The sequence below is a fragment of the Tractidigestivibacter sp. genome (assembly GCF_050946515.1).
Classification (GTDB): domain Bacteria; phylum Actinomycetota; class Coriobacteriia; order Coriobacteriales; family Atopobiaceae; genus Tractidigestivibacter.
In genome coordinates, this window is the sequence record NZ_JBMNUX010000005.1 from 1 (window position 1) to 115,343 (window position 115,343).

Genomic DNA, 115,343 nt, shown 5'->3' on the forward strand with positions numbered 1-115,343 from the left:
GAACTTGGGGTCGTACTTCCTTCTCGTCGTCTTGCTCATGGCAATAGCCCTTCCGTGCCTTTCGGCACATCCTAGGGCTTTCGTTAGCTCGGCTTCAAACGTGTCTGAATTTGGGCAGCCATATCAAGTCTTTGATCTCCATGAATCTCCTCCGATCGTAGGTGCCTTGCGGACCACGTTGCCGCAACACCACTATTTTGTCCCAATTAAGGGTACCAGTACGAGCAGACGACCGAACAACTTATGGCAAAGGGGCGCCTTATGAATGAACTTGAGGCAATCAGCGCACGGCATTCCGTACGTCAATATCTTGAGAAGCCCATCGAGAACGACGTTCGTCAGAAGCTTCAGGCAGTGGTGGACGAGGCAAATCGCGAGGGCGGGCTCTCCATGCAGCTGCTCTTTGACGAGCCCAAGTGCTTTGACAACTTGATTGCTCATTACGGAAGCTTCAGGAATGTCAGCAATTACTTGGCGATTGTCGGAGCTGACACGCCAGACCTTGACCGCAAAGCTGGCTATTACGGCGAGAAAGTTGTGCTGGCAGCTCAAATGATGGGGCTAAACAGCTGCTGGGTTGCCATGTCGCATGGCAAGACCAAAGCGCGCATCGAGAAGGGCGAGCGCTTGGCCATTGTGATTGCGCTTGGCTATGGCGCCACGCAAGGAAGACCTCACAAGTCAAAGCCGCTGGAGAAGCTGTACAGCACCGATCTTGCAAGCCAAGACCAGATTCCGCAATGGTTCATGGACGGAATGAAGGCAGCCCAGCTTGCCCCCACCGCCATCAACCAGCAGAAGTTCCGCTTCACCTTGGCGAACGGTCAAGTGAGCGCAACTACGGGAGCAGGGCCTTGCGCAAACATCGACTTGGGGATTGCCAGCTATCACTTTGAGGTGGCAAGCGGGCACAAGGTCGGCTAAGGAAGGCGAGGGTTCTCGGCCGCTTCGAATTCGAGGCAATTCTCGCTGAGAACATCTGCTGCCCTTCTCGCCAAGCGCCCATGAAGCAGCTCTCCCAAGAAGCTTCGAAGCACTTCTCGCCACGCGCCTCCAAAGCGGCTCTTTGCGCAGTTTTGCTCGTTTCTCAGAAATATCTGCGCTATTTTGACCACTTTTGCGCAAATGTATTGCAATTTCGCGCAAAAGTGGTCAAATGGAGTCAGCAATTGAGGCGGGCATGTTGGTGCGACCACTTGGAGGTCATCATGGCAGAGAACGCAGCACCGCTCGACGCGGCACAAGCCGCAAAGGCAGCTTTCGCAGAAGTCGAAGGCAAGCCCTTCCCTACTGACATCTTTACGGCACCCCAGCTTACCTGGGCTGTCATCGGCTGCGGAGTCATCGCAAACCAGATGGCTCAGTCGCTGGCCCTTGCAGGTCGCAAAATCTACGGCGTCGCCAACCGCACGCTGCCCAAGGCCCAAGCCTTTGCCCAAACGTATGGCGTCGAGCGCGTCTACAACTCAGTCGACGAGCTGTACGCTGACCCCAAGGTAGACGCCATCTATGTGACAACCCCGCACAACACGCACATCGCGTATCTGCGCTCCGCCCTCGCAGCCGGGAAGAACGTCCTTTGCGAGAAGGCGATCACGCTGAATTCCGACGAGCTGTCTGAGGCTCGCGCCATTGCCGCCGAGCACGACGCAATCTTGATGGACGCAACCACAATCTTGCACATGCCGCTGTACAAAGAGCTTCGTCGCCGCGCCGACGCAGGCGAGTTTGGCCAGCTGAACGTTGTGCAGATGAACTTCGGCAGCTACAAAGAGTATGGCGACTACAAGAACCGCTTCTATAACCCCAAGCTTGCCGGCGGCGCAATGCTGGACATCGGCGTCTACGCTATCAGCTTGGCTCGCCTTTTCATGGCAAGCCAGCCCGACGAAGTTGTCTCTCTTGCCAACAAGGCAAAGACCGGCGTCGACCAGACAAGCGGCATCGTTATGCGCAATGCCGAGGGCCAGATTGCAACCTTCACGTTGAGCATGCACTCTAAGCAGCCAAAACGCGGCGTTCTCTCGTTTGACAAGTGCTACGTCGAGGTCGAGAACTACCCGCGCGCCGACCGCGCAAAGATTGTCTGGACCGAAGACGGCCGTGTGGAGGAAGTCTCTTGCGGCGTCGAGGCTTATGCACTTGATTACGAGATTGCCGACCTTGAACGTGCCGTGGCTGGCGACAAGGAAGCAGCCCACCTTATTGACTACGCGGCAGACGTAATGGAGCTCATGACCCGCTTGCGCTACGAATGGGGCGTCACGTATCCCGAGGAGATTGGCGCATGATAGCGCACCAACGTCACGAGCAGATCCTTGAGTCCGTTCGCAAGAATGGAACGGTCACGGTTCCCGAGCTTGCCCGGAGCCTTGGTACGTCGGAGTCAACCATCCGGCGTGACTTGGCGGAGCTTGACTCTGCGGGTCTTCTGACCAAGGTCCATGGCGGAGCCACTTCGCTTGAGGACCAGCACGTCCAACGTGATTTGACCATTGATGAGCGAGCCGGCCTTCACGATGACGCAAAAATGCGCATCGCTTTGGAGGCGGCCAAGCTCATCTGCCCGAACGACCTTGTCTACATTGACTCGGGAACCTCAACGCGAGCGCTCATCGACGTGCTGACCCAGACGAACGCCTTGTACGTAACTGATTCCGTGGCAAATGGCATGGCGCTCAAGAAGCGTGGCTTTCGCGTAATCCTTTTGGGCGGCGAGCTCAAGGGGGCAACGGGAGCGCTTGTGGGGCCGGAGGCGCTGGACACGCTAAGCCATTACTACTTTGCGATTGGCTTTTGGGGCACCAACGGCATCACATACGAGCAAGGCTTCACGACGCCGGACAGATACGAAGCGCAAGTCAAGCGTGTCTCAATGGAGCACACGACCAGACCGTACGTTCTTGCAGACCAATCAAAGTTTGGGCGATGCGCCGCAATTTCCTTTGCCAGCATGGAGGCGGCGACCATTCTGACCGACCAAGTTCCCGAGAGTTACAAGGACTTCAAGAACATCCACACAGTGTCTTAGCTCTTAGCTGGGAGCGCCGGAGAAATCCGACGCTCCCCTTTTCTCTCTGCAAAGTTTCCCCTTTGGCAAAACAACTTGCCGCGATAAGCCAAGAGTGTTCGAATAAACCAGCATGTACAAAGCAATGCGAGAAGGTCGCAAAGCGCATTTAGCGCCGCACCTTCTAGGAAGGCATGTTGATGGACGGCTCTATCGCAGTTCTTGCTGGACAGATTGTCTCGATGTTTCTCATCATGGCCGTTGGGTTCATCCTTGTTCGCTCAAAGCTCGTGGACGACCATGGCGTAAGCCAGCTGAGCAACGTCGTCATGTACGTTGCCAACCCGGCCGCCATCGTCGTCTCGTTCATCCGCCCTTTTGACTACACGGAGCTTGCGAACGGTCTTTGGAGCATTGCCATTTCGCTTCTTGTGCTTGTCGTGACTTCGGTCTTGGCACAAATCGCGTTTAGGAAGAAAAACGTCGTCTCACAAGCCGCCGTCATCTTCTCTAACAGCGGATTCATCGGCATCCCGCTGGTGCAGAGCGTCTTGGGAATTGATTACGTCTTCTATCTTTCAATGGTGCTTGTCGCTTACAACATCTACGTCTGGACCTATGGCGTCTACCTGGTGTCCGGCGACAAGAAGCAAGCGTCGCTCACGAGCGCCCTGAAGAATCCTGTTGTTATCTCGGTTTGCGTAGGACTTGTCATTTACCTTACGCAACTCGCCTTGCCCGATATGGTAGTTACCGCGATTACCGACATTGCAAACCTCAACACCGGTCTAGCGATGTTGGTTCTTGGAGCCATGCTGGCTGGTGCGGACATCCGTTCGCTCTTGCGCGACCGCAAGCTTTATAAGGCTTCGCTTCTCAGGCTTGTTGTGGCACCGCTCGTCACCATTGCGCTTCTCTGCGCTTTTGGCTTCTTGCCCGTCAACGTTCGGCTGGTGACGCTCATTGCGTATGCAGCTCCAACAGGCGTCATCGTCGCTATGTTTGCGGACAAGTTTGGCAAGGACTATCGCTACGCAGCAGGCGTTGTCTCGGTGTCGACGCTCTTGTCGCTTTTGACCATGCCGCCCATCATGGCTTTGGCCTTGGCTCTTTTCTAACGGTCAGTCTCGCAAGATGGCTGACTCTTGGTAGCCTTTGCCGAGATCCAAGGAAGAACCGTCGCAACAATAAGAATGTAAGAGACAAAAGGTGCCAACATCGCGCAAGCGCAAGCAACAATAAGCCCGCCTACCGAGAAGCCCGCCAAAGGCTCGTGGACGATTGCCGAACAAGCGGCGGCAAACGGATTGTGCTTGTGATTTACGCTGGCCACGGTTACTTGGAAAACGAAGGCGACCAAGAGCAGTACGAGGCAATAGAAAAGCGTGGGCTCAGGGGCATAGTTTTCTTGAATGACCCAGCCAGTGGCAAACGGGATCAAAGACATGAAGAAGAGCAGGACCAAGTTTGCCCAAAGGGCGGAGTTGCAAACCTCGTCCACCTTCGAGAGCATCCGGTGATGGTTGACCCAGTAGATGCCAAGGTAGAAGTAGCTGATTGCGTAGCCCAGGAGCATAGAGGCGTCTTGCATAAGCGCGCTCAGCGTATTTCCTTGAGGCGTTGCCAACTCAAGGACCATGATGGTGATGAGAATGGCGATAACTCCGTCAGAAAACGCCTCAAGCCTGCCCTTATCCATTTGGTCTCCTCTACTTTCGCCGCAGCGATTACGACCGCTAAAAGGCAGTTATCGCGGCTACCGAAAATTACGGAACATGTGTTGGGTAAGGGTACCATGATTTCCTGCATGCGTTTGACAATGGCAGCATGCCGGGTTACCACAGTGCAATATGGCTGCCCAGAAGAACGGCATTAGGACGGGAGGAACCTTGACCTTGGACAATGATGGCAATCCCCAAAAGGAAAGCCTTGGAAAAAGGGCTCATGAGGTCCTTCCTTCTCGTCGTGAGCGCGTGATTGTCGTTGGATGCGGTCACTTAGGCGCCTCCGTCGCCGCAAAGCTCTCTCTTCTAGGCCGAGACGTCTGCGTCATTGACTTGGTGACAAGAGCGTTCCGTCGCTTGGACGACAGCTTTGGAGGATTCACTGACGTCGGGGACGGCACAAGCGCCGAAGTCCTTGAGCGAAACGGCATCGAGGAAGCTGCCATGGTCTTGGCTCTTGCCACGCGCGACAACGACAACATCTGCATTGGGGCTTTTGCAGCAGAAGTCTATGGCGTGCCCGAGGTGTACGTTCGTCTGCACGACCGTCGCAAGGCAGACCTTCTTGAGCAAGACGCGGTTAGAGTACTTTGCCCTTTGCCCGCGCGAGCTTTGCGAAGAAGAGTTCTCGCGCCTCTCCGGCATCAAGCTTCCTGGAGATGATGAGCTATGAGAATCCTTGTTGCAGGAAGCAATGACGAGACGTTCTACCTGGTAGGATCGCTTCTCTCCATGGGCAACGAAGTCAGCCTCGTTTGCGATAATCGCCTTCGTGCACAAGTTTTGAGCGAGGCTTATGACATCGAGGTCATCGCTGGAGACCCCACAAGCCTCGACGCCCTCGATGATGTAAGCCTTCCTTCCCCAGACGTCTTCATCGCCCTTCTCGACCACGACTCTGACAACTTTGTGGCATGCCGCACGGCGAAAAAGGAGTACGGCATTCCGAAGACGGTCTGCACCGTTCGCGACCCTCGAAACGTGACTCTTTTCAAGCGGTTGGGAATAACCCACGCCATCAGCGCCGCTCGCTCGCTTGCGGAGGACATTGACCGCGCCACCACCTCGGAGGATGACTGTGAGACGAGCGACTAAACTTCGCCGCTCCAAAGAGAGCGGCGAGCTAGAAAGCGTAGCGACCGGTCTTGACCTCACCATTGGATACTTGGGCGTCATGGCCATGCTCATTGGCGTGATGCTTCTTGTTCCCTTGCTTTTCCTCCCCTTTTGGCCAGACGAAGTTGGCTACGCTTGGTGCTTCCTGGCTCCCGCAACGGTGATGCTAGGCGGCGGCGCCATTGCAAACATGCGCATTCACGGCCGCGAGAAGGGTCACTTGGAGCGCGGGCAGGATTCCGTGATTTTGGTACTTACCTGGACCATGGCAATGATTGCTTGCGCCGTTCCTTTCATGCTCGCTTGCAACATGAGCTTTTCTGCTGCTGTCTTCGAGTCAATCTCGGGGCTTTCGACCACCACGTTCACGATGCTGGTGCCAGAGGATGTCCCGAAGGTAGTTCTTCTTTTTAGAAGCCTCCTTCTGTTCTTTGGTGGCATCGGGTTGGTGCTAATCGTGGTAAGCGCAATTAGTGACAGCCATGGCATGCGCCTTTACGTGACGGAAGGACATACCGACCGGCTTCTTCCAAACTTGAAGCGCTCGGCAAAGCTGATTCTTTCCATATACGCAACGCTCATCGTGGTGGGCACGTTGGCTTACATGGCAGTGGGCGTAAACGACTTCGACGCCCTCATCCACGCAATCGGCGCCGTCTGCACCGGCGGCTTCTCAACGCACAGCAACTCAATCGAGTTCTTCCAAAGCATCCCCGTCGAGATCATCACTTGCGTCCTCATGATTTTGGGCGGCACCGGGTGCGCTCTTCACATGCTTCTGATCACTGGTCGCAGGCGCGACTTCTGGCGCGACATCGAGACGAGAAGTTATGCGTTTACGCTGCTAGGCGGCATCATCTTGACTACGTGCGTCCTCCTCGTTGAGGGGACATACGACAACCTCGGCGACGCCCTTCGCTGCTCCGCATTCCAGATCATTTCCGCCGTTACCACAACGGGATTCCAATCGGTCTCCACGTACAGCGAGTGGCCTTCAGCAGCAAGGCTGTTGCTGATTCTTGGCATGGTCCTTGGCGCCGAGACCGAGTCCACCGGTGGCGGCATCAAGCAATGGCGCGTTGCGGAAGTAGGAAGGATGCTTTGGTGGAACGTGAGGGCAACCATCACGCATCGCAGGCGCGTGCATTCCGACATGATCATGAGGCTAGGCAGAAGAAGGAAGCTCGAGCAAGACGAGATGACGTCCGCCACGGTCTTCTCGCTTGTATACCTTCTTACGCTCTTTGCCGGAACGCTTGCCTACACGCTTTGCGGCCACAGCATTGGGCAGTCATTCTTTGAGTTTGCCTCTGCGTTAGGAACTGTGGGACTGAGCTCTGGCATCGCCGTCCGTGGAGCAAGCTTGCCCGTCATATGGATAACCATCGCCGGCATGTTCCTTGGCCGACTTGAGATTTATCCCATCATCACAGCGTTCGCTCGCGCAAGGCTTGTCTCGCAGAATCGCGAGCGCTAAGCGTTGCCGTCCTCTTCGTCCGAAGCGTCAGAATCGTCCTGATCGCGGTCATCGTCTTTATTGGCTGCAAGCTCTGCCAGCTCGCGCGTCTTATTGAGCCAGGAACGATAGTCATCGTGATGACCAGCGCCAAAGCAAAGCGGATTCAGCAAGTCGCAATCAGTCCCGACAACGGTGCTCATGCGCTTAAGGGAAGGCTGAATTCCCGTAGAGGCGCAAGTCGCAAAAGGAATGACCGTCTTGCCAGCGAAGTCACAAGCCTCAAGGAATTGGGCGAGAAACTCCGGCATCTCGGTTTGCCAGATGGGATATCCCACAAGCACGACATCGTAGCCGGAAAGATCCGGCACAGCGGTTACTGCATGAGTGCCATTTTCGGGCTTATTGCGATCATGCGATTCTCGGCTTAGAACCGAGACGAAGTTGCCAAAGGGCTTATCGGGCTCAATCTTCAAAATGTCGCAGCCAAGGTCAGACTGAATGGTCTTAGCAAGCTGCTCGGTCCTGCCCTTGCGCGAGTAATACATGATGAGCGCGTTCATTAAACCCCTCTCGCCTGAATCAACACGCAGATACTCTACCCCATAGAAAACCATGCCAACGCAAGAACGTGACCGCGTCAAAAAGCACGGTCACGTTCTTGTCATTACGTTTTCTAATATCAGAAGGATTACTCAATCTTGAGGTTGAAGCCCTTGTTGCCCTCGTCCTTGGCAGTGCCAATCATCAAAGCGGCAACCAAAGCGCAGATCAGGGCGACGATGCCAGAGATGATCAAGCCGATGAAGCCAGCGTCAATACCAGCAGGGTTGATGAAGCTGGGGAAGCCAAGAGGACCGGAAGCGCCGAAGGAGTAAAGCTTCGCGCCTGCAGCACCGGCGATTGCGCCGCCGATACCAGCAGAGATGAAGGTAGCCCACATAAGCTTCTTGCGCGGAATCAGGATTGCGTACAGAGCGGGCTCGTTGACGCCGAAGATCGAGGAGATAAGAGCAGGAACGTTGACCTCGGCGTTCTCCTCGGCATTCTTGGTGCGGATGATGACGCCCACAACAGCGCCGATTATTGCGCAGCCGCCTGCATAGACCAGCGGGTTAATCAGGTCGTAGCCATACGTTGCAACGTCCAGGAACCAAAGCGGGATGATGCCCCAGTGCAGACCGAACATAACCAGCAGGCTCCAGAAGGTGCCGATCACGAAGCCGGCGATGGCGGGCTGGAAGCCGATGAGCGCCATGATGAGGGCAGCGACGAGGTTGGAGAGGACGGTGGTGACAGGGCCAATCACAACAAGGCCCACGATGCCGCAAACAAAGAGCGTGATGATGTTAGCGAGGAACGAGGAGACAAGCGAAGGCAGAACGCCGATGAGCCACTTGTGCAGCTTGGAAGCAAACCAAACGATAAAGATTGCCGGGATGATCGTGGAAGCATAGCTTTGCATGATCAGGGGAATGCCAAAGATGTCGCCGTAGACGCTGCACTCGAAGACCGTTCCCTCAAAGAGGGTGTAAAGCGGGTCGACGTCCATAAGGGCGACGAGCGTCGGGTACACAAGGATTCCGCCCAGCGCCATGCCCATGACAGGCTTCAGGCCAAAGCGCTTTGCTGAGGTGTAGCCAATGATGATCGGGAAGAAGTAGAAGACCGAGTCGCCAATGGCAGAGAGCACAAGGTACGTCGAGCTGTCTTTTGCCAGCCAACCTGCGACGGAGCAAAGGGCAAGCATCGACTTGATGAAGCCGCCTGCCATGAGCACGCCGAGGACGGGCTGAAGAATCTCAGAGACAACGGCAAGCAAGTGCGTAAACGGGTCGGTCTTCTTGCCGTCGTCCTTCTTGGCAAGGTCGCCCTCATCGATATCCAAAGCCGGCTGATCTTGAAAACCGCCAATTTTGATGAGGTCGGCGTAAATTGCCTCTACAGCAGAGCCAACAACTACCTGATATTGGCCACCGGACTGGATGACGTCGATGACGCCCTTCGTCTTCTTGAGAGCTTCGGTGTCCGCCTTGGACTCGTCCTTCAGATGGAAGCGAAGCCTCGTGATGCAGTGGCTCACATCGACGACGTTGTCCTTGCCACCCACCAGACTAATGATCTGCTCGCACAGAGCCTGGTACTTCATGGTTCCCTCCTTAATGGGAAGTTGTGGAAAGGCTGTCTCGTGGCCGATGGTCGCTCCCGTAGACGTCGTAGGGAGAACACCTGTCTGACCTTGGACTAAGTGCCTGTCTTACTGACAATTACAGGGTACTAGGTGGGGTTATTCCGTAGCAATTCCTAGTACGTGGTCATTAATTCCAAAGCTGACTTAATTCAGCGAGAAGAGCCGAGACGCCGGGAAGCGTCGCAGAACTTCTGGACGATGCGCTCCGGCTCGCCCTTGGGGACTTGCGTGTGGGAAGTCTCAAACGAGAGGCCGTACTCCCATGCAGGGAAGAAGTACTCGTGATAGCCGTTGGTATAGCCAAAGACAAGCCCTTGAACAGGGCATTCCTTCTTCATCTGAATGCCAAAGTCCCCGCCCAGCTCGCTGGGGAACACAAAGAGGTGCAGACCGCCCAAGCTGATGACCTCGCAATGAAGATCCAAGCTGAAGTCATCATGCGCGACAACGTGGTAGAAGGTCTGAACCTCAATGCTTCCCAGCTCAACAGGGGTGTCGAGAGGAATTTCCGCAATGGCCGAGGCAAGGCCGTCCGAGACGCGCTCCGCCTCAGCGACGCCACGGCCTTGGCGGAAGTTCTTGTCGCTGCAATCGCCCGCCGCACCGACGATCATCGCTGGATAGTACCCAAGCGTTGAGGCCAGCTTCTTTCCCGTAAGACCAGCAAGGTCGCCCGTCAGCTCTGTGCAATCAGGCCCGACGCAAGCGGAATGCACCGCCCAATTGACAAGACCGGCAAAAGGCTTGTCATTCTCGTCAAAGAACGAGAGGACAATGACTTCGTTGTCAGCAAGCTTGCCAGCAACATTACGGTTACCGTAGTAACCCTCAATTACGCGCTTGCCCATGCGAGCCGTTGCCGGCTGGGCATTTGCGCGGCATTCCTCAAAGCAATCGCAAATGGTTTGAAGAAGCCAATCGTAATAGCCTTGGTCAAACTTTCCCGTCCACCAGCTCTTATGGTAAGCAGCGATAGAGGTGTGGTCGTGCGTAGCGGAGAGAAGGACGCAATCGCGGTCAATCCCGTAACGAGTTGCCAACATGGTTTTGACCTCTTCGGCCATGCTGTCCTCAAACTCCAAGAAGTCGGCGTTGAAAATATAGATTTCGCGGTCATCCTGCTGAAAGAGGAGGCAGTTGGCGTAGACGTCGTCGTGAACGCCAGTAGCCGGCTCCAAGCGATTGGGCAAATCGCGGTAACCAATCAAATAGATGTCGCCTTGCGGCGTCAGCTTTCTGCGCGCGTGTCCAACTTTCATGAGAGACCCTTTCCGGTAGCGTCCGCAACAAGCGACTGAATTGCCGAAGCAAGAAGCTCTGCCGAGCCGCGTGCGAACCCTGAGTTTTGCGCTTCGTACGTAACCTTGTCGTATGCATCGTCTTCGGGAAGATACTTTGCCGCCCCGTTGACCATAGTCAGAACGTCCAGCAAGCCATCAATGCGCCGCAGCTCAAAGCCCATGTGGCTTGTCAGCTCAGGCTCAACGCCCACAACCGCAACATCACCTAAGGCAAGAGCGCGAACCGTCGTGGCAACCGGCTCTCCTTGCTCAAAGCTCCAAGAGCGCGTAGGCGAAAGCTTGGAGAAGTCTCGACGGACTTGCCCAGGAAGCTGCACTTCTCGCTCAAAGGAACGAATGCTTGGCACTGCTATCTCGCGTCCCGAATTTGTCCTAACCGCGATAAGCGCCTGGTCGGAAAGCCTTTTCCCTAATCTTTCGACCATCGAGAAGCCCTCTTCATGAGCGTCGCGCATGGCAAGCTTTCCGTCATCACCGCAAACTTGCAAAGCGGCCTTCTCGCAAGGCGCTTGGTCGGCAGCGCAACCAACGACAAAGAGCGCGACAGCTCCCGGAAGCGCTTCCTCTAGCTTTCTGCAAGCGCATCCTGCCAAGTCGCCGTCCACAACTCTTTGCCCGTCCGAGGTGACGGAGTGGTCAAGCACGGAAGACTGCACGTCAGCCGAGAAGGCCAGCCAAATAACGTCGCCCTTCTCGTCCGTCGCGTAAAGCTGGCGAAGGCCGTGATCCGAAAAGCCAGCGGGGTTTAGACCCAGCCACCAGCCAGAAGCAAGCTCCACGTCGCGGTTCACGTTCACGTCCGTCTGTCCGACAGTCGCAAAAAGACGCGCCGGAGCAAGCGAGCATACGGCATCTTGCGCCGCCTCGCGCACAGCATCAAGAAGAGCCTTGCGAAGGCACGCATTTCTCGCCAGCTGGTCGTCGCTCGTAAGAGAAGTCAGCGACCTGACGTGCGGGAAGCTAAACGAATGCGAGACGCAAATCCAAACGAACGCCTGGTCACAGCCTGTGACATCGGCAACTTCACGGCGCATGTCCAAGACCACGTCGGATCGAAGCGACGTGACCTCAAGCGAGACCAAGCAAGCCCGAGTTCCGTCCGCCTCAAGAAGCACTGCGCGAGCAAAAGCGCAGGTACGCTCTTTGTCGAAGCCGTCAAAAGGCAGCACCGAGCTCAAATCTATTGTCGCCTTGCCTGCGCCAGCCCTCGTTGTCACAACAATCACCCCGCTAGTCGATAGCGTACAGTCGGCGGGCGTTTTCGGACAGGAGAAGCCCACGCTCCTCGGCAGTCAGGTCAAGCTGCTCGACAAACGCAGGGCCATCCAAAAGCCACTCGCGGCGCACGGGGTAAGAGCTGCCAAAGATCACGTGGTCAGCGCCCAGAACATGGACGGCGCACTCAAGGGCGTCCTTGCCCCAAGGCTGGGCATGAGACATCTCAAAGTACAGATGGTCTGCCATGCGCTGGGCAAGCTCGCCGTTGTCGGTCTGGAAGCGCTGCACGGCGTCCTTGCGCTTGCTTGCCTTAGGAAGAAGCATTTGGGCAATCGAGAAGATGCCTCCGCCCAGCATGGAGTGCACCATCTTGAGGTTGGGATAACGCACAAAGAAGTCGCTAAAGAGCTCGCGGCAAACGGCCGTGGTCTGGTCCACGCAACGCCCGTACGAGCGACGCAAGTTGTTGTAGTCAAGAAGCGAGGCATTGTCCACCGGCACAGGAACGTGATGCACGTAGACCGTTGTGCCAAGGTCGTTCAGCTTCTCGAAGAGAGGGGCGAACATCTCGTCATCCAGATAATGGTTGCCATAATGAGCGCAAAGCTGCACGCCGCCAAAGCCAAGCTGCCCGATGCAACGATCAAGCTCGGCGTTCACGCGCTCGCCGCCCGTAGCAGGGACAACGGCCAGAGGAATCAGCCTTCCGCCGGAAGCCTTCGCGTACTCCGCCATGCCGTCGTTGAAATAGCGGCAAGTCTCAAGGCTCATCCACTCGTTGCAGCCAGGGACTTTCAGAACCGCCTTGTCGACGCCCGCCTCGTCCATGTCGGCAAGCATCTTCTCAAGCACGTAATCGCCTTGAGCGTAATTCAAGCTAGGAAAGCCCGCGGGCTTCTCAACCACAACTTGGCGAACGCCGCCCTCGTCCTTTAGATAGACCTTCGTGTCGTAAGCGCGAGGCGCCTCGGCAACAAAGCGGTCCAGAAGCTCGTCGTCCTTGAAGATGCTTTCGGGAAACCAATACATGTTTGCGTCGATAACCATTTTTCCTCCAGTCACTTTGACCAGCACTTTTCTTTCTGGTTCTCAGTCTATGGAGGCACTTATGCCGAAGCAATTCTATCGGCGTTAGCATTTATTCCGAACTAGAAACTATTCGCAACGCGTTGCCGGCGCAGGGAAAAACCAAGCGCCACTGCAGCGCCTACTCCCCCGCGCGATACAGCGGGATGTAATGCAATAGCTTTAGCGCGGCGTCCGAAAGCTGGGCGTTCCGCAAGTGATAAAGCTTGATTTGCGTCGTTACGGTTGGCTCGACCGGCACAAGGCGAACGCCTTCGTCTGCCAAAAACATGGCAGGCTTGCGCATCAGAAGCGACACGCCCATGCCGCGAGAAACCAAGTCAAGAATGTTTTCTGCGCGCTTACCGCGATAACGCACATTTGGCGTAAAGCCCTCAATGGCACAAGCGTCCATGATCAAGGCATGCATGACAGAGCCCTCGGGCAGAAGAAGGAAGTCTTCATTTGCAAGCTCGCCCAAACGGAGCTGCTCGCGATCAGCCAAAGGATGGTCTTCTGGAAGAATGGCAACAAGCCGGTCGTCAGCAAAGGGAAGGGCGGAGAATTCCTCATCCCCCGTGTCGTTTTTGGTGTCTCCGTCCCATTCGCGAATGAAGGCAAGCTCAATCTCGCCTTTGCGAAGCCTGTCGCGAAGCTCGTCGGCATCGCCTTCGTAAAGCTTCAGCCGAACGTCTTCGTTGTCCTGCTCAAATTTGGCAAGAATCGCGGTAATGCCATACGGCACCATCACGGGAATCGACCCGATCTTGAGCGAATAGATTCTTTCGGAAGCATGCTTAGAGAACGCGTCGTTTATCTCGTATTGGATTCGCGCGGCGCGCTCGGCATATGGCAGGAACGCTCGGCCGTCAGCCGTCAGCTCAACGCGCCTGGTAGAGCGGTTGAAAAGGGTGACGCCAAGCTCCTTCTCAAGAGACTTGATGTGCTTGGAGAGCGACGATTGAGATATGAAGAGCTGCTCGCTTGCCTCAAGATAGTTCCTTGTTTGGGCAAGGATGACAAACTCGTGGCAGCGCTCCATATCCATACCGAAACCTCCCTAGCTTTGGCTCTGGCAGGGAAAGCTTACTTCTCGCAAGTCTCTTCTTTCACAAACTTGCCGGTAGAACGGACAAGTTTCTCAAGGTTGTCGTTCACGACGTCGATGCTGACAGAGCCTTCGTGGCTATTCAGCCAAGACTCATACGTATGCAAAATGCCGCCAACGACGTAATCGGCAACAAAGAGAATGAAGGGAACGTCGTCAGGATGCTCTTGCTCCAGCTTCTCGACGGTTTGCTCGCGAAGGCGGTCTTCCATCATGTTGAAGAAGCTCAGCAGCTTGCCGGTAAGGACAAAGCGCTGGATAACGTCGCGATTCTCGGTAAGGAACTCGCCAATGCGGTCAAGGATGGGACGAGGGTTCTCAAGGAAGGACTCGTTGACCACTTCGGAGAGAATCACGGTAAGCCTATGGAGCATCTCGTCTGTCAAAGAGCGCTCAAGGTCGTGAATATCGTCAAAGTGGGCATAAAAAGTGCCTCTGTTGAGGTCTGCCTTTCGAGCAATGTCGGAGACCGTGATCTTGTCAGGGTCCTTCTCCGACAGCAGCTCGACGTAGGCCTCCTCAAGCATGCGAACCGATCGAAGCGCGTTTTTGTTCTTAATGTCCTTCACCGCTAGCCCCTCCCCGCTGAAAAAAGTTCGTCGTTAGATACTGTACAAAACTCAACAGATTTTCAAGTCCTTAGAATACATTTTTCTTCAGCCATCTAATCGGATAGAAAAATACCCATTTATCCCAATAAAACACAGGTAGATGCTGTGCAAATTGTCGTGGTTATCGCAGTTAGCGTAAAAAATACCCAAAAACCGTCTGTTCAACATTCAACAGATTTACAAATCGACAGGGCACCAAGACACCCAATGTTCGACTTTGGACATTTTGTTTCATCTATCAAAGTTCGAACATATGTCGAGAAATAAGTTCTTTTTCAAACGCATACATACTCCCTCGTACTACTTTTCGTCTTCGCTTCAAATTTTTTTGAATTCGGGTAAAAATCAACAGGTGTCTATTGCCCATCAACTGTGCTTGTCCGGCATAAGCCAAGAGATCAAACCAGGAGGCGTAAGAAAAGATGGAGAAGTTCTTTCGAGGGGTGCTTCGTCACAGAAAGCTGGTGATTACGGTATTCGTCGTGCTCACCGTCATTTGCGCGGCTTGCATTCCACAAGTTGCCATTGACGCAAACATGAGCGATTACCTGCCCGAAAGCGCTAAATCAAGCCAAGACCTCGACGCAATGAAAGAGATCTATGGCAACGACATTGCTAACGCCCGCGTTTACGTCACCGGCATCTCGCAAGCAGACGCGCAAAGCTTTGCAGAGACGCTGAACAACGAGGACAGCGTCATCTCTGTCACGTGGCTTGGCGACGAAGTAGACCTTTCCGAGCCTCTTGAGGTGCAAGACCAAGACACCATCGACGAATGGTACAACGCCGACGCCGATGGCTACCTCTACTCCGTCGTCCTTCCCGACGACACCGACCAAGCGGAGATTGACCACATCCGCTCCGAGGCGCAAGCAATCGAAGGCGCCGAGACGGTTGCAATTGACGGCTCCGCCGCCTCCACCGCATATAACATGTCCACGATTAGCTCTGACATGACGCGCATCATGGCCATCGCCGTCGTGGTCGTGTTCCTCGTGGTTCTTCTCAACACCACAAGCTACCTGCACCCTGTCGTGATGCTTCTTACCATTGGCGTCGCCATCGTGCTCAACATGGGCACCAACATCTTCCGCGGAACCATTTCGAACATCACGCAGCTCGTGTCTAGCGTGCTTCAGCTAGCCGTTTCCATGGACTACTCCATCGTTTTGCTGACCAACTTCGGACGCGCCCGCGAGCATCAAGACGACCAGTTTGAGGCCATGGTCGAGGCCATGACAAAGTCCTTCTCGGTCATCCTTTCCTCCGCCGCCGTCACGTTCTTCGGCTTCCTCTCGCTTTCCGCCATGCAGTTCCAGATTGGCGCTGACATGGGCATCGCCCTGGCAAAGGGCATCGTTTGCTCGTTCTTCTCGATCACGCTTCTTATGCCTTGCATCCTTTACGGCATGAGGAATGCCGTGGAGAAGACCACGCATGCGCCGTTCTTCAAGTCGTTCAAGGGCATGGCACGCTTCTGCACCAAGGGCGCTGGCATCGCATTTGCAATTGCCGCGGTTCTCGCAGTTCCTTGCCTCATGGCTTCCAGCAACGTGAGCTTCACGTACAGCCAGTCCGCAAGCCTTGCCTCCGATGCGCCGGTCAAGACCGATGGTCAAATTATTGATGACGCATTCGGCGAGTCCCAGGTCTGGGCAATCATGGTTCCCGAAGGCCAATGGGCAAACGAGAAGGCCCTTGTCGACGAGCTGGACGAGCTTCCCACCACCAAGAGCGTCCTTTCTTACGACACCATCGCAACGTCCGCCCTCCCCTACAAGCTGGGCGACGAGAGCGACGTCAGCCAGCTTCTGAACAACGGCTGGAGCCGAATCGTCTTGACCTCCAACATCAACGACGAGTCCGAAGAGTCTTACCAGCTGGTCGACACCGTGCGTGGCCTTTGCTCGAAGTACTACGGCGACGATTACAAGCTGGTCGGCAACACCGTCAGCTACTACGACATCCGCTCCGTCACCACTTCTGACAACACCACCGTCAAGCTGGCTTCGATCCTGGCAATTGGCATCGTTCTTCTCATCATGTTCAAGTCCATCTCGATCCCAATTATCCTGATCATGGCCATCGAAGTTTCCATCTGGATCAACGAGGCCGTCCCCTATTTCACGGGAGAGACGATCAACTTCGTCGCGTTCTTGGTAATAGACGCCGTGCAGCTCGGCGCCGCCGTCGACTACGCCATCATCTACACCGAGGAGTACCTGAAGCTGCGTCGCAAGATGCCCAAGAAGAAGGCGTCCGTGCTTGCCATCGAGCACACCGCGCAGCCCATCATGACCTCGAGCTCCATCCTGATCCTGGCCTGCCTTGGCATCTACTTCAGCGTGTCCAGCCCCATGATCCAGCAGGTCGGCATGCTGATTGCCCGCGGCGCGCTCATCTCGGTCATCGAGATCTTCTTCGTGCTGCCGCTTCTGTTCCGCATCCTCGACGGGTTCGTACGTCACACCAGCTACAAGATCGGCTTCTACCAGGGGTCTGACAACGACGAGGGAGCCGCAAAGAGCCTCGCTGACACCCCCGCCACCAACGGCGCGAACGCGCAATAGCAGCCCGATAAACGAAACCACTTCCATCAAGGAGGATTTGACCATGAGCAGGAAAAGCACCAAGACCACCAACGGCGCCGTGAAGGCCCGCCCGTCTCTGGGGCGAAAGATCTTCGTCGGAGCAATGGGCACCCTTGTCGGCTTCTCGATGAGCGTCCCGTTCGGAGCAACGCAGGCGCTTGCCGAGGAGGTCAACGGCCAGAGCACCGAGCCTGCGGCCAACGAGCAGGAGGGCAAGTCGCAGACCGCAAAGAACGAGGTCGTCTATACCAAGACGAACTCTGATGGCTCCGCCAAGGGCATCTACGTCGTCAACAAGTTCCAGACCGAGGACGCAACCGACATCGAGGACCCCGGCGACTACGAGAGCGTCACCAACCTGTCCACCACGCAGACGCTCTCCGACGATGACGGCACCGTCGATTTGACCACCGTCGCCAACACGCCGTTCTACTATCAGGGCGACCTGGACGCTTCAGAGACAACGCTACCCTGGGACATCGAGGTCACCTACACGCTCGACGGCCAGGAGGTCTCCGCCGACGAGCTCTCCGGAAAGTCCGGAGAGCTGGACATCGAGCTCAAGATCACCGGCCTCGACGATGACTCTGCCACCTCGGACTTCGCCAAGAGCTTCCTGCTGCAGGCGCAGGGCACCTTCGACAACGACACCTTCGAGCTCGAGGACGCAGGCGACGGCACCGTGGCGGCCGTTGGCAGCCAGACGGTGGTCACCTACCTGCAGCTCCCCAACAACGACGGCGACTACCACATCAAGGGCCACGTGACCAACTTCAGCTATTCCGGCTGGCAGATCAGCGCGATGCCCATCTCGATGGCCATCAACCTCGACGACTACGACACCTCCGAGCTGACCGACTCCATCAAGGAGCTCGAGGACGGCTCCGTCCAGCTCGCCGACGGCGCGACTTCGCTTCGCGAGGGGCTGGCAGAGCTCGACGAGGGCACCTTTAGCGCGCTCGAAGGCTCCGAGGAGCTCTCTTCTGGCGCTTCCGAGCTCGCCTCTGGCACGAGCCAGGTAAGCTCCGGCGCGGCGAGCGCGGCAAGCGGCGCCGGCACCCTTGCCGAGGGCGCGTCCGAGCTTTCCGACGGCGTCTCCGCGCTCCAGAGCCAAGGCACGAGCCAGGTTGCGAGCGGCGCCTCCCAGCTGCAGAGCGAAGGCACGAGCGAGGTAGCGAGCGGAGCGGCCGCGCTCCAGAGCCAGGGCACCAGCCAGGTCGCGAGCGGCGCGCAGCAGCTGCTTGACTCTCTGAATGGAGAGCACGACCAGATTGTGGCTTTGAGCAACGGAGCTGCTCGGGTCTCAGAGGGCGTCGACCAGACCGTCAGCACGCTGAACGGCCTTACCGACACCATCACGAGCACGCAGGAGAGCCTCGAGACGATGCAGTCGAGCCTTGACACCATCAGCCAAGAGATCGACGCGCTGAGCTCCGACACCACCCTCAGCACGCTCGGCCAGCAGACCGTCGCCGACATCCAGGCGGCCCAGTCCGACCTCAACAACATCTCCTCTGTCGTGAGCGGGCTTTCCGGCTCCCTCACCTCGGCCGGCACCTCCGCGGGAACCGCAAAGGCCTATGCCGACGGCGCCGAGAGCGCAGCGGAGAGCGCCTCAAGCGCAGCGAGCAGCGCAAAGAGCGAGTCTGACAGCGCGACGGCAGAGGTCAACGACCTAGTTGACGAGGGCGTGCTGACGCAGGACCAGGCAGATGCAATCCTGCAGCACACCACCGCGGCAAGCCAGGATGCATCGACCGCATCGGGCGCGGCAAGCAAGGCCTCGAGCGCGGCAAGCAACGCGTCGAGCAACGCCCAGGATGCCGTCGACACGCTGACCACCGTTGGCCAGCAGCTCCAGAGCATCGACACCGCGCAGCTTACGAGCGAGATCGAGCAAATCAACACCGACCTTTCGCAGCTCAGCTCCGGCGCGCAGACCATGCTGGGCGAGGCCAGCGAGGTCACAAGCCAGTCCCAGCAGCTCGTGAGCAGCGCCCAGCAGACCATGAGCTCCGTGAGCGACCAGATGTCTAGCCTCTCGACCCAGATCTCCGATCTTCAGCAGCTGCAGACCGGAGCCAAGGCCGTAGCGCAGGGCAGCGCGGCGCTCACGCAGCAGCTGACCGAGGCGACCGCCTCCGACGGCTCAACCACCATCTATGGCGGCGTCTCGAGCCTAGCCTCCGGCGCGCAGACCGTCGATGACAGCGCAAAGCTGCTCGCAGCCGGCGCCGCCCAGGTCAACGCCAGCGCCCAGACGCTCTCTTCCGGCGCTTCCGAGGTCGACGCCAACGCGCAGACCGCTGCTTCCGGAGCGCAGTCCGTCGCCGAAGGCGCAGCAGAGCTCAAGAGCGGTCTTGACACGCTGAGCAGCGGCTCGACGGCGCTAGACACGGGTGCCCAGGAGCTCGAGAGCGGCGCAGGCACCCTCACGAGCGGCATGGAGGAGCTTGCCTCTGGCACCGACTCCGCCTACGAGGGCTCCGAGGAGCTTGAGGACGCGCTCGTCACGCTGCGCGACTCCGTCGATGGCATGGACCAGACCGTCCTCGACGAGGCGCAGGACAAGATTGACGAGATTCTCGGCAAGGACTACCAGCTGCACTCGTTCGTCGACCCCGACAACACCAACGTCAACGAGGTGGAGTTCGTCTACGTCGTCGAGGGAGTAAGCGAGGAGGATGACTCCGACTCCAGCACCGCCGAGACGACCGAGGACACGGCTTCCACCGAGAGCCAGTCGTTCACCGACCGTCTGGCCGCGCTCTTCTCGGATGACTCGGACAAGAGCGAGTAAGGCGTCTACTTCGACCCAACAACAACGCAACGCTCGTAAGGGGCGATACCTGCGCATGCGGGCATCGCCCCTTTCCTTTCTTGTCACGTCGTGCAGAAGAGCCAGACCACCTGCCACTCGTCGAGCCAGCCCCTCCGTTCGCAGCTAATTGCCGCTCCCCTTTCCTAAACCTGAAAGTCGCGTAGTTCTTTAGAAGCGGGGCACGTCTCGAGAGAGGGAGTAGCACATGGAGTCTGACGGCAAAGCCAGGGGCAGCGACTTTCTATATTTGGCACTCTACGCGTTTGCGGGATTTGCCTTCGAACTTGTCCTGGCATTCCTGATTGAGCCCGCTCTGGGCCTCTCAATCGATTCGCTCACCACCGGGCAGAGCATCATTCACTGGCTGGTCACGTGCCTCGTCTGGCTGGTCGTGAGCATCGTGCTTGTACGCGTGGCAAAAAACAAGTACGGCTTTGACATATGGGAAGCGCGCGAGCCGATGAAGGGCTGGCAATACGCGGCTGCCGCCCTCGGCATTGTGGTCATGACCTGCGCCCAGTACCTCGACTGGGGCGGCTTCAAGCCCCTTCTGGAGCTCGAGGAGCAAGGGCCGCTCAAGTTTGTCTTTCAGTACGTCTACTACTTCTTCGAGACGGTCCTGTTCTCGCTCATCATCATCTTTGGCCAGCGTGCCTGCGAAATCTGGTTCAAGCGGAAAAATGTCCCCTACGGCGGCATCGTGCTCGCGCTCACCTGGGGACTTGGACATATTCTCTCGAAGGGAAGCGTCGCCGTCGGCCTTTTGAGCGCTGTCGGCGGCTTTCTCATGGGCGCCTCATACCTCATCGTAGGCAGAGACTATCGCAAGGCGCTTCCGCTGCTGTACGTAATGTTCGTGATTTAAGATCGTCGACCATAACGGAGCGAAAAAGCAAGAAGCTCGAATTGTTTTCTCATAGAAAGTTAATCTATTCAAACGGATAGATTTCCCGGGCCCTAACGTGTATTCCCTCCGGAGCATTTTCCAGGACAATTCTAATAAGAGTCTCGAAAAAACTTTCGGGAGAAATATCTCCAGTAGAGCCCGTCGACGTGGGGCTTATCAATTCAATCTCATCAAGAGTATCGCGACGGTAAAGCAAAAGCGCCGTAGCATCATAAACGTTACCGGGTCGTTGAAGCCTATGGAGCATATGGACAAGCTTCGAAAATGAGGCGGACTCACTTTGGATGCTGTCATCAGCTAAAAAGAAGAATCCATGAGCAGCAAGCGGATGTCTGTCCCTTAGATTCTTTACATCCCCATATGCCTCTTCGAACCTGTTCGCAAGATTCTTCCCAAATGACCCGCTCATGGTTTTTGTAGAGACCAGCAACTCTGGCCCCGCAAGCCAGGACGACATGCCCACGTCTACTTGTTTCACATAAGCAGAACCCATGATATTGGCATTCGCTTTTCCGCAGCTAGTAATGAGAACATCTGAAGCGTCTTTGACTCTCCTGTTCTTTGAAATATCTGAACATAGAATCTCGGGGTCAACAACATAAGGCTTGACCGAACGTGGCCAAACGCCTTCTATTGAAAAACCTGCACGTTCAAATTCTCGCGCTATCCAATAATCAAGTGCGTGAGCAAGTATGCCTGTACGAGAATCCTCTCCGCCGTTCTGAAAGGCAGTAATTATTAGGCTGTTCAGCAAATCGTAATCTAGTGAGGGGACATCGGCATCCCAAAAAGGCTTTCCTTGATTTTCCTTATACCATTTCACGTAGCAATCGCGAAACGCATCTGATTTCAGATTATCGCCCACCTCTCTGCCCTCCCCTACGACTTATCTCTTTGCCGCGGCCCATCCGGCGACCTCGCATTTCAAGAAGAAGGCGGTGAATCTTTGTCCTGTCGCTCTCAGGGAACCCCATCATTGGTAGCAACACGTCGTCAACGAGCATTGTTGCTCCGTCGCGTTTTCCAGATGACAACAGCTCGCTCACTTCTCCTTTAATGGATAGCAACTCGTTTCTACTCGCGTCCAGAAATTCGTAATTTGGAACCAACATCTTCCCAGCTTCACGAGGCTCAAGTTTCAAAATTCCACCACCGTATGAGCGACCGACAAGCTCGGCCGAAAGAAGCGTCACCGAATTAAGCGTTGCAAGCGGAAGCGTTTCTTTTGCAAGGGACCGGAATTCGGAACGAAGAAACATGCCATGCACTGAATTTAGGAAAACCAAATTGGCATCATTGGAGCAAAGATTTGGTCCAATGCCATTCATATATGTAAAGAACAAGTCGCAGGATCGTACTCCCGGAACACGCCACCACGGATTTCTTGTTCTGCACTTATAGGCATGGCTAACGCCACTTTTTTCGCCGTGGACAAGGTAACGACTCGTCGCCTCGCCACCACCGTCGTGAGGATAGAACAAGAGAACCTGTTTTCCTTGGTCAGCAAGACGCTTATAGTCCCGCTGTGTAATGCTTAGATTTCTTAAGTGACGGGAGCCAGGCGGGCAAAGGGGCAAGAGATCTTCGGCGGGAATCCCCCATTGATTCGCTTTATCTCTTGAAAGAGCAAAGTATTCATTTGATCCGGTAACTGCCCCAAGATGTATATCCCCATACGAAGCCAAGTCAACTAATCCATGCGAATCCGACTTTTCAAGAAGTTCGAATGCGTCACGGGCGGCATTACCAGTTGGCCATTTCATGTAGCCGTGCACCTTGGCAACGGAATTATTGTCAGTACAAAGTTCAGAGACATCGGCTACTTGCACAAGTTTGATTGAATCGCTATTTCCACTTTGAAAACCGTTGGCAATAAGAAGTACAACCTCTTCCGTCACCTCAGGAAAAACTGGCTTTTCGAAAAGGATGAGCTCAATAGAGCAGAAAGAGTCAAGTAGATACTTTCGCACTGGCGCAGCATAGTTTGTGCTAAGCAGTTCCGCAGGAAGGACCATTCCGACCTTGCCGCCAACCTTGAGGAAACTAGTCGCATGAACAAGGAATGGGGCCCACGATGAAGCGAGAGCATCGAGCCGTACCCCCATGGCGAACGCTCGTTTTCGCGCGCGTGAACGGACGGAGCCAGTAAATGATTGATATCGGATGAAGGGAGGGTTCCCAACGACTGCGTCGAATTTCTCTGAAAACATGCTATTTGAGAGCTCGAAAAAGTCATCAACCAGAATGGTTGGTTCCACCCCTACCTTAGCAAGCCTCTCCCGCGCAGCATCAGCTGTAGCATGGTGAAGCTCACACCCAAAGAGCCTCTGACTAACTTCATCACATGACGCTCCTAATGCGAAAAGTTTGTCTGCCGCGCTCAGTAGAAATTCCGCCTCGCCACAGGCTGGCTCAAGCACCCTATCATTTCTGTTCGATAGAACCTCATCACAGAGAAAGTCTGCGATTTCCTTCGGCGTGAAAAATGCACCGCGTTCTTTCCTGGATTCCTGCGGATCTTCATCCTGCGTCAATGTTGCCCCAAATGCCATCGCTCCTCCTCTCTGACATTCAAAGTATTAGGCACCATACGGACAGAAATTCCCCAGTCTGTACCAGCGTGTTGTGAAGGCTTCCAAAAGATGAAAGGCGCGCAGAAATGATCGTTAGCGGTTGTCTTTTGGCAGCTTGCCCTCTTCCTGGGCGCGGCGGATGGCCATCTCCATGTGGGAGAGCATAGGCGCGGAAGAGCTCGTCTGGGGCAGCGGCTCGCCGAGATAGGTGCCGTCAAACAGCACGCTGACAATGTCGCCGAGTGGGCTCTTGTAGTCCTTGTCGGCCGGCTCATAGTTCTGCACGTCGTAGTCGTCCATCTGAAGGGCGAACGCAATTATTGAAATGTCGACATCCGCCTCCAGGGCGAGCTCTGGGATGGTCTTGCTGACGTCGGGGCTCTCAAAACCGAGCTCGGCCAGCTGTCCAGACAGCTCTGGATAGCTCTTCTCCAGCTCGTCAAGCGTACGCGTTAGATCAAGTGGCTTCTCGGCCTCTGCCATGGGTCCCTCCTTAGACGAGCTTGCCGTTGCAGTGGTCGACCATGTGCTGCACCATCTGTGCCACCCAACCGGTGTAGTCGCGCTTGCGGGGGACAAGCTTGCCATCAACAAGTTCGTCGTAGGCAACCTTCACCTTATCGTAGCGCGTGGACTTAGTGGGCTCGTCCAGCGTGAGGCAGCCCTCGGCCACGCGGCTCGCACGAAGCCCCATCATGATGCGAGGGTTGTACAAGACGTGCGCCTCGCCCTTGTCGTCCAAGTACACAACGACGGCCTTCGTCACGCCGATCTGGTTTGCAGCGAGGCACGCCGCGTCGTCAATGGACTTGACGGTATCGATAAGGTCCTGGGCAAGATCCGCATCCTCGGCGGTCGCACGCTGGCACTTCTTTGAAAGGACTTCCTTGTCCTTGCAGAGCTCTCTAATCATGCGCTCCTCCACTGTCAAGCTCGAAACGTAACGATGAAACAGTATAGCGGCCCTACCGCGCTTCGTCCGCCTCGTCGCCTTCCAGAAAGCCTCCTGTCTGGCGATTCCAAAGGCTGGCATACTCCCCGCCCGCGTCCACGAGCTCGCGGTGCGTGCCGTCCTCGACTATCTCGCCGTGCGAGAGCACCACGATGCGGTCGAGCGACGCCACCGTGGAGAGGCGGTGTGCGACCACGATAGAGGTACGCCCGCGCATCAGGTTCTCGAGCGCGCCCTGGACCGCAGCCTCGCTTTCGGAGTCGAGCGCCGAGGTGGCCTCGTCGAGCACCAGGATGGGCGCGTTCACCAAGATGGCGCGAGCGATGGCCACGCGCTGGCGCTGACCGCCGGAAAGCTTGACGCCTCTCTCGCCCACCATCGTGTCGAAGCCGTCGGGCAGCCGTTCGATGAACTCGAGCGCGTTGGCCTCTTCCGCTGCGTGGCGAATCTCTTCGTCCGTCGCTTCGGGACGGCCGTAGGCGATGTTGTCGCGAATGGAGCGGTGGAAGAGCAGCGCCTCCTGCGGCACGTAAGCCACCTGGCGGCGAAGGCTCTGCTGCGTGCAATGGCTCACGTCCTGGCCGTCCACCAGCACCCGACCCTGCTGGACGTCGTCCAGGCGAAGCAGGAGCTTGGTGAGCGTTGTCTTGCCAGAGCCAGAGCGGCCTACCAATCCGACCCGCTGACCTGCGGGGATATGCAGGTTAAGGTCTCGGAACACGTAGTCGTTGGCCTGGGCGTCTGCATAGCGAAATCCCAGGTGCTCGAAGTCGATCTTGCCTTCGGTCACCTCGAGCGGCTTGGCGTCGGCGTCGTCCTCAACGAGCGTGGGCTCGTCGAGGACGCGCGTCATCTCTGCAGCGTCTCCGAAGGCTCGATTGATGCGCTGCATCATCGAGTTGAAGTAGTTGAAGCGCATCGTGAGGCTGTAGGTGTAGGAGAACATCATCACGAGCGTGCCGGCGCTGATGCCAAACCACGCGTTGCCGCCCGCCACAAAGATGGACGCGACGAACATGATGACGGTGATGATTCCCGAGGTCGTGAAGCCGCGGCGCATGGTGGCGCGCATGTTGGTGTTCTCCGCCGCCATGGCCTCGCGGTCCGCCTCGGTAAAGAGGCCGCGCTCGTAGTCCTCGCGGCCGCAGGTCTTGACCGCAAGGATGTTGGTCACGGCATCGGAGAGCACGCCGGAAAGCTTGTTCTGCGCGCGCGACGCCGCCGCCGAAAGCGGCAGGATGCGACGGTACATCGCATAGGCGATGACCACGTACAGCACGAGCATGGCCATCAAGATCACGACGAACAGCGGCGCCACCGGGGCAAGGATCACAACCGTCAGGACGATCGAGGCAAGCGTCGGCCACAGCGAGTAGGTCAGCACGTCGACAAGCCCGGAATAGCCAGAGACAAAGCGAGAGGTCTGGCTCACAAGCGCGCCGCCGAAGCGGCTGTTGTGAAACGTCATCGACTGGTTGGAGAGCGTGTCGAAGCACAGGCGCGAGAGCTGGTAGTCGCCGTTGATCTCAAGCTTGTAGACGGAATAGTCCTGAAGCTTTGAGAGCACCTGCCCCACGGCGTTCACGATAAGCAGGGCAATGACATAGGGTCCAAAGACGTCGAACACCTGGTCGGCAGCCACCGGCTCAGCCTGCACGCGGTCGACGATGAGCCCCATCACGTAGGTGTTCGCGAAGTTGAGCATCGCAATGTAGCCGACCGAGCTCACGATGGAGAGGATGAACGCCCCCATCTTCTGCTTGGTGACCCACCAAAAGTAGTGCAGCGTGCGCCGGATGGTTGCCGGGTCACGCTGCTCGTTGTTCCTGAGTGCCATGTGCCTTCTCCCATTTGGTTGCTTTGCACTGAAAGAATACCCACTTGGGGCATTTTCAACTCTCAGGGCAGGCACACGGAGGCTATTCTGCAATATCTCGCGACGTCAGTTGCAGTTGAGCAAGTTATGTATGGATTTCTGGGCGCGGCGGACCATACGCATGGCGAGCAGGCATAGAAATGCCTGAAGAAGCGCATTCGCATCAGGCAATCCAAAGCCGCCAGCTCGGCAGACCCATACATAACTTGCTCAACTGCAACTAACAGAGAAAAAAGTTGCGCTACCACTGCCCCTCAGGTCCAGAGTAGGCGGCAGATTCCAGAAGATAGTCCTGCGCGCCCGGATAGCGATCATGCAGCTCTGTCCAATAGCGACAAACCTCTTGGAATAGACTCTCATGGAGAGCGCGATAGTCGGCTGGGAGATGGTAGGTCTTGATGCCCGTGTTCTTGCAGACGGAGGCAGCGATTCCGTCAAGCAGCTCAATCTGGCAAAGGTGCCGCGGACGCACCACCGTCACGCCCATTCCAAGCGCGGCATAGGCATTGCGTCTTCGTTCGTCGACGTCGGATTGCTCTCGCGTTGAGTGATAGAGGGAGCTGTCGTATTCCGCTGGGTAGCGGGCTGCCGCCCAATAGAAATCAGGCTTAATTGCGCCGCGACCGCCAAGGAGCCTCGAGGCGGTTTCGTTCAGCGTCAGCTCATGGTTGAGCAGGGGCATCCCAAGTCCGTAACCTCCATAACGAAGCGGAAGCCTGAACATAATAGAGAGCGCGGTTTCAGCCGGAGACGCAGAGTCATCCGCGATGTACTTGCATGCAAGAAGGGCAGACCTGCGCCCTCGGATGCCCTTTGCCTTTTGTGCATAGCTCCTCAAAGCAGCAACGCTAGTCAGGGGCTCGACGTTATAGGTTGGATGCGGCGACGTCATGCGATAGGTGCCGCACAACTCGTGGCCAAGCTCCAAGAGCCGCGGGAAAGAAAGCTTGCTGGCCGCCATGACAAAGAGGAGCTCCGGAGACACAACGTAAACCTGGCCGAGCGCGCGGACGAACGAGCGGCTTGGCACTTCGGCTCCGATAACGGTTACCTTTGTGTTCTTCAGGACGCGACGGTCCGCAGGGGAAGACACCAGAAGGCTGACCTCACCGTCCTGCACAAAACCCAAGCTGTCAAGGTACTTAATGGTCGCAGAGGTAGGGATGTCAATACTTGGATGCGAGCGACGGCTCGGGGCAGCATTGACCCTTCCGCTGCTCGTTCCGATGGCGTCGGAGCGGGTGCGCCAGTAGTGCAGAGCGGATATGTCGCACATCACTGCCTCCATATCACTATGATGGACGCTCTGCTTTCAGGTTTTTAGAAGAATATTCATTACATAAGAACAATATTGAATAATTGCCCCGAAGTCTTGGATTTGATGCCAAATTTGAATCATTACTGCCAAGGAGGCACCCATGGCGCAGTTTTGCGAGCAGTTCGTTGCAGTTGGACAGCTTATGTATGGATTTTTAGCCCCGACAGCAAGGAGAGACCCACCTTGGCTCCCACCAACTGGCTTTCTATGGGTCTGACAGACCATTGGCGCGCGTCGCGCGCTCCAAATCTATACATAAGTCGCTCAACTGCAACTAGCAGCTCACAAAACTGCGCCGATGACTCCTAGCGCGCCCCTCCCAGCACCAATTTGGCGATTCGGTGACCAAGCAAGCAGCAAATAACATGAAAGCCCAGCGGCCACTCGCGCTCCGTGATAAAGTCATGGGGACAGAAGTGCGCTGTGACTGACGGGAATGCGTGGGCAACCACGGTGGAGCAGCGCGTGACCATATCGCCGACCGTCTGGGCAAGCGCACCTCCTTCAGGAGGTTGGCTTGCCTTTTGCATTCTCGGGCAGCCAGCCGCCATGCGGGGACGCCTCTCGAGAAGGGACATCTATGCAAGACCTGTGCGAGCTCCTGCACTCCAACCCCTACCCTGGCCGCGGCATCGTAGTGGGAGCCAACTGCGTCTACTACTGGATCATGGGCCGCAGCGCCAACAGCAGAAACCGCGTCTTCACGAAGACCGATGACGGCATCCGCACCGAAGCCTACGATCCGGCAAAGCTCGAGGACCCGAGCCTGATCATCTACCATCCCGTCCGCACGATGGGCGACGACCTCGTGGTCACCAACGGCGACCAGACCGACACCATCGTCGAGAAGGGCGACTTCCGCGCCGCGCTCATGACCCGCGAGTTCGAGCCCGACGAGCCCAACTACACGCCGCGCATCTCGAGCATCCTGCACAAGGACGGCTCCTTCGAGCTCTCCATCCTGAAGCGCGACCCCGCAACGGGTCGCTGCCTGCGCGAGTTCTTCGCCTACGAGCAGGCTGCCAAGGGCACCGGCTACTTCATCTCGACCTACGAGGGCGACGGCAACCCCCTGCCGAGCTTTGTCGGCGAGCCACGCCTAGTCAGCCTGGATTCCCCCGAAGAGGTCTGGGACGCCCTGAACCAAGATAACAAGGTCTCCCTGTACGCCAACGTCGCAGGCACCGTAAGCCTCTTCAACAAGAACCTCGGCGACTAGCGCGGCCTGATGAGCGGCATGCCGCACTTTCTGTCCGGCCATGCCGCCTTCGTTGCAAGACCCCGGCATCTTGTCCGGGGGCGAGTTCGCCCCGCGCTGTCTGAGCCCACGGACAAGATGCCGGGGTCATCCCACGAAAGGAGCACCATGAACCAGCTTGAACTCAAGTACGGCATGAACCCCAACCAGAAGCCCGCGCGCATCTTCATGCGGGACGGCTCCGACCTGCCGGTGACGGTGCTGTCGGGACGCCCTGGCTACATCAACTTCCTCGACGCGCTCAACTCCTGGCAGCTTGTCCGCGAGCTCTCGCGTGCAACGGGCATGCCAGCAGCGGCGAGCTTCAAGCACGTGAGCCCCGCCGGCGCCGCCGTGGGCCTGCCCCTGTCCGACACTGACAAGAAGATATACTTCGTGGACGACGAGGGCGAGCTCACGCCCATCGCCTGCGCATACATCCGCGCCCGCGGCGCCGACCGCATGAGCTCCTACGGAGACTGGGCAGCGCTCTCGGAGCCCTGCGACGAGCGCACCGCCCGCTACCTCAAGCATGAGGTCTCCGACGGCATCATCGCCCCCGGCTACACGCCCGAGGCGCTCGAGATCCTGCGCTCCAAGAAGGGCGGCAAGTACAACGTCGTCCAAATCGACCCAAACTATGACTGCGCGCCCACCGAGACCAAGGACGTCTTCGGCATCACCTTCGAACAGGGCCACAACAACTTCAAGATTGACGAAGACCTGCTCGGCAACATCGTGACCGCCAACAAGGACCTCCCCGACGCGGCCAAGCGTGACATGATCGTGAGCCTGATCACCCTCAAGTACACGCAGTCCAACTCGGTCTGCTACGTGAAGGACGGCCAGGCAATCGGCGTCGGCGCGGGCCAGCAGAGCCGCGTGCACTGCACCCGCCTCGCCGGCAACAAGGCCGACACCTGGTACCTGCGCCAGCACCCCAAGGTGCTCGGCCTCAAGTTCGTCGACGGCATCCGCCGCGCCAACCGCGACAACGCCATCGACGTCTACATCTCCGACGAGCACGACGACGTCCTGGCAGACGGCGAATGGCAGAAGTGGTTCGCAGAGAAGCCCGAGGTCCTGACCCGCGAGGAGAAGGCCGCCTGGGTCGCCACGCAGACCGGCGTGACGCTGGGCTCCGACGCGTTCTTCCCCTTCGGCGACAACATCGAGCGCGCCCATAAGTCCGGCGTCAGCTACGTGGCCGAGCCCGGCGGGTCCATTCGCGACGACAACGTGATCGAGACGGCCGACAAGTACGGCATGGTCATGTGCTTCACCGGCATGAGGCTCTTCCACCACTAATCGACAAGGTGCTGCTACCCTTCTGTGGTCTGAAACCTCGGACTGCAGGAGGGCAGCATGTCGTCTCTGATCGGCTTCCTCATCAGAATCGCTCTGGTACTCGTCCCGCTCTATGTAGCGGGACGCATCATGTTCAAAGGCGAGGGCGTCGCGCGACGCCTCAAAATCATGCGTGTGGTGGGAAGCTTCGTGGGCATCCTCGCGGTGAACGCTCTCATCATGCTTGCGCTTCTCGCTCTCACCGTCGCTGCCGAGTACCTCATCACCTCGACATTCCCCGACCACGAGATATTTCTCTTTACCGTTGACGGTCACTTGAGCGGCGCCAATCTGCTCGTGTATATCTTCCTGCTCATCTTTGTGACCGCATTCATCCATTACTGGCTGCGCGGGCGGCTCAAGCGCGTATGGCCACGGCTCGACCTCGATGACGACGAATGCACGATCTTCGAGTACTTCATCCAGTGGGTGACCATCTACCTCGTTGTCTACCAGTGCTTCTTCGAGGGGTTCCAGACGCTGTTCGAGTGGTTCGAGGAGAGCGGCGAGACGAGCCTCCAGGGCATCTTCCAGATAGCCCTCTCGCCCTCCAACATCAACCTCGTGATCCAGCCGCTGCTCATTGCCGCCTGGGTGCTCGTCGTGCTCGAGCGCTTTGCGCGAGAGAACGCCCGCAATGCAAACGCAAAGTAGCGACGATGCCATCGAGCGCAGTTCCCTTCATCGCGGCGGTCCGCATAACGAGAAGGGCAGCTTGAAGCCGCCTCTCTGTCGCCAGCCCCTCATAGAGTTGGAGTTGCAAACCTGCTTGCGATATCTCCGAATTCCTATATAGTGGAAATGCATCCAATAAAGAGTAACTCGTATGGACAGTCTTGTTGCGCAGGCGTGTTGAGCGGACCTCGCAAGCACAGGCGCATGAAACATGAGTAAGGGGCAGCTCAATGAAGCTCGTCAAAGCGCATATGGCCGACCTCGGCACCGTCATGGACATCATCAACTCCGCCAAGGAGCACCTCCGCAGCCAGGGAATCGATCAATGGCAGAACGGGTATCCCGACAAGGTCTGCATCCAGGGGGACATTCGCTCGGGCAAGGGATATCTCGTGACCGATGGCAAGGACGTCCTCGGATATCTCTGCATTGACTTCGACGGGGAGCCGGCCTACGACGCGCTCGACGGCACATGGGCAACGACAGAGCCCTATGTCGTCGTACACAGGCTGGCCTTTGCCGAAGCAGGCAGGGGCAAGGGCTTGAGCGACGCAGTCTTTCGCCTCGTAGAGGACCTGAGCCGCAAACGCGGGATTGCTTCTTTTCGCATAGACACAGACGAGGCAAACATGGCCATGCGACACATCCTCAATAAGAACGGATTCACCTACCGCGGGACCATCCTATTCGACAACAGCACCAAGATTGCCTTCGACAAGCACATCGAGGGCACCGTCGAGAAGGGGCCCAGCTCGAACGGCTGAGCCGGGCCCGCATCGTTGCTACCGCTCGGCGTGACGGTAATCCCATGCTCGGGCGATGGGATTGACGAGCAGGAAGTACGCGCTCGTCAAATGCTCCCGGCTGAGCACGTCGAGAAACTCCCACTCGGGACCGCGCAGATACTCCCGAAGGTCACATCGGTCGTAGTCCGACCGCCTGTGCCAGTCATCGGAAATCATCATCCCCACGCTGAACTTATCCCAGTGCCTGCTCATGAGGGCGACCAGTGACTCCACGCGGTCCCAGTCATTCCCGCCAGCCCGATCGTCGCTCTCGGATCCCCCGAGAACAGCGAGGTCGCGGACGAATCCCATCGCGGAGAGCCTGCTCACGCACATCGGCGGAATCGGAGCGCTCCCGCGGTAGATGCTGAGGAGCTCGATCCTTTGGTCAAGCGGCTGGCTGCGCCATGTCTCCCCCAGCACCGTGCCGCCCTTCTTTTTCCTGGCGAACAGCTCCACCTGCATGCTCTGCCAGCGGTAGATGGGCTCGGAGACGAGCTTGATGAGGTAGAGCAGCTCATTCTGGGAGACGTTCAAGCGGCTCTCGCCCCACACCTCCCGGCGAATGCTGCGGCACACCTCCCCCACCGGCGAGTCGGTGCCGACCATGCTGTCGGCATAGCGGTAGAGGATGGGACGCCTCCCGCCCGGCATCCACTTGGGTATGGTGCAGTACTCGGAGAGGGGCATCGCCATCATGCTCCGGATGAGCGCCCTCTCCCCCGCCCCCTTGCCATCCCGCTGTATGACGCTGACGCGCTGCTCGAGCGTGGTCTTGGGGCTAGTAAAAGCCGTTGTCTGCTGCATGCCTTCTCCTTCCTTAGGGGCGTCCGTGTCAGGGTCCGCGTCAGCACGCGGGGCTGAGCTGGTCGGGGACGTCCAGAGCCTGAACGGGGTCTCGATAGAGCGGATGGCGCGACACGTCGAAGGGGGTCACCTCAAGAGCCTTGGCCCCTCTCTGGAGGAGGAATCCCCGGTCAAGCGGCATGCTCAAGATGCTGTCCGTGGTGCGGCTCACCTTCTCGGCAATCTTACGAGCCGTCGCCACGTCCTGACCGCCGAGGTAAAGCCAGTGGTCGCAGTTGTTGGCAATGGTCGCCGCGCGAAACTCGCCGTATGAGCTCACGAGCTGCGTGTAGTCCTGCAAGATCACGCTCACGGACAGGTCGCGAGAGCGGATGACCGAGATGATCTTGTCAAAGTCGGCAATCGTGCAGTTGGTGGCGAAGTCGTCGAGGTACAGCCGCACGGGCACGGGCAGCTTGCTCGTGGGCCAGTTGGCGTCCGCAATGGCGCAGAGCTCCTGCAGGGCCTGGGCGTAGAGCAGGTTGACCACGCGGTCCATGCTGCGGTCGGTGTCGCTGACCGTTATGAATACCGCGGTGCGCTTGGTTGCGAGCTCCTCAAAGCTCAGGCGGTGCTTCGCGCTGTAGAGCGCGTCGGCATCCGAGAAGGTCAGCACGTTGAGCTTCTCGGCAACGATGCCGCAGATGCTCGCGTACATCTTATCGGCCTTTTGCTCGGAGCGCACCATGCGCCACTTGCGGGCCGCGAAGCCTTCGGGGTCGGTGGCGACAAGCTCGTCGAGCAGGTCGGCAGTGACCCCGCTGTCGAGGTTCTCGGCCAGCACGCCCAAGGAGCTGAGGTTGCGCTCGCACGCGGGCAGGTAGTCCAGGACGTATCCGATGAGCACCGCAATGAGCGTCTCTGCCGCTCGGTCCCAGAAGATGTCATCGGGATTCTCAATCGGTGAGAGCTGATGGGCCATGGACATGACATCGCGCTCGCTGACCCTACCCGTCTTGGGGTCGCGGTCGATGAAGTCGAAGGGGTTATAGCCGATGCCGGTGACGCCATCGGCAATGTGGCTGTTGAGGGAAAAGCGGGCAAGGTCCAGGTAGTGGACCGCATACCCACGCTCCGCGAGGGTGGGGCCGAGGGTACGGGCGAGGTTGCCCTTGGTGTCCGTCACAATGAAAGACCCCTCTGCCTGCAGGATGTTGGGCATCACGTAGCCGCGGGTCTTGCCCGAGCCGGAAGGCCCGAGCACGAGGTCGTTGTTGTTGAGGCGCGTAGTGGATGAGTCGTTGGAGACAACGACGCCGTCAGCGAGAATCCTGCCGCTCTTGATGGTGTTTTCGGTCTGGGACATAAGTTGTTCTCCTCTCGTTTTCCGCCTGCGTTATGGCGGGTAGCCTATTCGAAAGACTCGACGATGCGGTCGGCAATGCCCCACTCGATTGCGGAGGGCGCGTCGAAGTAGGTCTGTTTGCCCGTGGCCTCGAGCACCTCGTCGAGAGTCTTGCCGGTGCGCTCCGAGATGATGGAGGCAAGCTTGGAGCGCGACTGCATGAGGTGCTCCGCCAGCGCGTTCATGCTCAGCGCCGAGCCGCCGTTGGTCTCGGCGATGAGCGGGTCGTGAATCATGACCTGAGAGTTGGGAAGCATCAGCCGCTCGCTGCCGGACATGAAGATCAGCGAGGCCATGCTCGCTGCCGTGCCCAGGCACACCGTGGTGACGGGGCACGGGCAGGCCGCAATCGCGTCCACGATGGTGAGGCCGGCCGAGACGCCCCCGCCATAGGAGTTCACCAGAAGCGTGATCTTCTCGTCTCGGCTCTGGTCGGCCAGATACTGAAGGACCAGGCAGACGCAGGTCGCCATGGCCTCGTCAATCTTGTCGGCAATGAGAAGCCGACGACGCGCAAATGCGTAGTCCTCAAGCGACTCTTGGAAAAATCCCCTGCTTGTCTCTCGGATGATGCTTGGCATGCAGTGCCTCCTTTGCTCGTGCTCGCAAGGCGAGCCCTTAGTGCACAATTAATCTACCGTAGGGTCAACTTGTATTCCGTAAAATTTACTGGCATAATGTTTTTCGAGGTGAGAACCTCAATTATTGAATTTTCGACAAGCTGAATCTTCAGCTTTGGGAGAGGCGGATCATGGAGTTAGACAATCCTGAGGACGATCGCGAGCTCTACGAAGAGATTCGCCAAGCGCAGCAGCTCACAGACGAAGAGCGCGAGGAGGCGGACCGCCTCAACGAGGAAGCATGGGAGGACAATCGCAAGTGCGAGGACGCTGTTCTCGACGCCTATGAGATAGCCCTGTCAAGATACGAGCTCGAAGACCTGCTCAGCTGGATGCGTGACGAGCTGAGCTGGGAAAACGTCTCCGTCACCCGCGCGCTAAACGTCTATGAGGGCGAGCTGGCCGATAAGCGCAAGGCCTTGGCGGCAGAGATGGTGGAGCAGGCGTCGCAGCTCAGTCGCTTCGACTGGCACAACGACGTGGCCGAAGACAGTTGGGGGCCTACCGACCCCGATGACATTGAGAGGTTCTGGGGTTTCATTGGCTACGACCTCGGCGATCCCTTTGACGATGACCTGCGCACGTGGCTCGAGTCCCTTGCCTACTGCTTGCTCTGCTGCGTTGACCCCGATCCCATCCGCATGCCCTACCGCTCGCCAGACGCGCTTCCCATCACGAAGGTCGAGGAGCCTGACACCTTGCGCGACACCATGAGCGCGTTTGTGGAGGCGCTTCTCGCAATCCTGGGAATGGACGAGAAGGACGTCCACACGCTCGAAGTGCTCGAGGAGGGCGCCGGAAAGGACATCCCCAACACTCCGGCGTGGCTCATGCTCGACAAGCCAGAGGCAGTGTCGCCCTACCCCCTTGACATGCTGGGCAACGACATGGACCAGAACTATTTCCAAGCCCGCTTACGCGAGGAGCTTGGAGGGCGTGCGGATATCCTCGACGCAACTGTCCCAGAGGCCGTCGTGGACCTTGACCTTGCCTACCAGCGCCTTTCTGGGAAGAAAGCGTCGTCGCTTCACGAAGATCAGGACCGCCCGGCGCTCAATTCAGAGCGCGAGCGCCTTCTCGCTGCCATCTCGCGCGCAGAGGAGAAGACCGACGATTACCAAGGCCACCCCTGGGATGTCGAGGACGAGGAGCCGAGCGAGGAGAAGCTCGACGACGGCACCAATTGGGACTGCTCCGAGGACTTTGGGGAATTCGTCGAGCCGCCCGAGGCATACGACCCCTTTGGCATCGAGACGCACGAGACGGACTGGAGCCGCTTCTACGGTGCCGGCGACGAGTACTGCAAGGCATACGAGACGTTCCGGAAAGGCTGGAAGAAGCGGCTCTCGAAGGGGCTGCCCGACAACCACGAGATGCTCGTGACCGAAGGGGCGAAGGTGGTGCTCAAGAAGCACGGGCTCAACCTCTCGGGAGAATCGAGGCTCGTGCGCGCCCTCACGGAGCGCGTGCGCTCGGACATCACGAGTCTGCGTCTCTCCGCAAACGCGCAGGCGGACAAGACGGGCAGGTGATGTCCATGGGGACGTTCAAGGACAGAAGCCTCCACGACCGGGTGCTCGAGACCATGTGGGATCAAGTGCACACCTACAGAAGCGGCAGCCTCGTCGCAAAGGGCGACGAAGACGATGACACCGCCCGTTGGGTGAGTCCCGAGGAGCCAATGCTCTACAAGTACCTAATCGAGCAGGCGCATGACCAGAAGCGCTATGCCCTCAAGCTTGCCTGGAAAAACCGCAGCCCAAGAAACAGCTTTGTCTTGGCGTGCGCAAGGCTCAGTATTTCGGCGCCAACGGCAAGCGCTGGCAAGAGGACGGCCTGCGGCGGCCTCTGCCTTTACGCCAACATCGCAGCGCGCCTAGGCGTGGCTGGGCTGCCAAAACGGAAGGCAACGGGCGACATGCAGGCGCTGTCCCAGTCCGAGGCGCTCGCAGTCATTTCGAACGTCGACCATAGGGCAGCGACCACTATCGGCAACTTCCTCGCAAAGCATCTCAAAGCGCCTATCGCGTGCCCCTCGGCGAAATCATGCCCCCATGCCACCGCTTGCTCGGCGGCGATAGGCATCGTGAGCCACGAGCTTCTCCGCGAGATCGGCGACACTGCGCTTGATTGCCTTCCGCTCCCGACAAAGCAGGGCCATCGCCTTGAGGTGTTCGAGGAGTTCTCGAACGACCTGCTCTACAGCTACAGGCTCGGGACAAGCGAGGATCGCGCCCGCCTCTTTGACGCGGCCCTTGCGATCGTTCAAGACTTCCTCAAGAAGGACAAGACCTCGGCGCACTCGCTCGCCGTCAGCGGCATCACGCCCAAGAGCGTAGAGCCCCTGCTCTGGCAGGCGTGGCAGAGAAATCCGGCCAGCAAGCGACCTGGCAGCGGCATCGAAGACCTGCTCTATTCCTGCAAGAGCTGGCTTTTGTGGCTGAAGGCTTCTGACTGGCTGAACAACCATGGCATCCGCGCCTCCAACGGAGCCAAGACGGTCGAGAAGTCAAAGAACATCGACGACGACCTCATCCAAGCCTATCTTGAGAGCGTCGAGGACGAGCAGATCAACCGGGCGGGACGGCTGTACGAGAGCCTCGTGGACGGAGAGGCAACGAGCGAGGACGTCGTCGTTCCCGTCTACACCGACGTTGAGCGAGAGTTCGACGTGCTGCTTGTAGGCCGAAAGCGGCTGGACAGACAGCTCGTGAGCACTCTCGCGCCGCGCTCCAGGGAGCATGTGCTTATCTGCGCGCTCTCTCGCAGCCTCGAGACGCAAGACAGCGAGAAGAACGGCTTTCGCCTGCAGAGCAAGTCTTCAGCAGAAGACACGAAGGCCGATAAAGGCAGCCGCGCAGTCGAGGGCCTCTTTGGGTACCAGCTTGCCATCTCTCAGCAGCGCGAGGTATCCCGGGCGATCGAGGAGTTCCAAGACCTCATGCGACCGCGAAGCGAGAAGTACCAGGAGCTCAACCACGATGTCAGGCTGCCAAAGGGAACGCCCGCGTCAAGTATCGGCAACCTTGCGGCGTTTCTTCCCGAAGCGTTTGTCGACGACAAGGGCGACGCGTTTGCGAAGGAGAGCGGTGAAGGGCAGCCTCCCGAGCGCGCTTAGCTCGACGGAAAGGCCGGCTCCGGTGCGACCTCCATGAAAAACGACCCCTTACGGCTCGGGGCTTGTGGTTGTAGCAACCATTAGTTGTAGTAACTAGTGCTCCGCCGAGGTGGCGGCCGAACCACCTCGGCGGCTGGTGCTATGCGGTTCTCAAGGGACGCTGACGCAAGAAGTAGTATGCCTAATGGGAATTTGAGTTCCAGTAATAATTACTGGCACAAGATTCCGAGGCTCAGCCTTCCAAGACCGTCCGCCCCGAGAGCGCGGCTTCTGCACCATGCCGCCTGCTTTCCAATAATATAGCCCCGGCTCTCAAGAGCCGGGGCATTGTTTGAAGAATCGTCGCAAGCTGCTCGGCCTCACGACCTATTCGTGGTAATACGGTTGCCCGTTGGCCTCAGGTCCCAGGTGCTTGGAGACAAAGAGCACAAGCGCGACGAGCGTAACGACATAGGGGATCATCTGGAAGAACTGGTATGGGGTCCCCTGGATGTTGACCTGCAGAACAATCTGAAGGGCGTCGCAGAAGCCAAAGAGCAGGCAGGCGATAAGCACCCCCACAGACTCCCAGCGACCAAAGATAACTGCGGAAAGAGCGATGAATCCGCGCCCGGCAACGATTCCGTCGGTATAGGTGCTGGTGTAGCACAGGGTGAGGAAGGCCCCGCCAAGCCCAGCAAGAGCGCCGCAAATGACGCAGGCAAGAATCTTGGTCCCAATAACGTTGATGCCGAGAGTTTCTGCCGCCTGCGGGTTCTCGCCAACGGCACAATAGTTCAGGCCTGCGCGATACTTCGTGAAGAACACTGCAGACAGGGGAACCAGAAGGTAGGCAATGTAGGCAAGCATCGTCTGCTGGAAAAACGCCTCGCCTATCACCGGGATGTCGCACAGGATGGGAATGCTCACGGTGGACATCTGGACGCCCTGCGCAAGAGCCGACGAGTCGCCAAACGCAACCTTGTAGAAGAACGACGCCAGCGCAGGGGCAAGGATGTTTATCGCCATGCCAAGCACCACCTGGTCGACGCAGAGCTTGATGGTGCAATATGCATAAATCAGGTTTATGAGGATGCCCGCGGTCATTCCCGCCAAGACGCCAACCCAGGGGTTGCCCGTGAAGTAGCCCGCCAGAAAGCCGGCAAGCGCTCCGCCGGACATAAGGCCATCCAGCCCGATGTTGACCATGCCCGCGCGCTCGCTGAAGAGCTCCGCAATGGCAACCAGGAGCAGCGGCACGGTCATCCTCACCGTAGACGAGAGGATATCTGGCAGCGACGAAATAATAGCGTCCATTTATGACCTCGCCCCCTCTTCGCTCGAGGCGGCAGCAACTGACATGCTTGCGCCGCCAACCTTCTCCGCCCTTGCTTCCCTGCGGGCAGCGAGCTCGGCAAAGAGCTGCTTCGTCTTAGGAAGCCTCATCCAGGCCATGCCGGAGACGGAGAAGATGATGATGAGCGCTCGAATAATCTCAACGATGGAGGTAGGCACGGCGATGCCAACCTGCATCGAGGACGCCCCTGTCGTAAGCACGCCGAAGAAGATGGCCACGACAAGAGAGCCGATGGGGCTCAGCTGCGCAATAAGCGCGACTGCCACGCCGTCAAAGCCGAACCCATCGCCAAAGCCGCTCATGAGCCTATACTGCTTGCCCAAAAGCTCAACCGAGCCGCCCAGTCCTGCTATCGCTCCGGAAATGATGAACGCGGCAAAAATGAGCGCCTTCACAGGAAAGCCGTTCACGCGCGCTGCGAGCGGGTTAATTCCGACGGCGCGAATCTTGAAGCCAAAGGACGTCTTGTTGAGCACGTAGGCAATGAGCACCGCAAGCACCACGGCAATGATGACTCCCACATGGATGCGGAACCCAGAGAACCTATAGAGCTTGAGCGAGTCAGAGATCGCAGGCGTCTGCGGGTTTGCCCCATCGCGAAAGACACTGGTATAGATGTATCCCATAAAGAGGGTCGCCACGTAGTTGAGCATGATTGAGGTAATCATCTCGTTGAGGCCGCGCGTAATCTTCATGATTGCCGGTATCGCTGCCCACAGGGCCCCGGCGACGATGCCCGCAATGAGGCACAGCAAGATTCCCGGAACCCCTTCGACTCCCGACGTGAGCGCAACCGTAATGCTCGCTACCGCGCCCATGATGAACTGGCCCTCTCCGCCGAGATTGAATACGCCGCACTTATAGGCGAAGGTTGCCGCAAGCGACGTAAAGATGAGCGGGCAAGCGCTAATGAGAGAGCTGGCAATCTTCTGAGCGCTGCCAAGAGAGCCCGAGAACAGCAGCGCGTAGCCCTGGATTGGGTTCTTTCCAAGGAACAGAATGATGATGCCGCCAATGACAAATGAAATCAAAATTGCAATGAGGGGAGCGAGGAACGAGAAGATGCGCTCGTACCTCATCGCAAGGGACTCCCGTTGATTCTTATCAAACATCGCTGCCTACTTCCCCGCCATGGCAAGAGAAATTTCCTTGATGGGCGCTCCCTTTCCTGGGTACGTCCCCATCACTTGCCCCTCAAAGAGAACGACGATCCTGTCGGATAGCTTCAGGACCTCGTCAAAGTCCGCACTGATCATGAGAATTGCGCAGCCCTCGTCGCGCTCTTTGATCATCGCGTCGTGAACGAACTCCGTCGCCCCGATATCAAGGCCGCGCGTAGGGTATGCGGCCACCAACAGAGACGGGTGGCTTTCGAGTTCGCGGGCCAGAATGACCTTCTGCTGGTTGCCGCCAGAGAGGCTGCGGACGGGCTGGTCAACCGAGGCGCAGCGAATGTCGTTCTTCTCGCGCATCTGTTCGGCAAACTCATGAATGGGCTTTGTCCTGAGCCAGGCGCCATGACCATATGAGAACCGCTCGTCATCGGTGTTCTTCAAGATGAGGTTCTCGGCGATGCTCATGTCTCCCACAAGCCCCATGCTGTTTCTGTCTTCGGGCACGTCGGCAACCCCAGCATCGATGAAGCTCTTGGGGCTATAGATGGCAACGGGGCCAACCGGCGTCTTCACGGTGCCTGAGTCAGGCTCCGAAAAGCCCGTGACCACCTGCGCAAGCTGTGACTGGCCATTGCCGTCGATTCCTGCAACCCCAACGATCTCCCCGCGATGGATGGTGATCGAAACGTCCTTGAGTCCGCCGTGCTTACGCTCTGGGTTGAGGGACACGTGCTCAAGGGACATGACCTCTTCTCCAGGATTGGTGACTTTCTCGTAGATGCTCTCGTGGAAGCGACGGCCAATCATCAAATCGGCAAGCTCCTGCGCAGTCGTGTCTGCACAGTTGAGCGTCGTCACCGACTTCCCATCGCGCAGGACGGTAATTCTGTCAGAGACCTTCATGACCTCGCGCATCTTGTGCGAGATGAAAATGACCGACTTCTTCTCGGCCGTAAGCGAGCGCATGATGTCAAAAAGGCTCTCCGCCTCGACATCGGTGAGAACGGCCGTGGGCTCGTCGAGGACGAGCAAGTCTGCTCCTCGATAGAGCACCTTGAGAATCTCAACGCGCTGCTGCATGCCGATGGACATGTCGGCAATGCGAGAGTTAAGGTCGACTTCCAGCCCATAGCGGTCTGCAAGCTCTTGGACTGCCTTCTCGTCCTCCGCTCGATTAAAGCGCGGAGACGAGCTGTTCTTGGTGCCAAGCGTAATGTTCTCGAGCGCGGTCATCGCATTGATGAGCATGAAGTGCTGATGAACCATGCCGATTCCCATGTTGGTCGCATCGCGAGGGCCATCGATGCTCACCTCGCGGCCGCGGAAGTAGATCTTCCCGCTTGTAGGCTGGTACAGGCCGGTGAGGACGTTCATGAGCGTGGACTTGCCTGCCCCATTCTCACCCAACAGCGTATGTACCTCTCCCTCATTGACGCTCAGAGATACGTCGTCGTTTGCAAGCTTGGTCCCGAACCGCTTACTGATATGCTCCATGCGCATAAGCTCGGCCATATTGTCCCCCTCTCATTTGATGGCGAGGACTAGCCAGCCCCCGGCAGACATTACATTGCTGAGCTTAGGCGGCAGCAGTAACGCAAGAGTTGCTGTACCAACTCCATAACGTTTCTTATTGTTACGAGAAATGGGAAATTGCTTGTCCTACAGATTTCCTGCCCCTCGCGTCAAGGCGCTCTCAGCAGGCGCGCATGTTAACGGCTGTTACAACCAACGACCCAACTGTTACGGCATCCCCGCCCAGGGGCGCCAGGTGGCGCTGCCGCGCCTATTCTTTGCGTGTCAGCACGCGCCCATGGAGCGCGCCCACCTTGAGAGGAGCCAGAAAAATGGAACCGAGCCGTTCTCAGCAGCTGGTCGAACTGTGCCAGAGCCTCGTCCGCGCCAAGAGCTATTCAGGAGAGGAGAAGGACGTCGCAGACTGCCTCTATAAAGAGATGGAGTCGATGAAATTTGATGAGGTGCGGATAGACAAGAACGGCTCGGTCATTGGAACGATCCATGGGAATCGTCCGGGACCGACCGTCCTTTTTGATGGCCACATCGACACGGTGCCCGCAGAGAACGCCGAGAAGTGGACCTACCCTCCCTTCGAGGCTCAGATTCATGACGGAAAAATCTGGGGCAGGGGCACGAGCGACATGAAGGGCGCCGACGCCGCATTCACGAAAGCCGTGGGCTGGTTCGCCGCTGACACAAACCGCGATTTTGCAGGGACCATCTGCGTGGCAGGCGTCGTGCAGGAGGAGTGCTTTGAGGGAGTCGCGTCACGCACGGTAAGCAGCATCTGCCATCCCGACTACGTGATCATCGGCGAGGCGAGCAACTGCAACATCAAGGTTGGCCAGCGCGGCCGCGCGGAGCTCACGCTGGTCACGCATGGCAAGCCGGCACACTCGGCAAACCCCGAGAAGGGCGTCAACGCGGTTTATAAAATGTGCGACCTGGTAGAGCAGGTTCGCCAGATCGAGCCTCCCGAGCACCCGGTGCTGGGCAAGGGCATCCTCGAGCTCGTGGACATAAAAAGCGAACCCTATCCAGGCGCATCGGTAGTCCCCGAGGGCTGCCGCGCAACCTATGACCGGCGGCTTCTTGTAGACGAGACCCCAGAAGGCGTGCTCGACCCAGTCAAGAGCCTCATAGACCAGCTGTCGCGCAACGACCCCCAGCTTTCGGCAGAGGTCGACTTCACCCATGCCAAGGCAACGTGCTACACGGGCGAGGTCATTGAGGCCGAGCGCTTCTTCCCAGGCTGGCTTTACGACGAGCACGAAGAATGGATCGAGCGCATCAAGGGCCATCTGGAAGAGAAGGGGCTCAACCCCGCAGTCGCGCAGTACAACTTCTGCACCAACGGGAGCCATTACGCGGGCGAGGCGCACATCCCCACCATTGGCCTGGGACCATCCCGAGAAGACCTTGCTCATACCGTCGACGAATACATCGAGATTTCCCAGCTCGAGCGTGCATGCGAGAGCTATTACGGCATCCTCGAGGCGCTGCTGGGATAGCTCAGCTGAACATTGAGCGTACGAAGGCGGGGCTTGGCGGCATCAGACGCGCCAAGCCCCGCCTTTCGCATCGAGACTGCTGGTAGGGCTACTGACCGAACGTGCCCTCCTCTATCTGCTTCGCGTACTCCGCAAACTCGTCCTGAATCTCTTGGGAGACTAGCTTGTCAGAGAAGGTGCCGACCTTGATTGTCCCGTCCTCCATCGAGCCCTCAACGACCTTGTTGCCGAAGTCGCCATTCTCGACGTCCTCGAGGCACTGCTCGATCATGACTTCGTTGTCGGTCACAATCGAGCATGCAATGACGTCGTCGTCAGAGCTTCCCAAATCAGACGGCTGCGCGATGTCGTAGACGCCTTCGTGGTCCTGGATTGCCTCGCGCTCGCCGGAGTCCACGGCAGACGCGTCACCATAGATGACGTCAGTGCCGCTTGAGATGGCCGCCTCGGCAATCTCCTTGCCCTTTGCCACGTCGCTATACGAGCCGGCGTAGACAATGGAGACGCTGCAGTCAGGGTTGACGATCTTGGCAGCCTCTTCGAAGGCGGCTGCCTTGGTGGCAGTCGTGTCGAGCTCAACGCCGCCGACAAAGGTCACTTGGTTTGTATTGGTGAGCAAGCCCGCGAGGGCGCCCGCAAGGTATCCAATCTGCTCGAGGTTGGGCAGCATGCTCTCGATGTTGTCCGAGGTGACTTCCGACGAGAGGATCATGAAGTGCGTGTCGGGGTTGTCTTCCGCCACCTGCTGCACGGCATCCGCAAACTGCCCGCTTGGCGCGAATATCAGGTCGTATCCTTGGTCACAGTAGTTCTGCATGACCGTCACCCAGTCGGATTGCTCGACATTCTCGGTGTAGGCGGTCTCCCATCCCCGCTTCTCCGCGGCTTCGCACATGGCCTGATATGCGCTTGAGCCCCAGCCGCCGTCGTTAATGCTGTCGTTTAAGACCATCGCGACGCGATAGGTGTGCTCCGTGCTCTCCGAAGAGCTCTCTGAGGATTGCTCAGCCGTCGTGCCTGACTCGCATCCCAGGAGCGGGAAGGCGCAAAACGCAACCAAGGCAATTAGGAGCAAGCCGGCAATCCCTTTTCTCAAATGATGCATATAACCGCCTCCAGACGTTTGGCCAGATGGTTGTCTAGAACGGTAGATGCCTCTGCTTTCCTGTTCTTCGCAGGCTTGTATCAAATTCATTTCATATGCAGTTATTTTAAGTTAAAAACTTTTTATAAAATATATTTTGCATAAGTGTCCCCTGCCCAATGAGTATTGGGCCTGTGTGGAACGGTCTAGCAAGCCTCAGGGCACGACGCTCTAGAAGTTCCTCTCTATGAAAGCCTCGGAATTCGTGAAGAAGACCTTCTCGGCAAGCTCCTCTCCGAATGAAGTCGCAAACGCAGCGCGAAGGGAGGGAATCGATTGCACGCCAGCGATGCCTTTGGGAAACAGCCCATCGCAGCCGTCAAAGTCCGCGCCCATCGCAAGGACGTCCTCGCCACCAATCTCCATGATGTGGTCCGCATGACGAAGGACGTCATCCACGGATGGGTCGTCGGCCACAAAGGGGGCAAAGAGGTTGAGCCCGATGATCCCGCCGCGGCGTGCAATCTCTTCGATGTAGCGATCTGGCAGGTTGCGGGGCACATTGCACACGGCACGCGCGTTGGAATGAGACGCAATGACCGGTCCCTCCACAAGCGACAGAAGGTCGTCGACGCCTGCGTCAGACAGGTGCGAGGCGTCCATGACCATGCCCTGCCCCACAAGTTGGCAAACGAGCTTACGGCCCCGTTGGGTAAGACCGCGGCGCTGGTCGCAGGCAGCGCCGCACGCATAGCTGTTCTCGTAGTTCCAGGCAAGCATGCAGAATCTGATGCCCCTGTCATAGGCCTCAGAGATGTGAGATCCAGCGAACGAGGCGTCCTCAAGAGAGAGGAAGGCGGCGGCATGCCCCGCCGCATGCGCGGCATGCATGCTCTTGGCGTCCGTAACCAGCTCGACCCTTCCGCTCTGGGCGGCAATCAGACCACGCGCGCGGTCATAGACGCGCTCGAACTCCTCGTCCACGCGCTTGTTGTCGACCTGCGCCATGTCCCGCCACAGAGCGAAGACCTGCGTATACGTGTCTGCAAACGCGTCGACCCTCTTGAGGTCGACGTCGTTTTCGTTCTCGTATAGGGAGCCTCCCTCGGGCAGTTCGGTCAGCGTATCCGCGTGATTGTCAAAGTAGCGCACTATGCGTCCATCCTCGTCTTGTCAATTTGCCTTCCGCTGCCAGGGCGTGCCAGCACGCGCTCGCCGTCAAAGGCGAGGCTTCCTCCGCGATATGTCCTGACAATGCTCCCAGCCAGCCGCTTTCCTTCCCAGATAGTGTAGTCAAGCGCATCCGGGGCATCCTCAATGCGCACCTGCCATTGGTCGTCCCCAATCACGGCAAGGTCAGCATCAGAGCTTGGGGAAATTGCCCCCTTGTGAGGATAGAGGCCGTAGAATCTCGCGGCGTTCTCCGACGTGAGCCGCACGAACGTGCCCATGCCCATGCCCCGTCGCTGGACCCCTTCGGAGTAGAGCCAGGCCATGCGCGTCCAGACACCATCGACGCCGCAAGGAACGCTTTGATAGGTCGTGCCACGCTTGTCGCTCAGCGAGTAGGGACAGTGGTCGGTGGAGATGATCAGCCTGCCCGCGAGCGCCTTCTCCCAAAGCTCCTCGATGTCTGGCGCGGTGCGCAAGGGCGGCGTCATAGTGAAGAGGCAGCCATCCGCCCCCTTGAGGGCATCCTCGGAAAACTCCAGGTAATGGGGGCATGTTTCGGCAACGAACTCCCCTCTCGCCGGGGCCGGACCATCAAGCAGATGCATGGTCCCGGCAGTCGTGGCATGCGCAATGCAAAGTCGCACGCCCGTCTCATCCACAAGGCGCCACAGCATGCGTGCCATGCGCTCTTCGCTCTCAGCGGGACGCGTTCTGGCAAGCTCCAAGAAGTCCGTCGAGTCGCCATGGCCTGCCTGGAGCCGCGCAATCTCGTCGGGGTCCTCTGCATGCACGAGAAACGTGCGGCGAGGGTCATCCGAAAGCCGCTCAAAGATAAAGCCGAGGTCATCCTCGCGAAGCGTCTCCCCCTCGTAGATGGTGAAGAGCTTGAAGTCGTGGATGCCAGCCCGCTCTGCCAGCGGAAGGTCATTGATCTGCTGCTCGTAGCGCTCGGTCAGCACCAGGCGATACATATAGTCGACCGCAGAGACGGACGCGTCCTTAAGGCGACGGCCCAAGGCATGGCTCACGCTCTCCTCGCCATCTGGCTCCACAAAGTCTATGACCGTCGTGGTGCCGCCAGCCAGCGCTGCGCGCGACCCACGATAGAAGCCATCGGCAATGGGAATCGTCCCAAAGCCGCCAAAGTGGACGTGGGCGTCTATTCCTCCAGGCACGACCCACGCGCCACGAGCGTCAAAGGTTTGGTCGACAGGAGACGTGGCAGACCCGACTTCGAGAATGTGGCCGACCTGGTCCCGTGACTCTGGAACCTCAAAGGTCACGTCGCCCTCGACGGTGCCTTCTGGCGTCACGACCCTTGCGTTGGCGATTCGCGCAATGCGCACAGCACGTCCTCCTTTCGAATGGGCAGGCTTGTGAACTGATGGCCGACGGCATTGGAGACTGCCGCCGCAACGCATCCTGCAACGGGCACGGTTCCGCATTCCCCCACGCTCTTGGCGCCAAAGGGGCCGGTATGCTCCTCGCTGTCAAGGAATTCGACTTGGATGTCCCGCGGCATGTCGGTTGCGCGCGGCAGGTGGCAGTCGCGGAAGTTGTGACGAGGCTGGCCGCCGTTCTCGTCGAGGACGATCCCCTCAGAGAGCGCATAGCCGATGCCCATCTGCACTCCCCCGTCAACCTGCCCCTCAAGGCCCATGGGGTTCAGAGGGCGACCGACGTCATGGACGGCAACGTAGCGGAGCACGTCGACCTTTCCCGTCGAGGCGTCCACACGCACCAGGCAGAAGTGGGCACCCACAGAGATGGGCGCGGCGGTCGTGCCATACATCTTGGTACAGACGATGTCGCGCTCGTTGGCATGGGCATGCTCGGCAACCTGCTGCATTGTCACGCGACGGCCAGGGTCGCCCTTTGCCTGCGCTCCGTCGTTGCAGAGCTCAATTTGCTCTGGCGCGACCTCGAGAAGCTCCCCCGCCTCTGCCCTCACGCGCTCGGCGACGAGCCTTGCGCAGGCAAGGGCGGAGCCCGCGCCCACGTAGGTCCCGCGGCTTGCGAAGGCTCCAACGTCATAGAGGGTGGTCTCAGTGTCGGTCTTCACAAGTGAGATGTGGTCGAGCGGGATGCCCAGCTCCTCCGACACGACGAGCATCTGCGTCGTGTTGGACCCATTGCCCATGTCGCTCACGCCCGTGAACAGCGTGATGCTGCCGTCGCCATTCATCTTGATCATGGTTCCGCAGGTGTCGGGCATGATTCCAAAGAGGCTGCTGCCATGGGGCGCGACGTTGCAGGCGCAGCCGTACCTGAAGCGGCCGCCCTCGCGCCTGGACTGCTCGGACTTCTCGCGCATCTTGTCCCAGCCAAACAGCGCGCGACCCCGCCGTATGCAGTCTGCCGCTCGCATGTTGCCTATTGGCTCGCCGAGAAGGTCGACGGCGTCAGGATCGTTGACGTTTTTCAGATAGAGCTCGCACGGGTCGATGCCCAGGCGCTGTGACGCCTCGTTCATCTGCGAGCCCATCACGAAGAAGAGCTGGGGCGACCCAAAGCCGCGCATGGCGCCGGCGCTGCTGCGGTTGGTGTAGACCGGATAGGCGCGATAGCGCAGGTTGGGCGTGCGAAAGAGCTTGAAGAACTTGCCTCCTGCGGCCCATGCCACCGACATGCTGCCGCCCGACTGCGCCCCACAGGAGAGGTACACCTTGTAATCGCACGCAACCATTGTCCCGTCGCGCATGAAGCCCATGCGCGAGTAGATGACCTCGGCATGGCGGGTGGGCCCAGAGACGATGTCCTCCGCGCGCGTGAGGACGAGCTTGACGGGCCTGCCGCATTTCATCGAGAGCAGGCTGGCAACGGGCTCGCAGACCAAGTCGATCTTGCCGCCAAATCCGCCGCCCATGGCGGGGTTGAGAACGCGGACGCGGCTCTCGGGCAGGCCCAGCGCCTTGGAGAGGTTCGCGCGCTGTCCGAACACGTCTTGCGTTGGGGTCCACACCGTGAGCATGCCAGACGCATCGTAGCTGGCAAGGGCGACATGGGGCTCGATGGCGGCGTGATGCACGGCGGGGACCTCGTATCTTCCCTCTATGACCACGTCGGCCATCGAGAGCGCGGCGTCGACGTCTCCCGCAGACTTGTCCACCGGGATAAGGACGTTGCCCTCCGGCCTCAGCTCGGGATGGATGGGGTAGGCGCCCGGAGCGGCCGCCTCCTCAGGGTCAAAGTATGCAGGCAGGTCCTCGTACTCGACGTCGATGAGCTTCAGCGCCTGCTCGGCCTGCTCGGGAGTCTCTGCCGCCACGGCGGCAACCTTGTCGCCCACAAAGCGCACGACGTCGTCAAGGATGCGCTCGGAGGGCAGCACGTCGCTGTCCTCGCCATTGGCGTTGAAGCGTACCTGGGGTGCATCCCGGTGCGTGATGACAGCATGCACGCCCGGAGCCGCCTCGGCCCTTGAGGTGTCTATGGAGACTATTCGGGCATGAGGTCGCGGCGAGCGAAGAACCTTCCCGTACAGCATGCCGGGCAGCTTCATGTCATCCACATAGCGCAGCTGCCCGGTGACTTTGAGCCGGGCATCGTGCACGGGATGGGGATGGCCCACCACGCGTCCTCTTGGAGCTTCTCCGCTCACGACGAAACCCCTCCAGAAATGGCCGCGTTCTCGTTGGGCGCCACCTCGCTTTTCTCCCGCATCCGACGCGCGGCGAGAAGCACTGCCTCGACGATCTTGACGTAGCCCGTGCAGCGGCAGAGGTTGGGCTTTATGGCTTCGCGAACCTCCTCCTCCGTGGGGTTGGGATTGGCGTCGAGAAGGGCCTTCGCGCTCATGATCATCCCCGGGGTGCAGAAGCCGCACTGCACCGCCCCAGCGTCGATGAAGGCCTGCTGGATGGGATGAAGCGTCAGGCCGTCCGAAAGCCCCTCGATGGTCTCGATCTTCTTTCCCTCCATGTTGCGGGTCAAGAGGACGCAGGAGTTGCGGGCCTGCCCGTCGACGATGACGCGGCAGGCGCCGCAATCGTTGGTGCCGCAGCCGCACTTTGCGCCGGTGAGGCCCAGGCGCTCCCTCAGCGTCCACAGCAGGCGCTCTCCTCGAGGCACGAGCAGCGGGTACTCGCGCTCGTTCACGTTCAGCGTCACCGCTATCATGCCTGAAGATTCCACAGGTCCGCCTCCTTCATGACCCGGGCCATCACGGCGACCTTCCGGCCGAGGACCTTTGCGTTCTCGATGCCGGCAGGGTCGTCCATGTCCGTGGAGCCGTCGCCCGGATTCCAGAGCATTGCCCCCGTGTACATGCCGTTTCCGCCGGTCACGAGCGTCATGCCTTGGGCCAGGAAAAAGTGGTTGATGGCGTCGACGGTCATCTCCTGGCCTCCGTTGCGGGTTCCGCCGACGACGATGCCGGCGCCGACCTTCCGGACGAAGAACTCGGGGTCGTCGATGCCACGCTTCCACGCAGAGCGGAAGCGATCGAAGAATGCCGCGGTCTGCGCCGTAACGTTCATCTCGTAGACGGGGCTCGCCACGATGATGCCATCCGCCTCGTAGAACTTGTCATAGAGGGGAGTCATGTCGTCCTGAAAGACCGTGCAGCGGTCGGAGCCCTTCCTCAGGCACTGGTTGCAGTGCACGCACAGGTGAAACTTCTTTCCGCGCAGCTCAACAAGCTCGCACTCCGCCTCCGGGTCGGCCGCCGACGCAGAGTCGAGCGCGGCCTTCAGAGCCGTGTAGGCGCTCTTCTTCCGAGGGCTTCCGCAGATACCCAAAATCTTTATAGCAGCCATCTAGTTCTCCTCTCCTCTGTTTATAGCGGTGAGCACCTGGTCGGGGTCCATGGGCAAGTCGCTGATGTTCACGCCGATGGCGTCGGCGATGGCGTTTGCGATGCAGGGCGCCACAGGCACAACGGGGCTCTCGCCCAGTGCCTTTGCGCCCCAAGGGCCATCGGGCTCTCCCCCGTCCGCGCAGACAAAGTCGGTCTTGAGGTCGTCGGGCATGTCTGTCGACCTCGGCATGCCGCAGCGCCCCAGCGTAAGCTGGCGCGGCTTGCCGTCGGCGGCAAAGTCCATCCGCTCCGAAAGCGCATAGCCAAGGCCCATGGCAATGCCGCCCTCGAGCTGCCCCTGCAGCATGAGCGGGTTGAGCACGTGGCCCACGTCGTGCACTGCCACATAGCGCTCCACGCGCACTTCTCCCGTGGTTCGGTCAACGCGCACGACAGCCGCGTGCGCCCCATACGAGCAGACGCCACGGGGGGCGGCATAGGTTACGTGCACGCACAGCTCGCGGCCAGTGACCGCCTGGCAGTGAACCATGACCTCGCGAAGCGTTACCACCCGGCCGCCCTCCTCGAACCAGGCGCGGCCGTCGCGCAGCTCAACCTGCGAGGGGTCGCAGCCAAGCAGAGGCGCAGCCTCTTTGCGAAGCTCGGCGGCCATGAGCTCCGCCGCGCGCTTGACGCCGGCACAGATTACGAAGGTGCCTCGGCTTGCGTAGTCGCCAATGTGCCAGAGGACCGCATCGGTGTCAGAGGCAACGATGCCCACCTGCTCGAGGGGCACGCCGCACACCTCGGAGACGATGGCCGCCTGGGTGCCAAGGGTGTCGTTTCCCATCTCGTGAGACCCGGTGTAGAGCACGGCCGAGCCGTCCTCGTTCATCTTGATCATGGGGCTCGCAACGTCCCTGTGGACGCCGTAGCAGTTGTTGCCATGGCTCCCCACGGCAACGCCGATGCCCCACGCATAGCGCTCGTTCGACCCGAGAGAGTGGATGCGCTCTCGCTCGGCGTCATAGCGAATCAGCTCGCAGGCACGCTCGAGGCAATCTTGGGGTCGCGGGTTTCCGCGGGAGACGCCCTCCTCGTCGACCGCATCGGGCTCGATGAGGTTTTTCCGCCGGAACTCAACCGGGTCAAGCCCGATTGCGCGAGCCGCGCGGTCGGCCATGCACTCGGTTGCGAAGTAGACCTCGGGACCGCCGTAGCCGCGCATCGCGCCGCCCGGAACCGTGTTGGTGTAGACGGGCCTCACGCGAACGTGCACGTAGGGCGCCTTGTAGAGCTGGAACGGGTTTTCGAGCAGCGCACCCGCTACGTTGAAGGCGCTCCCCGCATAGGCACCCGTGTTGGTCTCGCAATCCACGTCTATCGCAATGAGCTTTCCCTCGTCGCTGACGCCCATGCGCACCCGAGACTGCGAGCCGTGGCGAACGCGCGTCGTCATGATCGTCTCGCGCCGCGTGAGCACCATCTTGACCGGCTTGCCCGCCTTTTTGCTGAGAAGGGCGACGACAGGCTCTATGGTCATCTCAAGCTTGCCGCCAAACCCGCCCCCGATGGCCGGCACCACGACGCGGACAAGGTTGAGCGGCAGACCGAAGATCTCGGAGAGAATGACTCGGTACGCAAAGGAATTCTGGCAAGGGGCGATGACCGTTAGCTTGCCCTCCGCGCTCCAGTCTGCTATCGCGCAATGGGGCTCGATGGCCCCCTGGTGAATGGGCGGGGTGGAGAACGACCCGCTTACCACATGGTCGCATGAGGCCAGATGGGCCTTGATGTCCGCGTCGCCCTTCTCGAGCGTGCCCACCACGTTGCTTGTGCCATGAACGGGCTCGGCGCCGGGCGCCAGCGCCTCGTCGATGCTCAGGACGGCGGGAAGGTCCTCGTAGACCACCTTGATGGCGCGCACTGCGGCCGTGGCCTCTTCCTCGGTCTCGGCCGCGACGGCGGCCACGCGGTCGCCAACGTGGCGAACCTCGCGGGCAAGCACTCGCTCCGTAAGGGGGACTTGGGCGTCTATCATGCGCTTTGCGCTGTTGTAGCGAACGTCGGGACAGTCCTGCCACGTCACCACGGCGTGCACGCCAGGCATGGCGCGGGCCTCGCTTGTGTCGATTGACACCACGCGAGCGTGAGGGCGGTCGGAAAGCAGCATCTTGCCTGTGAGCATGCCCGGAAGCGACATGTCGCCGACATAGGCCTTGCGCCCCGTGACCTTTGACGCAGCATCGCGGATGGGCCTTGGCTTTCCTATGACACGCTCCTCTCCCATGCAACCCCTCCTAGGCAAGCTCGAGGCTACGGCACAGGGAGACACAAAGGCCGCAGCTCCGGCACTTTGTGGCATCCACGTGCATGGATCCCTTGCCACCATCGTCGATGGAGCGCGCGCCATACGGGCAGGACCGGACGCAGCGGCCGCAGCGCGTGCAGGTGGCATCGTCCCATGTCATGCGGTATGGGCTTTCTTGCTGCGGGAGATGGCGCCCCACCTCACCGACAATCTCCTGAAGGTCTGCGTGGCCATGGGACGAAAGCCACGCGTCGACGTCCTTGTCGAGCTTGCCCACAAAGCCAGGCCCCTTGAGTATCGCGGCGCTGCAGACGCCCACGTAGTTGGCGCCTGCCATGGCCATCTGAAGCGCCGCCTGCCAGGTGGTGACGCCCCCCAGCCCAATGATGGGAACGTCGAGGTCGGCCAAGCCCTGACGCAAGGTGCAGACCTTCTCGAGCGTAAAGGGGAGAATCTGTGCGCCAGAGAGCCATCCCCTGCCGTCAGGGCCGCCAAGGACGGGAGCCCCCGTCTCTATGTCGATGAGCAGGGCGGGGCCCATGGAGTCGCAGGCAGTGAGGGCGTCCGCCCCAGCCTCTAGGCAGCGGCGCGCATGGGCCACCAGGTCGCTCGTATTGGGCGACAGCTTCACGATGATGGGAAGGTCGACGAGCTCGCGGCACTTCTCCACCATGGGGAGTACCGTCTTCTCGTCGTATGACACAAGCTCTATGGCAAGGCAGCCTATCTCCTCGATGCGCTGGGCGCAGGCGGCCACGTCTTTCCACGTGTGGCCGACGCTTGCGATGACCGGCACCCCGGCGCCGACCGCGCGAGGCAGCTCTTGGTCAAGCCAGCGATCCATGGGAAGGTCGGACCACTTCTCGCAATTCATGAGCGTGCCGGGCGCGGCCTGGACCATGTGGCGGGTGGGGTTGTCGGCGGCATGGAGGTTGATGGTCTTCGTCACCACGGCGCCAGCTCCAGCATGCGCCAAGGCAATCATCGCGTCAGCATCAAAGGTTGCCGGCCCCGACCCGACGACGATGGGAGAGGCAACCTCGCGTCCGAACATCGTGCACTTCATGTCACAATCCCCTCCAAAAAGTGTCGGCGCACTGCCTGAGCTGGGCCGCATTGCGCTCTTCGTCGAGCGTGAGCAGCCGGCCGTCCTGCATGAGGCGCTTGCCGGCAACCCACACGTCACGCACGCTCGACGCGCGGCCAAAGACGACGAGCTGGTCGAAGACGTTGCCCTCGTTGATGGGCGTTGGCTGGGGCGCCATGTCATAGGCAACGAGGTCAGCCGCCCAGCCGCTCTCGATGCGGCCGACCTTGGAGAGGCCCATGGCCTGTGCGCCCTTCTCCGTGGCAAGCGAGAAGACCTGCTTGGAGTCCATCACGGTCGTCGTCTCGCATGCGGCCTTGTGCACGAGAAACGTCGCCCGCATGACCTGGAACATGTCGTTGACATAGCCGTCGGTCCCCAACCCCAGGCAGACGTCCTTTTGGAGCATGCTGGGCACGGGGGCGAAGCCGCCCCCAACCTCGCAGTTGCTGATGGGCAGATGCGCCGCGCGCGTGCCGGAGGAGGCAAGCAGGTCGAGGTCTCCCTCTCCCAGCTTGACGCACTGCGCCGCGAGCGTGTCCGGTCCAAGCGCCCCTGCGCTGTTGTAGACCGAAAGCGGAGTGCAGCCCAGATGAGACATTGCCCACTCGAGCTCATAGCGGCTCTCGCAGAGATGGAACTGGTAGAGGCAGCCATTTTCGCAAGCAAGCTCCTTGGCGTGCTCAATCATGCCCCGAGGGCAGGTGAAGGTGGTATGCGTGCAGATTGCCCCGCGAACCAGCCCGGTGCCACGTGCGGAGAAGTGCTGCGCCGACTCGGCGTTCTGGCGAAGGCAGGCCTCGCCGTTCGCCTTGCTCACGCGCTCTGAGCTCTCGAGCGACACAATCGCGCGCATTCCGGCACGCTCTATCTGCTCGCCCTGCGCAATAAGCGTGTCTCCTTCGCAGAGTGGCGCCTCAAGAATGTCGCAGAAGGAGGTCGTTCCGCTATGGAGCATCTCTGCCATGGTCGCCAAGCTCGTCGTCAGGACCTCGCTCTTTCGCACGCGGTCCTCAATGCGGGGCCACCAGTAGTCGAGGAGGAAGCTCTCGAAGCCCGTGACGCCCTGCGCCGGAGGAATCCCGTGCGAGAGCACGCCATATTGGTGCATGTGGGTGTTGACCAGCCCGGGCATGACAAGGCATCCGCGCCTGTCAATGACGTCGCCGGCCGCGAGCTTGCCCGATGAGACAAGCCCGGCGAGCTCTGCGTTGGCGCACACGCCAGCAACGCGTCCGCCCTCGACGAGGACCGTCGCATCCGGGACGACTTTGTCAGCCGAGCACACGACAAGATCGGACTCTATCGCCTTCATACCATGTCCTCCCCACCAGAAACCGGCATCCTCCGAAGCCCCGGCACGTTGGGAACGTCCTCTCCCGCCGGCCCGAGCGCTCGAAGGGCATCTGCCAGAACCACGGGCGCCACCCTACGCTTGTACGCCCCGTTGGCAAGCCTTTTGCACTCGGCATCCATGAGCGCGCCGAACGCGTCAGCGCAGCGCCGGATGCCGTCCTCGCAAATCGGGCTGCCAACCAGGGGAAGCTCTGGGCCCTCGAGCGCATGCGGCTGCGGGAGGACCCCTCCCACGCAGGCGCGGGCCTCGCAAACGGTCCCGCTCTCGTCCAGCTGAGCGACCGCGCAGGCATTGACGTCAGCAAGCCCGATTCCCTCATTTGCCGAGAGGCGCACGTAGGCGCCCACTTCTCGCGGCGCGCGCTCGGGGATGAGCACGCGAACGATGAGCTCGCCAGCTTCCATGACGGTCTTCTTCTCACGCGGATCGGCAAAGAGGCAGGTGCGGACGAGCATCCCCTCGTGGGTCAAACAAGCCGCGCAGGGCTTGAAGAGCTCGGCAACGGGAACGCAACGATGGCCGCTTTGGCCCGCAAGCACCACCTTTGCGCCAAGAGCAACGCATGCGCATATGCCATCTGCCGCAGGGCAGGCGTTTGCAAGGTTTCCTCCAAGCGTCGCTCGATTTCTCGTCTGGACCCCGCCTATGCTGCGCACGGCCTTCCACAACACGGGCGAGAGGCGCCGAACCATGTCAGACTCGGCGAGGCTCGAGAGCGGCTCTGCAGCGCCAATGTCCAGAAGCCCGTCATGGGCGAAGATCCCGCGCATCTCGGCTGCGCGCGTGACGTCCACCAGGATGCGATTGCCATAGAGGCTGCGCGTGCGCCCCTTGACCATCACGTCGGTGCCTCCCGCGAGGACAATTGTGGCAGGGTTCGCAAGCAGGGAAAGCGCCTCCTCAAGAGAAGAAGGCCGCGCATAGCCAGCAACCATCATGAGCGACCGCCCTCCCCTCTTTTGTCGACGACGACGTCGGGATTAGCGTCGACGGCAGTTCCGGACACGTCGAGAATTGCCTCGACGACCTGCTCGTATCCCGTGCAGCGACAGAGGTTTCCCCTCAGGGACTCGCGCACGCGCGTCTCCGTTGGATGGGGGTCCTCGCTCAAGAGGGAGGTGGCAGCAAGCAGCAGCCCCGGCGTGCAGAAGCCGCACTGGATGGCGTGGTGGCGCAGGAAGGACTCCTGCAGCGCGCTCAGCTGACCGCCGTCCGCGAGCCCCTCGACCGTGGTGACGCTCGCGCCATCGAGCGATGCCGCAGGCACAAGGCAGGAATTCTCGGCCCGCCCATCCACCAGAACGGTGCATGCGCCGCACACGCCGATGCCGCAGCCCTCCTTGGTGCCCGTAAGGCCAAGCCCATCCCTGAGGACGTCAATGAGGCGATCTCCAGGGTCAACCAGGAGGTCATGTTCGAAGCCGTTCACGCGAAGGCGCACGCGAACGGGCTCTGCCGCTCCGCTCATGCCGCACCCCTCTCCTTCGCGTCAAGAAGGCCGAGGATGCGCTGGGGGGTAAGGGGCAGCTGGCGGACCTGGCAGCCAATCGCATGCTTCACGGCCAACGCCACCGCCGCGCCCACCATCTCGGTTGCCGCCTCGGCAATGCACTTTGCGCCAAAGGCCCCCTCAGGGTCGCTGCACTCGTAGAGCCTCACGTCGATGGCAGGGGCATCGGCCGCGGTGGGGATGAGGTAGGAGTCAAGGTTGACGTCAGCCATCTTCCCTTGGTCCATGCGCACCTCTTCTGTGAGCCCAAACCCAATGCCCATGAGAATCCCACCGCAAACCTGCCCTCTGACCAGCTCCGGATTGATGGCGTGGCCCACGTCGTGGTACGAGCTCACGCGGTCGGTCCGGACTCTGCCCGTAAGCGTGTCGACGGTGACTTCGGCGACGCAGCATCCGTAGGCGTAGGTGGTGAACGCCTCGCCCTGCCCCGTGGTGTCGTCGTTGACCAGCTCGCGCGGCTGGTACCACTGGTAGGTAGCCATAGGCTTTCCAGAGTAGGACCGCGCTTCGCACACCTCGGCGAGCGTGACGCTCCTTGAGGGGTCGTCCGCCACGTAGCAGACGCTGTTCTCCAGCTCGACCTCTTCGTCCTCGCCAGCGTGCAGAAGCTCGCGGGCAGTCTCGAGGAGCATCGAGCGCATGGCCTCTCCCGCCATCTGCACGGAATGACCGCCTTGCGCCGTGCTTCTCGAAGCAACCGTGAGGCCCGAGTCGGGAATCGCCGACGTGTCAACGTCCACCATCACGATGTCCTGTGGGGCAATGCCGGACGCCTCTGAGCAGATTTGGGTGTAGACCGTGCGCAGCCCCTGGCCAATCTCCATGAGCGCGGCTCTGAGGGTAAAGCTGCCGTCCGGCAATGCGGTGAGCATGGCGCCGGACGAATCCCATCCCTCGCCGCCAAGCGCTACGCCGCGATAGCTCGTCACAAGCCCAATGCCTTGGCGCATGCGCCCCGCCTGGCCGCGCCAGCTGGCGTCCTTCTCGCGATAGCGCGTATCTGTCACGATGTCGTCCATCATGTCCACCAGAAGCGTCTGGTGGACAAGGACCTGTCCCGTTGCCGTTTTGGACCCCCGCCGCAGGAGGTTCTTGCGCTTGAGGTCGACGACCGAGACGCCCATCTCGTCCGCAAGCTCGTCGACGGCCATCTCGTTGCAGAAGATGACCTGGGGAGAGCTGTACCCTCTAAACGCGCCAGGCACCGGATTGTTGGTGAACACCGCGTAGGTGTCTGTCCTCACGTTGGGAATGTCGTATGGACCGGCAGAATGAGCCCTCGCACGGATGTTCATCCATGGGGCCTGGTTGTTGTAGGCGCCGGCGTTCTCAACCTGGCGAGCCTCGTAGGCCAGAAAATGGCCGTCCTCGCTCGCCCCAATGCGGATATGGGTTATGAAGGGATGGCGCTTGGGGCTTTCAAGCAGGGAGTCCTCTCGCGAGTACGTAAGCTTGCAAGGAAGCCCCAGCATGCGCGCGACGAGAGCCGCTCGGCCGCACATGAGCCCCACCGTCTCGAACTTGCCGCCAAACGATCCGCCGACAACGCACTGCTCGGCGCGGACGCGCGCCATCGGAATCTGCAGGCAGTCTGCCACGAAGCGTTGCGGCATGTGCCCCTGCTGCGAGCAGGAGCGAATCACCATGGTGTCGCCAACGGGGATGGCCGTCACGCTCTCCGGCTCTAGGTAGGCATGCTCGACATACCCCGTGCGGTAGGTGCCCTCATGAATCCAGCGCGACTGCGAGAAGCCCTGGCTTGTGCTCCCCTTGCGAAGCGGACGGAATGACTCCGGAAACACATTGCCCGGAATGCTTGGGTCTGGCGTCCCGTCAGGCGAGAGGCCCACGCCTTTCTCGCGAACCTGGGGCGCTCCGGGCTTCAGGGCGTCCTCGACGGTGGAGACCACGGGAAGCCTGTGGTAGGTGACCTTGACGGCGGCCATCGCGCGCGCCAGCCCCTTGGGGCTGCGCGCCGCGACGACTGCGACCACGTCGCCCACGAAGCGCGGATGGCTTGTGCAGTAGTACCAGTCGTACATGCTCTGTGGCTTGGGAAAATCCTTCTCGGTGAGGACGGCCAGCGTCTCGTCCAGCGAAAGCGCCTTTGTGGCGTCGACCTCGACGGTTGCGTGGGGGAAGCGCGAGTGGAGGCATCCCGCGTACACCATGCCTGCAACGTGCAGGTCATCGGCATAGGTCGCCGCACCCGTAGCCTTCTCGCGTCCGTCGACGCGAGGCACAGACCGGCCGATGATGCTTTCCTGTCTTGTTGCAGACGACATGGGCAAAAGACCCCCTTCCAGCGCCCTCCCGTTTGGCGCGTCGTGAATCCGCCTTCTTGCCAGGCGGATCCACGTTGCCTGCCCTCCAATCAGCCCCGAGCGAGGCAGCTCCTAGATTTCGCCGTTCTCAATCTGGGTGACGTAGTCGTTGAACGTGGCCTGCTTCTCCTCGGAGACCAGCGTGTTGGAGAAGGTGCCCATGCGGACGGCGCCAGTCCCAAGGTCGCCCTTGATGGCCTTGTTGCCAAAGGAGTCGCTCACCGCGTCCTGCATTGCCTCCTCGAACATGACCTTGTGGTCGAGGATGATGCTGTTGGCGTAGGTGTCGTCGTCTTCGCCGCCAAGGTCGCTGGAAAGGCCGATGACATAGCGCTGGATGCCATCGGATTCGACAGCCTCGTGCATGGCCTCAATGGCGCCGGTCTCCTCAGCGTTGGCGTCGCCAAAGAGAACGTCGACGCTCTCGTCGTTGAACATGACCGAGCCCGCTTCCTTGCCCTTTGCGACATCGCTGAACGACCCGACGAACACGCTCGAGACCTGGACGTCCGGGTCGAGCGTCTCGACAGTCTCCTTGTAGGCCGCGAGCTTTGCCTGGGTGTTGTCGAGCTCCTGACCGCCAATGAAGCCAACGCTCTTTGTCTCCGTGAGCGTGATGGCGAGGCATCCAGCGAGCTTTCCGACCTGGGCGTCGTCATAGTACATGCCCTCGATGCCGTCAAGGTCGTCGTCGGTGCCCATGAGCACGGCAAACTTGGCGTCGGGGTTGTCCTCTGCGACCTGCTTCGCGGCATCCTCGTACTCCTGGCCCGGAAGGAGGATAAGGTCGAAGCCTTCGTTCACGTAGTTCTGCATAGTCGTGACGTAGTCGGCTTGGTCAATGTTTTCCGAGTATGCCGTTTCCCACCCAAGGTCTTCCGCGGCTCCAATCATCGCATCGTAGCAAGCGGCAAACCATCCGCCGTCGTTCATGGGTCCGTTGATGACCATGGCAGCCCTGTGCGACTCGCTCGTGCTGTCAGACTCCGAGGAGCTGTCGTCCGAAGAAGAGCAGCCTGTGAGCGGCCCTGCCGCAGCGGCGGCAAATGCCATTCCCATGAGACCGACGAAGCTCCTGCGAGAAATGCCGTTGTTCTGTGCAGTCATGAGAGGTCCTTCCGATTGTGTTTTCAGATCATGCCGCCGCCGCACTGATGGCCGCGCATAATCTCTTTCAACGAAAATCCTACGAAGGGGGAGTTTCCCGAGGGCGTCGGCGAAGTTACGCACCGGTGCCACCCGTATTTCGTGCTAGCAACGCTCTGTAACTAATAAAATTTGATGTATTGACAAATCTGGGTAGCCGCTACATTCCGACCGGAATCGTCCATGCATGGCCAGAGCCGCGATTGGTGATGCCCGCACGAGCGCAAAGGTCGTCGGCACACCGCTGCGCCTCAGCCAAAGCCGCGTGCTCATCGACAACGGTGAGCTCGCCGTCACGCAGCAAGAACCGCCCATCAACCGCCACATCGGTTATGCAGCTTGGCGCAGACGAATAGACGAGGTCTGACACCGGATTGTGCATCGGAATCGATTTGGGAGAGGCGTATGGGTCAAACACGACGAAGTCTGCGCGCTTCCCTGGCTCGAGCGAGCCAATCTGGTCATCGAGCCCAAGTGCGCGCGCGCCGTCGATGGTCGCCATCTCGAGCGCCTTTTCTGCGGTTAGGGCGACGGGGTCTCGGCTCTCGACCTTCTGAAGCAGCACGGCGGTCTTCATAAGCTCGAGCATATCCTGCCCGTTGTTGCTCGCGGCCCCATCGACGCCAAGCCCCACGGTCACTCCAGCACGGAGCATCTTGGGAATGGGCGCCACCCCAGAGGCGAGGTACATGTTGCTCACGGGGTTGTAGGAGACCTTGTAGTCGTGCTCCGCTGCGCGCTTGATGTCATCGTCCGTAAGCCATACGCAGTGAACCATGAGAACGTTGGGGCCGTCGATGCCAAGCCGTTCTAGGCACTCCGTGCCAGCGCACCCGTGCTCCGCCACCGTCGCCTCGCGATCAAAGGGGGTCTCGGAGACGTGGATGGTGACTCCGTCGCCATGATCGCAGACGACCTCGTAGAGCCCGCGAAACATGCGCTCCGAATTGGACCACAGCGCAGCCGGGGCCGCCCACACGCGCAGTCGACCGTCAGCTGACCCGTCGTAGGTGCTGCAGAGCCGGTCAAGCTCGCGAATCACGTCATCGCTCTTGTTGACAAGCCCAGGGTCCACGCCAAAGTCAAGACCCGTGTCGATGGCGCCGTAGCCAAAGATGCCGCGAACGCCGCACTCGTCCATCGCCTGCAGAATGGGCTCGTCCAAGCCACTGCGCGGATGCGCATACATGTAGTCAAGCTCGCAGGTCATGCCGCTGCGAATTCCCTCGATGATTCCCAGGACGGCGGCGGCATGGCAGTCGTCGGGAGAAAGATGGGTCGCCGCAGGAAAGGTCATGGTGGAAAGCCAGTCCTTGAGGACCATGTCGTCGCCAAGCCCTTTGAGGAGGGTCTGGAAGAGGTGGTTGTGGGTGTTCACAAAGCCTGGAAACACCACTTTCCCGCCAAGGTCCACGATGGTCGTATCAGGGCCCGAGCAGGTCTTTTCAACCTCTGCCGAGGGGCCCACGGCCGTGATGCAACCGTCCGCCACGGCCATCGCGCCGTCAAAGATGACGTCACGCGTGCCATTGACCGTCACGAACGTCGCGTTTGTTAAGAGCAGATCGGTTTTTACCTTCTCAATGGAAGCATTCGTCTGCCGGTCGAGCTTGTCGTCCCTGCACGCCATGAAACCCCTCCTTCTGCTGCAAATCGAGTTTTTGCATGAGCAAAGCCCATAAACCTTTGTGGGTCTTTGGGCTCACAAGGCGCACTATAGGCCGCCTCGTTCAAGCGGAAACATCGCGAAATACAGTCGTTTCGGTTCGTAACACGGCTGTATGAAAAGTGCGATTACCTGAAGTTGCGCTTAACCTCATGGGAACAATTAGGAAACAATTTTTATGAAAGCACTGCTGTGGGGGCCATCCGCGCCAACCACATGAGACCGACAAACAAACTTAGTCGGATTGCGTTGCAACATACCCATTAGGGGTATATACTGCGTTGGAAAGATACCCCATGGGGTATTTGAAAGACCAACGTAGGAGGAACCCATGGCCAACAAGCAGACGGCGCAGGCTCAAGAGTGCCACATGAAGCAGACCCCACGTTCCGACGAGGTCAAGCGCAACGTCACCTGCCGCATCAATCGCATCATCGGCCAGCTCAACGGCATTGAGACGATGGTCAACGAGGACCGCTACTGCGGTGACGTGCTCACGCAGCTCGCCGCCGTCGAGTCGGCCGTGAAGTCCGTCTCGCGCATCGTGATGCAGGACCACCTTGAGACCTGCGTCGTCGAACGCGTGCAGGCTGGCGACACCGAGGCCGTTGACGAGGTCATGAGTCTCTTCAAGAAGTTCATGTAGGAGGGATTTGCAGTGCCAGTAGCAACGCAAGCGCCCCCCGAGGAAGTTCGGGAGACGTTCGACATCACGGGCATGACCTGCGCCGCTTGTGCGGCTCGCGTGCAGAAGTCCGCAGCAGGCGTCCCAGGCGTCACCGACGCCAACGTCAATCTGCTCAAGAACTCAATGGAGCTCACCTACGACGGCAGCAAAGAGACCGCCGATGCCGTCGTCGAGGCTATCGAGAAGTCGGGGTACGGCGCCGCGCCGCGCAAAAAGCACGCCGAGGCCGATGGCTCGGCCGCCTCGGACTTTGTCGATCCTCAGATTGCGGCGCAGAAGGCCGTGGACGAGAAGCGCACGCAGCTCATCGTCTCTGCCGTCTTTGCCGTGCCCCTGTTCTATCTGGCGATGGGCCCGATGTTTGGCTGGCCTCAGCTGCCGTGGTTCGCGGGCGAGCAGGGCATGATGACCGATGCGCTCACGCAGCTTCTTCTCGCCGCGCCCATCCTGTTTGTGAACCGACACTACTTCATCACGGGCTTCAAGACGCTCTTCCACCTGTCCCCCAACATGGACTCGCTGATCGCCATCGGCTCGGCGGCGTCCTTCGGCTACAGCCTCGTGAGCCTCTATCAGATGGCGTGGGCGCTCGGGGCCATGGACATGGCCAGCGCCATGACCGCCTTCCATCACCTGTACTTTGATTCGTCGGGCATGATCTTGACCCTCATCACGCTGGGCAAGTTCTTCGAGGCGCGTGCCAAGGGCAAGACCACGAGTGCCATCTCCGCCCTTATGGACCTTGCTCCAAAGACGGCAACCGTGCTGCGCGATGGCGAGGAAGCTCAGGTGCCCACCGAGCAGGTGCGCGTTGGCGACCGCCTCGTGGTGCGTGCCGGCGAGTCGGTGCCCGTGGACGGACGCGTCGTTGAGGGGTCGGCCGCCGTGGACGAGTCCGCCATCACCGGCGAGTCCGTGCCTGTGGAGAAGGGCGTCGGCGACGACGTGACCGGCGCCACGGTCTCCACGAGCGGCTACTTCGTGATGGAGGCCACCGCCGTCGGCGACGACACCGCACTTGCAAGCATCATTCGCCTCGTCGACGAGGCCACCAGCTCCAAGGCGCCCATCGAGCGCCAGGCCGACAGAATCGCAGGCGTCTTCGTTCCCGTGGTCATCGGCATCGCGCTGGTCACCTTCCTCGCGTGGATAATCTTCTTCGCACCGGGCGACTTCGCCTCCGCCTTCAACTACGCGGTCAGCGTCCTCGTGATCAGCTGCCCCTGCGCGCTGGGCCTGGCCACACCCACCGCCATCATGGTGGGCACCGAGCGCGGCGCCAAGAACGGCATCATGATCAAGAGCGCCGAGTCGCTTGAGACCGCTTGCAATCTCGATGTCGTGGTTCTCGACAAGACCGGCACCATCACCGAGGGAACCCCTGCCGTTACCGACGTCCACCTTGCCTCTGGCGTAGACGAGGCCGAGCTCATGCGCACTGCATCCGCCATCGAGCGCAGAAGCGAGCACCCCTTGGCGCAAGCCATCGTCACCTACGCGGACAAGCGCGGCCTCTCTGAGAGCGCGGAGAAGGTCGACGACTTCACTCAGGTTGCCGGCGGAGGGCTTGTGGCCACCGTAGACGGCAAGCGCGTGGTTGCCGGCAACGCCCGGCTGATGAGGCGCGAGGGCGTGGACGTCTCCGCGTTCGCAGCGGCCGCCGACGAGCTTGCCAGGCAGGCAAAGACGCCACTCTACTTTGCCGCTGACGGCCGCGCGCTTGGCCTTGTGGCCGTAGCCGACGTGGTCAAGCCCACTTCCGCCACCGCCATCGCCCGCCTTCGCTCAATGGGCGTCCGCACCATCATGCTGACCGGCGACCAAGTCGCAACCGCCGCTGCCGTCGCCCGCCAGGTTGGCGTGGACGAGGTAATCGCCGGCGTCCTCCCCAACCAGAAGGAGGAGAAGGTCCACGACCTGCAGAAGCAGGGCAAGAAGGTGGCCATGGTGGGGGATGGCATCAACGACGCCCCGGCACTTGCTCGCGCCGACGTGGGCATCGCCATCGGCGCCGGCACCGACGTCGCCATCAGCTCGGCCGACATCGTGCTCATGCACTCAGACCCCGCCGACGTCGCCACCGCCATCGAGCTCTCGCGAGCCACGATGAGAAACATCCGCCAGAACCTGTTCTGGGCGCTCTTCTACAACGCGATATGCATCCCCGTGGCCATGGGCGTGCTCGTGCCGATTGGCATCTCGCTCAACCCCATGATCGGCGCCGCAGCCATGGGCTTCTCGTCAGTGTTCGTCGTCTCCAACGCGCTTCGCCTCTTTGGCTGGAAGCCTTCCCAGGCAAGCGTCGAGGCGCAGCAGGTTGAGCCCACTGTTATTACCGACACCGCTTCAGACAACGCCGTGGCAACTACCCCGGCCAAGAGAAAGGACACCAACATGGCAACCAAGAACCTCTCCATCGACGGCATGATGTGCGAGCACTGCGTCATGCACGTGACCAAGGCGCTCGAGGGCGTCGAGGGCGTCTCCAACGTGAAGGTCTCGCTGGAGAACAACTCCGCCACGCTTGACGCCGATCCGTCCGTGACCGACGACGCGCTGAAGGCTGCCGTCGCCGACGCCGGCTATGAGGTCACCGCGGTCGCGTAAGCGCTGCCTGCGTTCCATCTTCTGACGCGCCTGCCGCAGAGCGCCTCGCGAGCGCCCGCTTTCTCCACTCGGGGAGCGGGCGCTTTCTTTTTCTGCAGCGTCGCGAGTTGCCGCCTGGATGCCGTCCGCCTTCCCTTGTCGGCCATCTGCCCGAGGCTCCAACTTGCCGCAGGAAAAGGGGGCAAAAGCAAAGGAGAGGAGAAGCGGAGGGACCTTCATGAAGATCAGCGACATAAGGGAGTACATCCTTCTTGCGCATACGAAGAACTTCACGCGCGCGGCAGAGGAGCTCTACATTGCTCAGTCGGCGCTCAGCCGTCATATCAGCGCGCTCGAGACGGAGCTCGGAGTCAAGCTCATCGACCGCGGGCACAACCACTTCAGGCTCACCCCCGCCGGCGAGACGACGCTCAAGCAGTTCGAGAGCATCATGGAAGACTACAACGAGCTGCTCGCCAAGCTCTCGGAGCAGGACCGCGAGACCGAGGGCTCAATGGACCTCGGCGTCCTCTACTACGACCGCGACAGCTACGTCTATAAGATCTGCAAGCGCTTCCACGAGCGCAGCCCAAAGGTGCACGTAACGCTTCATTCCAAGCAGCCAGGGGAGCTCGAGCAGGAGCTCTTCTCGGGAGCCGTCGACGCGGTCATCGTCTACGGCGCGGCGCTTTGCGGGCGCACGGACGTCGAAGTGATGCCCTTCCTCAAGATTCCCTACTGCCTCATCTACAGCACGAGCCACCCCTTCGCCACGATGGACAGCATCAGCCCGAAGGACCTCTCCGAGCAGACCCTCTTGGTTCCCCGAGAACCGTTTGCGCTCAACATGGGAGACCGCGTCTTGCGTCGCATCTGCTCGGAGAACGGCATCAACTTCAAGAGCACCGCGCCCATCGACAACTACGACGAGGTCCCCTGGATTCTGGAGGAGACCGGCGGCGTCTACCTCTCTCCCATGGCTAACCCCCACGCCTACGGCCCAAGCACGGCATACCGCGACTTCATGCCGGAGCGCTACTCCTGCGACGTGAGCCTCGTGTGGCTCAAGTCAAACGACAACCCGACCATACCGCTCCTCGGAAAGGCAATTCGCAGCTGCTACCCCTAATCTGGGTCGATGCGTAACGAGCATAACGCTCACGGCAACGGCATTTCACGAGGGGTCCCGGAGCTTCCTACCATGGCCTTGACGGCCGGACAACGTGCCCGGAAACTCTTCCGCGAAAGGGAATGCAATGGGCGACAAGATGGACAGCTACGAGAACAACAGGGACCTTCACACCTCAACCTACAAGGTGCTCGACGTTGAGCCCGAGTACCCCGACGTGCATCAAATCGGCAACCTCTTTGGCAAGCACATCACCTGGGAAGCAGACGGCTGGAAGGCGATTGGCGAGAGCTACTTCAAGTCTTGCTACATTCATGCCGGCCTTTCGGGAGCCGAGGAAACCTTCAGCGGACCCGACGCCGAGAAGCTCCTCTCCGACTTCAGCATCAATGACGTGACGAAGTGGAAGGAGGGCAAGTGCAAGCACCTCGTCTCTCTGGACGAGAAGGGCTATGTCACCAACCATGCCCTCTTCTACAAGGACTCCCCCACCCAGTTCCGCACCACGGCTGGCTGCTCGGTCCCCTACCTTGCCGCGATGCAGACGGGCAAGTACAACGTGCAGTACACCACGAGAAACATCTTCATCTTCCAGCTGTCCGGCCCCACCTCGCTGACCATCGTGGAGAAGGCCTCTCAGACCAACCTTCATGACGTGAAGTTCCTGCAGATCGTTCCGCTCCGCATGCCCGGCATCGACGCCGACCTGGAGTTTGTGCGCATCGGCATGAGCGGCACGCTTTCCTATGAGGTCCACGGCCCCGCCGAGGTTGGCCCCGCCGTCTACGACAAGCTCTACCAGATTGGCAAGCCCATGGGCATGAAGCGCATGGGGTGGAAGGACTACACGATCAACCACACCTTTGGCGGAAACCCCCAGATGACCGTCAACTTTGAGTCCTCGCTTTACGCAGACCCGCAGTTCACCGCAACCGCGCCGTTCACCCCCAACTACACCGGCAGCATCGACCCCAAAAACATCGAGGCGCGCTTCCGCACCGCCGTTGAGTGCCGCTGGGACTTCATGGCCCGCTTCAACCACGACTTCCTGGGCCGCGCGGCGCTCGAGGCCGAGATGGCGAGCCCCAAGCGCCGCGTCGTCTCGCTCGTGCTGAACCCCGACGACATCGCCGATGTCATCCGCTCCCAGTTCACCGACGACCCCTACAAGTACATCGACTTCCCGTGCGCCGAGCAGCAGCCCGCAGGCGGTCACCAGGACTGGGTCTGCGACGCGGACGGCAGCCACATCGGCATCTCCGCGAACCCCACGTACTCCTCGCACTACAAGGTCATGATCAGCCACGCCGTGATTGACGTCGACAAGATTGAGGACGGTCGCGAGGTCATCATCAAGTGGGGCGACTTTGGCGGAAAGATAAAGGACATCCGTGCCACCATCGCTCCGTTCCCCTACATCCATGACGTGGGCGACAACCGCACCTTCGACACCTCTAAGATTGCCTCCGGCCTCGACGCGAAGTAAGCCTTTCGCACCCCGCAAGCGACTGTCTTGCCCCGCTCTCGAACATTCGAGAGCGGGGCTTCTTGCGCCGCCTTTGGCTTCGGCGCGAGGAGGGCAGACGCGCCAGGCGCCTGCCATTGATTGCTTATCATGGTTTGTGTAATTCCAGAAGATGCGAACGGAGAACAGATGAGCGAGCGCGAGAAGATGCTGGCAGGACAGTGGTACGACGCCAACAACGACCAGGCGCTCATTGCGGAGCGACTTGCGGCGGCGCAGGTGGCATATGACTTCAACCAGGCGCGCCCTGGCTCCCCAGAGCAGGCGTCCGCGCTCAGGCACCTGTTGAGAGACGGTCTTGGCGAGGGATGCGAGGTGCTCGCCCCGCTCTATGTCGACTACGGCAGCAACATTACGCTTGGCGAGGGCACCTTCGTGAACCACGGCTGCTACTTCATGGACGGCGCGCCCATCACGCTTGGCAGCCATGTCTTTGTCGGCCCGTTCTGCGGCTTCTATACTGCAAGCCACCCGCTGGAGGCGAAGGCGAGAAACGCCGGTCTTGAGAAGGCCTCGCCCATCTCCGTTGGCGACAACTGCTGGTTTGGCGCGAACGTCTCGGTCATGCCGGGCGTCACCATCGGCTGCGGCTGCGTCATCGCCGCGGGCTCGGTCGTAACCCGTGACTTGCCAGACAACAGCCTTGCGGCAGGCGTCCCCGCAAAGATCAAGCGCACGATTGACCAGGGCAAAGGCAGCGAGCAGCAAGAGTAGCAGGCAGCAAGGGCTGCGCATTGCCTGGCCTATAGAATCGGCGCCCTAGAGAAGCACCGAGAGCAGCGTTGCCACCAGCCAAATGACGGCAATCACGATGTAGGGAGACTTGTGAGCCTTCGTGACGGCGAGAAACTCCCGGATGAATGATGCCGGCCAAAGCCATCCGCGCGTCTTGCTCCCCACGCCATCGGCCTGGATTCCAAGCTGATGGCAGTACTCCGCGCAACGAAACACGTGGAAGTCGCTGGTCACGACCGCGCAACGATATGGCTTTCCCGCAGAGTGCTCGTCCATGAGCTCCTTTGAGAACCTCAAGTTTTCCATCGTCGTCGTGGAGCGGTCCTCGCGAATGATCTTGTTCTCGCTCACCCCATGGGCAAGCAGGTAGTTGGCCATGGCGTCAGCCTCAGAGACTTCCTCATCAGGACCTTGTCCGCCCGAGGGGACCAAATAGGCTTCGCAGCCCTGCTTCTTCCAGAGCTCGAGCGCCTTGTCGATGCGCCCGGCAAGAAGCGGCGACGGCTCCCTGCCCGAAAGGCCGGCGCCGTGAATCACGATGTAGTCGTAGTGCCTGTTGCGAGGAAGCCGCCGGTAGAGCCACGAGTAGAGCAGCAGTGCCACCAGCGTGAAGCAGAACCACAGCGCCTCGACGTCAATAAGACCGACCAGCCGCTCTATCCATTCGGGAGCGCCGATGCTGCCAAGAAAGCCGGGCGCAAGGAACAGCAATACGAAGAGCACCGCAAGGGCGATTGGCAGAAGCGATGCCAGGGAAAGACCATTGCGCTTCACGACGACAATGCCGTTTATAAAAAGCGCGATCACGGTAATTATCGGCGCCGCAAGGACAAGCACCAGAAGGGGCAGCACCATCCATTCCTGTCCAAAGCGCATGAGCAAGAGCATGCTCGTCCAAAGCACAAAGATCAGCAGGTAGATGGCGTTTCTAAATTGCCGCGGCTCGCGATGGTACGAGACAAGCAGGCAGATTCCAGAGATGATGCTTGGAGACCAGAGCACGAGCTGCATAAGCAATAGATCGAAATCCACGGGCGTCCTCCTCAATTCGTAAGGGCATTGTAGCCTGAACTACAATCGGTGCGTGTCCGTTGACCGTTATCGAGCATGGGGGAGAAAATGCTGAACGTGGTGCTTGTCGCGCCCGAGATTCCCGCAAACACAGGAAACATTGGCCGCACCTGCGTGGTCACGGGCTCGCGCCTGCATCTCATAGAGCCCCTTGGATTCTCGCTCGACGACCATTCGCTTCACCGAGCGGGCCTTGGCTATTGGAAGAGCCTGGACGTGACGACCTATCCTAGCTGGGATTCGTTCATCGAGAGAAACGGCTTGTCTGGCGAGAAGGGCGAGGGGCGCCTGCACCTGCTTACCAAGAAGGCACGCCGCATCTATGCCGACGCGCGCTACTCGGACGGCGACTTTCTCGTGTTTGGCTGCGAGAGCCGAGGACTTCCAGAGGAGCTGCTCGCTGCGCATGCCGAGCGCTGCGAGCGCATCCCGATGCTTCCCGACGCAGCCTCGCTCACGGACGCCGATGAGTGGGCGGCAGGCCAGCCCGCACGTAGCCACAAGGCGCTTCTCCAACGTGATGTCTGCGGCAACTTCGTAAACCCAGACGACTGGCGAGTAAGCGCCCTTAACCTGTCGAACGCCGCAGCCATCGTGCTCTACGAGGCGCTACGGCAGACAGGCTTTCCCGGCATGTAGCGACCTGCAGCTATCCTTCGCCGGAAAAGCGCCATCGGACCGGTTAGCGATAGCGATAGCGCCCGAGCACCTCGTCGAACTCCGCAGAGCCTTCGATGTAGTCAGAGAACGCAAGGACGGGGTCACGCCCATGGAACATCGCGCAATTGCCGCATAAATCGCAGTCTGAAATGCACGGATATCGATTGCTCACGTATGTGGTGCGCTCATCCCTCGTCGATTCCGACACTTTCGGAGCTTTCTGCGCCATGGTCTTTCCCCCCTTAGCCTTCTGCAAGCATAGTTCATCGAATGAGATGCCGGCACAAAAAGGCGGCGGGTCCCTTCGGAACGTTCGCCTTGCATGGCAAACGCCCGAAAAGACCCGCCGCACGGCAGCACCCAGCCCTCGATGCTCTATGCAGCCTCGTCAAACTGGGAGTTGTAGAGCTTGGCGTACGCGCCGCCCTTGGCCAAGAGCTCCTCGTGCGTGCCCTTCTCGACGATGTCTCCATGCTCCATCACAAGGATCAGGTCGGCGTTCTTGATCGTCGAGAGACGGTGCGCGATCACGAAGCTCGTGCGTCCGCTCATCAGCTTGTCCATGGCCTCTTGCACCTTGAGCTCGGTGCGCGTGTCGACCGAGGAGGTTGCCTCGTCCAGAATCAGCAACGGAGCGTTCTTCAGCATGGCGCGCGCGATCGTAATCAGCTGTCGCTGACCGGCTGACATGCTTGTAGAGTCATTGAGAACGGTATCGTAGCCGTCGGGCAGCGACTCCACATAGCCGGTGAGTCCGCACGCCTCGCAGGCCTCGTCCAGCATCTCGTCGGTAACGCTCCTAGTGTCAAATGCCAAGTTCTCCCGAAGCGTGCCCTCAAAGATCCACGTGTCCTGCAGCACCATCGAGAACTGGTTGCGAACGTCTTCGCGAGGCACGTCCTTGGTCGACTTGCCGTCAATCAGGATGGAGCCGCCATCCACCTCGTAGAAGCGCTCGAGAAGGTTGACCATCGTGGTCTTTCCGGCGCCAGTGGGCCCAACGATAGCGATCTTCTGGCCTGGCTTTGCGGCGGCAGAGAAGTCGTGGATGATCTCGTGGCCGGGCGTATAGCCAAAGCGGACGTCCTTGAACTCGACGGAGCCCTCGACCTTGCCGTCCTTGTCGCCCAGGCGCTCGGTCTTGTGCGATTCGTCCTCAACCTCGTCTGCGTCCAAGAACTCAAAGACGCGCTGGCATGCGGCGGCCATCGACTGCATTGACGTTGCTGCCTGCGAGATGTTCTGCAAAGGCTGCGTGAAGAGGCGGATGTAGATCATGAACGAGACGATGACGCCAAATTCAATGACCCCGTTTATCGCGAGAAGCGCTCCGGCAATGCAGACGGCAACATAGCTCAGGTTGCCGATGAAGATCATCACCGGCATGTTGAGACCGGAGAGGAACGACGACTTGTACGCCGCCTCGTACAGCTTGTCGTTTGTCGCACGGAAGCGTTCGACCACCTGGTCGGTAGCGTTTGTGGTGCGCACGACATCCAGCCCGTCATAGACCTCGGAGCACTGGCTGTTTATGTCGGCCAGCTCGTTCTGCTGCTTGGTGAACCAGGGCTGCGAGACCCTCACCAGCACTACCATGATTACAACACCTATCAAGGTCGCAACGACTCCGGCCAGGGTCATGATCCAGTTGGTGATGAGCATCATGATAAGGGCACCCACGAGCTGCGTGAGGGACGCGACCATCGTGGAGAGCGACTGGTTCATCATCTGGTTGACGGTGTCGACATCGTTCGTGACGCGGGAGAGCGTATCGCCCGTGGGATGGGAGTCAAGATAGGCCAACGGAAGACGATCAATCTTCTCGGAGATGTCGCGGCGCATATCCTGCGAGATGCGCTGGGATACGTTCGCCATGATGCGTCCCTGGATATAGTTGAGAATAAAGCCGATAACGTAGACCCACACGAGGAAGATGGCAATGTCGCCGATGGCGCCAAGATCCATATCGCCCGTAAGGCCGGCGGTGATGAGGTCGGTAATCTCGCCGAGCTTGCTTGGTCCAACGAGCGTGCAGACTGCACCGGCCATCGAGAGGACGATTGCGGTGATGATGAGCTTCTTGTACTTGGCAATGTAGTGTGCGAACTGCTTGAGGGCGGGGACGACCTCGACGTTGGTCTCCATGGCGCTCTGGGACACACCTCCGGGCATGTTGTTAGGCATTTTCGAGTTCCTCCTTCGAAAGCTGGGACTCAGCAATCTCGCGATAGGTGTCGCAGGTCTCCATGAGCTCGTCGTGCGTGCCCTGGCCGACGACGCGACCGCGGTCGAGCACGATAATCCTGTCCGCGTCACGGATGGTGCCGATGCGCTGAGCGACGACGATGCGAGTGGTTCCCGCGCACTTGGTCTGGAGATCGGAGCGCAACGCACGGTCCGTTGCGTAGTCAAGCGCAGAGAACGAGTCGTCGAAGATGATGGTCTCGGGCTTGCGCGCCACGGTGCGGGCGATGGCGAGGCGCTGGCGCTGGCCGCCGGAGACGTTGCGCCCTCCTTGGTCGATGGGCGCTTCCACACCGCCGAGGTCGTTCACGAACGATGTGGACTGGGAGATGTCCAGCGCTCGTTTGACGCCTTCGTCATCGACCTCCGCGCACGACTTCCCCATCTTGATGTTGGAGTCGACGGTACCTGTGAAGAGCTGAGCAGTCTGGGGCACGTAGCCGATACGGTTGTGCAGGTCTTCCAGCTTGTAGTTCTTAACGTCCACGCCGTCGACCAGCACCTGACCGTCCGTCGCGTCATACAGGCGGTCAATCAGCTGCACAAGGGTCGTCTTGCCCGAGCCGGTGGCACCGATGATGGCAACGAACTCGCCAGGGTTGGCCTTAAATGAAACATGCTTCAGCACGCGCGCGCCGCCGTCGGGGTAGGTGAAGGTGACGTCCTTGAACTCGACCGCTCCGCGGTCTGCATCGGCGGGTTCAGCACCTGCTCCGTCGGTGACGCTGGAGTCGGTCTCGACGAGCTCCATGATGCGGTTGGCGGAGACCTGGGCACGCGGCAGCAGGACGAACACCATGTTGAGCATCAGGAACGCCATGATGACGTTCATCGCGTAGTTGGAGAATACGACCATGTCGGAGAAAATCGTCAGCTTGTCCGTCGCCCCCACAGACGCAATCATGGCTGCGCCGAGCCAGTAGACGGCAAGCGTGAGGCCGGAGTTCACGAGCGTCATTCCCGGGTTCATGATGGCCATGGCGTTCTGGGCGACGAGGTTGGTGTTGGTGATCTCGTCGTTGGCAGCGGAGAACCGCTCCTGCTCGTAGGACTCGGCGTTGTAGGCATGCACAGGACGAATGCCCACGAGGTGCTCACGGCAGAGGCGGTTGAGGTTATCGGTGAGCTTCTGGATGCTGCGGAAGCGAGGCACGGCGACAATCTGCGTGTAGACGAGCATGCTCACGACCACGATGACGGCAACGAGCAGGGCCACAGACCATTGCCAGCCCTTGCCCCAGATCTTGGCGACTGCCCAGACGGACATGACGGGCGCCTTGACGATTGCCTGCAGCCCCATCACGATGAGCGTCTGAATCTGTGTGATGTCGTTGGTGGTGCGGGTAACGAGGCTCGATGACGAGAAGCGGCTGACGTCGCCCTTGGAGAGCTCGTTCGCCTTCTCGAAGACCATGCTGCGAAGCGTTCTGGAAAGACCGGCGGCGACCTTCGCAGCCAAGTACGCTACGATGCAGCTGGCGATCATGCTGCCGATGGCGCAGCCCAACATGAGCAGGCCCTGCTCGATAATCTCACTCATCTCAGAGCCAGGTGTCTCGACAAGCGTCGTGATGTTGCTCATGTAGTCAGGAAGCGTTAGGTCAAAGAAGACCATAACTACCACGAAAATCGCAGCGAGAACGATTTCCCCCCACTGCTGCTTCGTAAGGTACTTCAGCACCTTAAGCATTGGTTCCTCCTCCTACTGGTAATACTTTCTAATAGTGTTAGTAATTAATGCTGAGAGTTATATACCACATTTGAGGACGCTCCCACGTGGAATTCTTAAAGTGTGCAGAAAAAGTAACTCTTTACACAACGCCCGGGAAAACTGGAATTTCGACCCCATCCCTCTGGGTAATCAGCGCGACCATGCGCTCCGAGATTCGCACGTACTCGCGAGCGTCGTCTACGCCCAGGTCGCGAACGAGCTGGCAAAGACCCGAGATGGCCTCGCGATGGTTCGCGACAAAGAACTCCTTCCCCTCGTCCGTCAGGGTTACCGTTATTCGCCTTCGATCGGACGGATCAAGCTCGCGAATCACGAATCCCTTTTTCTCAAGAGAGTTCAGCGTATTGGCAACGCGAGCAGTCGAGATGCCAAGCATTGCTGATAGCTCTTTGGGAGACACTTCGCGCTTCTCGGAATAGATTGCTCCCAGCATGGCCATCTCGCCGCGTGTAGCTCCTTCGATCTTTTTCATCGGCCCACGAGAGAGCACGCCGAAGTTATAAAAGAGCCTGGTCGCGATTTCTTGGATTTCCGGATCAGTCTCTATAGGGAACTCGCCACCAGAGTGATTGCCAGTCTCTTTCATTGCTCCTCCAAGTTACTATTACTAATAGTTACTAACCTACAAAATATCTTCGATATGTCAAGTACCCCTCAAAAAAAGCGAGGTTTTCTCGAAGAACGAGGCTCTCGGTAGGTTGCAAGGGTTTTCTCAAGGCACGCCACGCGCAGAAGGCACGGGAGTCGGTCGTTGGAACTCGGGGGTTCGAAATTACGCATATCGCGTTCAGCCCCTTTCCTTTTTCGCTAGCTCGCAGGCATAAAGAAAAAGGCGCCCGGAACAAGTCCGGACGCCAAGAAAAGCGCGATCGTGAAAAAGCTACTTGGCGTACTTGACCACAACGTCGCCCGCGTTGACCTCGCCGCTCTTAGCGAAGTCCACCGACGCCATGTCATCGGTGTTGGTAATGGCCATGATCACAACGTCGTCGTGACCAGCAGCGGCAATTTTCTGCTTCGAGAAGCTCAGAAGCGGCGTGCCGGCCTTGACCTTGGAGCCCTTCTCGGCGAAGACCTTGAAGCCATCGCCCTTCATCTCGACGGTATCGACGCCCACGTGAATCAGAATCTCGGCGCCATCGTCAGTCGCAAGCGCGAGGGCGTGGAAGTTGGGGGCACCAATAACGGTAAGAGTGCCGTCAGCAGGAGCATAGACGGTCTCGCCAGAAGGCTTGACTCCGCAGCCCTTGCCCATGGCGCCGCTGCTGAAGACAGGGTCGCTAACCTCGGAGAGGTCCATTGCGGTGCCGCTCACGGGAGCGAGCAGCGTGCCCGCAGGAGCGCTCACGCTCAAAGCTTCGGGAACGGACGACTTCTTCTTGAACTTGTCAAAAAATCCCATTTTTTCCTCCTTGATACTGCCCCGCCCCATGGCGGTCGCAACCAACCCCGAACAACCCTGCCAACAGTCTGAAACTTCCTAAGACGAAGCAACGAGCCTGTTTACATGCATCATAAGATAAAGTAATTCCTCATTAGAGCAGGTCCAACCACATTCCTTGAACAGATAGCTCTGAATCTGCATGACACAGTCATACACCTCAGGAAAGTCCTTGCGGACCTCCTCAAAGAGACTGGAGTTCCCGCTCTTCTCGTCAGGCGAACCATCAGAAAGGCGCGCAACGAGATAGCGGAAATGTGCCGCAAAACGACGATAGGCATAAGAGTCGTGGCTGAGCCTAACGTTCATGGTGGCCTCGATAATCTTCGAGGCGCCTTCGACCAAACGAGTGCTCTCCATCACAAGGTGAATGCTGCTCTTGTCGCCCGCACCTCCGACCTCGTTGTTCACAAGGTGCATCGCAATGTTGTAGGCCTCGTCCTCGGGAAGATTTGCATACTTGACGCGATGATTGAAGATTCCAACGCCAGTACGACCGATAGAGAGCTCCAAAGGATAGACGCTTGCGATCTCATTGGCCAGAGGATTGGCAAACTCTGCCCCCTGCTTTCGGCGCTCAATCGCAAACTGCAGGTGGTCTGCAAGCGTAAGAGGTAGGTTGGGGCCAAGCTTCACGTCGAGCTCGCCGTGCGCGAAGTCGGCTATATCCGAAGCTGCCAAGAGCACGTCGTCATCGATGCCTGCGAGCATTTCCGCTTGACCGAGCCCAACGTCTTTGAACATACGGACCACACCAGACAGATCGTCGAGGTCATAGGGCATTCGGTGGAAGCCGAGCCCCTTGCCGAACACAACGACGTCGTGCCCGGCTTCATCTTTTCCTAGGGCAACGTTGTTGCTGATCTTCTTTGTCAGATGCAGCCTTTTTTGCATGGAAGCTCTCCTCCCAAAAGCCACCACGAAAAATTCCCGAACAGGGGCTCTCAGGGGGCTGCGCGGCATAAAAAATGCTCCTTGGCAAATACCGCACGGCACCTCCGGGAGCGCCCATGCAAGTAATGCCTCCAGGAGCGGAGTAACAACCTTGCGTGTCTATAGTACACGCAAATGATAGCCGCGATTATCACAAATCCCCGCAGCTCACCAAATCATTCGGTGAACCGCGGGGATCTGCAGGGAGGGAAGGGCAATGTCTTCGGCTTACGAGAAAAGCGATGAGAACCAGGTGCCAATGCCCTGGAAGAACGCGACGATGGGATTGGTGTCGGCTTCTTGCGTGCTCGTTGTCGAGGTGGTTTCGGCATCGGTGCCAGCGGTGGATGTGTCGGTGCTCTCCTCCGTCGTGTCTGAGGAGCCGCCCATGGTCCAAGTGGTGTCAGTTCCGAATGCCTCGTCGAAAGCGCTTCGATCAATGAGGTCGGTTGAAAGCGTCCCCTCGCCGCTCTCGTCATAGTCGGTCGAGTAGGTGCCGTTCACGGTGACCGTAATATCAGAATCGCCCTGAACAACGGTCTGGCCGTCAGCAACGATGGTGACCGTGTTGCCATTCTCGTCGACGACCTGTCCTCCGTCAGCAACCGTCAGATTGGAAAGGGTGCAGCTCTCGGTAACAACCCACGTGGAAGTGCTGTCGACATTCACCGTGATTGGAGCGTCAGAGGTGGAGCCGGCGCTGTTCTCGTCAATCACGGTGGCGCCTGTCCACGTGGTGTTATCGGTCAGATAGAGCGTCGCAGAGGAAATGGTGTCGGCCTCGACGTTGCCCGAGACGTCCTCGCCCATAAGCGTCATCTTCACTGTGGCTCCGTTAGAGCCTGCGCTGCCCCAGTTATTGGAGTCGTTGCCCGCGGCAAGCAGCAGGTCTGCCGCGTCAGAGTCGAAGTCGAGAGTCGTGTTGGAGAGCACGATGTCGGCCGTGGTGTTCGTGAGATAGAACATCGAGCCGGAGGTGATCGAGCTCGTCAGCGTTGAGTTCGCTGCCTGGAACGTCGCCGTCTCGCCGGTGGTAGACTCGGCGTCACCCGAGGTCGACTGATAGATGATCACGCCGTTCGCAACGGGGTCAGAACCCGTAGTGCCCTCATTTGTGCTGGTCAACGACGAGTTATTAATCAGGATTGTATTCAGGCCCTCCATGCCGGCAATCTGGCTGCCCGAAGCCGTGCCCGTCACGTTGCTGACCTCGATGTCGCCCGTCGAGTAGATGAGCGGGGAACCGGAGCCCTCGGTCGAGAGCGTCGCGTCGACCACGGAAATGTAGCCTCCACCACGGTCGGTGGCAATCGCGCCGCTGTGGTCACCTTGCGTAGAGATGTCAACGTCCGCAGCCAGAATCGTGCCTCCATAGGTGGCGTCGAGGCCACGAGAGTTTCCTGCTGTCGTGTTGATCTGAACGCCATTTGCGAGCACCGTCGCAGAGTCGGTCGAGAAGATTCCATTGGAGCCTTCGCTCGTAGCCGACAGCGTCATGTCAGAGACGGTGGCTGTCGACCCCTCTCCCACCGCAAGCAAAATCGAGTTCAAGCCATAAAAGTTGCAGTTGTCACCGTTGGTGTCGTCTCCCGACTTCGTCAAGGTGACGCCAGTCAGCGCAAGGGCGCCGCCATTCTCTACCAGCGCGGCGTTCTCGTCAGTTTCCGTGGCATCGTACGTTTCGCCATCAGACGAGACGGACTCGCCGTCGGCCGTAATTGCCGCCGAGTAGCTGCCAGAATAGTCATAGGTCATGGTGTTAGCGCCGCCGCCAGCGCCGCTGGCAGATTCCGACCCACCATCAGGAGCCGTACCGCTAGGCATGCTGGGTGCGCTGCCGCTGGTCTGGTCGGCCGCCGTTTGAGTCGTCGCGACATCAGTCGTTGTCTCTGCAATGGCGGCAGTGGGAATGGTCGAGAAGACAAGCGTGCCAGAAAGCGCAATGGTTCCAGCAAGGCAGGCGGCGCGCGCCTTGAAACCGAATTTGGAGTGTGAGTTGTTTTGGGGCTGGATCTGCTTCTTGCTCATGGGGCGTCCTCTCATCGGGCTTCATCTTGTTGACGAGATCACCCTACCGAACAACCCTACAGAATACTTAAAGGATGGTGTTCCCAAAGTGGCTTCCAAGGCGACCCCGTTGATTCTCGAAGCCGCCCCTCGCGTACCAAATTGCGCGACTTCTGATGCTGGAGCCTGCCAGGTTGCGCGACCTCTGATGCCCGTTTTGCCAAGTTGCGCGATCTCTGATGCCGCACCTGCCAACTTGCGCGACCTCTGATGCCGCAAAAGTCGCGCAACTTGGCAGCGTGCCGTTGTGTGGGGCTGACGAAAAAGTGGCGACACCCATCGTGTGGGGCAGGATTCTCGCTCAGCTCCTCTAGCTGGTATTTCTCCAGATGCCCTCTCCCATTGTGCGGAGCAGGGCGAGAAGTCCTAGGCGGCTTTCGCGTTGTGTGGGGATTTTCGCCCCTCCCATGACCCGCCCGCGAGAGAGGCTTCGCAAAGTCGCAGGTAGGAGATTGGCACATTGCAGGTAGCAATATGCTCAGTCCCACACAACAGAACTGCGCGGCGCCATCGGGCGAGCAGACCCGCACATCATATTGTCCGACCTGCGAAAATGCCACCGGCTCCCACACAACGGGCAGGGTCATTCGACCGCAGGTCCCACACAACGGGAGGGCGACCCTTTCCTGCCAGGTTGCGCGACCTCTGATGCCGCACCTGCCAGGTTGCGCGACCTCTGATGCCCGTTTTGCCAACTTGCGCGACCTCTGATGCCCAACCTGCCAACTTGCGCGAGCTCTGATGCCGCAAAAGTCGCGCAACTTGGCAGCGCGCCATTGCGTGGGATCCGCCGGGGCGATAACGAGCCGACGCTACAGGTCGAGCGTGAAGCGCATGGACTGACCGTCGGGGCTGGTGGCACTTACGCTGCCGCCGTGGGCCTCGGCAACAGCCCGGACAACCGCAAGCCCAATGCCGTGCCCGCCAGAGCTTCCGCGAGCAGAGTCCGAACGATAGAACCGCTCGAATAGCTCCGGATGGTCACCCTGTGCCACGGCTTCGCATGGATTCTCGACAGCAATACGCACATGCCCCCGGCGGAGCGGCTCGCACGACACATGCACGGTTGAGCCTTCAGTTGAGTACTTCAGAGCATTGTCAACCAGCAGGCTCAGCGCTTGCTCAACCATGTTCTGATCGGCATTCACGGGAAGCTCCTCAGGCGCCTCGCACTCAATCGTACGACCGTTCGCAACAGCAACGGGCTCAAAGTCCTCCACAACCTTGTGCACCAGCGCGGACAGGTTGAAGTCGACAAGCGTCAGCGTGTCACCCCCCTCGTCCATGCGCGCAAGCATCACGAGCTTGTTTGTAAGGTCGGTCATTCGGTTCACCTGATGGCGAATCGAGTCGACCCACTCCGAGGGGCCATCAACAATCTCGATGACGTCGGCAGACGAGCCGATGACGGCAAGCGGAGTTTTCAAATCGTGGCTCGCGTCGGTAATAAAGCGCCGTTGGCGAGCATAGCTTTCCTCCACAGGCGCGAGGGCACGCTTCGAAAATACGATGACCAGGGCCAGCACCAAAATGAGGGCAACGACGAGCACGACGATGCTCGCGAGAAGAAGCGACCTCATGCTTGAAAGGTCACGCGAGCAGTCAAGAAACACCACGCTCGTTGACCCATCAGACGACTCGGCCACCATATAGCGAAGGTCCCCCTCATAGCCTTTGTCGCCAGATTGCGCTCCGGAGTCAAGGAGTGCCTGCGCTATGGCCACGGCAGAGGTCTCGTCCACGGTCGCGATGCGGCTCACGTCACACGACGCAACCTCCCCCGAAGAGGTAAAAATCACCGAGAAGTAGCGCATCTCATAGGGCGTCTCTGCCGTGAAGTCCAAGCCGTTAGCCAGCACATCACCGACTGAGGAAGACTCGCCGGACGAGTCTTCGGAAGAGGCTTGCTGGTCGGACGTTTGATCTTCTCGGCTGGCCCCAGGACCCCCATCGTCGCCAGCGGGCTTATCCCCGCTAAACCGATTGACCAGGCTGTCAAATGATCCGCCAGAATCGGCGACAACCTCTAGCTGGGCATCCGCGCGGTTCGTAATCCTCATGTAGTAGACGATGTTGATTGCCGCGACGATGCCGACAAGCACGAGCGACACCGCGAGCATCGCCGAAACGATGAATTTGCGGCGCATGACGCTCACGATGGTGCGCGGACGCCGATGCCGCTTCCAACGCGGCACGTGCTTCTCCTTCTCGCCCTTTTCGGCATTCTCGCCAGTCAAGCCCTGATCAAGCTTGTCGTCAGTCTTCTCCGCCATGCACTCCTCCGAACTAGGCAAAAGACGGCTAGGCCTTCTCGCCCCCATCTTCAAGGAAGTAGCCCACGCCGCGCGCCGCCGAGATCTTGACCGACGAGTCCACGCTTGCGATCTTCTTCCTCAAATTTGAGATATTCACCCACACGACGCTTGTTTCGACATCGGAAAGGGCTCCCCAGACCTTGCGCATGAACTGGTCGACGGAAATCTTTTGATTGGGATGGCGCATCAGGATTTCCATCATCTGAAACTCTCGCTGGGTAAGGTCGCAGCTCTTGTCGCCGCAGACGAGGCGGCTGCTGTCAACATCAAGGGTCAGGTCTCCAAAACTCGGGTTCTTGCGAGCACTCGCTGGGTCAGGCCGCGTAAGCACGCGGATTCGCGCCAGAAGCTCGGCGGCGGCAAAGGGCTTTGTCAGGTAATCGTTGGCTCCGGCGTCGAGCCCCTCAACGCGGTCGCGTATTTCCGACTTGGCAGTCAGCATGAGGACTGGCGCGGCCCCGCCTTCCTCGCGATACCGCTTCAGCACCGTAAGACCGTCCACCTTGGGCATCATGATGTCGAGAATAAGCAGGTCATAGTCATTGTTGAAGGCGTCGTAGAGCGCCTCCTCGCCATCAAGCGCGGCATCCACGACATATCCTGCATGTGTGAGTATTGCCACAAGCGCGCGAGAGAGCTCGCGTTCATCTTCTGCAAGAAGCAGTCTCATGGTGTTCCTTCCGAGTGGTGTAGGCGGCGCCATTGCCGCATTAGTTCCACGGTACACGAGCAGGCGAACGGCATGCGCGAGAGTTCCGCAAGTCGTTCGCCTCTGACCGCTCTATCGATTTTTTCTAGTTGGCCATGTCGCCTGATCGGGCAAAGTGCCCGGGCCGAACCCTTGCCTTCTCCTTCGCCGAAACCATGATTGAGACGAACGTCAGGGCCAAGAGCACCGCGGCCGCCACGGCAAAGAGAGGAAGCAGCGAGGAGGTAGTGTCCGCAATCTCAAGAACGCCGCGAATGAAGCTTCCCATGGTGAGCGTTGCAACGGCCCCGTTATATGCAACGAATCCCCAACCATCGGCGCGCGGGAGCTCAACGACTCCCCAAAGCGAATAGACTCCAGTGCCCAGCGCAAGAGGCACGAGTGCAAGGTAAGTCATAAACGGCGAGCTCACTCCATGGGAGAAGTGCGCATAGATAATGGATACGACCAGGCAGAATGCCGCAACACCCAGCCAGGTCCTTGCCGCCCTGTGGTCGCGGTTGCGCCTTGTTTCAAGGGGACCCTCGCTAGTAGCCAATGTAGACAATGTCGCTCACGCTTCTCTCTCCCATGTTGGTCCCGTCGGTCGGGTTATTCACAACAGATCCGTTGAAGTACATCGTGGACGACCCGCCGCCGTCCAGGTTGTATGCAAAAGTGGCGCCGTTTTCGGAGAGAAGCTCCGCCATTTGGTAGAGCGAAAGCCCCTCGCTCTCGCTGGTTCGACCGTCCGAGACAAAGAACTGATAGTGCAGTGGCTCTACCATCGCGATGGCAGTTCGTGGGTTGGACGACTTCGACTGCGAGACCTCATCGTCTTCGCTCACCATCAGCTCGCCGTTATCCAAGAGCACGGGTCCAAATGACAGGACCTGCCAAGCGCCCGAATCAAGCAGGTCTTGCGCGCTCGTCTCTCCCTCGGTTGCGGACGAAAATGTCCCGTCGCCCCAAATGACGAGGCAGTCGGTGCCCGTGTCGGCGGTCTCACGATACAGCACGCCATTCCTGATTACATATCCCGCGTCACGCCAGCCGTAATAGTCGCCGTTAATTGCGAGAATTGCGCTGTTTTCCTCGGCAATCGTCGAGGTGGTCTCCTTTACGTTGCGCCCATACGTGCCCTTGGCAAACGCGCACTTCAAGTACTCGAGGCTCGAGAGCTGGATGTCAGCCAAATAGTACGTCGTATTCGAGGTAGTTCCTGTCTTGATGTCAATTGAGATGTTGTCATCGCTGTAAGAGCTGCTCGTGACCGTTGCCTCGCCCGAGTCGCTCGACCCGCTTGTGTCAGAAGACGACGTCGATGAGGCAGTCTGAATCATCGACGTGTTCTCCTCGGTCGCGCTCACGGTGTCGCGCTCAAGCACGAAAGCGTCGAGAAGCGTCCAGCTTGAGAGCCCCAGCAGGGCTACGCCATAGGTTGTGCCAGCCATGAACTGGCGACGCGTAAGAACGCGCGGCCTTTTTCTAGTTGATTCCTGACGCGGCATTGAAGCCAGCTCCTTTCGTGGCGGCAGTGGTAAGCGGAAGCGCCTGCTGGGCCCGCATGTCCTTCTCGCCCGCAAACACCCAGTTTCGCTGGACGAAGTAGCTGAAGACGAACAGGCACGAGTCAACAATGATCTTTGCGAGAAGCGCCGGGAGCACAAGCGAGACAAACGCTACGAGCGTCGCCGACATCAGCATCTGAGCCAGGAAGAGCACAAGATAGCGCTGCGCCTGGACATGCGTTCGTCCCTCGTCGGCACGGAAGCTCCAGAAGCGGTTGAGCGTAAAGTTGAGCGTCCCGGATGCGAGGCGAGCCACCACGGTAGCTACGGCAACCGCAATAACCGCGGAAAACGCCGCCGAGAAGACCGCCGTGCCGAGCGCAAAGAGCCCCAGATCAGCCACCGCGCAGATCAAGCTTGCGCCCGCGAAGCGAAAAAAGCTGCGGTAGATTCGGTAGGAGTCACGCAGGGTATCGAAGTGGGAGCCCGCGTTTCCATCCTCATACACCGTAGTGATGGGGATCATCAAGAGAGAGACTCCGCCACGCGCGACCATGGTCAAGAAATTCATCTCATACTCGTAGCGGTCACCGTCGCAGCTCTGGGCAACCGAGAAGAGTGATGCCGGAACAACGCGAAGCCCGGTTTGCGTGTCGGGGCACTTGACTCCCGTGTCGAGCTTGAAGTAGAGCGAGCTGAACGCGTTTCCCAGCTTACTTCGCGGAGGGACGTTGCGCTCGCGCAGATTTCGAATACCAAGCACGACGCAGCCGGGATTGTTCTGCGAGGCTATGGCCACGCGATAGACGTCCTTCGGCAAGTGCTGCCCATCGCCATCCACGGTCACGAACGCCGGCGCGTCAGGCCAGGTTTTCCTCATCGTCTGGATGCCGGTCTTGATGGCAGCGCCCTTGCCGAGGTTCTTTCCGTGATGGACAACGACGCAGCCAGCATCGGAGAGGTAGTCAAAAACGGTGCTCCAATCGCTGTCGCTACCATCGTCGACTACGATAATGCGCTCAAAGCCCTGCTCCTTTAGCTGATCAACGAGCTCGGTAATTCCGGCGGACGGATTGATGGTTGGAATGATAACGACCTGCTTCATTTTGGCTCCTCTCGGTCGTCCCGCACGTGCCGTGCAGGTTGAGAGGAACTCTACGGAATCGTCCTAAAGCGAAACTATGCGGGCCATTTCTCGCCGAGCGCGAAGGGGCGGCTCGAAAAGGTCGGAGAGGGAAGGTCGTGGCACCCCTCCCGAAAGACCAATCAAACGCAGCGCCGGGCCACTCGAAGGCTAGGCGAGAAAGTCCGGCTTCTTCCCGCCTTGTGCCCAGCCAGCGATCTGCTCGATTGCGGAAGCGACGGAATACTCGGAAGAAGGACCGATATGCCAAGTGGCGTGCTCAGCGACCGTCGGGGAGGCGTTTGCGACTGCAACAGAATTGGGAACGGAGTCAATCATTGCCAGGTCGTTGTCGGAGTCGCCGAAAACGACGACCTCGTCAAGGGAGATTCCCAAATACTCGGCAATAAAGCGCACGGCCGAGCCCTTATCCCAGTTGGCAGGCGTAATGTCGATGATGGGGGCAACGTTGCTCGGAAACACAAAGCTCAGCTGCGGAAACGCCACGCTCAGAGCGTCTCTGACCTGCTCCATCTGGGGCCGCTCGCAGGCGCACTGAAGGTTTGCCTTCACGTACGGACCTTCCCCGAGCTCAGACACAACGCGTCGAAACTCGCCCCAATTGCACGAGCCAGACTTCATGACCCGCTCGGGCTGCGAGGTCACCACCGCTGGCTTGGTCTCCTCTGAAAGATCGAAGATCGTAAGGAAGCAGCCAGCATCGGCCTTGTCCAGCCACAGCCAAAGCTGCCGCAAGACGTCAGTATCGAAAGCGACGGTTTTGACAACTTTGCCGTCAACACGAATGACCTGACCGTTCACGAACGCGCCGGTCTGGCAGCACTCGTCGTGGCCGTCAAACATCCAGCTCATGCTCCCGGGAATCCTTCCCGACACGGGCCCAAAGTGGATTCCCTGCTCAAGCGCGGAGTCGATGGCGGCAATCGAGCGGGGAGACGCCACGCTGCGCCGTTGGAAAACGTAGGGAATCAGCGTGTCGTCCAGGTCGGTAAGGATGAGCTTGAACATAAAGACCTTTCGTTATCTGGCACAGCTACGGCGAATCGAAGATGAGCGGTCATCCCCAGCCTTGCATTGTACGTGCAAGGCTGGGGAAACCAAATACTATATCAGGCGAAATCTCGGGCTATTCATGCGACGAGCAGGCGTTCTCGACCGCGCGAAGAGCCTCGATGTACGAGATGCCGGCTTTTCCGGCAAGCGCGACAACGGAGTCGTGCTCGGGATACGTCCGAAGGCTGCCGTCGGGAAGCGTCACCTGCTTGCCAGCCGCCGGTCCATACGGCGTGGAGAGCTCGATCCGCTTGCGAGAAAGCGCGGTTCTCCACAGGGGGATGCGGCGAACGCCAATGGTCGTTGTCTCCTCAAACAGCACACGCTCAAGCTCGGACACCTTGTCAGCAGCGCAGATGACTTGGATCTGCGTTCCCGGACGCATCTTCTTCATATAGCAAGGGATCAAGTGAACCTCGCGCGCCCCAGCAGCGAGAAGGGCGTCGAACGCGTGGCCGAGGGCCTCCCCCGTGCAGTCGTCGACCTCCGTCTCGAGCTGCCAGAGCTCGGGCTTGACCTTCTGACCCTCGTCGCCCTGGGAAGCTTCGCTCGCATTGCCACGGCGCAACTCCACCGGCTCGACAATCATCGCTCGAAGCGTCGACGGAGGATCGTAGGCGCGCTTTCCCGCTCCGACGCCCACGCGCGCCACGCGATACGCGTCAGGAAGGGCGTCCTCGGTCCGGACTGCCGCGGCAATCGCCGCGCCGGTCGGCGTAACGAGCTCGCCGGGCTGGTGTGCGCACTCAAGAACCAGACCATGCTCGGAAACGATGTTCAGCACGGCGGGAACAGGCACCGAAAGCACGCCATGCGCCGCGCGAACGCGACCTTCTCCCTCCGCAAGGGGCGAGACGATCACATTGTCCACATCGAGGTCGTCAAGGCAATACGCAACGGCAACGACATCAACTATTGAATCTACTGCGCCAACCTCATGGAAGTGCACCTCTGAGACAGGCACCCCATGAGCATGCGCTTCCGCCTGCGCGAGAATATCAAAGATTTTATGAGCGGTGGCGCGGGCGCGCGGAGCCAGGTCGGCTGCGTCGATGATGCGCGCCACCTCGGCCGGACCGCGGTGCTCGTGGTGATGGTGACCGTGGCCGTCATGGTCGTGATCGTGACCGTCGTGACCGAGGTCCCTGTCGCGCTCCTCATGACCGTGGTCATGCTCGTGGTGATGGTGATGCTTGCCATGATGGCGCTCGTCGTGATGGCGGCACTCGCCCTCATAGGTGCCCGGCGCGTCAAGCCCCTTGGGCGCCAGCCCTTCGCCAAGGCCACCGTAAAGGTAGGCCATGTCATGGTCGTGCCCGTCGTGCTCCTCGTCGAGCACGACGTCGAAGTCGCAGGCATCAAGTGCGCCGGCGCTCTTTCGACTCACGCGGATCTCAAACCCCGCGACGTCCAAGCTGGCCAGGGCCCGGCGCAGCCCGTCCTCGTTGGCGCCCAAATCGAGCAACGCGCCGGCGACCATGTCGCCAGAAATGCCGCAAGCGCAGTCAAGATAAAGGGTCTTTCCCATGCTAGCTCCGCCTTCCTGCAAGTCCTCGCCCTGCGTGATCAATCAGCGCGGCCTGATAGCCCGCGCCAAATCCGTTGTCGATGTTCACGACGCTGACCCCACTCGCGCACGAGTTCAACATCGAGAGAAGCGCCGCCAAGCCGCCCAAGCTCGCTCCGTAGCCCACGCTCGTTGGGCAGGCAATCACCGGGCAGGCGGCAAGGCCGCCCACCACGCTGGCAAGGGCGCCCTCCATGCCGGCAATGGCGACGATTGCCGATGCGCCCTGGATGTCGGCCACGTGCGCAAGCAGCCGATGGAGCCCCGCGACCCCCACGTCATACAGGCGCTCGACGCGGCTTCCGAGCATCTCTGCCGTGAGCGCCGCCTCCTCGGCGCAATACAGATCGCTCGTCCCAGCACAGCAAACGACAACGTACGCGATGCCGTCGGGCTCGGGCGGGGCGCCCAGCATGCCCATGTGCGCCGTCTCGTTATAGGAAAAGCTTTTGGCGCGCGCCGCGTCCTTCTCGGCAAGAAGGCCCTCTACCTGCTCGGCCTTAGCGGGGTCAAGGCGCGTGACCAAGATTCGCTCCTGTCCTGCGCCAGCAAGCGCGCCCAAGATTCCCACAATCTGCTCCGCCGTCTTTCCGGCACCATAGATAACCTCGGAGACGCCTTGGCGCACGCTGCGGTCAAGGTCGGGCTTCGCATACCCCAAGTCGACAAACGACGGCTCTGACGCTATTTGCGCAAGCGCGGAGTCCACGTCAACGCTGCCATCCCGCAGCTGCTCAAGGACCTCGCGGAGCTGTGTTCTGTCCATACAAGCTCCCTTCAAAAGTTTTCTTTAGCATTATCCCACGCATTGCGGAATGCCAAAATGCGCCGAAACTTTGGGCATACAACCTTTTTCGATTAGCACGAGGAGGACAGCATGGCAGAAGCGACAAGCACGCATGAGCTGGAGAAGAAGCGCGAGGCGCTGGAGGAGCGCCTGCGCGAGCTGGGCAGCGTGGCCGTGGCCTTGTCGGGAGGCGTCGACTCGACGCTGCTTGCAACCGTGGCGCACGAGACGCTTGGCGATCATGCGCTCGCCGTCACCGCCCAGATTGTCGGGGCGCCCACCGGAGAGGTCTCTGACGCCGAGCGCGTCTGCAAGGAGCGCGGAATCTCTCACATCGTGATGAGCTTCGACGAAACGGCCGTCCCCGGCTTCTCGGACAACCCGCCCGAGCGCTGCTACCTCTGCAAGCGGGCACTGTTCACGAAGCTGTTGGAGACCGCCCATGAGCAGGGCGTGGCCTATGTGGTCGACGGCACCAACGTGTCTGACCAGGGAGACTTTCGGCCAGGCATGCGCGCGCTGCGCGAGCTCGGAGTCGTGAGCCCCCTTAAGGACGCCGGCTTCACCAAAGACGACATCCGTGCGCTTGCTCGCCAGCTTGGCCTTCCCACGTGGGACAAGCCTTCCGCAGCATGCCTCAGCTCCCGGGTGCCCTATGGCGAGCCGATAACCGCCGAGAAGCTCGCGCGGATCCGCGGCGCCGAGGACTTCTTGCATGAGCAGGGCTTCGGGCAGCTCCGCGTTCGCGCCCATGGAACGGATGGGCTTCTCGCCAGAATCGAGGTGCCCCAGGCCGACATCGGTCGAATCTGCCAGCCCCAGATGCGCGAGGCAGTCGTGGAGCGCCTCAAGGAGCTGGGTTTTGCCTACGTCAGCGTCGACCTTGCGGGGTTTAGGTCGGGCTCGCTCAACGCGACGCTTGGATGACAAGCTGGCTTAGCGCAGCAAGCCTATGCCGCCAGGTAGACCATGCAGATGATCATGGCAAAGGCGACGAGGTCGGTTGGCGCAAACCAGACGCTGGTGAAGAGCACCGTCGTCAGCATGGCGACAAGCGGCTCGGCCGTTCCCAGCATGGCTCCGCGCATGGACCCCACGATCTTGACGCCGTGCAGGTAGAGCGCATAGGCGCCAAACGTCCCAAGCACGACGGTGAGCACGACGAGAGCCCAGCCGACCGCGTCAAGCACGGGCACGTTGGCCCAGGGCTGGATGAAGAGGGCGAGCACCACGCCCGATATGAGCATGGCCAGCCCGTTTACCACAAAGCTCCCCCACTTGTTGAGGATGCGGATGGGCAGGATTGCCAGAAACGTCATTGCCAGCGCAGCCCCCATGCCCCAGGCAAAGCCCTCCGCGGGCAGCTGCAATGTGCCGGGATTGCCGCCGGTTGCCAGAAGATAGGTGCCTCCGATTGCAAGCGCCATGGCGACCAGCTCGCGCCTGCGCGGGGAACGCCGTGTCTTAACGCATACGTAGACCGCAACCATGATGATGTTGAGCGACTGAAGGACGGTTGCCGTTGCAGAGTTGGTCCACCTGATGGCCTCTACGTAGCAGACGTTCGAAAGCAGAAACGAGGAGAAGGCGCTCACTATCAGCTCGACCATAGAGCGCCGATCGAAGAAGATGCCGGTCAGGCGCTCTTTGTTGGTAAGCCATGCCGTAAGAAGGAACAGCACGCAGGCGCCCAGTTCGCGCACGCAGACGAGCCACAGCGGCGCCATGTTGTAGCGCTCGAGCATATAGCTCACGATTGTGCCGTTGACGCCCCAGAGCGAGGCGCCGAGAAGCGCCGCCACCACTCCCGAGAGCATGCGCCTGCGTCGCTCAACCTCTGGGTCTTGCTCGGCGTCGACCATTGCTTGCTGTTCTTCCGATGACACGCCTCTCCCCTTCCACCGCACTTCCGACCGAGTAGCGTATCACCATCTCGCTCCACTTTTTCCGTGCATAGCAACTGCATAAAGACGCATAGCAATGCTCGCGGATTTCGGCCGATACTATCGGCATATAAATTCGCCCAAGTCTTGTCAGGAGGTCCCAAACATGGAGAAGAAGCATCTTGGCTGGTCTGGCATCGAGGTCTCACCGGTATGCATCGGCGGCATGAGCTTTGGCAAGGTTTTCCCCGACTTCCACCAGTGGGTCATCGACCAGCCGGCAACTCAGGCGGTCATCAAGCGCGCCCTTGAGCTGGGAGTCAACTTCATCGACACGGCTAACGTCTACGCGCACGGCACAAGCGAGGAGTTCATCGGCCAGAGCCTAAAGAATCTGGGCGTCAAGCGCGAGGACGTGGTGCTGGCGAGCAAGGTCTTCTTCAACGAGGGGCACCTCTCGCGCGAGGCAATCAACCGCGAGATCGACGGCACGCTCAAGCGCCTTCAGACCGACTACCTGGACCTCTACATCATCCACCGCTTTGACTACGACACGCCCATCGAGGAGACGATGGAGGCGCTCGACTCCCTTGTGCGCGCGGGCAAGGTGCGCGCCCTCGGCGCCAGCGCGATGTTTGGCTACCAGTTCCACAACATGCAGGTCGCGGCCGAAGAGAACGGCTGGACCAAGTTCACGAGCATGCAGAACCACTACAACCTGCTCTACCGCGAGGACGAGCGCGAGCTTATCCCCATCTGCCGCCAGTTTGACGTGGCCCTCACGCCATACAGCCCCATGGCGTCCGGCCACCTCACGCGCCCCACGTGGGACAGCGACTCCGTCCGCTCAAAGACAGACGGCACCATGGCGAACAAGTACAATGCCGCCCGCGAGAACGACCAGAAGGTCATCGACCGCGTGGCGCAGCTGGCAAGCGAGAAGGGCGTGCCCATGGCATCGATTGCGCTTGCCTGGCACTGGGCGAAGGGCGTGACGGCCCCCATCGTAGGCTGCTCAAAGCCCGAGCGCGTCGAGCAGGCCGTCGCGGCAACAGAAGTCAAGCTTACGGAAAAGGACGTTGCATTTCTCGAAGAGCCTTATGCGCCGCACGAGATCGTTGGCGCCCTCGCCCGTCCAGGCGAGAAGCCCCTTGCTGGCACGGACGTAAACCTCAAGTAGCCCGAGTCGCCGCGACCATCCCGAGAAGCGGCTCCGCGAGCGCCCTTGACCAAGCAACGGTGGTCTGGGGCGCCCTTCTCATTTCTCAGCCCGGCATCCACACCTTAAACGCAGCAATCAGGTAGTATCTATCTAATTTTTAAAAGATAGTAGAAAACGGGAGGAACATGGCAGGTCAGTCCCTGGGCAGCCGCGTTGTTGACGCCTTTGGCTCCGCAGTAAATCAGCATGTAGATGACGCGCCGGAAGGAGTCCGCACCGCGTTGGGCTTCGCTTTCAATGCCGAGCGGCTCAAAGTTGAGTACTTCCCCGAGCGCAACCTCATGCCCTTCGAGCGCGATGCCGCGCGCATCACGCTCGAAACCGTGACCGATGCACTGAACCAGCCCGACAAGGCGGTCATCACGAGCATCTTCCTTCCCAGCGAGCCCTTTCTTGCCATGGGGCTCAAGCCCGTCTCGGCGGAGGCGCTTGCCGGCTTTGTCTCGGCAGCCCACTCGGAGAGCGGCTTCATCACGCAGGCCGAGCAAAATGGCATCCCTGAGACCTACTGCTCGTTTCACAAGACGCTGATGGGGCTTGCGACCTCAGGCGTTCTGCAGCCGTCGCGCCTGCTTGCCAGCTGCTCGGTGCCTTGCGATGCGAACAACCTCTCGTTCAAGGCCCTCTCCTATCTTTGGGACTCCCCGCATATCTACGTGGACGTCCCCTACGCCGATTCTTCCGATGCCGAGGCCGTCAGCTACGTCGCCGACCAGCTGCGCTCCCTTGCTCACTCCGCAGAGGAGCTCTACGGCGCCACCCTCGACGAAGACGAGCTCAAGCGCCGCGTCGAGGCGAGCCAGCACACAATTGCCCTGCTCAACCGCAGCCTGCCGCTTCGCCGCGGCCGCTTCATGCGCTCCGACATGGGAAACGAGATGCAGCTTGCGCTTGCCGCTCATCTGGCCCTTGGCACCGACGACAGCCTCAAGATGGCCGAGCACATGGTCGCAGACCTCACGTCCGCAGAAAGCTACGACGGCGTCTCGCTCGTGTGGGGCCATATCCCGCCCTTCTTCCTCAAGGCGCTCAACGAGCAGATCAGCCAGAACCGCGCCGCTCAGATCATCGCAACCGACATGCTCTACGACCAGGTTGGTCCCACCCGACCCCGTTATACGCCCGACCAGCCCTTCGAGGCCATGGCAGAGCGCATGATGGATGACTGCTTCAACGGACCGAGCACCAGGCGCGCCGATCGCCTGATCAGGCTTGCCCGCGAGACAAATGCGGACGGCGTGGTGATTTTCTGCCATTGGGGCTGCAAGGAGACGGCCGGGGCCTCGCAGCTCATGCGCCGGCAGATTGAAGAGGCAGGCTGGCCGGTTCTGGTGCTCGACGGAGACGGATGCGACCGCGACAACTGCATGGAGGGGCAGATGTCCACGCGCTTCTCGGCGTTTCTCGAGCTATTGCGTGCCCGGCGCGAGGAGGTGACCGAATGGCAGAAAAGAGCCTAGGCGACTCAATCATTGGCTGGTACGGCAACATCGCGGCAAAAAATCTTGATAATCGCCCGAAGTTCACGCGGAACTGGCTGATGCTAGGCTTTCGCCTCGAGACCAAGAAGGTGGAGGTAGCGCCCGACAAGCGCTTTCTCCCTTCCGGCCAGCACGGCTACGCCCTGTTTATGAGCTCAGTCGTCGACGCGATGCGCGACGCGGAGAACTCCGTGGTCACGAGCATCTTCACGCCGCCAGAGGTCTTTCGCGCGCTGGGCCTTAAGCCCATGTGCGCCGAGGCCGTCGCCTCTTTTGTGAGCGGCGCTCAGGCAGAGGGGGCATTTCTCAGCCACGCCGAGGGGACGGGTATCCCCGAGACGTACTGCTCGTACCATAGGGCGCTCATGGGCATGGCGGCATCGGGCGTGCTGCGCCCCCGCAAGCTTGTGGCGTCGACGTCGGTCGCCTGCGACGCAAACAACCTGAGCTTCAAGATGCTGGCGTCCAAGTGGGGCGCCGAGAATTGCTACATCGACGTGCCCTACGACGTGAGCGAGGAGGCCATTCGCTACGTCGCCGACCAGCTGCGTGAGATGGCCGCCCAGGCATCTGAGATCTACGGGCGTCGCCTGGACGACGCCCTCCTGCGCCAGCTCGTTGCCCGCTCGCTCGAGACGGACGACGCGCTCGAGCGCACGCTGCCGCTCCGGCGCGGGCGCTACCTCGCGAACACCATGACCCTCGACATGATGGAGATGCTCGACCTGCAGCTCTCGCTCGGCACGCCGGAGGCGCTCGAGCTGGCGCTGGGCATGGAGAGCGACTTCGCGAAGGCGAAGCGCTTCTCCGGGGTCAGCCTTGTCTGGGCGCACGTGTCGCCATACTTCCTGGGCTCGATAGGCGGCATCCTTGACTGCCAGCCTACCGCCCAGATTGTCGCTTCAGATATGATGTTTAACCACCTTACACCGCCCGAAGGCAGAACTTTTGACGCAGACCAGCCCTTTGAGGCCATGGCCGAGCGCGTGGTTCGCAACTGCTTCAACGGACCGAGCACCCGCCGCGCCGACACGCTCGTGCGCCTTGCGAGCGAGACCGACGCAGACGGCGTGGTCATCTTCTGCCACTGGGGCTGTAAGGAGACCGCGGGCGCGGCACAGCTCATGCGCCGGCAGATAGAGGCGGCGGGATGGCCGGTGCTGGTGCTCGACGGCGACGCCGTCGACCGCGCCAACTGCATGGAGGGCCAGATGTCCACGCGCTTCTCGGCGTTCATGGAGCTTCTGGCATCAAAGAAAGAGGAGAAGGAGCGGGCTCATGTCTGATATCCAGCCCAACGCAGCGTCCACGGCGGAGCCGAGCGCAACGCCTCGCGCGACCACTCACACGGTCTGGTATGCCTGCAAGTACACGCCGATAGAGCTGCTCGCCGGATTTGGCGCCCGCTCGAGGCTCGCCGAGGCCGACGTGTCATCGTTCGACGAGGCCGACCGCCTGGCGCACCCCAACCTCTGCGGCTACGGCAAGGGGCTCATCGAGCGCCTGCTTGCCGACGACGTGCACGAGGTCGTGCTCGTCACCTGCTGCGACGTTATCAAGCGTGCCTACGACGTGCTCGTAGAGCAGGGAAAGCTCGACTTCGTTTGGCTGCTTGACCTCCCCCACAAGCGCGGCAAGGCAGAGCGGCGCATCTTCCGCTCGAGGCTGGCGAAGCTAGCAGAAGCCTACGCTGCGTACAGCGGAAAAAGCTTTGATGTGGGCGCCGCGCTCTCCGCGTTCAAGCCGCCGGTTCCGCGCACCGACGACCACGTGACGCTTCTGGGCGCGCACGCAACGTCCGCGCTGCTCGCAAGCGTGAACCAGGGCGTTGGCTTTCCCGTGGAGAACGGCACCTGCACCAACCGCCACCTGCTTGCCTCTCCTCCGGGGGAGCTTGCGCGCATGGCCGCCCCCGGCGACTGCGACGCCTGCGAGACGGGCGCGCCCGGCCGCGGAGGCGTGGGACGCGAGGGCGGCACGCTCGACACGTTCCTCGACTGGTATGCCGACGCGCTGCTCAACCAGATGCCCTGCATGCGCATGGACGACGTCTCGGAGCGCGAGCTTCTGCACGGGGCGCGCGGCCAGCGCGGCGTAATCTACCACACGATGAAGTTCTGCGACTATTACGGCTTTGAATATGCCGTCGCGACCAAGAAGGAGAAGGTGCCCATGGTAAAGATCGAGACGGACGGAACCTCCCAAAGCGCCGGGCAGCTTCGCACCCGCCTCGAAGCCTTTGGCGAGACGCTTCGCGGAGGAGAGGTTGCCCGCAAGGTAGCGAGCGCGCGCGAGGGCGCGTCCGACGGGAACGTGTACGTTATGGGCGTCGACTCAGGCTCCACCTCGACCGATGCGGCAATCATTGATGGGAACGGCAAGCTCGTCGCCACGGTGATCCTGCCCACCGGAGCCAAGGCCACCGAAAGCGCGCGCCGCGCGAAGGACGAGGTGCTGAAGCAGGCCGGCCTGTCCGAGAGCGACATGGCGCTCAAGGTGTCCACCGGCTACGGACGCGACAACATCCCTGACATGGACACCTCGATCACCGAGATCACCTGCCACGCCAAGGGCGCACACTACCTGGCGCCCAACGCCAGGACCGTCATCGACATCGGCGGCCAGGACTCCAAGGTCATCCACCTGGACGAGGAGGGCAACGTCCTCAACTTCGTGATGAACGACAAGTGCGCCGCCGGCACCGGCCGCTTCATGGAGATGATGGCGCGCACGCTCGAGATGCCGCTCGACGAGTTCTGCGCGGCGGGGCTCAACTGGAAGCACGAGGTCAAGATCTCGAGCATGTGCACCGTGTTCGCCGAGAGCGAGGTCGTCTCGCTGGTGGCCGAGGACACGCCGACCCCCGACATCATCCACGGCCTCTCGGAGAGCGTCGCCCGCAAGACCGCGACGCTCGCCAAGCGCGTGAACGGCGAGCCGCCCTACCTCATGACCGGCGGCGTCGCCAACAACGAGGGCGTCGTGAGGGCGCTCTCTGACGTGCTGGGCTCGCCCGTGGCCACCCACGAGGACTCCCAGCTCTGCGGCGCGATTGGCGCGGCGCTGCTCGGGCTGGAGTCGCTGAAGCAGCAGGACAGCGAGTAGCCCTCCTCCTGAGGAATTTTGATAAGGCCAGGCCGACCGTTCGGCTACCAGATTAGACAAGGGAGAACACCATGGGAAAGGTAGCAAGCGTTCCGGGACTCATAGACCTGCACCTCCATCTGGATGGGTCCATCTCGCCCGCCATCGCCCGGCGCCTCGCAGAGATTGGCAACCAGGAGCTGCCCGCGTCTGAAGAGGAGCTCGTCTCGCGCCTGCGCGTGAGCCCTGACTGCCGTGACCTCAACGAGTACCTTGCGCGCTTCGACTTTCCCCTCTCGCTTTTGCAGACGCAGGAGCAAATATCCGAGTCGGTGCTTCTCTTGCAGGAGGAGCTGGCAGAGATGGGACTTCTCTATGCAGAGATTCGCTTTGCCCCTCAGTCAATGACCGCGGGCGGTCTCACGCAGGAGGAGGCCATAGATGCAGCGCTCGACGGCCTCTCTCGCTCGAGCTTCCATGCCGGACTCATCCTGTGCGCGATGCGCGGCGAGGGCAACGGCGATGCCAACGAGGAGACGTTCCGTCTGGCCGCCCGCAGGCTGGGCAAGGGCGTCTGCGGCGTCGACTTGGCCGGAGCCGAGGCCATCTGGCCGACCTCCAGCTACGAGGGCCTCTTTGCACAGGCTCGCGAGCTTGGGATTCCCTTCACGGTGCACGCCGGCGAGGCTGCCGGAGCGGACTCCGTTGCCACCGCGCTCGACTTTGGCGCCAAGCGCCTTGGCCACGGCGTGCGGTGCCTTGAGGACCCGCACGTCGCCGAGCGCGTGGCCGCATCGGGCACGACGCTCGAAGTCTGCCCCACGAGCAACATCCAGACGTGCGTCTACCCCGACTATGCCAGCTGCCCGCTTAAGAAGCTCGCTCGCGCTGGGATAGCGGTGTGCCTTAACTCGGACAACATGGCCGTCTCTGGCACCGATGTCCAGCGCGAGCACGCCCTGGTTGGAGAGGCGCTGGGAATGGGGCTTGAGGACCACCTTGCGCTGGAGCTTGCCTCCGTGCGCGCAGCATTTCTCCCAGACGAGAAGAAGGCAGAGCTCGAGCGCCAGGTGCGCGACGCATACGCAGCGATGAGCTAGCACCAGGGGCCAGAACCGCGCAGTAAGACCAGAACCGAGGCTCGCCGAACAGACATTCTCTTGTCGACGGACTTTACTTCTCGTCGTGGAGCACTTCTCCCAAAAAGTCGGTGCCGTAGGGGATGGCATCGGGAAGGCAGAGCGGGGCGCCCGAGGCAAGGACGATGTAGTTCTCCCCGTCGCTTCGCTCGTCTTCAACCTGCGTGATTGCCACGCTTCGGAAAGGACCGCGCAGGGTCGCCACCGTGCTCTGGAGGAACCCGAAGCTCTCGCCCGGGCCCGGCGCGACGTTGGCGAGAAGCACGCCACGAGCCGAAAGCGCTTGGCGGGCGGACACAGCCGCCTCGCGGGTTGCAAGCGAGCGCACGGGCTCGGCGCCCACGAACGCGTCGAGGACCACGATGTCGTAGCTTTCGGGCGCAGCCGCATCCAGCACGGCGCGACCGTCGTCGCAGATCACGTTGAGCGCGCCGCCGCCAACGCGCTGCAGCTCACAGGCCTCGTCGAGATAGAACCACCGGCGGGCGATGTCAATGACGGCTGGGTCTATCTCCACTGCGTCCGTGGTTACGCTTGGGCGCTCGGCAGCCACGAGCTTGGGAAACGCAAACCCTCCCCCGCCAATAACCAGCAGGCGCTGCGCGTCGGGCACCAGGTCGAAGCCGCGCGCAAACGCGCGATAGTAGGCAAACGCAGGCTCCATGCGACGAGGGCCAAAAAGCGTGGCCGACTGCCACACCCCACCCACGCTCAAGACCCGTTGCCAAACCGCGCCGCGCCTGATGGTATGGATGAAGGCGGGCCCCGAGGCTGTGCACGCCACATGCGGCAGCCGCTCGGCGATGGTAGGGCGATACCCGTCTGCTTCCCTTGCCATGCTCGCCCCCAATCTCGCGCCCGTTGCCGCAACCAATGATAGCCGCGACACGCGCTGGTGCGGATGGCGTGCCGTAAGGATGCTTTCCGTCCGAGGGCTTGACGTTGTGGGTACCATAGGCTCAAGCTTTGGCAGCTGACCACGAACTCCGGAGGACCATGAACCTGTTCGACTACCTTGGGCGCGAGCTCGCAACGTTTGACGAGAAGCCCCTCAACAACCTTGACTCCGCGCTGCTCACCCAGCTCTGCATGGTGCGTGGCGGCCAGGTTATTCCCGCCGAGCGCGTGCGCACAACGACAGGGCCGCTTTCGAACGACCGCGTGGACCGCCTGGCCGACATTGCCTACGCCCGTCGCGTTCGCCCTGCTCACGTGGCAGATCTCTACAAGGCGGAGCTCTTTGACGGCATGTTCAGCGGCCTCGTTCCAGACCGCATTCGCCAGGAGCTTGCCATGCTCGTGGCAAGCCCTCGCTTCCGCACGCTCGAGCTGCGCGACTACTCGTCGATCACTGACGACAACCAGCACATCCAGTTCTCTGCGACGACCTTCGTCTGGCGCGGAGCAGGCGGCCACGACTTTGCCTACATCGCATATCGCGGCACCGACGAGTCCATCACGGGCTGGCGCGAGAACTTTGACATGGCAATAACCCCTCCCGTGCCTGCGCAGACGCTTGCCTTGAACTACCTCGAGTCCGTCGCCCGGCACCTTCCCGGCCGCCTGTATGTGGGCGGGCACTCCAAGGGCGCAAACCTTGCAACCTACGCAGCGCTTCGCTGCTCGCCGGAGGTCCGCTCGCGCATCGAGCGCGTCTGGGACCTCGACGGACCCGGGTTCAAGCAGGGCTTCGTCGGCGCCGACGAGTTCGCGCGCCTTGAGGGGCGCATCACGCGAATCGTGCCCACCGAGTCGTTCGTCGGCATGCTGATGGAAACGCACGCCCCCACGCTTGTGGTCGAGAGCGATGCGCACGGCATAGACCAGCATTCGCCGTTCACATGGCTGATTGACGGGGATGACTTCGTCTATGCGCCAGCGCTCTCGCGCCAGGCCGAGCTCTCGCACTCGGTCATGAACGAGTGGATCTCGACGATGAGCGACGAGGAGATTCCGCGCGTGGTAGACGCACTCTTTCGCGCAATCGAGGCCTCTGGAGCAAAGGACGCAACGCAGGTCTTTGCCGGCGGCACGCAGACGGCGGCCCTGGTGCTTGAGGCGGCCAGAAACATGGACGCGCAGACGCGAGACGTGCTGCTCCCAGCCCTTGCCAACCTCAGCGCCATCATGGTTCGCCAGAACGTGGCGAACGTCGCAACCCTGCTGCAGCGCCGGAGCTCGTAGCTCGCGCAGCAGCGCCGACGCCGAACGGCAAGAACGGCCCCAGTGCCGAAATCTGAAATTGTTTCGAGCGGGAAAATTGAGAAATTCTCGCTTGCGCTTGACCCGGCATTGGTTTTATAGTTCCAGCCAACGCAAGCAACGACCGCAACGAGGAGGTGCCACCATGACCAACCAGATGTTCACTTCTACGTCCATGAGCTGGTGGTGGCGCATGTCTCTCGCTGTCGGTCGACTGTGAGTCGCTTGCGCCTACCCTTATATCGTGCGCAGTGAGGGCTCCCGGAAGACCGGGGGCCCTCTTTTTTGTGCGAAAAATCATCCGCCGCCGATAAGAAAAGCAAAGAGTTCAAATCAGAAAGGAAACTACCATGTCCGAGAACAACAACGCCGCCACCGCCCGCACCGTCTCCGCCGATGTCGCCAGCAAGCAGGGCAAGCTGAGCATCACCTCGCTCGTGCTTCTCGCCGTGCTGCTTGCTGCAGGCACAATCCTCAACATGACAGTCGGCAACGCGCTTGCCACCGTAGGCATAAAACCCCAGTTCATCATTGCCGCCTACGCGCTCGCGATCCTTCTGACCAACGCCAACTTTGGGCAGGCTGCCATCTTTGGCCTGATCTCTGCCGCCGTCATCCAGCTGAGCACCTCCATCCCCGGCCTCAACTTCTTCACCGAGCTGTGCGGCGCCCTCACGATGTGCGCCATCGCCCACCTGAACATCAAGGTCGGCGGCAAGAACGTGACTCCGCTGGTTGCGACGTTTGTCGCCACCCTAGTTTCCGGCGCGCTGTTCGCTGTCTGCGGAAACGTGATTATGGGCGCTGCCATGGCAACCGCATTGGTGAAGGTTCCCATCGTCCTTGGCACTGCCTGCTTCAACGCCATCGTCGTCCAGGCGCTCTACCTGCCCCTCTCCAAGGTGATGAAGCGCTAGCGCCAACGCCGAGAGTCATCTCGCGTGCATGAAGGTCCGAAATAAATGCACCAAAGCCATTCGAAGGAGCTTGTCTTGTCCGATAGTCCAATCATCGAGATGCGCGACGTGTCGTTTACGTACACGGGCGGCGACTCCCCTGCGCTGAGCCACGTGTCGCTCTCGCTTCGACAGGGCTCCTTCGTTGGCATCATCGGCCCGTCCGGGGCAGGCAAGTCCACGCTCGCCGCAGCGCTCTCGGGCGCCATCCCCCACCACTTTGGCGGCACGCTCTACGGTGCCACCATCGTTGATGGAAATGACACCTGCGAGGTAAGCCTGACCGACATCTCGCAGGTAGTGGGCAGCGTGCTGCAGGACATCGACACGCAGATGGTATCGTCTGTTGTTGAAGACGAGATGCTCTACGGCCTTGAGAACTTCGGCGTCCCCCGAGACCAGATTGAGGGTCGCCTGTCCGGCGCGCTTGCCACCGTTGGCATCTCCGAGCTGCGCAATCGCGAAATTGCAACGCTTTCCGGCGGCCAGAAGCAGAAGGTTGCCATCGCAGCGATCCTTGCGTTGAAGCCGCGCGTGCTCGTGCTGGACGAGCCCACCGCCGCGCTCGACCCCGCAAGCTCAAAGCTCGTATTTGAGACGCTCCGGACCGTGCGCCAAGAGGGCGTCACCGTGGTCGTGATCGAGCAAAAGGTCGCCCTTCTCTCCGAATACTGCGACCGCGTTCTGGTGATGGACAAGGGACGCATCGCCTTTGACGGAACCCCGCACGAGGTCTTTCTCCACGGCGCCGAGCTTCGCAAGATGGGCGTCGACAGCCCGCGCGTGGCGCGCGTCTCCAACAGCCTCGCCCAAAAGGGCGTCATCCCCACCGGCAGCAGACCCTGTCTTTCCGTAACCGAGGCGCACGACCTTATCGCCAAGCTTCTTCGGGACGCGGGGTCAGAGGCGTCCGACCAAGCCCGAAATGACCCTGCGCCCGCAGCCTCGCATCGCAATGTTTCAGCAGGTCAGAAGCCCGCGCTCAAGCTGGAGGACGTAAGCTTCTCATACAGCGGGACCGGCAAGGGCGTGCGCGACGTCACCATGAGCGTCTACCCTGGCGAGCTCGTGGGAATCATCGGGCAAAACGGTGCCGGCAAGACCACGCTCACCAAGCTTCTGAACGGCCTTTTGAAGCCCGAGAAGGGCACCGTCACCGTCGCCGGCATGGATACGCGCAAAGTGCCCGTCTCGCAGGTGGCGCGTCACGTCTCGACGCTCTTTCAGAATCCCGACCGTCAGCTCTGCAAGAACACCGTGCTTGAGGAGGTGGCATTTGGCCCCGAGCTTCACGGCACGCCGCAAGGCAAGGCCGAGGAGCTTGCCCGCGCGGCAATCCAGCGCTTTGGCCTTCCGGAAAACGAGGCGCCCTTCTCGCTCTCTCGCGGCCAGCGGCAGATGGTGGCGCTGGCATCGGTTGTCGTGATGCATCCCGACGTCGTGATCTTGGACGAGCCCACAAGCGGCCTTGATTACCGCGAGTGCATGACCGTGATGGAGACCGTCCGGAAGATGGCGGAGCAAGGCTGCGCCGTTGTCATGGTCTGCCACGACATGGAGGTGGTCTCCGACTTTGCACAGCGCATCGTCGTGATGGCCGATGGACAGATTCTGGCGCGTGGCGAGAAGGACGCCCTCTTTGCGGACGCCGACCTCATGGCACGCGCGAGCGTCGAGGCGCCGCAAGTGGTTCGCCTGTCGCAGGCGTTGGCGGCAGACGTGAGCCCAGCGTTCTCTGGCATCAGCCAGGTATCCGGGATTGTTGACACCGTTCAGGAGATGGTTCGTCGTGGTTAACGTGATTGACTATTCCGAGGGCACCACCGCGCTTCACCGCGCGAACCCCGTAGCCAAGCTGGCGCTCGCCGTGGGCATCATTGCCGCGACATTTCTGGCCGGGACGTACGGCATGCTCGTGGCGCTGCTCGCGCTGACGCTGGCGCTCGGCGCCTATGCGGGCGTCTTTGATCGGCTGGTCACGCTGCTTAAGGTGCTGGTGCCGGTAGCGATCGTCATGATGCTTCTGCAGTGCGCCTTCGTGCGCGGCGGCCAATACGTGACGCTTTGGATGACAACCGAGGGCCTTGAGACGGGCTCGAAAGCCGCGCTTCGCCTCCTCGGCGTGGCCCTCCCGCTCATTCTTGTGCTCACCGTGACCAAGCTTAACGACCTCGCTAACGCCTGCGTCGAGATCCTTCACGTGCCCTACCGCTATGCCTTCACCTTCACCACGGCACTGCGCTTCATCCCCGTTTTTGGGCAGGAGATGAATGCGATCATGGAGGCGCAGACTGCGCGCGGCGTCGAGTACGACACGAGAAATCCCCTCAAGAAGCTGCAGCTCATGCTGCCTTTGTGCGTGCCTCTGCTGGTGAGCTCCGTCGGAAAGACCGACGCCACGGCCCTTGCCGCCGAGCAGCGCGGCTTTTATTTGCGCACACGAGAGAGCAGCTACAAGCGCTACCCCCTTTCCGCCGGCGACTGGGCGCTCATGGCCTTTGCGGCGGCGCTCGTCATGCTAGGCGTTGCGCTTTAGCGCCCCTCCGCCCCGCAGATATCCCCTCCTAGACAAGCCCCTCGCGACGAACCACCACGGTAATGAACGCCGCGGCGACAAGGACGGAGACCATCATCGCGGGCGGCCACACGAACACCGCGAGCGCAAGGCCCGCCACTTTGATGGCGCAGTCAAGAAGAAGGGCGCTCTGCCTGCGCTCCATTCGGTTGATGACGTCTGGCGACTCGTCGGCGTTGGCGCTGGCGAGCGCGCGGCTGAGCCATACGTTTGCCAAGGTAAGCGCTATTACGCAGATGCCATAAAACGCCTGGGCAACGGCACTGTACATGGCATCGCTCACCACGCCCGTCGCGTAGGGGATGAGTGACGAGCAGAACAGCAGCAGCACCATGCGCCAGAGCACGGACGTGTCGACGACCTCGACGCCGTCCCATTCGTTATGCATGTTCACCCACATGGAGCCAAGCCAGAAGAAGGACAACGCATAAGCGAAGAAGTCATGACGGAGCTCCCAGAAGCCGGCGACGCTCATCACGGTCGGTCGCGGCAGGTCAAGCACCAGAATCGTCATCACAATTGCGAGCACCGCATCCATGAATGCCGCCGGGCGCTCCTTGGGCATCTTCCCGCGCGAGGAAATGGGCCCCTCTTTTCTCTCCATTGCTCCTCCAAGTTGTATCGACGACCAGATGGCTTGATCGCCGCTCAATAGCTTCTCCGCCTTGTGTATGCTACCTGAGCGACGTCTCGCATCTGCATGCATTGTTTGCATGCTTGAATGCCGCGTCGAGAGCGCACGAGGGGCACAAACGCCAAGGCGCGCATGAGGGGTTTGCGCGACAATGGTGGGCGCCTCGAAGACCATGACATTGCTGCCGCAGCGGAAGGAGGGGCATGGGGCCGACCGGTCACACAAGCAAGTCTCCAGCCGAGGTGCTCAAGGGCACCTTCGGCTTCGACTCGTTTCGTCCGCACCAGGAGGAGATCATCGATGCGGTCCTTGCCGGACGCGACGCGCTGGCCGTCATGCCCACATCGGCTGGAAAGTCCATCTGCTACCAGGTTCCTGCCATCGTATTGGGAGGGCTTACCATCGTCGTATCACCGCTCATCTCGTTGATGGCGGACCAAGTCGCATCGCTTCGACAAGCCGGCGTTTCCGCGGCGTACCTCAACTCGTCGCTTCGTTCGAACGAGCGGGACAGCGTGCTAGAAGGAATTGGCGACGGGGCGTTCACGCTGGTTTACGTCGCTCCCGAGCGCCTTGATGACCAGCGCTTTCTTGAAACAATCAACCGATGCGGCGTGTCTCTTGTGGCAGTTGACGAGGCGCACTGCGTCTCCCAGTGGGGTCACGATTTTCGTCCCAGCTACCAGCGCATTCGCGGCTTCCTAGAGGGCCTGCCCGAGCGACCGCCCACCATGGCGCTTACGGCAACCGCAACGCCACAGGTCAAGAAGGACATTGCGGTCTCGCTCGGCCTGCGTGACCCGCTTGTTGTAGTGGCGAGCTTCGACCGCCCCAACCTGAGCTTTTCCGTCGCTCGCCCACGCGGCCGCGCCGGCAAGAACGCCCAGCTTGTCTCGTTTTTGCGCGCGCATGGCCAGCAGTCGGGAATCGTGTACTGCTCCAGCCGTCGCGACGTCGAGGACGTACGCGACCTCCTGAACGCTGAGGGGCTTTCCGCCACGCGCTATCACGCAGGGCTCTCAGACGAGGAGCGCCAACAGAACCAAAACGATTTCGTCTATGACCGTCGACGCATCATGGTCGCAACCAACGCGTTCGGGATGGGCATCGACAAGTCGAACGTCGGCTTCGTCGTGCACTATAACCTGCCGCTCTCTCTGGAAAACTACTATCAAGAGGCAGGTCGAGCAGGTCGCGACGGCACTAGGGCGGAGTGTCTGCTGCTTTACTCCCCCTCCGACGTGAGGACCGCCGAGTTTCTAGTCTCGAAGTCGGGGGAAGGCGGAAACCTGACCGAGGAGCAAGCTCAGATGATGCGCGATGTAGCCGAAAAGCGCCTGCGCACTATGACTTTCTATGCCACCACGACGAGCTGCCTGCGCGCGTTCATCCTCCGCTACTTTGGCGAAGAAGCGCCCGCGTACTGCGGAAACTGCTCGAACTGCCTGACAAAGTTTGAGGAGGTTGATGCCACCACCGGCGCCCTTAAGGTTGTGAGCTGCGTGGCGCGCTTGGCACAGCGGGGACAGCGTGCCGGGGCGGCCACCATCGTGGACATCCTGCGCGGGTCAAAGAGCGAGCGCATCCTGCGACGCCATTACGACACCCTCTCGACCTACGGAATTGCACGCGACATTTCAGCAGGTCAGCTGCACCAGATCATCGACGAGCTTATCTATCGCGGGGTGCTACTGCGGACGGGCGGCGACTACCCCACCATCTGTCTCACGAAGGGCTCGCGCGCTTTCATGCGCCGGGAGTCGCCATGGGACTCCCCGTTTGTCCTGAAAATCGCCAAGGAAGAACAGGCGAGGCCCGAAGCGGAACGCATCGCTCAGCGTAGCGGAAAGTCTCGCCTGGCGTCGGACGTGTCGGAGCTGGACGATTCCGACCAAGAACTCTATTCACGTCTGGCAAGGCTGCGGACGCAGCTCGCACGCGAACAGAATGTGCCTTCTTATATCATCTTCAGCAACGCAACGCTTGTTGACATGTGCGCCAAGCGACCGAGCTCGTTGGATGAGCTCCTTGATGTGAGCGGCGTTGGCGCCAAGAAGGCCGAACGCTACGGCGAGGCCTTCCTTGCGGAAATCAACGGCCAAGCCCATTGATTTCCGCAAGCAGCGATGTTCTGCAAGAATATTGCGGTTGTAGGTCTTTTTCCGCGGGTGCCTTAAGTATCACCTCGTTAGTGCCATTTCTCTACCTGTGCTTTTACAATAAGTTAGCCTTCGCGTACTCAATGGGTCCGCCACAAATGACCTACAACCGCAATATTCTTGCAAGCACCTTCTCAGCGCAGCAGCCCTTCCTCCGAAACTTCAGCCCCAGAGGCAAATAATCCCTCAGGGCAGGCGATCGTGACGCCCAACACAACGCCCAGCATGCACGCAGTGCATGCTGGGCGTTGTGAAGTGGCATTGTACTTCCCTTCCGCAACCTCGCAGAATCAATGGTGACAGACACAACCAAGCAACTGCAGAGAAAGGGACACCATGGAATACGCGAAGCTTTCCGACGGCAACCAGATGCCTATGCTGGGCTATGGAGTCTTCCAGATTGACGACGCCACCACAGAGCGCTGCGTCACCGACGCGCTCGAGGTCGGCTACCGACTGATTGATACCGCCCAAGCCTACGGCAACGAGCGCGGGGTCGGCGCCGCCATGGCCGCAAGCGGCGTAAAGCGCGAGGACATCTTCCTCGTCGACAAAGTCTGGATCACCAACTACGGCGACGGCAAGACCTACGACTCAATCAAGCGCTCGCTCGAGCTTTTGGGCACCGACTACATTGACCTCATGCTCCTTCACCAGGCATACAACGATTACCACGCCGCCTGGCGCGACGTCATCCGCGCCCACAAGGAGGGGCTCGTCCGCTCCATCGGCGTCTCAAACTTCGACCCAGTGCGCCTCGCTGACCTCAACGCCTTCGCTGAGGAGCCGGCTGTCGTGAACCAGGTGGAAACCCACGTCTTTTGGCAGCAGAAGCCCGCTCACGAGAACATGGTAAATCTGGGCGTACAGCACATGAGCTGGGGCCCGTTCGCCGAAGGCGCGAACAACTTCTTCAAGAACCCGCTGCTCGCGCAGATTGGCGAGGCGCATGGTAAGGGCGTCGGTCAGGTGGCTCTTCGCTACCTCATTGACATGGGCGTCGTCGTGATCCCCAAATCCACCCACAAGGAGCGCATGGCGGAGAACCTCGACGTCTTCGATTTCCAGCTCACCGATGACGAGCGCACGCAGATTGCCACGCTCGACGGCGGCAGGTCGCTCATCTTTGACCACTCCAACCCCTCGTTCATCGGTCCCTGGCTCAAAAGCGTCGCGGAGAGTCTGTAGCCACTCCTGGGAAGGCGAGCGATGAGCCGCAGATCGTTTATTGGTTTGGCGGGGGCAATAGGCGCTGTTGGACTGGGACTTTCCGCTTGCTCCGGAAACGGCGCAAGCGATTCGTCCCCGTCTGGCTCCTCAGAATCAATCTCAGGAGAAGCCGGTTACGATGCGGGCCAGATTCCCACGGAGCTTGAGTACGTCCCAGACGGCTACGACCAGCCGGCAGATCACGCAGGCACCCTTGAGCGGCTTGACTACCAGACCTACGAATCATTTTCCTACGCTCAGGGCGACCTGACCCAGCCGCTCTCCAAGACCGCTTGGGTCTACGTCCCGTATGGCTACACCGACCAGCAACGCTATGACATTCTGTATCTTAGCCACGGTGGCTGGAGCAACGAGACCACGCTCATGGGGACGCCTGACGACGAGCACACCTTCAAGCACATCGTCGACCACGCAATTGAGGACGGGCTGATAGAGCCTTTGCTCGTGGTCCTCCCCACCTACAACAACACCAGCGGCGATGACAGCGGCGACTACTCGCTCGCGCTTAAGCTGACCGACAACTTCCACAACGAATTGGTTAACGATCTTATGCCTGCAGCCGAAAGCCGCTGGTCAACCTACGCCGAGGACACGACCCTAGCGGGCTTCGCGGCGTCGCGCGACCACCGCGGCTTCGCCGGCTTTTCGATGGGCTCGGTCAACACCTGGCACACTTTCGAGTACTGCCTGGACTATTTCCGCTGGTTCATGCCCATGAGCGGGGCCATCACATCTGATGGCGCGACGATGACGCAGATGGTTTCCGACCAGGGCCACACGGCGGACGACTTCTTCATCTATTCGATGTCGGGCACTGATGACTTTGCCTACTCGAGCATCAGCGGGCAGATCAGCGCGATGGAGCAAGATGCAAGCGGGACCTTCCACGCCGCGGACTCGCTCGCAGACGGCAACATCGCCTTCCGCGAGCGCGAGGGCTACTCGCACAACGGCACTGCTGCCAACGAGTACACCTACAACGGCATGCGCCTGTTTTTCAATGGCCCCCGCCTTGCCAGCAACGGCGAGGCGTCCACCTCGGACGCGGCGTGGTATAGCGTCGACACCCCCATCGACGACGTAAAGAACGACCCCGCCCTGGGTGACTGGGGACGGCTGATCTTTCCCGTGGACGAGGGCTACATGTCAGGGTCCACGCTGGGCGACCTCGACCTCACCTGGTACAGCGAAATCAACCCCGAAGAGACGGTCGCCATCTGCAACTACCTGCGCAGCCGCGCGGAAGAGGGATCAACGCCGTTCATGCGCTTCTACACTGACGACGAGATTTCCGCCGACCCCGACAAGGCCGACACCGGGTTGTTCTTCTTTCGTGGCAATGCCGACGGCCGAGTCGCGTTCTGCTGCGCTGGCGGCGGGTTTGCCTATGTCGGTGCAATCCACGACAGCATGCCGCACGCACTTGAGCTCTCGCGCAAGGGGTACAACGCATTCGCAATCATCTATCGCCCCGGAGCGCAAACGGCATGCGAGGACCTCTCTCGTGCGATCGCCTACGTGCAGGACCATGCCGACGAGCTGGGCCTCAATCATGGCTTGGACGGCTACTCCATCTGGGGCGGTTCCGCAGGCGCCCGCATGGCAGACTGGGTCGGCACGTACGGCACCGAGTACTTCTCGGGCGAGGCCTGCCCAAAGCCGTCCGCCATCGTAATGCAGTACACCGGGCTTTCAGAGGTCACCGGAGACGAGCCACCCACCTATGCCTGCGTCGGCACGAGCGACTACATCGCCGACTGGCAAACCATGTCGGAGCGCATCTCGCGCATCCAGGCCAACGGCACCCCCGCCGAAATCGAGGTCTTCAACGGCCTCTCCCACGGCTTTGGCCTGGGAACTGGAACGGTCGCCGAGGGGTGGCTCGACCGCGCCGCCGTCTTCTGGGACGAGCAGTCATAAACAAACCAGCAGGAAAATTGATACGTAAGGAGACAATAATGTCCACGCTCTTCATCAACGCAAGCCCCAACGAGAACGGCAACACCGCGCGCCTTGCCGCAAAGCTCTTGGACGGCAAGAAGCACCGGACCCTAAACCTTGTTGACTACAAGGTCTACGCCTATGGCCAGAGCTTCTCGGATGACCAGTTTGGCGAAGTCATCGACGCCATCCGCGCAGCCGACGACATCGTGATCGGGTCGCCCATGTACTGGCACAGCATGGCCGGAGCGCTGCGCAACGTGCTCGACCGCAGCTACGGCACCATTGACCAGGGCTCCCTTGCTGGACGCCGCCTCTGGTTTGTGTTCCAGGGCGCTGCCCCAACCCAGCAGCAGCTCGCCGCTGGCGAGTTCACCATGAGCCGCTATGCCGCCCTATACGGAATGCAGTACATGGGGATGGTCACGACTCCGGCTGACATCGCCAAGGTTGCGCGCGACTTCAGCGAGTAGCCCACATGCCTGCAAGCGTTACGAGAAGGGGCTTCTTCTCCCTCGCAGGAGCAGCGATGGCCTTTGCCCTCGCGGGCTGCGAGGCAAGCGAGCCACAATCGGACGGCACCCAACCGGCAGAGACCCAATCGGGCGAGCAGCCCCAAGAGACAATCCAGGAGGGCGAGGGCATGAGCGCGTGGACCCTCGATGAAGGCGATACGACGCATCGCGGCTTCCGCGTGGACGACGTTCTGCACGCTGGCGACCACGGCGACATCCACTTCTCGATTCATGTGCCCGACGGCTACGACGGCTCAACTCCCTATGCGCTATACGTCGCGCTCCCTGGTTGGGAGGGGCTTCTCTTCCAGGGCGTGGGCGCAAACCTGCAGGAAGACTTCCCCTTCGTAGCCAACGACTACGTTTCTGACATGATCGTGGCGACGCCGCAGCTCGAAGACTGGGGAGAAACCTCCGCCGACCAGACCGTTGCCCTCACGCGCTGGCTTCTGAGCGCCTACGCAATAGACCCGTCGCGCGTGGTTCTTTCGGGCTGCTCGGGCGGCGGAGAGACTGCTTCGCTCGTCGTAGCCCAAGCGCCCGGTCTCTACGCCGCCGTGCTTCACTGCATCTCGCGCTGGGACGGCGACATCGGGCCCGTGGTTTCCGCGCGCCTTCCCGTCTACATGGCCATCGGCGAGCAAGACGACTACTACGGACCAGACTACGATAGGGCAACCTACCAGCAGTTTGTTGACGCCTATGCCCAAGAAGGGCTGAGCGAGGGCGAAATCTCCGACCTCGTGACACTCGACGTGAAGCCCACGTCTTACTTTGGCGAGACGGGCGAGCAATACGGCCAGCACGCGGGCGGCGGGGCGCTCTTCCCACATGACGAGCAGATTATGGGATGGCTCTTCTCGCACGCATGACGGGCAGACAAGGCGCCGCGCTTAGTTGGACCGTTCGCCCTGCTTCTCGACCCACGAGCAGATCTCTGAGACCCGCTCGTCTCCCTCGACAGGGGTTACTAGGAAAAATGTGGCATGCGCGTCGGCGTCCGAGATGGGCACGCGCGCGCGACCTTGGACGTCGCCATCGTTCTGGGGCGCGTTTGACGTGAAGGCGAGAAGGTCGCTCGTGAGCAGCATCTGCAAAAACACCTCTCGGTCCTCCTGCACGACAAGCTGCGAAAGCGGCATGCGCTGCCTCACGATGTCCATCCAAGAGCCGATGCCCTTGAACACAAGAAATGGCTGCCCATCGAGGTCAGCGAACGAGACGACGCTCTTGCCGGCAAGGGGATTTCCCTCGGGAATGCTGGCGAAAAGATCCTCGCTCATGAGCGGGATGGAGTGCATGGTGGGCAGGGCGACGGGATGGCGCAGAATCGCCATGTCGACATCGCGATTGGCGAGCGCCGTCTGCGCTGCCGAGTCCCCCATCAGCTGCGGCGCCAGAATCGTCCCAGGAAAGCGCTCAACGACCATAGCGGTCAGGCGCCACGTGGGAGCCGGCGCCACGGAGGCGATCTTGATGGTGCGCTCGCGTTGGGCGAGCTCGTCGAAGTCGTCGCGCATCAGGCGAACGTCAGCCAGGATGCGCTTGGCATGGCTCACCGCAAGCCTGCCGGCTGCGTTGAGCGTAACGGAATTGTGGCTGCGGTCAAAAAGCTCCTGACCGAGGTCCTTCTCAAGGCGGCGAATCGATCTCGAAAGCGCTGGCTGCGTGATGTGGAGCTCTTCCGCGGCGGCCGAGATGGTGCCCAGCCTGTCAACCTCAACGATTTGCCTCAGCTGCTCAAGCTCCATGGGGCGCCCCTCTCTTCTATGCACGAGTTGCATACAGACGGTATCACTGAGCATTGTACATACACTGATGGCAGACCGAAAATGTATACAGACGACAGAGAGGAGAATGCCATGAAAAACGAGAAGAGCACGCTTACGCGCAGAGAGATGCTGACAGGGCTTCTCGGAGTGGCGGGGGCAAGTGCTCTCGTTGCGCTTTCGGGCTGCTCAAGCGATGCAACCGACGCCTCGACAAGCAATGACGCAACCGAGACCACCGACTCTGGATCCGATTCTGGCTCCAGCTCTGAGAGCAGCGAGGCAACCACAGACACCACCGGCTCCACGGGAAGCTCGATTCTTGTCGCCTACTTCTCTGCCACGGGGAACACTCGCGCCGTCGCCGAGCGACTGGCGGAAGACCTTGGCGCTGACATCTTTGAAGTGGTGCCGCAGGAGCCCTATACCGACGACGACCTCAACTTTAATGACGACAGCTCGCGCGTCTCGCAGGAGCACGTGAACGAGGACCAGCGCGACACGCCGCTTGTCCAGACCACGCCCGACGGTTTTGACGGGTATCAGGCAGTGCTGGTAGGTTATCCCATCTGGTGGGCGCAGGCCGCCTGGCCGCTCAACCGCTTTGTCTCGGACAACGATTTCACCGACAAGAGGGTAATCACGTTCTGCACGTCACAGGCGTCTGGGCTTGGCAACACGACGGACGAGCTCAGCGAGCTTGCCGGCACAGGCAACTGGGAGGAAGGGCAGCGCTTTCGCGAGGAGCCTGAACAGTCAGACGTCGATGATTGGGCTGCGTCGCTCGGTCTGTAGCAGTTAAAAATGGGCCGCGCCAAAGGCACAATGGCGCGGCCCCAAGTTCTTCGAACGAACGAAAGGCACTGCCCGCTACTCAGGCAGAATCTCAATCCACTGATCGTCAGGATCAGCGATGAAGTAAAGGCCCATCGCAGGATTCTCGTGGACGATGCAGCCCATCTGCTCGTGAAGCTTGTGGAAGGCGTCATAGTCGTCAACGCAGAAGGCTATGTGCGTGTCTGAGCCCCCGTTTGCATAGGGCTCGGTGCGTCCACGGTTCCAGGTGAGCTCCAGCTGGAACGTGCAGCCATCCGCCTCCATGAACGTGTTGGTCCACGAGCCGTCGGCAGGGCCCACCTCCCTTACCACATGAAAGCCAAGTGCCTTCTCATAAAACGAGATGGTTTTCTGCTTGTCGAGGACATGCGTGCAGCGATGTACAAAGCGAGCTTGCATTCTGAACTCCTTTCTCAAGCGCGTTTCGCGGCTATTCTAGTGTCCTGACACAGAGGGAAATAAAAGCTCCACAACATATGGCGCGCAAACCCACAGCCCAGCTTTCACAGGTGCACCGAAGCCGGCTTAGTTACACAAAAAATCAGAATTTTGCACCGAAGTCGGCTTAGTTACACTGGACCTTGAGGGCCCAGTGGAGTATGTCTGCATAATATGCAAATATTTGCATATTATGCAGACATACTTCTTAATATATGCAGTAGCTATTCAGGACTACGGACCCCATACCGAAACCCCAGTGTAAGTAGGGGCACTTCGGTGCAAATCACGAGAAAAAAGTGCAACTAGGGCGACTTCGGCGCAATCGAAATCCACGATGGCGCCCCAGCTGCCTAGTTTCCACGCTAAAGGGTTCAGCTAGGGCGCCAAACCGTCTACTCGACCCAGAACACGCGACCGTCACGGCGGGGCTTGACCTCAGGAACCTGGTCAGGCCAGCCAAGAATGCAATGGCCGACTCCGATGTAGTCGCCCTTCACGCCCAGTTTGACCAGCAGCTCTTTAAATTCGGGCTGTTCAAACTCTTGTCGCGCACGGTGAATCCAGCAGCCGCCCAATCCTAGCGAATGAGCAGCTAGCAGCATGTTCTCAAGGGTCACGCTCCCGTCCTCGACGGCAGTCGGGCAGTTCGCGTCTGCAAGGACGACCAGCACGACCGGAGCCCCATAAAATGGGTCGGTGCCTTCGGGGGCGCCCATAACCTTTCGATTGGCCTCCGCAAGGCGATTGCGAACTTTGCTATCGGTGACAGCAAGCACAATGGACGACTGACGCCCCATTCCGCTAGGAGCCCAGAGTCCCGCCTCGACCACTTTCTCTATCAGTTCGCGCGGAACCGGCTTGTCTGAGAACTTTCGCACGCATCGGCGTTCCCGTATTGCCTGAAGCACTTCGTTTTCGCTCATGACGTTCCCCCTTCTAAAAACAGCCCCTCTGACCTGCTCAAAGTCAGAGGGGATGCGTTATGCCGCCAAGCCTTATGCCTCGTCGGGAACCCATTCGGTCAGGCAGCCATCGAGTCCGGCGACCACGGAGTCGCGGTCCATGTGCCGACCGATGATGCACAGGCGCGTGATTCGATCGCCGCAGACGGGGTCCCAATCCTGCGCGAGCTCAGGAGTCTCGGCGATCATCTTCTTCTTTTCGTCCTCGGGCGCAGAGTCAACCCACAGCCCATTCTCGGTGAGCGTCACCTGCTGACCCGCCTGCTCGAAGACGTAGCTCATGTCGGGGTCCTGGTCGCACCACATGAGGCCCTTCACGCGGATGATGCTGTGAGGCCAGTGGTGCACGAACTCGGAGAGCTTGTCGATGTCAAAGGGCTTGCGGCGCTCGTAGACAAAGGTCTGGATGCCGTACTCGAGCACCTCGGGGTCCTCGTGCTCCTCGGGATGCGCCATCGCGTCGGCCCAAACGGACGAGTTGTACGCGTCCTCAAAGTTGAAGCGCCCAGTGTCCAGAAGCTCGTTCATGGGAACTTCGCCGTTCTTGGCCTCGATGATCACGGCGTCCTTCTGCAGGCCGCGCACGATTGCCTTGAGCTCTTTGATCTGCTTGCGGGAAACAAGATCGCACTTGTTCAGGATCAGCGTCGTGCAGAACTCAATCTGCTGGATGAGAAGGCTCTCGACGTCGTCCTCGTCGATGTCCTCGCGCTCAAGCGCATGGCCGCCCTCGAACTCGTCCCACATGCGCTTTGCGTCTACCACGCACACGATGTTGTCGAGCGCAAGCGGCGCGACGTTCTCGTCTTGGCTCTGGTCGCAGAACGCCGAGATGGTGTAGGCGATGGGGATGGGCTCGCAGACTCCCGAGGCCTCGATGATGATGTAGTCAAAGTTGCCGGACATGGCCAGACTGTCAAGCTGGTCGGAAAGCTGACCGGAAAGCGTGCAGCAGATGCAGCCGTTTGTCATGGGGATAAGGTCGTCCGTCGCGGACAGGCCGCCGTTCTTGATCAGGCTGGCGTCCACGTTGACCTCCCCGATATCGTTCACGATAACGGCCGCGCGGATGCCCTCGTCGTTGGCCAGAATGCGGTTGAGAAGGGTCGTCTTGCCAGCGCCAAGGTATCCCGTCAGCAAGATAATCTTGACCTGCTTGTTGTTAGGCATGGGGTTGCTCCCTTGATGTTTACCAGTGGTTCCTTTTTGCCTTCGTAAGCGTACCCGTTTTTGCCGGCTTTCTTTGCCGCCGAGCGACAACGACACTATCGTCACGCAGCGACAACGGAGACACTTTCCGCCCGCTCATCGCCCCAAGGCGATAACGTCATAGCGAATGGCCTTTCCTGAAAGCGAGTAGCTCGGCTTTCTGCCCGCAAGCCACGGACCTTTGGCCGGGCGCTTTATCAGCACTTTGCGAGGACCTGCCGCGATTGCAGCGTCGAGCAGCTCCGCTTCATCCGAGCAGGGCGCCTCGAGCCGCTGGATCAGCTGCAGCTTCTTCTTGACCGCGGCGCTCTTCTTCCGCTCAGGAAACATGGGGTCGAGAAGAACGATGTCGGGAGCATCCTCGGAGCTGGTCGCCAGCCGAAGAAGCTCGGGTATGCTGTCCTTCTTGCGCAGCTCCATGCGCGAGACGGCATCCGCCAGCCGCGAATCGCGCGCGGCCCGAGCCAGCGCGTCCTCGAGAAGCGCAGCCATCGCGGGGTCACGCTCGTACATGGTAACCGAGAAGCCCGCCGCCGCAAGGAGCAGCGCGTCCTCCCCCAGTCCCGCCGTGGCATCGATAGCTCTGAGCTGCTCCGCCGCTACGCCGCGAATGCGCGCCGCGCGCACGACGAGCTCGTGCGCGAGATTCTGCTTCCTCAGGCGCGGCAGCATTCGCGAGAAGTCACCCCTGAGCACCATGCCGTCGCCCGAGAGCGCAAGGCCCTCGCCGGTACGCACGAGCTCCACGCCAGTCGCAACTTCCCGACGCCCCAGGCAAAGGTCGACGTCCTCGCCCGGCGTTCCTGCCGCGCTGTTGCGCTCACCCACGGTATCGCCCACGGCGCTACCCCTCGTAAACGCCGCGCAGAGAGTACCATCCGTCCTGCTCGCCCACGTGAAGCGGAACTTCGAAGAGGTTGGAAAGGACCTCGTCGCGAAGGATCTCCTCCTTGGGGCCATCGGCAAAGATGGCAGCGCTCTTTATGAGCATGACTCGCTTGATTGCGGGGATGATGTCCTCGGGATAGTGCGTCACCAGAATGACCGAGCGGCCCTCTGCGGCAAGCGTGCTCATGGTCTCGCGCACGTGATACATCCCCTCGGGGTCGAGCCCCGTGCAAGGCTCGTCAAAGACGAGCACCTGCGGGTCGCGGATGAGCTCACGCGCCACCAGCACGCGGCGCACCTGCCCGGTCGAAAGGGTCATGATGTCACGTTTCGCAAGGTCGGCAATGCCAAGCCGGTCGAGCGCGTCAAGCGCCGACGCCTTGTCCGAATCGGTTATCCGCACGCCCATCGGAAGGCCGAGCGTGCCATAAAGGCCGCCAATCACAATCTGCAAGACGGGCAGGTGGACGCGCACCTGGTCGTGCATCGTGGAGCTCACGACGCCCATGGTCTGGCGCACGTCGCGCAAGAGCGGGCGCGCCTGGCCGCGAAAGAGCACGGCCGGCGTCTCGTGCCAAAGGGGCTGCACCTCGCGCGTCAGCAGCTGGATGAAGGTCGACTTGCCAGCGCCGTTAGGACCGAGCAGCGCCACG

At 60.2% G+C, this 115,343-nt stretch carries 98 protein-coding genes, 1 pseudogene and 1 riboswitch (1 of these 100 running past the window's edge); of the genes and pseudogenes, 39 read left to right on the forward strand and 60 right to left on the reverse strand.

Going from position 1 to position 115,343, the window contains the following annotated elements; all coding sequences use genetic code 11:
- Window positions 1-261 precede the first annotated feature (261 nt).
- The 4 genes from ACOYJL_RS04150 to ACOYJL_RS04165 all read left to right on the forward strand — a co-directional run bounded on the left by ACOYJL_RS04150 (window position 262) and on the right by ACOYJL_RS04165 (window position 4,128).
- Window positions 262-924 (forward strand): nitroreductase family protein, encoded by a 663-nt coding sequence (locus ACOYJL_RS04150; RefSeq protein ID WP_433568956.1) that lies wholly within the window; start codon window positions 262-264, stop codon window positions 922-924.
- A 284-nt stretch (window positions 925-1,208) separates the two neighbouring features.
- Window positions 1,209-2,291, forward strand: a complete 1,083-nt coding sequence (locus ACOYJL_RS04155) for a Gfo/Idh/MocA family protein (RefSeq protein ID WP_433568957.1) — start codon at window positions 1,209-1,211, stop codon at window positions 2,289-2,291.
- Window positions 2,288-3,031, forward strand: a complete 744-nt coding sequence (locus ACOYJL_RS04160) for a DeoR/GlpR family DNA-binding transcription regulator (protein ID WP_433568958.1) — start codon at window positions 2,288-2,290, stop codon at window positions 3,029-3,031. The genes ACOYJL_RS04155 and ACOYJL_RS04160 overlap by 4 nt, the downstream gene beginning before the upstream one ends.
- A 179-nt stretch (window positions 3,032-3,210) precedes the next feature.
- Complete coding sequence (locus ACOYJL_RS04165) at window positions 3,211-4,128, forward strand: AEC family transporter (protein WP_433568959.1); 918 nt, start codon at window positions 3,211-3,213, stop codon at window positions 4,126-4,128.
- On the opposite strand, the gene ACOYJL_RS04170 is transcribed toward ACOYJL_RS04165, so the two are convergent.
- Window positions 4,125-4,709 carry a TMEM175 family protein gene (locus ACOYJL_RS04170; RefSeq protein ID WP_433568960.1) on the reverse strand — a complete coding sequence of 195 codons (585 nt, stop codon included), beginning with the start codon at window positions 4,707-4,709 and terminating at the stop codon, window positions 4,125-4,127. The genes ACOYJL_RS04165 and ACOYJL_RS04170 overlap by 4 nt on opposite strands.
- 196 nt (window positions 4,710-4,905) lie before the next feature.
- On the opposite strand from ACOYJL_RS04170, the gene ACOYJL_RS04175 reads away from it, so the two are divergent.
- The 3 genes from ACOYJL_RS04175 to ACOYJL_RS04185 are packed head-to-tail and all read left to right on the forward strand — an operon-like array spanning window position 4,906 to window position 7,327.
- Window positions 4,906-5,397, forward strand: coding sequence for a potassium channel family protein (locus ACOYJL_RS04175; RefSeq protein ID WP_433568961.1), 492 nt, complete (start codon window positions 4,906-4,908; stop codon window positions 5,395-5,397).
- 6 nt (window positions 5,398-5,403) lie between these two features.
- Entirely contained in the window at window positions 5,404-5,829 is a 426-nt protein-coding gene (locus tag ACOYJL_RS04180; protein ID WP_433568962.1) for a potassium channel family protein, read from the forward strand.
- On the forward strand, window positions 5,813-7,327 hold the full coding sequence (locus ACOYJL_RS04185; protein ID WP_433568963.1) for a TrkH family potassium uptake protein: 1,515 nt from the start codon (window positions 5,813-5,815) through the stop codon (window positions 7,325-7,327). The genes ACOYJL_RS04180 and ACOYJL_RS04185 overlap by 17 nt, the downstream gene beginning before the upstream one ends.
- On the opposite strand, the gene ACOYJL_RS04190 is transcribed toward ACOYJL_RS04185, so the two are convergent.
- The 7 genes from ACOYJL_RS04190 to ACOYJL_RS04220 form a co-directional block, all read right to left on the reverse strand.
- Window positions 7,324-7,869: a flavodoxin gene (locus ACOYJL_RS04190; protein WP_433568964.1), complete on the reverse strand. Its 546-nt coding sequence runs from the start codon at window positions 7,867-7,869 to the stop codon at window positions 7,324-7,326. The genes ACOYJL_RS04185 and ACOYJL_RS04190 overlap by 4 nt on opposite strands.
- A gap of 128 nt (window positions 7,870-7,997) precedes the next feature.
- On the reverse strand, window positions 7,998-9,455 hold the full coding sequence (locus ACOYJL_RS04195) for a PTS transporter subunit EIIC (protein WP_433568965.1): 1,458 nt from the start codon (window positions 9,453-9,455) through the stop codon (window positions 7,998-8,000).
- Window positions 9,456-9,646: 191 nt separating this feature from the next.
- Window positions 9,647-10,756, reverse strand: coding sequence for a neutral/alkaline non-lysosomal ceramidase N-terminal domain-containing protein (locus tag ACOYJL_RS04200; RefSeq protein WP_433568966.1), 1,110 nt, complete (start codon window positions 10,754-10,756; stop codon window positions 9,647-9,649).
- Complete coding sequence (locus ACOYJL_RS04205; protein ID WP_433568967.1) at window positions 10,753-12,015, reverse strand: hypothetical protein; 1,263 nt, start codon at window positions 12,013-12,015, stop codon at window positions 10,753-10,755. Before ACOYJL_RS04205 ends, ACOYJL_RS04200 begins: the two co-directional genes overlap by 4 nt.
- Window positions 12,016-12,028: 13 nt before the next feature.
- A complete protein-coding gene (locus ACOYJL_RS04210) occupies window positions 12,029-13,063 on the reverse strand; it encodes an amidohydrolase family protein (RefSeq protein ID WP_433568968.1) in 1,035 nt (344 codons plus the stop codon).
- Window positions 13,064-13,223: 160 nt separating this feature from the next.
- Window positions 13,224-14,129: a LysR family transcriptional regulator gene (locus ACOYJL_RS04215; protein ID WP_433568969.1), complete on the reverse strand. Its 906-nt coding sequence runs from the start codon at window positions 14,127-14,129 to the stop codon at window positions 13,224-13,226.
- Window positions 14,130-14,167: 38 nt separating this feature from the next.
- Window positions 14,168-14,758: a TetR/AcrR family transcriptional regulator gene (locus ACOYJL_RS04220; protein ID WP_433568970.1), complete on the reverse strand. Its 591-nt coding sequence runs from the start codon at window positions 14,756-14,758 to the stop codon at window positions 14,168-14,170.
- A gap of 464 nt (window positions 14,759-15,222) precedes the next feature.
- Between ACOYJL_RS04220 and ACOYJL_RS04225 the strand changes: the two genes are divergently transcribed.
- The 3 genes from ACOYJL_RS04225 to ACOYJL_RS04235 all read left to right on the forward strand — a co-directional run bounded on the left by ACOYJL_RS04225 (window position 15,223) and on the right by ACOYJL_RS04235 (window position 21,077).
- Window positions 15,223-17,370 carry an efflux RND transporter permease subunit gene (locus ACOYJL_RS04225; protein ID WP_433568971.1) on the forward strand — a complete coding sequence of 716 codons (2,148 nt, stop codon included), beginning with the start codon at window positions 15,223-15,225 and terminating at the stop codon, window positions 17,368-17,370.
- A 43-nt stretch (window positions 17,371-17,413) separates the two neighbouring features.
- Window positions 17,414-20,191, forward strand: coding sequence for a hypothetical protein (locus tag ACOYJL_RS04230; RefSeq protein WP_433568972.1), 2,778 nt, complete (start codon window positions 17,414-17,416; stop codon window positions 20,189-20,191).
- A gap of 226 nt (window positions 20,192-20,417) precedes the next feature.
- Window positions 20,418-21,077, forward strand: a complete 660-nt coding sequence (locus ACOYJL_RS04235) for a hypothetical protein (RefSeq protein ID WP_433568973.1) — start codon at window positions 20,418-20,420, stop codon at window positions 21,075-21,077.
- A 64-nt stretch (window positions 21,078-21,141) separates the two neighbouring features.
- On the opposite strand, the gene ACOYJL_RS04240 is transcribed toward ACOYJL_RS04235, so the two are convergent.
- The 6 genes from ACOYJL_RS04240 to ACOYJL_RS04265 all read right to left on the reverse strand — a co-directional run bounded on the left by ACOYJL_RS04240 (window position 21,142) and on the right by ACOYJL_RS04265 (window position 27,796).
- Window positions 21,142-21,984, reverse strand: a complete 843-nt coding sequence (locus tag ACOYJL_RS04240; RefSeq protein WP_433568974.1) for a hypothetical protein — start codon at window positions 21,982-21,984, stop codon at window positions 21,142-21,144.
- Window positions 21,974-23,671 carry an HsdM family class I SAM-dependent methyltransferase gene (locus ACOYJL_RS04245; protein WP_433568975.1) on the reverse strand — a complete coding sequence of 566 codons (1,698 nt, stop codon included), beginning with the start codon at window positions 23,669-23,671 and terminating at the stop codon, window positions 21,974-21,976. Before ACOYJL_RS04245 ends, ACOYJL_RS04240 begins: the two co-directional genes overlap by 11 nt.
- Before the next feature lie 114 nt (window positions 23,672-23,785).
- Entirely contained in the window at window positions 23,786-24,175 is a 390-nt protein-coding gene (locus ACOYJL_RS04250; RefSeq protein ID WP_433568976.1) for a hypothetical protein, read from the reverse strand.
- Window positions 24,176-24,185: 10 nt separating this feature from the next.
- Window positions 24,186-24,605 carry a peptide deformylase gene (locus ACOYJL_RS04255; protein ID WP_433568977.1) on the reverse strand — a complete coding sequence of 140 codons (420 nt, stop codon included), beginning with the start codon at window positions 24,603-24,605 and terminating at the stop codon, window positions 24,186-24,188.
- 52 nt (window positions 24,606-24,657) lie between these two features.
- On the reverse strand, window positions 24,658-26,481 hold the full coding sequence (locus tag ACOYJL_RS04260; protein ID WP_433568978.1) for an ABC transporter ATP-binding protein: 1,824 nt from the start codon (window positions 26,479-26,481) through the stop codon (window positions 24,658-24,660).
- A 280-nt stretch (window positions 26,482-26,761) separates the two neighbouring features.
- Window positions 26,762-27,796 carry a hypothetical protein gene (locus tag ACOYJL_RS04265; RefSeq protein ID WP_433568979.1) on the reverse strand — a complete coding sequence of 345 codons (1,035 nt, stop codon included), beginning with the start codon at window positions 27,794-27,796 and terminating at the stop codon, window positions 26,762-26,764.
- A gap of 455 nt (window positions 27,797-28,251) precedes the next feature.
- Window positions 28,252-28,336, forward strand: a riboswitch (ZMP/ZTP riboswitch).
- A gap of 82 nt (window positions 28,337-28,418) precedes the next feature.
- On the opposite strand from ACOYJL_RS04265, the gene ACOYJL_RS04270 reads away from it, so the two are divergent.
- From ACOYJL_RS04270 to ACOYJL_RS04285, 4 genes are all read left to right on the forward strand, one after another.
- Window positions 28,419-29,057 carry an IMP cyclohydrolase gene (locus ACOYJL_RS04270; protein WP_433568980.1) on the forward strand — a complete coding sequence of 213 codons (639 nt, stop codon included), beginning with the start codon at window positions 28,419-28,421 and terminating at the stop codon, window positions 29,055-29,057.
- Between the two features lie 117 nt (window positions 29,058-29,174).
- The gene (locus ACOYJL_RS04275; protein WP_433568981.1) at window positions 29,175-30,383 is read left to right on the forward strand and encodes a phosphoribosylaminoimidazolecarboxamide formyltransferase; all 1,209 of its coding nucleotides are present in this window, start codon (window positions 29,175-29,177) and stop codon (window positions 30,381-30,383) included.
- Between the two features lie 57 nt (window positions 30,384-30,440).
- A complete protein-coding gene (locus ACOYJL_RS04280) occupies window positions 30,441-31,076 on the forward strand; it encodes an SA1002 family membrane protein (protein WP_433568982.1) in 636 nt (211 codons plus the stop codon).
- A gap of 251 nt (window positions 31,077-31,327) precedes the next feature.
- A complete protein-coding gene (locus ACOYJL_RS04285; RefSeq protein WP_433568983.1) occupies window positions 31,328-31,861 on the forward strand; it encodes an N-acetyltransferase family protein in 534 nt (177 codons plus the stop codon).
- 18 nt (window positions 31,862-31,879) lie between these two features.
- Here ACOYJL_RS04285 and ACOYJL_RS04290 read toward each other — a convergent pair whose 3' ends face one another.
- The 3 genes from ACOYJL_RS04290 to ACOYJL_RS04300 are packed head-to-tail and all read right to left on the reverse strand — an operon-like array spanning window position 31,880 to window position 34,654.
- A complete protein-coding gene (locus ACOYJL_RS04290) occupies window positions 31,880-32,689 on the reverse strand; it encodes a hypothetical protein (protein ID WP_433568984.1) in 810 nt (269 codons plus the stop codon).
- A 40-nt stretch (window positions 32,690-32,729) separates the two neighbouring features.
- On the reverse strand, window positions 32,730-34,034 hold the full coding sequence (locus tag ACOYJL_RS04295; RefSeq protein WP_433568985.1) for a VirD4-like conjugal transfer protein, CD1115 family: 1,305 nt from the start codon (window positions 34,032-34,034) through the stop codon (window positions 32,730-32,732).
- 44 nt (window positions 34,035-34,078) lie between these two features.
- Entirely contained in the window at window positions 34,079-34,654 is a 576-nt protein-coding gene (locus tag ACOYJL_RS04300) for an ATP-dependent Clp protease proteolytic subunit (protein WP_433568986.1), read from the reverse strand.
- Window positions 34,655-34,824: 170 nt separating this feature from the next.
- Between ACOYJL_RS04300 and ACOYJL_RS04305 the strand changes: the two genes are divergently transcribed.
- Together ACOYJL_RS04305 and ACOYJL_RS04310 are read left to right on the forward strand one after the other, a co-directional pair.
- Window positions 34,825-36,225 carry a hypothetical protein gene (locus tag ACOYJL_RS04305; RefSeq protein ID WP_433568987.1) on the forward strand — a complete coding sequence of 467 codons (1,401 nt, stop codon included), beginning with the start codon at window positions 34,825-34,827 and terminating at the stop codon, window positions 36,223-36,225.
- A gap of 5 nt (window positions 36,226-36,230) precedes the next feature.
- A complete protein-coding gene (locus tag ACOYJL_RS04310) occupies window positions 36,231-37,811 on the forward strand; it encodes a hypothetical protein (protein WP_433568988.1) in 1,581 nt (526 codons plus the stop codon).
- A 366-nt stretch (window positions 37,812-38,177) separates the two neighbouring features.
- Here ACOYJL_RS04310 and ACOYJL_RS04315 read toward each other — a convergent pair whose 3' ends face one another.
- Genes ACOYJL_RS04315 through ACOYJL_RS04325 form a run of 3 tightly spaced genes read right to left on the reverse strand, consistent with a single transcriptional unit; the run spans window position 38,178 to window position 41,774 of the window.
- The gene (locus tag ACOYJL_RS04315) at window positions 38,178-39,107 is read right to left on the reverse strand and encodes an ABC transporter permease (RefSeq protein ID WP_433568989.1); all 930 of its coding nucleotides are present in this window, start codon (window positions 39,105-39,107) and stop codon (window positions 38,178-38,180) included.
- The gene (locus ACOYJL_RS04320) at window positions 39,108-40,226 is read right to left on the reverse strand and encodes an ABC transporter permease (RefSeq protein WP_433568990.1); all 1,119 of its coding nucleotides are present in this window, start codon (window positions 40,224-40,226) and stop codon (window positions 39,108-39,110) included.
- Window positions 40,227-40,265: 39 nt separating this feature from the next.
- The gene (locus ACOYJL_RS04325) at window positions 40,266-41,774 is read right to left on the reverse strand and encodes an ABC transporter ATP-binding protein (RefSeq protein ID WP_433568991.1); all 1,509 of its coding nucleotides are present in this window, start codon (window positions 41,772-41,774) and stop codon (window positions 40,266-40,268) included.
- 332 nt (window positions 41,775-42,106) lie between these two features.
- Between ACOYJL_RS04325 and ACOYJL_RS04330 the strand changes: the two genes are divergently transcribed.
- Complete coding sequence (locus ACOYJL_RS04330; RefSeq protein ID WP_433568992.1) at window positions 42,107-43,288, forward strand: YgeY family selenium metabolism-linked hydrolase; 1,182 nt, start codon at window positions 42,107-42,109, stop codon at window positions 43,286-43,288.
- Window positions 43,289-43,376: 88 nt separating this feature from the next.
- Here ACOYJL_RS04330 and ACOYJL_RS04335 read toward each other — a convergent pair whose 3' ends face one another.
- The 14 genes from ACOYJL_RS04335 to ACOYJL_RS04400 all read right to left on the reverse strand — a co-directional run bounded on the left by ACOYJL_RS04335 (window position 43,377) and on the right by ACOYJL_RS04400 (window position 61,651).
- Complete coding sequence (locus ACOYJL_RS04335) at window positions 43,377-44,363, reverse strand: BMP family protein (protein ID WP_433568993.1); 987 nt, start codon at window positions 44,361-44,363, stop codon at window positions 43,377-43,379.
- Between the two features lie 240 nt (window positions 44,364-44,603).
- Window positions 44,604-45,524 carry a dipeptidase gene (locus ACOYJL_RS04340; RefSeq protein WP_433568994.1) on the reverse strand — a complete coding sequence of 307 codons (921 nt, stop codon included), beginning with the start codon at window positions 45,522-45,524 and terminating at the stop codon, window positions 44,604-44,606.
- On the reverse strand, window positions 45,524-46,891 hold the full coding sequence (locus ACOYJL_RS04345; protein WP_433568995.1) for an amidohydrolase family protein: 1,368 nt from the start codon (window positions 46,889-46,891) through the stop codon (window positions 45,524-45,526). The genes ACOYJL_RS04340 and ACOYJL_RS04345 overlap by 1 nt, the downstream gene beginning before the upstream one ends.
- On the reverse strand, window positions 46,855-49,146 hold the full coding sequence (locus ACOYJL_RS04350) for a xanthine dehydrogenase family protein molybdopterin-binding subunit (protein WP_433568996.1): 2,292 nt from the start codon (window positions 49,144-49,146) through the stop codon (window positions 46,855-46,857). Before ACOYJL_RS04350 ends, ACOYJL_RS04345 begins: the two co-directional genes overlap by 37 nt.
- The gene (locus ACOYJL_RS04355) at window positions 49,143-49,679 is read right to left on the reverse strand and encodes a (2Fe-2S)-binding protein (protein ID WP_433568997.1); all 537 of its coding nucleotides are present in this window, start codon (window positions 49,677-49,679) and stop codon (window positions 49,143-49,145) included. Before ACOYJL_RS04355 ends, ACOYJL_RS04350 begins: the two co-directional genes overlap by 4 nt.
- Window positions 49,661-50,302, reverse strand: coding sequence for a flavodoxin family protein (locus tag ACOYJL_RS04360; protein WP_433568998.1), 642 nt, complete (start codon window positions 50,300-50,302; stop codon window positions 49,661-49,663). The genes ACOYJL_RS04355 and ACOYJL_RS04360 overlap by 19 nt, the downstream gene beginning before the upstream one ends.
- Window positions 50,303-52,573 (reverse strand): xanthine dehydrogenase family protein molybdopterin-binding subunit, encoded by a 2,271-nt coding sequence (locus ACOYJL_RS04365; RefSeq protein WP_433568999.1) that lies wholly within the window; start codon window positions 52,571-52,573, stop codon window positions 50,303-50,305.
- A gap of 10 nt (window positions 52,574-52,583) precedes the next feature.
- Window positions 52,584-53,660, reverse strand: a complete 1,077-nt coding sequence (locus tag ACOYJL_RS04370) for a 4Fe-4S binding protein (RefSeq protein WP_433569000.1) — start codon at window positions 53,658-53,660, stop codon at window positions 52,584-52,586.
- Between the two features lies 1 nt (window position 53,661).
- The gene (locus ACOYJL_RS04375; RefSeq protein WP_433569001.1) at window positions 53,662-54,996 is read right to left on the reverse strand and encodes an amidohydrolase family protein; all 1,335 of its coding nucleotides are present in this window, start codon (window positions 54,994-54,996) and stop codon (window positions 53,662-53,664) included.
- Window positions 54,993-55,976, reverse strand: a complete 984-nt coding sequence (locus ACOYJL_RS04380) for an FAD binding domain-containing protein (RefSeq protein ID WP_433569002.1) — start codon at window positions 55,974-55,976, stop codon at window positions 54,993-54,995. Before ACOYJL_RS04380 ends, ACOYJL_RS04375 begins: the two co-directional genes overlap by 4 nt.
- On the reverse strand, window positions 55,973-56,506 hold the full coding sequence (locus ACOYJL_RS04385; RefSeq protein ID WP_433569003.1) for a (2Fe-2S)-binding protein: 534 nt from the start codon (window positions 56,504-56,506) through the stop codon (window positions 55,973-55,975). Before ACOYJL_RS04385 ends, ACOYJL_RS04380 begins: the two co-directional genes overlap by 4 nt.
- Window positions 56,503-58,836, reverse strand: coding sequence for a xanthine dehydrogenase family protein molybdopterin-binding subunit (locus ACOYJL_RS04390; RefSeq protein ID WP_433569004.1), 2,334 nt, complete (start codon window positions 58,834-58,836; stop codon window positions 56,503-56,505). Before ACOYJL_RS04390 ends, ACOYJL_RS04385 begins: the two co-directional genes overlap by 4 nt.
- A 111-nt stretch (window positions 58,837-58,947) precedes the next feature.
- Window positions 58,948-59,982: a BMP family protein gene (locus ACOYJL_RS04395; protein WP_433569005.1), complete on the reverse strand. Its 1,035-nt coding sequence runs from the start codon at window positions 59,980-59,982 to the stop codon at window positions 58,948-58,950.
- Between the two features lie 199 nt (window positions 59,983-60,181).
- Window positions 60,182-61,651: an amidohydrolase family protein gene (locus ACOYJL_RS04400; RefSeq protein ID WP_433569006.1), complete on the reverse strand. Its 1,470-nt coding sequence runs from the start codon at window positions 61,649-61,651 to the stop codon at window positions 60,182-60,184.
- Window positions 61,652-62,018: 367 nt separating this feature from the next.
- On the opposite strand from ACOYJL_RS04400, the gene ACOYJL_RS04405 reads away from it, so the two are divergent.
- The 5 genes from ACOYJL_RS04405 (at window position 62,019) to ACOYJL_RS04425 (ending at window position 68,329) form a co-directional block, all read left to right on the forward strand.
- Complete coding sequence (locus ACOYJL_RS04405) at window positions 62,019-62,333, forward strand: metal-sensing transcriptional repressor (protein ID WP_433569007.1); 315 nt, start codon at window positions 62,019-62,021, stop codon at window positions 62,331-62,333.
- 12 nt (window positions 62,334-62,345) lie between these two features.
- Window positions 62,346-64,982: a heavy metal translocating P-type ATPase gene (locus ACOYJL_RS04410; protein WP_433569008.1), complete on the forward strand. Its 2,637-nt coding sequence runs from the start codon at window positions 62,346-62,348 to the stop codon at window positions 64,980-64,982.
- 217 nt (window positions 64,983-65,199) lie between these two features.
- Window positions 65,200-66,090: a LysR family transcriptional regulator gene (locus tag ACOYJL_RS04415; RefSeq protein WP_433569009.1), complete on the forward strand. Its 891-nt coding sequence runs from the start codon at window positions 65,200-65,202 to the stop codon at window positions 66,088-66,090.
- Window positions 66,091-66,217: 127 nt separating this feature from the next.
- Window positions 66,218-67,576 carry a hypothetical protein gene (locus tag ACOYJL_RS04420; protein ID WP_433569010.1) on the forward strand — a complete coding sequence of 453 codons (1,359 nt, stop codon included), beginning with the start codon at window positions 66,218-66,220 and terminating at the stop codon, window positions 67,574-67,576.
- A 168-nt stretch (window positions 67,577-67,744) separates the two neighbouring features.
- Window positions 67,745-68,329, forward strand: a complete 585-nt coding sequence (locus ACOYJL_RS04425) for a sugar O-acetyltransferase (protein WP_433569011.1) — start codon at window positions 67,745-67,747, stop codon at window positions 68,327-68,329.
- A gap of 45 nt (window positions 68,330-68,374) precedes the next feature.
- Here ACOYJL_RS04425 and ACOYJL_RS04430 read toward each other — a convergent pair whose 3' ends face one another.
- Window positions 68,375-69,382: a YdcF family protein gene (locus ACOYJL_RS04430; protein ID WP_433569012.1), complete on the reverse strand. Its 1,008-nt coding sequence runs from the start codon at window positions 69,380-69,382 to the stop codon at window positions 68,375-68,377.
- Window positions 69,383-69,469: 87 nt separating this feature from the next.
- Between ACOYJL_RS04430 and ACOYJL_RS04435 the strand changes: the two genes are divergently transcribed.
- The gene (locus tag ACOYJL_RS04435; protein WP_433569013.1) at window positions 69,470-70,060 is read left to right on the forward strand and encodes a tRNA (cytidine(34)-2'-O)-methyltransferase; all 591 of its coding nucleotides are present in this window, start codon (window positions 69,470-69,472) and stop codon (window positions 70,058-70,060) included.
- A 43-nt stretch (window positions 70,061-70,103) separates the two neighbouring features.
- Here the strand turns inward: ACOYJL_RS04435 and ACOYJL_RS04440 are convergent, their stop codons facing one another.
- The 16 genes and pseudogenes from ACOYJL_RS04440 to larB all read right to left on the reverse strand — a co-directional run bounded on the left by ACOYJL_RS04440 (window position 70,104) and on the right by larB (window position 87,542).
- Complete coding sequence (locus tag ACOYJL_RS04440) at window positions 70,104-70,310, reverse strand: hypothetical protein (RefSeq protein ID WP_433569014.1); 207 nt, start codon at window positions 70,308-70,310, stop codon at window positions 70,104-70,106.
- Window positions 70,311-70,456: 146 nt separating this feature from the next.
- On the reverse strand, window positions 70,457-72,265 hold the full coding sequence (locus ACOYJL_RS04445) for an ABC transporter ATP-binding protein (RefSeq protein ID WP_433569015.1): 1,809 nt from the start codon (window positions 72,263-72,265) through the stop codon (window positions 70,457-70,459).
- On the reverse strand, window positions 72,258-74,015 hold the full coding sequence (locus ACOYJL_RS04450) for an ABC transporter ATP-binding protein (protein ID WP_433569016.1): 1,758 nt from the start codon (window positions 74,013-74,015) through the stop codon (window positions 72,258-72,260). Before ACOYJL_RS04450 ends, ACOYJL_RS04445 begins: the two co-directional genes overlap by 8 nt.
- Before the next feature lie 121 nt (window positions 74,016-74,136).
- On the reverse strand, window positions 74,137-74,643 hold the full coding sequence (locus ACOYJL_RS04455; RefSeq protein ID WP_433569017.1) for a MarR family winged helix-turn-helix transcriptional regulator: 507 nt from the start codon (window positions 74,641-74,643) through the stop codon (window positions 74,137-74,139).
- A 294-nt stretch (window positions 74,644-74,937) separates the two neighbouring features.
- Window positions 74,938-75,459 (reverse strand): PTS sugar transporter subunit IIA, encoded by a 522-nt coding sequence (locus ACOYJL_RS04460; RefSeq protein WP_433569018.1) that lies wholly within the window; start codon window positions 75,457-75,459, stop codon window positions 74,938-74,940.
- A 78-nt stretch (window positions 75,460-75,537) separates the two neighbouring features.
- Complete coding sequence (locus tag ACOYJL_RS04465; protein WP_433569019.1) at window positions 75,538-76,392, reverse strand: PRD domain-containing protein; 855 nt, start codon at window positions 76,390-76,392, stop codon at window positions 75,538-75,540.
- A gap of 267 nt (window positions 76,393-76,659) precedes the next feature.
- A complete protein-coding gene (locus ACOYJL_RS04470; protein WP_433569020.1) occupies window positions 76,660-78,459 on the reverse strand; it encodes a beta strand repeat-containing protein in 1,800 nt (599 codons plus the stop codon).
- Between the two features lie 851 nt (window positions 78,460-79,310).
- Window positions 79,311-80,771 (reverse strand): sensor histidine kinase, encoded by a 1,461-nt coding sequence (locus ACOYJL_RS04475; RefSeq protein ID WP_433569021.1) that lies wholly within the window; start codon window positions 80,769-80,771, stop codon window positions 79,311-79,313.
- Window positions 80,772-80,799: 28 nt separating this feature from the next.
- Entirely contained in the window at window positions 80,800-81,144 is a 345-nt protein-coding gene (locus tag ACOYJL_RS04480) for a winged helix-turn-helix domain-containing protein (RefSeq protein ID WP_433569116.1), read from the reverse strand.
- Window positions 81,145-81,156: 12 nt separating this feature from the next.
- Window positions 81,157-81,483, reverse strand: a pseudogene (locus ACOYJL_RS04485) (response regulator); the annotation flags it as partial.
- A 124-nt stretch (window positions 81,484-81,607) separates the two neighbouring features.
- Window positions 81,608-81,919 carry a hypothetical protein gene (locus ACOYJL_RS04490; protein WP_433569022.1) on the reverse strand — a complete coding sequence of 104 codons (312 nt, stop codon included), beginning with the start codon at window positions 81,917-81,919 and terminating at the stop codon, window positions 81,608-81,610.
- A gap of 130 nt (window positions 81,920-82,049) precedes the next feature.
- Complete coding sequence (locus tag ACOYJL_RS04495) at window positions 82,050-83,012, reverse strand: phosphodiester glycosidase family protein (protein ID WP_433569023.1); 963 nt, start codon at window positions 83,010-83,012, stop codon at window positions 82,050-82,052.
- Entirely contained in the window at window positions 82,990-84,117 is a 1,128-nt protein-coding gene (locus tag ACOYJL_RS04500) for a glycosyltransferase (RefSeq protein WP_433569024.1), read from the reverse strand. Before ACOYJL_RS04500 ends, ACOYJL_RS04495 begins: the two co-directional genes overlap by 23 nt.
- A 189-nt stretch (window positions 84,118-84,306) precedes the next feature.
- The gene (locus ACOYJL_RS04505) at window positions 84,307-85,164 is read right to left on the reverse strand and encodes an HAD family hydrolase (protein WP_433569025.1); all 858 of its coding nucleotides are present in this window, start codon (window positions 85,162-85,164) and stop codon (window positions 84,307-84,309) included.
- Window positions 85,165-85,282: 118 nt separating this feature from the next.
- Window positions 85,283-86,737 carry a LarC family nickel insertion protein gene (locus ACOYJL_RS04510; protein WP_433569026.1) on the reverse strand — a complete coding sequence of 485 codons (1,455 nt, stop codon included), beginning with the start codon at window positions 86,735-86,737 and terminating at the stop codon, window positions 85,283-85,285.
- Between the two features lies 1 nt (window position 86,738).
- On the reverse strand, window positions 86,739-87,542 hold the full coding sequence (gene larB / locus ACOYJL_RS04515) for a nickel pincer cofactor biosynthesis protein LarB (RefSeq protein ID WP_433569027.1): 804 nt from the start codon (window positions 87,540-87,542) through the stop codon (window positions 86,739-86,741).
- A gap of 111 nt (window positions 87,543-87,653) precedes the next feature.
- Between larB and larE the strand changes: the two genes are divergently transcribed.
- Entirely contained in the window at window positions 87,654-88,490 is an 837-nt protein-coding gene (gene larE, locus ACOYJL_RS04520; protein WP_433569028.1) for an ATP-dependent sacrificial sulfur transferase LarE, read from the forward strand.
- A gap of 23 nt (window positions 88,491-88,513) precedes the next feature.
- Here the strand turns inward: larE and ACOYJL_RS04525 are convergent, their stop codons facing one another.
- Window positions 88,514-89,449 carry a DMT family transporter gene (locus ACOYJL_RS04525; RefSeq protein WP_433569029.1) on the reverse strand — a complete coding sequence of 312 codons (936 nt, stop codon included), beginning with the start codon at window positions 89,447-89,449 and terminating at the stop codon, window positions 88,514-88,516.
- Between the two features lie 163 nt (window positions 89,450-89,612).
- On the opposite strand from ACOYJL_RS04525, the gene ACOYJL_RS04530 reads away from it, so the two are divergent.
- The 5 genes from ACOYJL_RS04530 (at window position 89,613) to add (ending at window position 96,333) form a co-directional block, all read left to right on the forward strand.
- Window positions 89,613-90,626 carry an aldo/keto reductase gene (locus ACOYJL_RS04530; protein ID WP_433569030.1) on the forward strand — a complete coding sequence of 338 codons (1,014 nt, stop codon included), beginning with the start codon at window positions 89,613-89,615 and terminating at the stop codon, window positions 90,624-90,626.
- 167 nt (window positions 90,627-90,793) lie between these two features.
- Window positions 90,794-92,128, forward strand: a complete 1,335-nt coding sequence (locus tag ACOYJL_RS04535; RefSeq protein ID WP_433569031.1) for a 2-hydroxyacyl-CoA dehydratase subunit D — start codon at window positions 90,794-90,796, stop codon at window positions 92,126-92,128.
- Window positions 92,110-93,435, forward strand: a complete 1,326-nt coding sequence (locus ACOYJL_RS04540; RefSeq protein ID WP_433569032.1) for a 2-hydroxyacyl-CoA dehydratase subunit D — start codon at window positions 92,110-92,112, stop codon at window positions 93,433-93,435. The genes ACOYJL_RS04535 and ACOYJL_RS04540 overlap by 19 nt, the downstream gene beginning before the upstream one ends.
- Window positions 93,428-95,254 carry an acyl-CoA dehydratase activase gene (locus ACOYJL_RS04545; RefSeq protein ID WP_433569033.1) on the forward strand — a complete coding sequence of 609 codons (1,827 nt, stop codon included), beginning with the start codon at window positions 93,428-93,430 and terminating at the stop codon, window positions 95,252-95,254. The genes ACOYJL_RS04540 and ACOYJL_RS04545 overlap by 8 nt, the downstream gene beginning before the upstream one ends.
- Window positions 95,255-95,325: 71 nt before the next feature.
- A complete protein-coding gene (gene add, locus ACOYJL_RS04550) occupies window positions 95,326-96,333 on the forward strand; it encodes an adenosine deaminase (protein WP_433569034.1) in 1,008 nt (335 codons plus the stop codon).
- Window positions 96,334-96,406: 73 nt separating this feature from the next.
- Here the strand turns inward: add and ACOYJL_RS04555 are convergent, their stop codons facing one another.
- Window positions 96,407-97,210, reverse strand: a complete 804-nt coding sequence (locus ACOYJL_RS04555) for a spermidine synthase (RefSeq protein ID WP_433569035.1) — start codon at window positions 97,208-97,210, stop codon at window positions 96,407-96,409.
- Window positions 97,211-97,368: 158 nt separating this feature from the next.
- Between ACOYJL_RS04555 and ACOYJL_RS04560 the strand changes: the two genes are divergently transcribed.
- The 4 genes from ACOYJL_RS04560 to ACOYJL_RS04575 all read left to right on the forward strand — a co-directional run bounded on the left by ACOYJL_RS04560 (window position 97,369) and on the right by ACOYJL_RS04575 (window position 102,066).
- Window positions 97,369-98,556, forward strand: coding sequence for an Mbeg1-like protein (locus tag ACOYJL_RS04560; protein ID WP_433569036.1), 1,188 nt, complete (start codon window positions 97,369-97,371; stop codon window positions 98,554-98,556).
- Window positions 98,557-98,924: 368 nt separating this feature from the next.
- On the forward strand, window positions 98,925-99,491 hold the full coding sequence (locus tag ACOYJL_RS04565) for a hypothetical protein (RefSeq protein ID WP_433569037.1): 567 nt from the start codon (window positions 98,925-98,927) through the stop codon (window positions 99,489-99,491).
- A gap of 75 nt (window positions 99,492-99,566) precedes the next feature.
- The gene (locus ACOYJL_RS04570) at window positions 99,567-101,327 is read left to right on the forward strand and encodes an ABC transporter ATP-binding protein (RefSeq protein WP_433569038.1); all 1,761 of its coding nucleotides are present in this window, start codon (window positions 99,567-99,569) and stop codon (window positions 101,325-101,327) included.
- Window positions 101,320-102,066 carry an energy-coupling factor transporter transmembrane component T family protein gene (locus ACOYJL_RS04575; RefSeq protein WP_433569039.1) on the forward strand — a complete coding sequence of 249 codons (747 nt, stop codon included), beginning with the start codon at window positions 101,320-101,322 and terminating at the stop codon, window positions 102,064-102,066. Before ACOYJL_RS04570 ends, ACOYJL_RS04575 begins: the two co-directional genes overlap by 8 nt.
- 28 nt (window positions 102,067-102,094) lie before the next feature.
- Here the strand turns inward: ACOYJL_RS04575 and ACOYJL_RS04580 are convergent, their stop codons facing one another.
- The gene (locus ACOYJL_RS04580; RefSeq protein WP_433569040.1) at window positions 102,095-102,709 is read right to left on the reverse strand and encodes a TMEM175 family protein; all 615 of its coding nucleotides are present in this window, start codon (window positions 102,707-102,709) and stop codon (window positions 102,095-102,097) included.
- A gap of 233 nt (window positions 102,710-102,942) precedes the next feature.
- On the opposite strand from ACOYJL_RS04580, the gene recQ reads away from it, so the two are divergent.
- From recQ to ACOYJL_RS04605, 5 genes are all read left to right on the forward strand, one after another.
- Window positions 102,943-104,850, forward strand: a complete 1,908-nt coding sequence (gene recQ / locus ACOYJL_RS04585) for a DNA helicase RecQ (protein ID WP_433569041.1) — start codon at window positions 102,943-102,945, stop codon at window positions 104,848-104,850.
- A 384-nt stretch (window positions 104,851-105,234) separates the two neighbouring features.
- Window positions 105,235-106,086, forward strand: coding sequence for an aldo/keto reductase (locus ACOYJL_RS04590; protein ID WP_433569042.1), 852 nt, complete (start codon window positions 105,235-105,237; stop codon window positions 106,084-106,086).
- Between the two features lie 21 nt (window positions 106,087-106,107).
- Window positions 106,108-108,048 (forward strand): alpha/beta hydrolase-fold protein, encoded by a 1,941-nt coding sequence (locus ACOYJL_RS04595; protein WP_433569043.1) that lies wholly within the window; start codon window positions 106,108-106,110, stop codon window positions 108,046-108,048.
- Between the two features lie 38 nt (window positions 108,049-108,086).
- Complete coding sequence (locus ACOYJL_RS04600; RefSeq protein WP_433569044.1) at window positions 108,087-108,542, forward strand: flavodoxin family protein; 456 nt, start codon at window positions 108,087-108,089, stop codon at window positions 108,540-108,542.
- 5 nt (window positions 108,543-108,547) lie between these two features.
- Entirely contained in the window at window positions 108,548-109,456 is a 909-nt protein-coding gene (locus tag ACOYJL_RS04605; RefSeq protein WP_433569045.1) for a prolyl oligopeptidase family serine peptidase, read from the forward strand.
- A 21-nt stretch (window positions 109,457-109,477) separates the two neighbouring features.
- On the opposite strand, the gene ACOYJL_RS04610 is transcribed toward ACOYJL_RS04605, so the two are convergent.
- On the reverse strand, window positions 109,478-110,335 hold the full coding sequence (locus ACOYJL_RS04610) for a LysR family transcriptional regulator (RefSeq protein ID WP_433569046.1): 858 nt from the start codon (window positions 110,333-110,335) through the stop codon (window positions 109,478-109,480).
- Window positions 110,336-110,446: 111 nt separating this feature from the next.
- On the opposite strand from ACOYJL_RS04610, the gene ACOYJL_RS04615 reads away from it, so the two are divergent.
- Entirely contained in the window at window positions 110,447-111,148 is a 702-nt protein-coding gene (locus ACOYJL_RS04615) for a flavodoxin (RefSeq protein WP_433569047.1), read from the forward strand.
- 75 nt (window positions 111,149-111,223) lie between these two features.
- On the opposite strand, the gene ACOYJL_RS04620 is transcribed toward ACOYJL_RS04615, so the two are convergent.
- From ACOYJL_RS04620 to ACOYJL_RS04640, 5 genes are all read right to left on the reverse strand, one after another.
- The gene (locus ACOYJL_RS04620; protein WP_433569048.1) at window positions 111,224-111,589 is read right to left on the reverse strand and encodes a VOC family protein; all 366 of its coding nucleotides are present in this window, start codon (window positions 111,587-111,589) and stop codon (window positions 111,224-111,226) included.
- Window positions 111,590-112,023: 434 nt separating this feature from the next.
- Window positions 112,024-112,554 (reverse strand): nitroreductase, encoded by a 531-nt coding sequence (locus tag ACOYJL_RS04625; protein ID WP_433569049.1) that lies wholly within the window; start codon window positions 112,552-112,554, stop codon window positions 112,024-112,026.
- Between the two features lie 72 nt (window positions 112,555-112,626).
- Window positions 112,627-113,763: a CobW family GTP-binding protein gene (locus tag ACOYJL_RS04630; protein ID WP_433569050.1), complete on the reverse strand. Its 1,137-nt coding sequence runs from the start codon at window positions 113,761-113,763 to the stop codon at window positions 112,627-112,629.
- A 135-nt stretch (window positions 113,764-113,898) separates the two neighbouring features.
- Complete coding sequence (locus ACOYJL_RS04635) at window positions 113,899-114,642, reverse strand: class I SAM-dependent methyltransferase (RefSeq protein WP_433569051.1); 744 nt, start codon at window positions 114,640-114,642, stop codon at window positions 113,899-113,901.
- Between the two features lie 4 nt (window positions 114,643-114,646).
- Window positions 114,647-115,343, reverse strand: the 3' portion of a protein-coding gene (locus ACOYJL_RS04640) for an ABC transporter ATP-binding protein (protein WP_433569052.1). 176 nt of this gene lie beyond the right edge of the window; only the last 697 of its 873 coding nucleotides appear in the window; its start codon lies off the right edge, out of view — the gene reads right to left on this strand; its stop codon occupies window positions 114,647-114,649.

Coding starts and splice junctions, on each gene's coding strand:
- ACOYJL_RS04150 (WP_433568956.1), top strand. CDS start 262: ATGAATGAACTTGAGGCAATCAGCGCACGGCATTCCGTACGTCAATAT.
- ACOYJL_RS04155 (WP_433568957.1), top strand. CDS start 1,209: ATGGCAGAGAACGCAGCACCGCTCGACGCGGCACAAGCCGCAAAGGCA.
- ACOYJL_RS04160 (WP_433568958.1), top strand. CDS start 2,288: ATGATAGCGCACCAACGTCACGAGCAGATCCTTGAGTCCGTTCGCAAG.
- ACOYJL_RS04165 (WP_433568959.1), top strand. CDS start 3,211: ATGGACGGCTCTATCGCAGTTCTTGCTGGACAGATTGTCTCGATGTTT.
- ACOYJL_RS04170 (WP_433568960.1), bottom strand. CDS start 4,709: ATGGATAAGGGCAGGCTTGAGGCGTTTTCTGACGGAGTTATCGCCATT.
- ACOYJL_RS04180 (WP_433568962.1), top strand. CDS start 5,404: ATGAGAATCCTTGTTGCAGGAAGCAATGACGAGACGTTCTACCTGGTA.
- ACOYJL_RS04190 (WP_433568964.1), bottom strand. CDS start 7,869: ATGAACGCGCTCATCATGTATTACTCGCGCAAGGGCAGGACCGAGCAG.
- ACOYJL_RS04195 (WP_433568965.1), bottom strand. CDS start 9,455: ATGAAGTACCAGGCTCTGTGCGAGCAGATCATTAGTCTGGTGGGTGGC.
- ACOYJL_RS04200 (WP_433568966.1), bottom strand. CDS start 10,756: ATGAAAGTTGGACACGCGCGCAGAAAGCTGACGCCGCAAGGCGACATC.
- ACOYJL_RS04210 (WP_433568968.1), bottom strand. CDS start 13,063: ATGGTTATCGACGCAAACATGTATTGGTTTCCCGAAAGCATCTTCAAG.
- ACOYJL_RS04215 (WP_433568969.1), bottom strand. CDS start 14,129: ATGGATATGGAGCGCTGCCACGAGTTTGTCATCCTTGCCCAAACAAGG.
- ACOYJL_RS04225 (WP_433568971.1), top strand. CDS start 15,223: ATGGAGAAGTTCTTTCGAGGGGTGCTTCGTCACAGAAAGCTGGTGATT.
- ACOYJL_RS04230 (WP_433568972.1), top strand. CDS start 17,414: ATGAGCAGGAAAAGCACCAAGACCACCAACGGCGCCGTGAAGGCCCGC.
- ACOYJL_RS04235 (WP_433568973.1), top strand. CDS start 20,418: ATGGAGTCTGACGGCAAAGCCAGGGGCAGCGACTTTCTATATTTGGCA.
- ACOYJL_RS04245 (WP_433568975.1), bottom strand. CDS start 23,671: ATGGCATTTGGGGCAACATTGACGCAGGATGAAGATCCGCAGGAATCC.
- ACOYJL_RS04250 (WP_433568976.1), bottom strand. CDS start 24,175: ATGGCAGAGGCCGAGAAGCCACTTGATCTAACGCGTACGCTTGACGAG.
- ACOYJL_RS04255 (WP_433568977.1), bottom strand. CDS start 24,605: ATGATTAGAGAGCTCTGCAAGGACAAGGAAGTCCTTTCAAAGAAGTGC.
- ACOYJL_RS04260 (WP_433568978.1), bottom strand. CDS start 26,481: ATGGCACTCAGGAACAACGAGCAGCGTGACCCGGCAACCATCCGGCGC.
- ACOYJL_RS04265 (WP_433568979.1), bottom strand. CDS start 27,796: ATGTGCGACATATCCGCTCTGCACTACTGGCGCACCCGCTCCGACGCC.
- ACOYJL_RS04270 (WP_433568980.1), top strand. CDS start 28,419: ATGCAAGACCTGTGCGAGCTCCTGCACTCCAACCCCTACCCTGGCCGC.
- ACOYJL_RS04275 (WP_433568981.1), top strand. CDS start 29,175: ATGCCGGGGTCATCCCACGAAAGGAGCACCATGAACCAGCTTGAACTC.
- ACOYJL_RS04280 (WP_433568982.1), top strand. CDS start 30,441: ATGTCGTCTCTGATCGGCTTCCTCATCAGAATCGCTCTGGTACTCGTC.
- ACOYJL_RS04285 (WP_433568983.1), top strand. CDS start 31,328: ATGAAGCTCGTCAAAGCGCATATGGCCGACCTCGGCACCGTCATGGAC.
- ACOYJL_RS04290 (WP_433568984.1), bottom strand. CDS start 32,689: ATGCAGCAGACAACGGCTTTTACTAGCCCCAAGACCACGCTCGAGCAG.
- ACOYJL_RS04295 (WP_433568985.1), bottom strand. CDS start 34,034: ATGTCCCAGACCGAAAACACCATCAAGAGCGGCAGGATTCTCGCTGAC.
- ACOYJL_RS04300 (WP_433568986.1), bottom strand. CDS start 34,654: ATGCCAAGCATCATCCGAGAGACAAGCAGGGGATTTTTCCAAGAGTCG.
- ACOYJL_RS04305 (WP_433568987.1), top strand. CDS start 34,825: ATGGAGTTAGACAATCCTGAGGACGATCGCGAGCTCTACGAAGAGATT.
- ACOYJL_RS04310 (WP_433568988.1), top strand. CDS start 36,231: ATGGGGACGTTCAAGGACAGAAGCCTCCACGACCGGGTGCTCGAGACC.
- ACOYJL_RS04315 (WP_433568989.1), bottom strand. CDS start 39,107: ATGGACGCTATTATTTCGTCGCTGCCAGATATCCTCTCGTCTACGGTG.
- ACOYJL_RS04320 (WP_433568990.1), bottom strand. CDS start 40,226: ATGAGGTACGAGCGCATCTTCTCGTTCCTCGCTCCCCTCATTGCAATT.
- ACOYJL_RS04325 (WP_433568991.1), bottom strand. CDS start 41,774: ATGGCCGAGCTTATGCGCATGGAGCATATCAGTAAGCGGTTCGGGACC.
- ACOYJL_RS04330 (WP_433568992.1), top strand. CDS start 42,107: ATGGAACCGAGCCGTTCTCAGCAGCTGGTCGAACTGTGCCAGAGCCTC.
- ACOYJL_RS04360 (WP_433568998.1), bottom strand. CDS start 50,302: ATGGCTGCTATAAAGATTTTGGGTATCTGCGGAAGCCCTCGGAAGAAG.
- ACOYJL_RS04365 (WP_433568999.1), bottom strand. CDS start 52,573: ATGGGAGAGGAGCGTGTCATAGGAAAGCCAAGGCCCATCCGCGATGCT.
- ACOYJL_RS04370 (WP_433569000.1), bottom strand. CDS start 53,660: ATGAAGTGCACGATGTTCGGACGCGAGGTTGCCTCTCCCATCGTCGTC.
- ACOYJL_RS04375 (WP_433569001.1), bottom strand. CDS start 54,996: ATGAAGGCGATAGAGTCCGATCTTGTCGTGTGCTCGGCTGACAAAGTC.
- ACOYJL_RS04380 (WP_433569002.1), bottom strand. CDS start 55,976: ATGATGGTTGCTGGCTATGCGCGGCCTTCTTCTCTTGAGGAGGCGCTT.
- ACOYJL_RS04385 (WP_433569003.1), bottom strand. CDS start 56,506: ATGAGCGGAGCGGCAGAGCCCGTTCGCGTGCGCCTTCGCGTGAACGGC.
- ACOYJL_RS04390 (WP_433569004.1), bottom strand. CDS start 58,836: ATGTCGTCTGCAACAAGACAGGAAAGCATCATCGGCCGGTCTGTGCCT.
- ACOYJL_RS04395 (WP_433569005.1), bottom strand. CDS start 59,982: ATGACTGCACAGAACAACGGCATTTCTCGCAGGAGCTTCGTCGGTCTC.
- ACOYJL_RS04400 (WP_433569006.1), bottom strand. CDS start 61,651: ATGGCGTGCAGGGACGACAAGCTCGACCGGCAGACGAATGCTTCCATT.
- ACOYJL_RS04405 (WP_433569007.1), top strand. CDS start 62,019: ATGGCCAACAAGCAGACGGCGCAGGCTCAAGAGTGCCACATGAAGCAG.
- ACOYJL_RS04415 (WP_433569009.1), top strand. CDS start 65,200: ATGAAGATCAGCGACATAAGGGAGTACATCCTTCTTGCGCATACGAAG.
- ACOYJL_RS04420 (WP_433569010.1), top strand. CDS start 66,218: ATGGGCGACAAGATGGACAGCTACGAGAACAACAGGGACCTTCACACC.
- ACOYJL_RS04425 (WP_433569011.1), top strand. CDS start 67,745: ATGAGCGAGCGCGAGAAGATGCTGGCAGGACAGTGGTACGACGCCAAC.
- ACOYJL_RS04435 (WP_433569013.1), top strand. CDS start 69,470: ATGCTGAACGTGGTGCTTGTCGCGCCCGAGATTCCCGCAAACACAGGA.
- ACOYJL_RS04440 (WP_433569014.1), bottom strand. CDS start 70,310: ATGGCGCAGAAAGCTCCGAAAGTGTCGGAATCGACGAGGGATGAGCGC.
- ACOYJL_RS04445 (WP_433569015.1), bottom strand. CDS start 72,265: ATGCCTAACAACATGCCCGGAGGTGTGTCCCAGAGCGCCATGGAGACC.
- ACOYJL_RS04450 (WP_433569016.1), bottom strand. CDS start 74,015: ATGCTTAAGGTGCTGAAGTACCTTACGAAGCAGCAGTGGGGGGAAATC.
- ACOYJL_RS04455 (WP_433569017.1), bottom strand. CDS start 74,643: ATGAAAGAGACTGGCAATCACTCTGGTGGCGAGTTCCCTATAGAGACT.
- ACOYJL_RS04460 (WP_433569018.1), bottom strand. CDS start 75,459: ATGGGATTTTTTGACAAGTTCAAGAAGAAGTCGTCCGTTCCCGAAGCT.
- ACOYJL_RS04465 (WP_433569019.1), bottom strand. CDS start 76,392: ATGCAAAAAAGGCTGCATCTGACAAAGAAGATCAGCAACAACGTTGCC.
- ACOYJL_RS04470 (WP_433569020.1), bottom strand. CDS start 78,459: ATGAGCAAGAAGCAGATCCAGCCCCAAAACAACTCACACTCCAAATTC.
- ACOYJL_RS04475 (WP_433569021.1), bottom strand. CDS start 80,771: ATGGCGGAGAAGACTGACGACAAGCTTGATCAGGGCTTGACTGGCGAG.
- ACOYJL_RS04490 (WP_433569022.1), bottom strand. CDS start 81,919: ATGACTTACCTTGCACTCGTGCCTCTTGCGCTGGGCACTGGAGTCTAT.
- ACOYJL_RS04495 (WP_433569023.1), bottom strand. CDS start 83,012: ATGCCGCGTCAGGAATCAACTAGAAAAAGGCCGCGCGTTCTTACGCGT.
- ACOYJL_RS04500 (WP_433569024.1), bottom strand. CDS start 84,117: ATGAAGCAGGTCGTTATCATTCCAACCATCAATCCGTCCGCCGGAATT.
- ACOYJL_RS04505 (WP_433569025.1), bottom strand. CDS start 85,164: ATGTTCAAGCTCATCCTTACCGACCTGGACGACACGCTGATTCCCTAC.
- ACOYJL_RS04510 (WP_433569026.1), bottom strand. CDS start 86,737: ATGGGAAAGACCCTTTATCTTGACTGCGCTTGCGGCATTTCTGGCGAC.
- larB (WP_433569027.1), bottom strand. CDS start 87,542: ATGGACAGAACACAGCTCCGCGAGGTCCTTGAGCAGCTGCGGGATGGC.
- larE (WP_433569028.1), top strand. CDS start 87,654: ATGGCAGAAGCGACAAGCACGCATGAGCTGGAGAAGAAGCGCGAGGCG.
- ACOYJL_RS04530 (WP_433569030.1), top strand. CDS start 89,613: ATGGAGAAGAAGCATCTTGGCTGGTCTGGCATCGAGGTCTCACCGGTA.
- ACOYJL_RS04535 (WP_433569031.1), top strand. CDS start 90,794: ATGGCAGGTCAGTCCCTGGGCAGCCGCGTTGTTGACGCCTTTGGCTCC.
- ACOYJL_RS04540 (WP_433569032.1), top strand. CDS start 92,110: ATGGCAGAAAAGAGCCTAGGCGACTCAATCATTGGCTGGTACGGCAAC.
- ACOYJL_RS04545 (WP_433569033.1), top strand. CDS start 93,428: ATGTCTGATATCCAGCCCAACGCAGCGTCCACGGCGGAGCCGAGCGCA.
- add (WP_433569034.1), top strand. CDS start 95,326: ATGGGAAAGGTAGCAAGCGTTCCGGGACTCATAGACCTGCACCTCCAT.
- ACOYJL_RS04555 (WP_433569035.1), bottom strand. CDS start 97,210: ATGGCAAGGGAAGCAGACGGGTATCGCCCTACCATCGCCGAGCGGCTG.
- ACOYJL_RS04560 (WP_433569036.1), top strand. CDS start 97,369: ATGAACCTGTTCGACTACCTTGGGCGCGAGCTCGCAACGTTTGACGAG.
- ACOYJL_RS04565 (WP_433569037.1), top strand. CDS start 98,925: ATGTCCGAGAACAACAACGCCGCCACCGCCCGCACCGTCTCCGCCGAT.
- ACOYJL_RS04580 (WP_433569040.1), bottom strand. CDS start 102,709: ATGGAGAGAAAAGAGGGGCCCATTTCCTCGCGCGGGAAGATGCCCAAG.
- recQ (WP_433569041.1), top strand. CDS start 102,943: ATGGGGCCGACCGGTCACACAAGCAAGTCTCCAGCCGAGGTGCTCAAG.
- ACOYJL_RS04590 (WP_433569042.1), top strand. CDS start 105,235: ATGGAATACGCGAAGCTTTCCGACGGCAACCAGATGCCTATGCTGGGC.
- ACOYJL_RS04595 (WP_433569043.1), top strand. CDS start 106,108: ATGAGCCGCAGATCGTTTATTGGTTTGGCGGGGGCAATAGGCGCTGTT.
- ACOYJL_RS04600 (WP_433569044.1), top strand. CDS start 108,087: ATGTCCACGCTCTTCATCAACGCAAGCCCCAACGAGAACGGCAACACC.
- ACOYJL_RS04605 (WP_433569045.1), top strand. CDS start 108,548: ATGCCTGCAAGCGTTACGAGAAGGGGCTTCTTCTCCCTCGCAGGAGCA.
- ACOYJL_RS04610 (WP_433569046.1), bottom strand. CDS start 110,335: ATGGAGCTTGAGCAGCTGAGGCAAATCGTTGAGGTTGACAGGCTGGGC.
- ACOYJL_RS04615 (WP_433569047.1), top strand. CDS start 110,447: ATGAAAAACGAGAAGAGCACGCTTACGCGCAGAGAGATGCTGACAGGG.
- ACOYJL_RS04620 (WP_433569048.1), bottom strand. CDS start 111,589: ATGCAAGCTCGCTTTGTACATCGCTGCACGCATGTCCTCGACAAGCAG.
- ACOYJL_RS04625 (WP_433569049.1), bottom strand. CDS start 112,554: ATGAGCGAAAACGAAGTGCTTCAGGCAATACGGGAACGCCGATGCGTG.
- ACOYJL_RS04630 (WP_433569050.1), bottom strand. CDS start 113,763: ATGCCTAACAACAAGCAGGTCAAGATTATCTTGCTGACGGGATACCTT.